The sequence below is a fragment of the Janthinobacterium kochi genome (assembly GCF_051380715.1).
Lineage (GTDB): Bacteria > Pseudomonadota > Gammaproteobacteria > Burkholderiales > Burkholderiaceae_D > Janthinobacterium.
Genome location: NZ_JBNYXO010000015.1, coordinates 1 through 113,354 on the forward strand (window position 1 = coordinate 1; position 113,354 = coordinate 113,354).

Genomic DNA, 113,354 nt, shown 5'->3' on the forward strand with positions numbered 1-113,354 from the left:
TAGCAAGTTGGTCCCACCCCTTCCCATCCCGAACAGGACCGTGAAACAACTTTGCGCCGATGATAGTGCTGCAACCAGTGTGAAAGTAGGTTATCGTCAGGCTTGTTATTCGAAAAACCCCCATCGGTGATCCGGTGGGGGTTTTTTTACGTCCGCTGGTTTTAACTGCGCCAGCGATTGCCGGGTTTTTGAAAGGGATATCTTGTCTGCTGTGCATACACTGGAACAATTACTTGCTGGCCAACTGGCTGGCCTGCGCCGTCTGAAGCTGTCCTGCGGCTTGACAGACTTCCCCCGCGAAATCTTCGACCTGGCCGACAGTCTGGAAATCCTCGACCTCTCGGGCAACGCGCTGTCCACGTTGCCCGATGATCTGCCGCGCCTGCACAAGCTGCGCATCATTTTTTGTTCGGATAACCTGTTCACCACTTTGCCAGCCGTGCTTGGTTCCTGTCCTGCGCTGGAAATGATAGCTTTCAAGGCGAACCGGATCCGCCACGTGCCGGCCGCAGCCTTGCCGCCAAGGCTGCGCTGGCTGACCCTGACCGACAATGCCATCGAAGTCTTGCCGGACGAACTAGGCAAATGCCGTGAGTTACAGAAACTTATGTTGGCGGGAAATTGCCTGAGCCACTTGCCCGCGTCCCTGGCCAATTGCCGCCGGCTGGAGCTGGTGCGCATTGCCGCCAACCGTTTTACGGCGTTGCCCGACTGCCTGCTCTCCTTGCCGCGCCTGAGCTGGCTTGCGTACGCGGGCAACCCGTTCACGGAAGTGCGTGAACTGGCAGCCCTGGCCGATGCCGGCGCGGCGGATGTGGCATGGCAGCGCCTGGAATTGGCGCAGCAGCTGGGCGAGGGCGCATCGGGTGTGATATACCGTGCCCGCCTGGATGGGCGCGATGATGTCGCTGTCAAAGTGTTCAAGGGGGCGATGACGAGTGACGGCTTGCCGCGCAGCGAAATGGCCGCCTGTGTCGGCGCGGGTGCGCACGCGGGCCTGATTCCCATCCTTGGGACGCTCGATGGGCATCCGCAACAGGCGATGGGCCTGGTCATGCCGCTCATCGATACTGCCTTCCGCAACCTGGCCGGTCCACCCAGCCTGGTCTCATGCACGCGTGATGTGTATGCCGATGGCACGCGCTTTGACGCGCCGCAAGCGCTGGCGATTGCTCATGGCATCGCCTCGGCCGTGTCCCAGTTGCATGCGCGCGGCATTGTGCATGGCGATTTATATGGCCACAATATCCTGCATGCGGATGGTGGCGCCTGCCTGCTGGGTGATTTTGGCGCGGCGTCCATGTTTGCGCCCGGCACGCCGCAAGGAGACTTGCTGCAGGGCATAGAGGCGCGCGCCTTTGGCGTGCTGCTGGGCGAGTTGATCGCGCATGGTGCAACGCCCTTGCCCCTCTTGCAGGCTTTGCAGCAAGCTTGCCTGCAAGAAGAAGTGTTGCGGCGGCCCAAGTTCGACGTGATCGAACGGGCATTGCTGGCAATGTTCCAGACATAAAAAATGGCGCAGCCTTCGCAGGCTGCGCCATTTTCAGTTCAGGCTGAGAATATTCAGCCCTGGACTTCTTTTTCCGGCAGGGCGATCTGGTTGTCGACGCTGAACTGGTAGTCCTTGAAGACGTGTTCGGCCGTCAGGATCTGGTATTCACCGTTGTCCAGCTTGTGCGTGGTGTCCTTCAGGCGATACGTGTAATGGCCGCAGGTCCAGCAGTTGAAGTTACGCATGTGCGTGCACAGGCAGGTCTTGTCCATCACGACGACGGTTTTTTGCTCGGGATGGGCCGCCACTTCGCGGTTGTACGAGTTGATGTACGCGCAGTTGCCCGTCGCGTCGAGCAGATAGCCATACGATTCGCAGCCTGGACGGATGCCGGCGCCGATGGCTGGCGTGTTCTTCAGCATGCGCATCGGGTAGCCCGTCGGCGAGACGCCATTGACGATGATGTCTTCCTCCGAGGCCTTGTAGTATTCCTGCTTGACCTTGTTTGGCAAGCCGCATTCCTCGGTGACGGTGAAGCGCGTCGCCACTTGCACACCGGCTGCGCCCGCTTCCAGGAAGGAGACGGCATCGCTGCCCGTGAAGATGCCGCCGGCGGCGATCAGCGGGATGTCCAGCTGTTCCGTCTTCAGGTAGGCGAGGATTTCTGCGGTAATCGTGTGCAGGTCGTAATTGGCCCAGTCCATGCCGAAACCCAAGTGGCCGCCGGCCAGTGGGCCTTCGACGATGATGAAGTCGGGCAGGCGGTCCAGCTTGGCGTTCTTGCGCAGGAAAATCTGCAAGGCGCGCACGGACGAGACAATGATGCCCAGCTTGGCATCGCGGAAACGCGGATGGTCGGCGATCAGCGCAAACGAGCCGAAGTGCAGGCCGGCGGACAGGGTGATGCCGTCAATGCCGGCGTCCAGCGCCGCATTCAGGCGCACGCGCAAGGTTTCGCGGGGGCCATTCATGGTCAGCTTTTCCATGCAATTGACGAAGATCAAACCATCGCCTTTTTTCGCTTCCATGGTGCGGCCGATATGCAGGCGCTGTGCTTCTGCCAGGCGGCCCAGGTCGAACTGCACCACGGCCTTGTCGCTGTTATTGATGTTGAACTTGTACAGTTTCGTCTTGTCTTTGACGAAGGTGGTGTCGAAACGACGATCCGACACATCTTCCACCATGGCATCGGAGATATGGCCGATACCGTTCAGCCGGGCCGCTTCCAGGGCCAGCTCCGACGTGGAAATATCCACACCCATTCCGCCTATCATGATGGGCACATATTCTTTTTTGCCAAATCGCAGGCGGAAATCATCAACACGTTTCATTGCTATCCTTAGACTACCGTGGTTATCACTGAGCCAGATGTACGGTCAAGCCCGCCGCCGGTCAGGCGCGCGGGCGCATGTAGCTGTGCGCAGCTTCAATTCTACCCCAAGCGGGCAGGCTCTCCGGGGCAGCTTGCCACCATGTCGGTGCAAGCGCGTGCCGGAGCGCGTGCTTCATCGAAATTAATCGCGGAAATTGTTAAATTCCAGCGGCATGTCAGGCACGTCCTTGCGCAGCATGGTCATGGCCGCCTGCAGGTCGTCGCGCTTGGCGCCCGTGACGCGCACGGCTTCGCCCTGGATGCTCGCTTGTACTTTCATCTTGCTGTCCTTGATGACGCGCACGATTTTCTTGGCATCATCCGATTCGATGCCATTCTTGATCTTGATGATCTGCTTGACCTTGTCGCCGCCGATTTTCTTGATGTCACCTTCGTCGAGGAAGCGCACATCGACCTTGCGTTTGGTCAATTTGTTCGTCAGTACGTCGCGCACCTGACTGAGCTGGAATTCCGAGTCCGCAAACGCGGTCAATTCGTTTTCCTTGTGTTCGACGCGGGCATCGCTGCCCTTGAAGTCGAAGCGGGTCGTGATTTCCTTGTTGGATTGCTCGACTGCATTCTTGACTTCGATCATATCGGCTTCGGAGACTACATCAAATGACGGCATGGTCTGTTCCTTTCGTGTTAGAGCGAACGCGCTCGTAGCGCGCCGGGCGCGCGCATTCTTTGCAAAATGGCACAGCCTCGTTAAAGATGCGACATTTTAACGGACAACGGACGGCCTGCCCTTGTCTTGCGCTGGTTTTTTGTCGGTTTCACTCTATAATCGAGCAAAATAATCGCTATCCCTTGTCTGCAGAGCTCACCATCGAACACAATTACTCCCTCCAGCGCCTGAATACCTTCGGCATCACGGCCAACGCGGCCGCCTACGTACGCATCACTTCGCAAGCCGAATTGCAGGCCGCGCTGCAGGATCCGGCCTTGTCTGCCATGCCGCGCCTGATATTGGGCGGCGGCAGCAACATCGTCCTGACGGGCGACTTTCCCGGCGCGGTGCTGCACATGGCCACGCGCGGCATGCGCCTGGCGCAGGCCGATTTCGACACCATCCTCGTCACGGCCGCCGCCGGTGAAAATTGGCACGACTTCGTGCAGTGGACCCTGGCGCAAGGCGTGGGCGGACTGGAAAACCTGTCGCTGATCCCCGGTACGGTAGGCGCGGCGCCTATCCAGAATATTGGCGCGTATGGCGTTGAAATCAAGGACTATCTGCATAGCGTCAGCGTCATGCACAGCGCCAGCGGCATCGTCTTCGACATGAATCGCGATGCTTGCCGTTTCGCTTACCGCGACAGTATCTTCAAGCAGGCAGACGGACGCGAGCTGATCGTGCTGGAAGTGACGTTTGCCTTGCCTGCCGAGTGGCAGCCGAACTTGCGCTATGCGGAACTGGCGCAGGCCGTGGCCGAGCGAAATCTTGCCGAGCCGACGCCGCAACAGGTGGCCGACACGGTGATGGCAATACGCCGGCGTAAATTGCCCGACCCGGCCGTGATTGGCAATGCGGGTAGTTTCTTCAAGAATCCCGTGGTGTCACGCGAGCAATGTCTTGCCTTGCTGGAACGTTTCCCCACCTTGGTGCACCATGCGCAAGCCGATGGCACGGAAAAGCTGGCAGCCGGCTGGCTGATCGATCAGTGTGGCTGGAAGGGAAAAAACCTGGGGCCCGCGGGAGTGTATCCCAAGCAGGCGCTGGTTCTGGTGAATAATGGCGGCGCTCGTGGCGCGGACATTACCCGGCTGGCGGCAGCGATACAGGATGACGTAGAGGCGAAATATGGCGTGCGCCTGTCGCCGGAGCCTGTGTTTGTCTGATTAGCCGAAGTGGCAGACGTAATCCAGCGTTTCCACCGTCTCGATATCAAAATGGCTATTGCCCGGTACCTTGAATTCCTGGCCCGCGGCATAGCTGTTCCATTCCGTCGCGTCGGCCAGGCGTACCTTGCACAGGCCTCCGACGATTTCCATCGTTTCCGGCGCGCCCGTGTTGAAGCGCAGGGATGAGGGGAAAATCACGCCCACGCTTTTCTTCGTGCCATCGGCCAGGATGATGTTGTGCGAGACGCATTTGCCGTCAAAGTAGATATTCGACTTCTTGACGACGCTGACATTGTCCAGTTGTGTGCTCATGCTTCACTTTCCTTCAGTTAAAAATCAGTCCTCGACGTCATCAGCGCTCAGCACGCTGTTGCGTCCGCCGCGCTTGGCCGCATACAGGGCTTGGTCGGCGCAGTTGATCAGTTGCTCGACCGTCGAGTCCGGCGACGGCACGATGGTGGCCACGCCGATCGAGATGGTGACGATGCCTGTGCTTGCCGCCGGGTTCTCGATCTGCAAGCCCTCCAGGTGGCGCCGGCACGCTTCGGCAATCAGCAAGGCCCCTGCAGCCTCCGTTTCGGGCAGGATCAGGGCGAATTCCTCACCCCCATAGCGGGCCGCCAGGTCGGCCGGACGCTTCAAATGTTCCGTCAGCACGGCGGCGACTTTTTTGAGGCACAGGTCACCCGCCAGGTGGCCAAAATGATCGTTATAGTTTTTGAAATGGTCGATATCGCAGAACAGCAGGCTCAACGGCATCTTGTCGCGCTGGCCCCGCTGCCATTCGAATTGCAGGGTTTCATCGAAGCGGCGGCGGTTGGCGATGCCCGTCAAGCCATCGAGGGCGGCCAATTTCTGCAATTCAATGTTTGCGTCGGCCAGATTTTTTTGGCTTTCGCGCAGGAAACGAAATGCCTGGTCGCGCTGCAGGCGGCTGATATGGGCCGCCGAATGGTAGCGTATGCGCGCCAGCAGCTCCAGGCGGTCTGGCAGTTTCACCACATAATCGTTGGCGCCGACCGCAAAGCTGTGGGCTTTCAGTTTCGGGTCATCCTTGGCCGACAGCACAATGACGGGCACATGCGCCAGGGCCGCGTTTTCGCGGTACAGTTGGATCAGCGCGAAGCCGTCGATGCTCGGCAGCACCAGGTCTTGCAGGATGACGGTCGGTTGCAAGCGCAACGCCATGTCCAGCGCCTGCGTGGCGTCGGTCACGTAATGAAACTCGATATCCTGCTGGTCGCTCAGCATGCGCCGGATTGCCTCAGCAATGATCAACTGGTCGTCCACCAGCAGCACGCTGACCTTGAATTCGGTCAATGCGGGCTCATGCAGGGTGAAACTGGAGGAAAATTCTGGCATTGCATTCTTTTCAGATGTTAGGGGAGGACTCCCACCCATTATTGATTTTTGCGCCCAGGCGGTTGCGCAGGCTGGCGCCTATTCTATCCAATGGCAGGATTTGCTGCGCCGCATCGAGTTCGGCCGCCGCGCGCGGCATGCCATACACGGCACTGCTGGCCTGGTCTTGCGCGATGGTCGTCTTGCCCGCGCGGCGCATGGCCAGCAAGCCGTCGCCGCCATCGCGGCCCATGCCTGTGAGCAACACGCCGATGGCATCGCCGCGCCAGTGCTGTGCCACGCAATGAAAGAAGACATCGACGGAAGGACGGTAAACATAGTCGCGCGGTGCTGCATCGTAACCCAAACGATAATTTTGATCTAGCAGCAGGTGATCATTGGTCTTGGCGACCAGCACGCTGCCTGCCACCAGTTCGTCGCCCTCGGCAATCACGCGCACCGGCATGTCCAATTGATCGTCCAGCCATTTCGCAAAATGCGAGGCGAAGGTTTCATCGATATGCTGCACCACCACGATGGCGCAGCCGGGCGGCGCGGTCCAGCCGGACAGCACCTTGGCTACCGCTGACGGTCCGCCCGTCGATGCGCCGATGGCCACCAGGGTCGATACCTGGGCGTCGCCCCGTTCGCTGCCATTGCCGTTCGCCTGGCGCGGCGACGGCGCTTCGGCGCTGTGGCGTATCAGCTTGCCGATGGTCTTGATCTTGGCCAGCAGTTCGCTGTCGCCGCCCACTTCCCCTTGCAGCACGGGCGTGGCCGTGACGTCGAGCGCGCCCGCGCCCAGCGCGCGAAAAACCTGGTTGACATTGTCTTGCGGGCGTCCCGTGACCACCAGGATGGCACACGGGCTTTGCTCCATGATCAGGCGCGTTGCCTCGACGCCATCCATCTCCGGCATGTTCAGATCCATCAGGATCAGGTCAGGGCGGTTGCCCTCGCACATGCGCACCGCTTCGAGTCCCGTGCGGGCGATCCATAGCACATGGTGTTCCTGCGTGCTGGCGACCACCCGGCGCAGGGCCTCGGCGGCCATGGGGACATCGTTGGCAATGGCAATTTTCATGAATGACAACTCATAAGCGGGCATCTCCTATCAGGTCCGCCACCGCGTCGAGCAAGGTCTCGTCGTGGAAGCTGCCTTTGGTCAGATAATAGTCGGCGCCGGCGGACAGGCCGCGCGCGCGGTCTTCCGGGCGGTCCTTGTACGAGACGATCATCACCGGCAGCTTGTGCAAGTGCAGGTCCTTCTTGATCAGCGAGACCAGTTCGATGCCATCCATGCGCGGCATGTCCACGTCGGTGATCACCAGGTCGTACTCGCCGCTGCGCACCACGTTCCAGCCGTCGATGCCGTCGATGGCCACGTCGACTTCGAAGCCGCGCGCCAGCAGCAGCTTGCGCTCCATTTCGCGCACCGTCAGCGAATCGTCAACGACGAGGATGCGCTTGGCGCGGCGCTGCTGCGCGTGGCCCGCCTGCGCCAGCTGGTGCAGGCCGCCCTCGTGCAGCAGCTTGTCGATCGACAGCAGCAAATCGGGCACGTCGAGGATCAGTACCGGCTCGCCATCATCGAGCAGGGCGGCGGCGGAAATGTCGCGCATCTTGCCGAAAATCGGATCGATGGCCTGCACCGCCAGGCTTTGCTCGCCACGGATGGCGTCGACCACCAGCGCATAGCTTTGCTTGCCGCGCCCGATCACCACCACCGGCAAATCCTCGGCGCTGCTGGGCGTTTCACCCAGCTCCAGCACCTGCGCCGCCGACACCAGGCCCAGATGCTCGCCCTTGAGTTCAAAGAACTGCTTGTTTTCCAGCGTATGGATGGCCGCTTGCGGCACGCGCACCACGCTTTCCACCTTGACGATGGGGATGGCGTAGGCTTCGCCCTGCACGTCGATCACCAGCGCGCGCACGATCGATTGTGTCAGCGGCAGGGTAATCAGGGCGCGGAAACCGCGGCCCGGCTCCGATTCGAGGCGCACCGTGCCGTTTTGCTGGCGTATCGTCTCGTGCACGATATCGAGGCCCACGCCGCGTCCGGACAGCTGGTTGGCCGTCGCTTTCAGGCTGAAGGCGGGCAGGAACAGGAATTCCAGCAGCTCGCCCGGCGACAGCGCGGCGGCCATGGCGGGGCCGGCCATCTTGCGCTCGATGACGGACTGGCGGATTTTTTCCAGGTCGACGCCGCGCCCGTCGTCGCTGATCTCGATGCTCAGCATGCCGGCGCGGTGGCGCGCTTCCATGCGTATCGTGCCCATTGCTTCCTTGCCCGCTTCGATGCGCTCGTACGGGCCTTCCATGCCATGGTCGATGGCGTTCCTCAGCATGTGGTTCAGCGGGCTTTCGATCTTCGCCAGAATGTCGCGGTCGACCAGGGTATCTTCGCCGTCGATTTCCAGCTGCACTTCCTTGCCCAGGCTGCGCGCCAGGTCGCGCACCATGCGGGGAAACGCGTGGATGCCGTCGCGGAAAGGGCGCATGCGCAGGGCCAGCACTTCGTCGACCATGCCCTGCGAGACGGCCAGCAAGCGCCGTTCATAGGTTTCGATGTCGGCGATGTGCTCGAGCATGAACTGCTTCAGGGGCTGCGTCTTTTGCAGCGCCAGCAGGGATTTTTCCATCAGGCCCGGGTCGCCCGAGCGGGCAATGGCGACGTGCAGGTGTTCGATGGCGGAAAACAGGCTGCTCTGGTTGCGCTTGAAGCGCTGCAGGGTGCCGATGAGCGGGTGCATCTGGTGCGCATTGATGCGCGATTCGCTGGCCAGCGACAGCAGCTTGTCGAAGTTCTGCGCCGCTGCCTTGGCAGGTACAGCACCCGTACGCGGCGCAGGCGCGGCCGCCGACTCTAACTCCTCGCCCGCCAGGCCGCTGACCACTGGCGCCTGTGGCTCGGCCGCTTCCGCCGGCGCGGCTGCCGGCGCAGGCATGGGTGCTGGCGCCGAAGGCAGGGCGGGCAATTCGGGCAGGTTGGCGATGCCGGCGATGGCGTGCAGGGTCTGCTCGATCTGCGCCGCATTCGCGGCCAGCCACGCTTCGGCGCCCGCGTCGTCCAGGCGCGACAGTTGCACGATCAGGTCGACGCCCGACAGCAGCACGTCGACCCGCTCCGGCGTGAGTTTCAAGCGGCCATGCTGGGCGGCGACAAAGCTGTCTTCCATGCCGTGCGCCAGCTGCACCACCACTTGCAGGCCGACGATGGCGGCGGCGCCCTTGATCGAATGCGCCGCGCGCATCATTGCTTCGACGGCGGCCGCGTCGCCCGCATGGCGCTCCATGGCCAGCAAGCCATCGGTGAGAATCTGGGTCTGGCTGTCTGCCTCCATGCGGAACAGGTCCAGCATGGAAAAGGCACTCAGGTCGCCGTGCTGGTCCTGGCTCATCGTAGTAGTCTCGCAAGTTGAAAGCCGATCAGCGCCGTGTCCAGGCAGCCGATGCGCATGTCGCCCTCGGTGATGACGCCCGACAGAAAGCGTGACAGGCCCTTGTTGATGGTGGCCGCCGGCGTTTGCAGGCTGCCCGACGCATAGCGCACGATGCCGTGCAGGTCGGCCACGGGCAGGGCGTAGGCTTGCTCTTCCCAGCGCATCAGCAGCAGGCGCGCAAAGGTGTGGCGGCCGCGGGCCGCTGGCGCGTCCTGTTCGTCGATGCCCAGCAAACTGGCCAGCGACATGCATGGATACAGCTTGCCGCCGATATTCACGATGCCCGCCAGGCCGCGCCCGCTGCGGTGCGGCAGCACGTGCGGCCTGGCCTGCGGCGCGACGCAGTCGAACACGCGCGTGGGCAGCGCCAGCCATTCACGGCCGATGCGGAACGCCAGCGCCGAGCTGTCGCGCACTTCACCGCCTGCATCGATCTGGCGGAAGTGGCTGGCCCAGTCGCGCTGGTAGTGTTCGTCCACGGGACGTTGCAGGTTGCGCTGGGCGGCGCCCGCATACACGTCGCAGTTACGGCAATGCACGTTGGCTGGCAGCTTGGGGCAGCTCTGGTCGCCGACCACGCCGATATGGTTCCAGCAGTCGTTGATGGTGGCGGGGGACTCGGTGGCGATGAGGTTTGTCATGCGTACCCCTTAGTTGGACGCCTGGCGGCGCTGGTAGATGCGCGCCGCGCGCGCCTTCAGGGTGGCGGCGGCCGTGTGATTGCCATTACGTTCGGCCAGCAGGGACAGGTGGCACAGCGCCTCGTAATGGTCCGGCTGCAAATAGATGCAGCGGCGCCAGTAATCGTCGGCCAGGTCCATCTTGCCGGCCAGTTCATTGATCATGCCCAGCATGAAATACGCTTCCGCCGCCTCGGGCACGCGGGCCAGGTGGTCATGGCATTTTTCGCCGGCCTCGCGCAACTGGCCACGGTCGGCCAACAGGCGCGCCTCGGCCAGCAAGTCGGCCTGCGCCGCTTGCGCGGCCGGCGGGGGCGATGGCACGGGCAAGGGACGCGTGCGCGAGGCCGCCGGCGCAATGGGAGCGGCTGGAGCGGCAGCGCGCCTTGGCGCGGGCGGCACGCTGCGCAGCGTGCGCACGGCCGGCAGCGACGCTACTTGCACGGCGCTGGCCGCCGCCGCCGTTGCCTTCTTCAGGGCGAAGGCCTGGCGGAACTGCAGCGGCGCAAAGCCGTTCTGGCAGAACGAGGGCACTTCCGCATAGCCGGCCAGCAGCATGCCGTCGTCGGCCAGCAGGGCGGACAGGTTATGGATGGCCGCGCGCGTGGTCGGCTTGTCGAAGTAAATCAGCAGGTTGCGGCAAAAGATGACGTCGTAGTGGCGGCTGTAGGTGGCGGTATCGAACTGCAGCAAATTGCCCTGCCTGAAGGTCACCTGTTCGCGCAAGGCGTCGATGATGCGGTATGCGTCCTCGGCCACGTGCGTGAAATAGCGTTCGCGAAAGGCCACGTCCTGCGCGCGGAAGGCGTTGCGGCCATAGATGCCGGCCTGCGCCCGCTCGATGCAGCCGGGGCTGAGGTCATACGCGTCGATGCTGAAGGCCTGCTTCGGCACGCCGCCGTCGCGCAGCGCCATGGCCATCGAATACGGTTCCTCGCCGCCCGCGCACGGGATCGACAGGATGCGCGTGGCGCGCCCCCGTGCCCAGCGTTCCTGCACCAGTTCGACGGTGGCGTAAAACGCCTGCGGATCGCGGAACAGCCACGATTCCGGCACCACCACCAGTTCTATCAGTTGCGTCATTTCGACCGGCGTGAGCGCCTGCAGATAGGCTGCACTATCGGTAAATCCCGTCTGCTCCATGCGCTGGCCGACGGCCCGCTCGGCCACGGATTTGGAGACGGACAGGCCGGTCGCGCGGCGCAGCAGGGTTTGTGCCGTCATGCCGCGCTCGCGTCTTGAAACAGCAGCGCGCGCACGTCGGGCGCCAGCAGGTGTTCCAGTTCGACCAGCTGCACGATGCCGTCGGCGTCGCTGGCCACCTGGCCCAGGAAGGGCGCCGTCGCCACGCCGCTGTCTTCAAGCTGCTGCGGGTCGATGTCGGCGATGCCGCGCACCTGCGAGGCCATCAAGCCCAGCGCATGCGTGGCGCCGCCAGGCGCGCGGTAGTCGACGATGACGATGCGCGTGTCGAACTGCGCGGCGGCGGCCGGCAGCCCGGCCAGGCGCGACAGATCGATCACGGGCACGGGCGTGCCGTGCAAGTCCATCAAGCCGGCCACATAGTCTGGCGTGAGCGGCAACTGCTTCAGTTCCAGCAGCGGCAGCACCCGCACGATGCCGGCCAAGGGCAGGCCATAGCGGTCGCGTCCGATGTGAAAGAGCAGTACTTTCATAAGATCAGATGGTGACGGCGAAGGTCGAGACGCTCGACTGCAGGTCGCCCGCCGCATATTGCAGCTGGTGCACCGCTTCGCTGGTGGCCTTCAATGATTCCACCGTTTGCTGCGTGGCGTCGTTGAGCTGCATCATGGTGTCGGAAATCTGCGACGCGCCTATCGCTTGCGACTGCATGCCTTGCAGCACGGCGTCAAATTGCGGCGTGAGCTTTTGCACCTGGTCCATCACGGACGACAGCTGTTCGGCCACTTGCCGCACTTCGCCCACGCTGCGGCGAATTTCTTCCGAGAATTTATCCATGCCCATCACGCTGGCGGAGACGGCCGATTGCATTTCCTTCAGCATTTGCTCGATATCCCAGGTGGAGACGGACGTCTGGTCGGCCAGGCGGCGGATTTCCGTGGCCACCACGGAAAAGCCGCGGCCTGCCTCGCCCGCCTTTTCCGCCTCGATGGCGGCGTTCAGCGAGAGGATATTGGTCTGGTCGGCCACCTTCGTGATGGTGATCAGCACGCTATTGATATTGCTGGCCTTTTCCGACAGGGCCGCCAGCTTGGCGTTGATGGAATCGGTGGCCGAGACCATGTGCTGCATGGTTGTATCCATGCGCTTGAGGTTGTTTTGCGCTTCGGCCGTGGCATTCGTCGTGTAGTCGGCCACGGCAGTGGCGTCTTCCATGGTTTTGAGCAACTGGCTCGTGTTGGCCGAGATTTCCTTGGTGGTGCTGAGAATTTCCACGCTGGTTTGCGCTTGCTCAATGCCCGTGGCTTCCTGCTGGCGCGCCGAGGCGGCGATTTCCGTGGCGGAGGTTGTCACCTGGATGCCGGCTTTTTGCACATTGTTGAGCAGACTACGCAGGTTTTCGAACATCTTCGCCAGGCCGTTGCCCAGCTGGCCGATGGCGTCGCTGCCCGTGATGCCGACCTTGCCCGTCAGGTCGCCCGAGGCCGCCTTCGACACCACTTCCAGCAGCGAATCGACCTTGGCGCGCAAACTATTCGTGGCGGCCAGTTCATTGGCCTGGTTGTCCTGGATGGTTTGCGCCATGCGGTTGAATTCTTCCGTCACCTTGCCCAGCTCGTCGCGCGAGAGGATGGCGGCGCGCGCGTTCTGCTCGCCGCCGGCGATGCGCCCGACGGCATCCGTCAGGTTGTTCAGCGGCCCGAGAATGGAACGCCCCAACAGGTAGGAAATGCCCAGCGCCAGCACCACGCACAGCAAGCCGCCCAGGGCCAGGGTCAGCAACATGGTTTCCTGCAATTTTGTCGTGGTGGCCGTGCGTTCGGCCAGCAAGCGGGACTCTTCGGCAGCGACTTCGTCGAGCAGCTTGTTGGCTTGCGCGATGGCCGGGTAGCCGCCGGGCGGCATGGTGCGCGCCACCGATTCCGTGGCCCCTGGTGCATTGCCCAGCGCGCGGCGCTTCTCGATCAGGGGATTGATCCACTCCTTGACCCAGGTGCTGGTTAGCACGTGGATCTTGCGGAAGCGTTCCGACTGCTGCTTGTTGTCGCCCGTCATGCTGATGGCTTTTTGCGTGTGCTGCGTCAGCACCGCCATCTCGTCCGTTTCCGGGTTCAGCGAGGCTTCGTTGCCGGTCAGGATGAAACCGCGCACTTCCACCTGGATTTGCAGGATGGAATTGTGAATCTTGTCGATCTCGACCAGCACTTCCATCGTGTGGCGGTCCCATGTATTAGCTTCCGACAGGCGCGAAAAGCTGTTGTAGGCGACGCCCAGCAAGATCAGGATGATGGCCACGATGGAGCCGAAGCCCAGGTACAGTTTATTCTTGATACTCAGGTCTTTGAACATGGTGGCTCCGGAAGCGGGAATTTTTCGACTAAGAGCGCCTAACAGAACCGTAGCGAGCGGCAGTGAGTTGCGGCTGAGAAGCGCAGCTGTGCTAATGCACAGTGAGCATCGGAGGCCGCAAATCGCGACGCGCAGTAGGTTATGTTAGGTGCTCTAAATTGCACTGTAGCATTTTGCCACGGGGGACAGCAAAACGGGGGGGATACGGGAGCTGCAGGGGCCTAAATCGTGGACCAGTGCGTTTCAGACGTAAAAAAGCCGCCCGTGGGCGGCTTGGGCTGGCGCGGGAGGCAATGCCTCCCGGCAGCTAAGTAATGCTCAGGAAAATATTGTGAATTTATAACGAACAGAACCGGATGCTATGCAAGGCGCCCGCTGCGACGCAGTGCGAGCACTGCTAGCAGTGGGCAACGCCGCAGAGCGCCGGTTATGGAAGTTAGAAATCACAATAATTTATTGGGGGTTACTTATTTACTTCTGGCCGCGCTTTTCGCGGGCGATGGCGGCGATACGCATGCGCAAGGCGTTCAGCTTGATGAAGCCGCCGGCGTCGGCCTGGTTGTAGGCGCCACCGTCTTCGTCAAAGGTGGCGATGTTCATGTCGAACAGCGAGTCCGTCTTCGAATCGCGCGAGACGACGATGACATTGCCTTTGTACAGCTTGATGCGTACCCAGCCGTTCACGGTTTCCTGCGTATGATCGATCAGGGTTTGCAGGGCGACGCGCTCGGGCGCCCACCAGTAGCCGTTGTAGATCATCGACGCGTAGCGCGGCATCAGGTCATCTTTCAGGTGGGCCACTTCGCGGTCCAGGGTGATCGATTCGATGGCGCGGTGGGCTTTCAACATGATGGTGCCGCCCGGAGTTTCATAGCAGCCGCGCGATTTCATGCCGACGTAGCGGTTTTCCACCAGGTCCAGGCGTCCCACGCCATGCTTGCCGCCCACCTTGTTCAGTTCGGCCAGCACGGTGGCGGGCGACATGCGCACGCCGTTGATGGCGACGATATCGCCCTTTTCGTATTCGATGTCCAGGTACTCGGCTTCGTCCGGCGCCTTTTCAGGGCTGACGGTCCAGCGCCACATGCTTTCTTCGGCTTCCGCACTGGGGTTTTCCAGGTGGCGGCCTTCAAAGCTGATGTGCAGCAAGTTGGCGTCCATCGAGTACGGCGCGCCGCCGTTCTTGTGCTTCATGTCGATGTCGATGCCGGCGTCTTCCGCGTATTTCAGCAGTTTTTCGCGCGACAGCAGATCCCACTCGCGCCATGGGGCGATGATTTTCACGCCAGGTTTGAGCGCGTAGGCGCCCAGTTCGAAACGCACCTGGTCATTGCCTTTGCCGGTCGCGCCGTGCGAGATGGCATCGGCGCCCGTGGCGTTGGCGATTTCGATCAGGCGCTTGGCGATCAGCGGACGGGCGATCGAGGTGCCCAGCAAGTATTCGCCTTCATACACGGTGTTGGCGCGGAACATCGGGAAGACGAAATCGCGCACGAATTCTTCGCGGACGTCTTCGATATGGATGTTTTCCGGCTTGATGCCGAATTTGATGGCCTTGGCGCGCGCCGGTTCCAGTTCTTCGCCCTGGCCCAGGTCGGCCGTGAAGGTGACGATTTCGCACTGGTAGTTATCTTGCAGCCATTTCAGGATGACGGAGGTGTCGAGTCCGCCGGAATAGGCCAGGACTACTTTTTTAATGTCGCTCATATTGCTTCCAGTTGTCGTTGTCGATGTATGTGTTGCGATGCTGCCGGGAGTTCTGCAGTTCCAGGCGAATTATTGGATTTTACCCAGTAACAGGTATTCAATCAGCGCTTTTTGCACGTGCAAACGGTTTTCCGCTTCGTCCCACACCACCGATTGCGGGCCGTCGATCACTTCGGCGGCCACTTCCTCACCGCGGTGGGCGGGCAGGCAGTGCATGAACAGCGCGTCGGGCGCGGCGCGGGCCATCTTCGCGCCATCGACGATCCAGCCATCGAAGGCGGCAATGCGAGCCGCGTTTTCCGCTTCGTAGCCCATGCTGGTCCACACGTCCGTGTTGACCAGGTGCGCGCCTTCACAGGCGTCCGACGGGTTGGCGAAGAAGGTATAGCGCTCGGTATTGACTTGCGACAGGTCGATGTCGTAGCCCTGCGGCGTCGACACGTTGACGTGGAAACCGAACACTTCTGCCGCCTGCAGCCACGAGTACAGCATGTTGTTGGCGTCGCCGATCCAGGCGACGACCTTGCCGGCGATCGAGCCGCGGTGTTCGATGTAGGTGAAGATGTCGGCAAACACCTGGCACGGATGGTGTTCATTGGTCAGTCCATTGATCACCGGCACGCGCGAATTGGCGGCGAAACGCTCGATGATTTCCTGGCCGAAGGTGCGCACCATGATGATGTCGCACATGCGCGACATGACCTGACCCGCATCTTCCACCGGTTCGCCGCGGCCCAATTGGGAATCGCGCGTGTTCAGGTAGATGGCGGCGCCGCCCAGTTGGTGCATGCCGGCTTCGAACGACAATCGCGTGCGGGTGGAATTCTTTTCAAAGACCATCACCAGGGTGCGGTCGATCAGTGGATGGTAGATTTCGTAATTCTTGAACTTGCGCTTGATCAGATGGGCGCGTTCGATCACATATTCATACTCTTCCAACGTGAAATCGGAGAACTGGAGGTAGTGCTTGATCGGTTTTTTTGTCGACATAATGACCACTTGAAGATGCGCAGGCCGCCGGCGGCGTGCCTTTCCCGCCGGGTTGCATCAGCGTACAACATCTCGTCTGATGACTGCCTCGCCCGGCGCGCTGCTGTGTTGATCGGTGCCCATGCCTGTTTGTCGCACGGGTCGATGCGGTTTGCCAAGTTGTAAATCATGCAATGGCAGGGACTTCAGCTATTCAATTATAAGGGTTTTGCTTTTAGATTGGAAAGACTGGCCGGACGGCTACTTGTGTAGACAAGTGGCCGCGTCCAGCCAGGGTCTTGCCGGCTCAATAGATGTTGGCCGGGGTGGCTGCATCGATCTGCGGCGCCACCAGCGGCAGATCGAGCGTGAAACGCGTGCCGGCGGGGCTGCTGGCCACCTGGATGGTGCCGCCCAGCAGGGCCGTGACGATGTTGTAGCTGATCGATAGCCCCAGACCGCTGCCACCCTGGCCCAGCTTGGTGGTAAAGAAAGGGTCGAAAATGCGCGACAAATGCTGTTCGGCGATGCCGCCGCCATTGTCGGCGAAGACGACCTGCACGCGCGCGGCGTCCGCCGTGGCGGACAGGCGCATGCAGCCCGTGCCGGCACTGCCATTATTGGGTGCGGGGGCAAACGCGTGCAGCAGGGCGTTGTTGATCAGATTGGTGATCACCTGGCCGAACGGGCCCGGATAGCTATCCATGGCGATGCCGAAATCGATTTCCACTTCGATGCGGTGGCCCGAACTGCGGATGCTGTTCATGACGGTGGCGATGATTTCATTGCTTACCTGTTGCAAGTCAAACTGGCGCCGCTGTTCGGTGGTGCGGTCGACGGCCACCTGCTTGAAGCTGTTGACCAGGTCGGCCGCGCTGCGCAGGCCGCGCATCACCAGTGCCGACGCCTTGCCCGCATCGTCGAGGAAGGTTGCCAGGTCGGAGCGGCGCAGTCCGGGACCGTTCATCAGGCGCTCCATATCTTCCGTCTTTTGCTGCATGGTGCTGGCAATCAATAAACTGTTGCCGATGGGGGTATTGAGTTCATGCGCCACACCCGCCATCAGCGAACCGAGGGCGGCCAGTTTTTCCTGGGATACCAATTGTGCCTGGGCATCTTGCAATTGCCGGTAGGCGCTCGCATTGTCGAGCGCGATGGCGCCATACGCGCACAGGGTGCGGAAGATCAGCCGCTCGCGTTCGCCGTAGGCATGGGCATGGCAAGCTTGCACCGTCATCACGCCCAGCACGCGCTCGCCGACCATCAGTGGTACGTACAGCACGCTCTGGTTATGCAGGGTGCCCGGCACGGTGTAGGCGTGGCGCTTGGGCGGCACCTGGTCGATATACACTTCGCGCCGGCCCAGCAGGCAGCGCACGGAGTAGGCGCGTGGATTGCTCAGGGGAATGGCGTTGTCGGACAGGGGCCGGCCCGCTTCCATGCCATGCGCGCGGCGCAGCGCCGTGCCTGCCGCATCGAGCATGTAGATGGCGAAGGTGTTGACTGGCAGCAAGGCATGCACGTGGCGGTCGAGCACCTGGAATACGGCGCTGGCGTCCAGGTGGGTGGTGATTTCCTGGCCGATGGCCGACAGCCGTTCCAGGGTGTCGCTGGTTTGCTGCAGCACTTCGGCGCGGCGCGCTTCGGAGGCGGCCAGTTCGCGGTGGTGATAGCCTTCCGAGCGCGCATGTTCCGTCTGGTGGTAGACCTGCATGGCGGTGGCGCGGTTGCTGGCTTGCTGGGTGTGGCTTTTTTCGCGCGCCACGCCCGCATCGAGGGCGATATCGTAGGCGCGCGCATAGTCGCCCGCATGCGCGTATTCGCGCGCCAGCGCATCGAGCAGTTCGCCGGGCGGCACATAGCCTTCGATGGAGGCAGCGACCTGCAGCGCCTGGTGCAGGAAATGCAGGGCCGGATTGCGTTCCTGCATGCCTGCCGGCGGCGGCAGCTCGTGGCGCGCATGCAGCATGGCCAGGACGCGCAGCGCCGCTACCTGGTGCATGGCGTCGCCCTGCGCCGTGGCCAGCTGGCGCGCCCGCTCGGCCGCCTGCAGCGCTTCGTCCGGGCGGTCCAGGTAGGACAGCGCGTGGGCGCTGCCGCGCTGCGCCATGCTGCGGAAATCGGCCTGGCCCAGCGCTTCGGCGCGCTGCGCCAGGCGGCTGAAGGCATCGAGTGCCGTGTCGTAGTCGCCCTTGTCCAGGCTCAGTTCGCCCAGGTGGAACAGCGCATTGGCATAGGTGCGTGCGCCCGCCACGGGGGCCAGGATGTGCAGCGCTTCGCGCAGCAAGTCTTCGGCGGCAGCCTGGCGTCCCAGCTTGCGCATGGTTTCGGCCGTATGCGTCTGGCAGGCGCCGATGCTGCGCGGCCAGCCCGTGGGGCGGGCCAGGTCCAGCGCGCACTGCATCCATTCGAGGGCCGATTCGTTGTCGTTGAGGCTGGCGAAACAGTCGCCGATATTGATGGCGGCCGTGATGGCGCCGCGCAGCTGGCCGCTTTCCAGCGCCGCTTCATAGCTTTGCATGTAGTGGCCGGCGGCCGTGCCCAGGTCGCGTGACGTGTGCGCCAACAAGCCGCGAAAGTCATGCACCCAGGCAGCCAGCGGCGCGTGCAGCTTGCCGCTGGCGCTGTCGACCTGGAAGTGGTTGCCCCAGCGGGCCTGGGCGGCTGGGGCATCGCGCAAGACGGCCCAGCGTGCCACGGCCGCGTCGGCCAGGCTGGCGCGCATCGCATCGCCGGCGCCGCGCGCTTGCTGCGCTGCGGCCAGCAGCTCGGCATCGCAGCGCGCATGGTCGCCGCGGTCGACGGCGATCGAGGACAGCAGCCAGTGGGCGTCGGCGCAGCCGGCGCCGTCGCCGTGCGCGCACAGGAGGGCGTGCGCCGCCAAGGCCAGGCTTTCCGCCGCATCGAGCGAACCTTGCAACCATGCCACCTCCGCCCGCACCAGCTGCAGGCGTGCCTGCGCGATGGCCAATGTCTGCGCCGGCAGGTTTGCCAGGGGCAGCCAGCCCTCCGCTTCGGCCGCATAGTGCAGCGCCTGGGCGCAGTTGCGCTGGCGCAAATGCCAGGCCAGCCGCATCAGCAAGGGCAGGCGCTCCACTGCGGTTAGTGGCCGCAGTGTGTCTTCCCAATGTGCAATGTCATGTTCGAGTGCGAACATTTCCATCCGAAATCTCCCGCAAGGCGATGGTGTTGGCCAGCGGCCAGTGACACCGTATTGGATCGCATTGTAAGCTGCATTCGGATGCAGTTGTTTGGTCGACTCGACAGTATTTTGTTGCGCGCGCCCTTTCAGCCTGCGCAAAGCAGGCGCGGCGACGACCTGCCAGCCGTGTTCCGTGCCGCTTGCGCAGTGCTGCTTGTTTTAGCGGCCGGCGAAGTGTACCGTGCTGGCCGTTTCACCCGCCTTGGTGATTGCGCCCGGAATGTTGTTCAGTCCTGTAATGGCGATGACGTCGCCATCGTTGCGAAATTCGATGCGGGTGCCGCTGGCCGTTTCAAAGACGCCCGGCGCGCGGCCGAACAGCTCTACTTCGGGCTGATCCTTGATCTTCGTGAAATAGCGGTTGACTTGCTGGCGCAGCAGCAAGGTATCGCCCGTGTCGAGCTGGTAGCGATTGCCGTACTGGCTGAATTCCTGTGGTGCCAGTTTATACACCTTGCCGGAGATCTGTACCTTGTCCTGTTCGCCGATCTCCAGCGCGCTGGCGCTGAGGCAAGACAGGCCGAGGACGAGGGCGGCGCTACCGAGGGCGAGGGTACGCGAGAACGATGCTTTCATGATTTCACCTTGTGATCAAAATGCTGGTTGGAGTTAGGCCAATGTTGTCTCCAGCAGGTTCGCTGGCGGGGACAATGCCAAGGTAGCAAGTGGATCGACGCCATGCCACTGCGAAGCGATGAAATGCCGGAATTCGGCGCTGAAACGCAAAATCGGACGATGGATGGTTTTGAAATGAATGTTGGAAAGCGGGCTGTGCGGAAGAATTTAATTCTGTTTAATTCGCGGTGGTAAATTTTTCATCGGTTCGGCGCCCGCTGCGATGGCGGGCGCCAGGCACGTTCAATACAGGGTTTGCGCCGATTCGTGCAGCAGCTGGCCATACAGGGTATGGCGCATCTTGGCGATCTTGCCTTCAGACAATGCTTGCAGGATGGCGCACTGCGGCTCGATCAGGTGGCGGCAGTTATAGAACTTGCAGCCGCCCAGGTAGGGCTGGAATTCGCGGAAGGCCCGCTCCAGCATGCCCTCGGACAAGTGGTACAGGCCGAATTCCTGGAAGCCGGGCGAATCGATGATGGAACTGTTCGAGCCCAGTTCGTCGAGCTTGTACAGGCGCGTAAAGGTCGTCGTGTGCTTGCCCGTGTCGAGCGCGGCCGAGATTTCGCGCACGGCGATATCCGCGTCCGGTACCAGCAGGTTGATCAGCGACGATTTGCCCATGCCCGACTGGCCGATCAGGATCGACGACTGGCCCGCCAGCAGCGGCGCCAGGGTGGCCACGGCGTGTTCCGGGTCGGCGCGCGCCGACACTTCATCGACGGGATAGCCCATCGAGGAATACGGCAGCAGGCGTTCGCGGGCGCGCTCCAGCGAGGCCGTCACGTCCGTCTTATTCAGGATGATGCGCGCCGCGATGCCGGCCGCGTCGGCCGCCACCAGCGAGCGCGAGATCAGGTCGTCGGCAAAGCCCGGTTCCGTCGCCACGACGATGAACAGCTGCGTCAAATTGGCGGCCAGCAGCTTCGATTTGTACTGGTCCGAGCGATACAGCAAGGTCTTGCGTTCCTCGATGCGGTCGATGACGGCCTGGTCGTTGGAGGTGCGCGTCAGGTGCACGATGTCACCCACGGCCACATTGGTCTTCTTGCCGCGCGTCACGCATTGCAGCTTGGCGCCTTCCACGTCGGCCAGGTAATGGCGGCCGTGGGCGGCGATGATGACACCCGTCAACTTGCCTTCGCTCATGGGGCCACCTGGCTGCTCTGGAAGATGAGGTCTGCCTTGGCGGCGCAGATGAAGTCGTTTTCGGACAGGCCGCCGGCGCCCTGGTTGACCGAGTGCGTATCGTAGCGCACGGCGCAGGTTTTGTAAGTGATGATGAGCTCCGGATGGTGGTCTTGCGTATGGGTCATATAGGCCAGGGCGTTCACGAACGCCAGGGTCTGGTAGTAATTCTTGAAGCCGAAGTCGCGGCACAGCTTGCCATTTTGCAGCGTCCATTGGGGCAGCAGGGCATGCAGGGTGGCGATGTCGGTGTCGCCCAGCGCCTGCTGGCGCGGTGCGCAGGACAGTTGGGCCAGGTCTTGCGAAGTCGATGGCGTATTCATGTGGCAGCCCCTTTCAGGTGGCGGATGCGCACGCTGGCCGGCGGATGCGAGTCATAGAAGGCCGAGTGCAGCGGGTCGGGCGTCAGGGTCGACGCATTGTCTTCATACATTTTCACCAGCGCCGAGACCAGGTCGTCCGCTTGCGTGTGCGTGGCGGCAAAGGCGTCGGCTTCGAATTCGTGCTTGCGCGAGCTGAGCGAGGTCAGCGGTCCCAGCAGGAAAGTGAAGACCGGCAAGGCCAGCATGAACAGCAGCAGGGCCAGCGCATCCGTCGGCTGGCCCGTCAGTGCCAGGGTGACGGGATCGATGCCCAGGCCCGCGTAAAACCACGGCTGCGTCTTCAGGAAGCCCAGCAGGGCCAAAAAGCCCAGCGAGATGACGAACATCATGGCGATGCGCTTGACGATGTGCTTGAGCTTGAAATGGCCCAGTTCATGCGCCAGCACGGCTTCGATTTCCTGCGGCGCCAGGCGCGACAGCAGGGTGTCGAAGAAGACGATGCGCTTGTTGGCGCCAAAACCCGAGAAATAGGCATTGCCGTGGGCGCTGCGCTTCGAACCGTCCATCACGAACAAGCCTTTCGAGGCGAAACCCACGCGCTGCATCAAGCCTTCGATGCGGCTTTTCAAGGATTCGTCGGCCAGCGGCGTGAATTTGTTGAACAGGGGAGCGATGACGGTCGGAAACAGCACCATCATCAGCAACTGGAAGCCGCTCCAGACGAACCACGCGTACAACCACCACAGGTCGCCCGACCTGGCCATCAGGGTCAGCACGACCCAGATCAGCGGCAAGCCGATGGCCGCGCCCAGGCCCACGCCCTTGAGCATGTCCGTGAAGAACAGCTTGCGTGCCATGGTGTTGAAGCCGAAACGTTGTTCCAGCACGAATTGGCGGTAGTAATCGAAGGGCAGGTCGATCAGGCCGGAAATGACGGCAAAGGCGGCGATCAGGCCGATCTGGTACAGCATGGGCGAACCCGCTCCCATCCATTCATTCAGGGACAGCGCCAGCCACTGCAGGCCGCCCAGCAAGGTGAAACCGATCAGCACGGCATAGTTGACCAGCAAGGTCAGCAAGCCGAACTTGGTCTTGGCCACCGTGTAGTCGGCCGCCTTCTGGTGCGCGGCCAGCGGGATCTTTTCCGCGAATTCGGGCGGGACCGCAGCGCGGTGGGCCAGCACGTGGCGAATCTGCCGCGAAGCGAGCCAGAAGCGCACGGCCAGGGTCAAAACGAGGACGGATACAAACAAAATCGAAAACGCGAGTGAATACATTCTGTGCCTGTGAGAAAATGGCTGATTATTTAGTTTGATTAGGCCAAGAGAGAATTATGTCACAAGCGACCGACTTAACCGCATCCACCCCCGCACCCGTTGTCCCGGCACGTCCAAACGAGATGAACCTGGTCTGGGTCGACATGGAAATGACGGGCCTGGAGCCCGATACCGACCGCATCATCGAGGTGGCGGTAGTGGTGACGGACATGCATTTGAACCTGCTGGCCGAAGGCCCCGTGTTCGTGATTCACCAGTCGGATGAAACCCTGAACAAGATGGATGCCTGGAACAAGGGTACGCACGGCCGCTCCGGCCTGATCGACAAGGTGAAAGCGTCGACCGTGACGGAAGCGCAGGCGGAAGCGGAACTGATCGCGTTCCTGAAGAAATACGTGCCGGCAGGCAAGTCGCCCATGTGCGGCAACACCATCGGCCAGGACCGCCGCTTTATGGTGCGCGGCATGCCGAAACTGGAAGCGTTCTTCCACTATCGCAATGTTGATGTATCGACATTGAAAGAGCTGTGCAAGCGCTGGAAGCCGGAAATCGCTACCGGTTTCAAGAAACACCAGAAGCACACTGCGTTGGCCGATATTCTGGAGTCGATCGAGGAACTGAAATACTACCGCGAGCACTTCATTAAATTGTAAGTTAAAACGCCTCACAAAACCTACTGCGCGTCGGTATAGGCGGCCTGCGATGCTCACCGTACTAAAAGTACGGTTGCGCTTCTTGGCCACCTCTCCCTTCCGCTCGCTACGGTTTTGTGAGGCGTCGCGAAGCTTCCGTTACAATCGTTCCAAAGTCGAAATCGAGGCTGTGCCAAGCCCCATCCTCGCCTTGCCACTCCAGCGCAAACGCTCCCGTTTGTCGTAAAGCCGCGATCCAGCGCACTTCGCCAGGCTGGCGGAAATATTCCGCGCACTGTCCGAACGGCTGGCCCAGCCGACACAGTACCAATCCTTCCCCTGCCACGGCGCACCATTGCTCATTGATATCGATCAAGGCCACGGCCGGATCGCCATAGAATTCGCCCAGCTCTTGCCGCCATCCACCAGCCGCTGTCACGCTGGCCTGTTCATATTCATGTTGGACAATATATTCGGCGCTGCGCGCCAGTTCGCGGCGACTCATGCTGTCTCCACGGTGGGCCAGACGGTTTCCTGGTCGGCGCGCGCCTCGGCGATCAGCCATTCGCAGAATGCATGCACGAGGGGCCGCGTTTCCGCCTGGGGCGAGCGCAGCAAATAATAGCAGTGGGGACCGCGCACGGCGTGTTCGAAGACGCGCACCAGGCGGCCCGAGCGCAGGTCGTCGCCGATCAGGGGGCTGGCGGCGATGGCCACGCCCTGGCCGCTGGCGGCCGCGTCCAGGCATAAATACGTGTGCGAAAAGCGCGCGCCACTGTTGCCGCTATTGCCGCTGTAATGTACGCCGCAGCTGTGCAGCCAGCGCGTCCAGTCGATTTCGCCTGGCAGGTGCACTTCCGGTTCGTCGTGCAGCAGCGGGTAGCGCAGCAGGTCGGCGGGCTGGCGCAGGCTGGCCGCGTTGGCGCGAAAGCCGGGGCTGCAGACGGCGGAAAACCATTCTTCCATGAGTAAATCCACTTTGAGGCCCGGATAGCGGCCCGGTCCCAGGCGGATGGCCACGTCCACGCCATCGCGCGCCAGGTCGACCGGGTGCATCGAGGCCAGCACGCGCAGCTCGATCTGCGGATAGCGGTCGCGCAGGCGGCCCAGGCGCGGCATCAGCCAGCGCGAGACGAGCGAGCTGGTGGCCGTCACCGTCACCACCTTGTCATCGCCCTGGCGGCGCGCCTGCTCGGAGACGTCGGCCAGCTGGTTGAGTATCGGCCCCAGCGAGGCCGCATAGCGCTGGCCAGCGCTGGTGAGCACCACGCCGCGCGGCAGGCGCTGGAACAGCACGACGCCGAGCCACGCTTCCAGCTGTTTCACGTGGTGGCCGATGGCGCCTGCCGAGACGTGCAATTCTTCGCCCGCGCGCTGGAAGCCTTCATGGCGGGCAGCCGCTTCGAAGGCGTGCAGGGCGGCGAGCGGGGGCAGGGAACGTGACATGGCACTCTTCAAGAGAATTGAGCCTCAGTAATATTTGGCCTATCCGTGAAGAATATTGGTTTGTTTCATTTTGCGCAAGCGAATATGATGCCGTCACTGCGTGAAGTGACCCACAATATGATTCACGCATAAATTATCGCCAGCCTTGCTTGGCATTTATATTTACAACGCCTGGAAAAACCGTCGCGAGCGGCAGTGATTTGTGGCCGAGAAGCGCAACCGTACTTCAGTACGGTGAGCATCGCAGGCCGCAAAGCGCGACGCGCAGCAGGTTTGCCCTGGCGTACTCAAAGAGGTTTAGTCATGTCTGATCGCCGCGCCGTTGCGCTGGTGTTGCTGTCGGCCGCCGGTTTCGGCAGTTCCGCAGTGTTTGCCAAGGCGGCCTATGCGTCCGGGGTCAACCCGTCGACCATGCTGGCCTTGCGTTTCGTCATCGCCGCCATGCTGTTGCTGCCGCTCGTGTGGCTCGGTGGCTGGCGCTTGCCGCGCGGCCGCCTGCTGGCCGGCTACATGCTGATGGGCTTGATGTACACGGCCCAGTCGCAAGGCTATTTCAATGCCTTGATGTATGCCAGCAGCGGCCTGTGCGGCATGCTGCTGTATGTGTATCCCGTGCTGGTGACGATCCTGGCGCTGGCACTGGGCTGGGAAAAGCTGGATCGGCGCATGCTGGTGCTGATGGCGCTGGCGATTGCCGGCATGGCCATCACCCTGGGCGGCAAGCTGCAGGGCCAGCCCATTGGCATCGCGCTGGCATTGATGGCGGCAGGCGTGTACGCCGTGTACATCCTGTTTGGCAACAGCCTGTCGAAAAGCCGCGAGAATATTCACCCATTGGCCGCCTGTGTGGTGATCCTGGGCACGGCTGGCCTGTCGAATACTGCGATTGCCCTGTGGCAAGGCGTGGCCTTGCCGGGCACGCCGACGGGCTGGCTGGCCGTCAGCGCCATCGCCCTGTTCTCGACGGCCATCGCGATTGCCGCCTTCTTTGCCGGCGTGGCGCAAATCGGCGCGGCCAAGGCATCCATTATTTCCACGTTTGAACCTGTGATCACGATGGCGTTCGGCGTGACCATGCTGAAAGAATCCGTCAGCGGCACGCAATTGCTGGGCGGCGCCATGGTGCTGGCCGCCGTCGTCTTGCTGGCGCAGCGTCCCGCGCCCAAGGCCGCGGCCATGCCGGGCGTGCAGGCCAGCGCCTGATCCTGTTTTCCTGAACTGATCGGCTGTATCGATCGGTCTCCTTTGCGCCGCGACGGGTTTCCTGTCGCGGCGCTTTTTTTGCACATAAAATCTTGATTGCGAATGATTCTCATTTATAATTGACTGCAAGATTCCCCCACCACCAGCCAGCCCTCCGCATGCCAGCCAGTGTTCGCCTTGAAAGGAGACACCGTGTTGAGCACGTTCCCCATTTGCAATACCGAGCTGGTCGCCAGCGAATTTGCCCGCCTGCGCCGCGAAAAGAAAGCCCGTCACCGCGACATCGCCGAGGAACTGGGCATTGCCGAAGGCGAGCTGATTGCCGCGCATGCCGGCTTGTCGCTGGCCCATGGCGCCTTGCTGAGCGCCGAGCGCCTGCAGGCCGACTTGCCCGCCATCATCGCCGCGCTCGAACCGCTGGGCGAAGTCATGGCGCTGACGCGCAACGCCTCGTGCGTGCATGAAAAGACGGGCGTCTATCGAAAAGCCAGCCATAACAATCATGTGGGCCTGGTGCTCGGTGGCGACATCGACTTGCGCGTGTTTTACCGCCACTGGGCACATGGTTTTGCCGTTCGGGAGGTGAACGAGGGCGAAAACGCGGTGCAGCGCAGCCTGCAATTTTTCGATGCGGCCGGCCATGCCGTGCACAAGATTTTCCTCAAGCCGCAAAGCGACCTGGCCGCCTACGACGCGCTGGTGGCGCATTTTGCCGACGCGAACCAGGCGGCCGGCATCGCCGTGACGGCGCCGGTGGTCCCGCCAGCGGAATTGCCCGACGCGCAGATCGACGTGGCCGGCTTTCGCGCCGCCTGGGCCGATTTGCGCGACACGCATGAATTTTTCACCGTGCTGAAAAAGTATGCGGTCTCGCGCCTGCAAGGCCTGCGCCTGGCCGAGGCGCGCTTCGTGCAGCAGATCGACAAATCCTGCGTGCTCGACCTGCTCAATAGCGCCGCCCTCGAAAAGGTGTCCATCATGGCTTTCGTCGGCAATGCCGGCATGATCCAGATCCATTCGGGGCCCGTGCACAAGATCGCCGTGATGGGGCCGTGGATCAATGTCCTCGACACGCGCTTCAACCTGCATTTGCGCGAAGACCATATCGCCAGCGCCTGGGTGGTGAAAAAGCCCACCGTCGATGGCCTGGTGACGTCGGTGGAACTGTTCGACGCGAAGGGCGACACCATCGTCATGTTCTTCGGCGAACGCAAGCCGGGCGTGCATGAATTGTGCGAATGGCGCCATATCGTCGACAGAGTGGCGCAGGAGGGCGAACTATGCGCCGCATGATCGCCGCCAGCGTGGCGCGCCGCATCGCGCTGAAAAAAATGGGGGCGGGAGCACTGGCCCTGGCCGCGCCGATGCAGGTGCTGGCCGCCGTGTCCGACGCGGGCACACCTGTGGTCAAAGCGCGGCGCATCGTCAGCGTCGGCGGCGCCCTGACGGAAATCGTCTACGCGCTCGGGGCGCAGGGCGAGCTGGTGGGCGTCGATACGACGTCGCTGTATCCGGTCGTGGCGCAACAGCTGCCGCAAGTGGGTTACGCGCGCACCCTGTCGGCCGAGGGCGTGCTGTCGCTGGCGCCCACGCAGCTGATCGCCACCGAGGAAGCGGGGCCGCAAGCGGTGCTGCGCCAGGTGCGCGACGCTGGCGTGCCGGTGGCGGTGCTGAACGCGAGTAACCAATTCGAAGGATTGCTCGAACGGGTGAAACAGGTGGGCCAGATCACGGGACGTGCCGACCCCGCCGCGCGTCTGGCGCAAGCCTTGCAGCAGCAGTGGCACGGCGCCCTGGGCAAGGTGCGCCAGCGCAGCCAGTCACCGGTACCATCAGCCGTGCGCGTGCTGTTCATCCTCGCCCATGCGCCCAACCAGGTGATGGTGGGCGGGCGCGAGACGGGCGCCGACGCCATGCTCGCGTATGCGGGCGCCGTCAACGTGATGGGCGGGCAGGGCGGATTCGCCGGCTACAAGCCCCTTACGCCGGAAGCCGTGATCGCCGCGCGGCCCGATATCGTGCTCGTCACGGAGCAGGGACTGAAAGCCTCGGGCGGCGTGGACGGCATCTTGAAACTGCCAGGCCTGGCGCAGACGCCGGCCGGGCGCAAGCACCGCATCGTCTCGCTGGAAGCCATGCTGCTGCTGGGCTTTGGCCCGCGCATGCCGCAGGCGCTGGCCGAACTCGACGCCGCCTTCGCCAAAGCCATGGCCGCATGAACGTGCGCGCGATGACGCCGGCAGTGTCCTGGCCACGCTGGGGTGCCGGCGCTCTGCTGGCCGCCGCACTGGTGTGCAGCTTGCTCATCGCCGTGCAGGCGGGCGCCGTGCCCGTGACACCGGCCGACTGGCTGGCGCCGTTTCAAGCGGGCGACGCGGCGCAGTCCGGTGGCGCATACGTGCTGTGGCATATCCGCTTGCCGCGCGCCCTGTTTGCCATCCTGATCGGCGCCGCGCTGGCGCTGGCCGGCGGCCTGACGCAAGGGTTGTTCCGCAATCCGCTGGCCGACCCGGGGCTGCTGGGCGTGAGCAGCGGCGCCGCCTGCGCGGGCGCGGCTACCATTGTCTTCGCCGCCAGCCTGCACGTGGCGCCCGAGCTGCGCGTGTGGCTGCTGCCGGGGGCCGCGTTTGCCGGCGCCATGCTCATTTGCGTGCTGCTCGACCGCGTTGCCCGCTGGGCCACGCCCGGCTCCATCGTCGGCCTGCTGTTGACGGGCGTGGCGCTCAATGCCATCACGGTGGCCGCCATGGGCCTGTGCATCTACCTGGCCAGCGACGACCAGCTGCGCACCCTGACTTTCTGGACCCTCGGCTCGCTGTCGGCCGGCAGCTGGCGCCAGGTGGCGGCGTTGCTGCTGGTGCTGGCCGGCGCGCTGTGGGCCACGCGCTTCCTGATGCGTTCATTGAATGCGCTGGCGCTGGGCGAGGCGCAGGCGCTGCATGTGGGTATCGACGTGGGCCGGCTGCGCACGCAGGTGATCGTGCTGGTGGCCGTGCTGACGGGTTTTGCCGTCGCCTGGTGCGGCGGCATCGGTTTTATCGGCCTGATCGCGCCGCACCTGGTGCGCACCTGGCTGGGCGCGGACCAGCGTCGCGTGCTGCCGCTGGCGATGCTGATGGGCGGCTTGCTGCTGCTGTTGGCCGACACCCTGGCGCGCACGGTCGCCATTCCCGCGGAAGTCCCCGTCGGTATTTTCACGGCCTTGCTGGGCGGGCCATTTTTCCTGATGCTGTTGCGGCGCTTCCGCCACGCCAGCGCCTAGAGGTGAACATGACGTCGCTGCTGGAACTCTCCTTCGCCACCACCCAACTTGGCCAGCAGTATTTCGGCCCCTTCAATGTGCGGGTGGCGCCCGGCGAGCGCATCGCCATCCTCGGCCCCAGCGGCGCGGGCAAGTCGACCCTGCTCAAACTGATGGCGCGCGAATTGCATCCGCAGGCGGGCCAGGTGGCGTTCGCCGGCCGGCCGCTGGCGCAGTGGCCGCTGGCCGAACTGGCGCGGCGCCGCGCCGTCCTGCCACAGGCATCGAGCGTGGCCTTCGGACTGCAGTGCGAACTGGTGATCGGCCTGGGGCGGGTGGCGCGCCTGGTCGACCCGCAACTGGAGCGTATCGTGCAGGACGCAGCGGCCCTGGCGCACGCCGCGCATTTGCTGGGCCGCCGCCTGGACACCCTGTCCGGCGGCGAACAGGCCAGGGTGCAGCTGGCGCGCATCTTCGCGCAGATGTGGGACGCACACGATGGCTTGATACTCGTCGACGAACCGCTGGCGGCGCTCGATCCCGGCCTGCAGTTCGATTTGCTCGACAGCCTGCAGCAGTTTTGCGCCGCGCGCGGCCACGCCGTCGTCGCCATCCTGCACGACATCAATCACGCCTTGCTGGGCTTTGACCGGCTGCTGCTGGTGCGTTCGGGCCAGCTGGTCGCCGACATCGCCAGCGATGCCGAGGCGGTTCCCGCCCTGGCCGCGCTGTACGGCATCGCCCTGACGACGGCGACCAGCAGCGATGGCGACGTCTGCGTCATCCCCGCCAGAAGTGCGGTGCGCAGGGCCGCCTGACCGATTAGCTCACTCACCAGACGTCTGCCGCGCGCGGCCGCGCCATCTGGCCACTGCCCAGCAGCCACACCATCAGGGCCTCGGCCTGTTCGCGCGTGGCCGCCACCTCCTGCACGATGCCGAACGCCTTCATGGCGCCAGCCGCCATCGCCTGCAGGCGCGCGCGCTGGTCCGCGTCCGCCTCGACCGTTACCAGACCACGGCAAAGGGCGGCCAGCGCCACCTTGTTATGCTTGAGCCACAGGCCGCGCCGCTTGCGGTCGACGTGCGCTTCATCGCTGCGCTCTTCCTCGAACAGCAGGACGAACGGTACACCATGGCGCAGCAGGGCGTCCATGTCGTTTTCCCACAGCGGGGCATAGCCGGTGACGGCCGTTTCAGGGCGAAAGCGCACGATGGGAAAGTCGCTGACGTCGTGGATGGAAAAATGTGCGGGATTCGGTTTCATGGCGTGCTTCCTTGCGATGTGCTTGTAAATGCTTGCCAGCCGCCGCCCAGCGCCTTGTAGACCTGGACCAGCGACAGCGCAGCGGTGGCGCGGCTGTCGACCAGCGCCGCTTCGTTGTTCAGTAAGGTGTTTTGCACATGCAGCACGTTGAGCAGGTCCGTGCCGCCCTGGCGGTATTGCAGTTCCGCGCTGCCCAGCGCGCGGCGTCCCTGCTTGACGGCTTCATCGAGGCTGGCCTGGCGGCGCTGGTTCGCCTGGTAGCCCGAAAGCGCGTCTTCCACCTCGTGCCAGGCGGCCAGCACCGTCTGGCGGTAAGCGATGGCCGCCTCCTGCTGCTGCGCCTCGCGCAATTGCAGCTTGCCGCGCAGGCGGCCGCCATCGAACAGGGGCACGCTGAAGCCGGGGCCGAAGGCGAAGCGTTTGGCGTCCCAACCGATGTCGGACAGCTGCATCGCTTGCAAGCCGACGCTGCCCGAGAGCGTGATGCGTGGATAAAAATCGCCTTGCGCCACGCCGATGGCGGCCGCGGCCGCGTGCAGCTGCGCTTCGGCGCGGCGGATGTCGGGACGCCGCCCGGCCAGGCTGCTCGGCACGCCCAGTTGCACCTGCATGGCCATGGCGGGAATGTCCTTGCCCGCCGCCAGTTCCGCCTGCAGGCCTTGCGGCGGCAGCGCCAGCAAGAGGGCGAGGGCATTGCCCAGGCGCGCTTCGCGCTGCTGCAGCGGCGGCAGGCGCGCTTCGATGGTGGCGACATGGGCCGCCGCCTCGGCTTCGTCGAGCTGCGTCGCCGCGCCTTCGCGCAGGCGGATGCGGGTCAGGTCCAGGGTATGGCGCGCGATATCGAGCAGCTGCTGCGTGATGGCCAGCGTCTGCTGCGCGCCGCGCAGCTCGATGTAGTCGCGCGCCGTCTCGGCCAGCACGGCCAGCAGCACGCCACGCTGCGTTTCCACGGCCACGTCGACGCGCGCGTCAGCCGCTTCCACTTCGCGCCGCACGCGGCCCCACAGGTCCAGTTCCCAAGCCGCGTCGAGATTGCCTTGCCACAGGCTGTAGGCGGCCTGGCCGTTGTTGCGCGACGGGTCGCTCAAGCCTTGTTCGCTGTTGCGCGCGCGGCTGTAGCCGCCATTCGCGCCCAGCGACGGGCCTTGCGCTGCGCCGGCCACGCCGCGCGCGGCGCGGCTCTGTTCCAGCCGGCTGCTTGCCGCCAGCACGTCGAGGTTGGCGCCGGCGGCGCGCTGCAGCAAGGATGACAGGGTTGCGTCGCCAAAGCTGTCCCACCAGCGCTGTTCGATGGCGCCATCCTGTGCTGCGGCGAAACGGGCGTCCTGCGCCTGGCGCCATTGCTGCCCCAGATCATGGTGCGGACGCTGGAAGTCGGTGCCGACGCTGGCGCAGCCGGCCAGGCCCAGGGCCGTGATGAGTATCAGTGCTTTCATCGTGCGCTCACCTGTTGCAGCTGTTGGCGGCGCATGGCCGTATCGATGCGCACTTCGGCCGACATGCCCACGCGCAAGCGGCTGTCGCCATCCTGGCCCGGATCGAGCGCGATCCTGACGGGGATGCGCTGCACCACCTTGGTGAAGTTGCCGGTGGCGTTTTCCGGCGCGATGGCGGCGAACGTCACACCCGTGGCGGGGGCGATGCTGTGCACTGTGCCGTGCAGGAGCACGCCCGGATAGGCGTCGACGGCGATGCTGGCGCGCTGGCCCTGGCGCACGTGGGTCAGCTGGGTTTCCTGCAGGTTGGCGACGACGAAGCTGCGGTTCAAGGGCACCACGGCCATCAGGCTGGCGCCGGGCGCCACCAGGGCGCCGACGCGCACCGCGCGGCGTCCCACGATGCCGTCGATGGGGGCGCGCAGCTGCGTATGCGACAAATCCAGTTCGGCCCGTTGCAGGCTGGCGCGGGCGCGCAGCAGGGCCGCGTCGGCCGCGCCTTGCTGAGCTTGCAAGATTTCCGTCTGCTTGCGGGTGGAGACGAGGGCGGCGCGGTTTTGCGCCAGGCGCGCGCGGCTCACGTCGAAGCGCGATTGCGCCTGTTGTGCGTTCTGCACGCTTCCTGCACCCTGGCCGGCCAGGTGCGTTGAACGGGCCAGCTCCTGCTGCGCCAGTTTGTCTTCCGCCTGGTTGGCGTCGACCAGGGTCGTGGCTTGTTCGATCACCGATTGCTGGCGCTGCAAGGTAGCGCGGGCATTCGCCAGCTGCGCTTCGGCGCCGGCGACGTCGGCGCGGGCCGAGGCGGCGGCGGCCTGGTAATCGCGGTCGTCGATACGCGTCAGCAGATCACCCGCCTTGACAGTCTGGTTGTCTTCCACCAGCACTTCCCGCACGATGCCGCCCACCTTGGGGGAGAGCACGGTGTAGTCGGCGCTGACAAAGGCGTCGTCGGTGCTTTGTTCATCGCCACGGGCGAACAGCAGTTGCCAGGCGCAAAAGGCGAGGGCGCAGGCCAGCAGGGCCAGGCCGAGAAGAAAGGCGCGCGAGCGCAGTATGGGTTTTTGCATGGTGAAGCTCTTTCGTGAAGTAAAAGTCAGGCGGCGCGCGGCGGATAGACGCGCGTCGGCAGGATGGGAATGATCACAATCATGGCCAGCGCGATGGCGGCCACGGTGAGGTACAGGTCGGACGAGGTCAGGGTGACGACTTGCGCATGCATGCGCTGCGCCAGGCCAGGATCCAAACCTGCCATGTCCACGCCGGCCGGCAGGTTGCCCAGGCGCTCGCTGAGCACCGTCGAATGGAAATGGTTGCGGCGCGTGATCAGGGCATCGAGCACGCCGGTGGCGACGACGGCCGACATGCCCTTGATGGTGTTGAACCAGGCCGAGGCGAAAGGGCCATCCTGCGGCGCCAGGCCCGTGGTGGCCAGCAGCAGCAAGGGAATCACGGCCATCGGTTGTGCAAAGATCTGCACCGCTTGCAGCAGGTAGAAATGCGTGCGGATCCAGTCCGGCGACATGCGCGCACCGAGCACGCAGGACAGGGCCAGCAGGGCCAGGCCGATGGCCAGCACCCAGCGGCAGTCGACGGCGCGGATATTGCACAGGGCGGCCACCAGCGGCAGGGCGATCAGCTGCGGCAGCGCCACCATCAGCATCACGGGCGCCGTTTGCAGCGGGCGATAGGCGTGCACCTGCGCCAGGTAGGACGAGGGAATCAGGATCACGGCCAGCAGCACGAACAGCACGCCGCCCAGGGTCAGCAGGGCGTGGCTGAGGTTGCGCCGTGACAGCAGTTGCAGCTTGAAAAACGGCAGCGGGTGCGACCATTCGTTGATGAAGAACAGCACCAGCAGCAGGAGGCCGCCGCCCAGCAGCACGCAGATCAGCGGCGAAGCGAACCACGCCATGCGCTCGCCCTGCAGCATGCCGATGACCAACATGCTGATGGCGGGCAGGCCAAGCAGCAGGCCGCGCCAGTCGAACTGGCGCAAGCGCTCCAGGCGCAGCGGGTCTTGCGGCAAGCCCCAGGACACCATCAGCAGGGCGACGATGCTGCCCGGGATGATTTGCCAGAAGGCCCATTGCCAGCCCAGGTACTCGGTCCAGAAGGCGGCCAGCGGCGTGCCCAGGCTGGGGCCGAAAGTGGCGCTCAGCGCATAGCCGCCCAGGCCATACAGCTTGATGTTCGGCGGCAGGAAGCGCAGCGCCACCGTCATCAGCATGGGTGGCAGGGCGCCGCCGGCCGCTCCCTGCACCACGCGCAGCAGCATCAGCACGGACAGGTTGGGCGCGAGCGGGCATAGCAGGCCGGCGGCCATGCAGACGAGGATGGCGCTGGCCGTCAGGCGGCGCAGCGAGAAGGTGACGGAACACCACGGCGCGAACGCCATGGCCGATACCGAGGCGGCCGCATACAGGGCCACGAGCCAGCTGGCGTCGTCGCGCGCGATGCCCATGGCGCCGCGGATGTCGGCCAGCGCGACCTTGGTGATGTTTTCATTCAGGCCGGACACCAGCACGGCCAGCAGCACGCCGGCCAGGCCCGTGGCCAGGCGCAGGCCGAAAATGGGAGGTGCGGGTGGCGCGGCCGCGGGGACGGCGCCGGGAAGCGGTACAGCAGACACAGGGAACTCCGTGGATGAGGATCAGTCCACGCAGTATAGGTAGCGCTAAATATGATGAAAATTGATCATTGATGAAGTCTGAATTGCGTCAGACGCAATGATGAGTGGGGTCGGACCCTATGGGTCTGACCCCGGTCTTTGTCGTTGGGTTTGGCGTCTGGCGGGTGAGTTCAAATCAAACTCCCCCAAATCAAATGCTGGAGTCAGACCCGCAAGGGTCTGACCCCGTGCACAAGTCCTTGATCATGCGGCGCAGCCAGCGGTGCGCATGGTCGTGGTCGAGGCGCGGGTGCCAGGCCTGGAATACTTCCACGCTGTCGACGGGGATGGGCAGCTGGAACGTGCGCAGCTTCAAGCCCAGGCGCTCGACAATGGCCAGCAGCGGCGTGGGCATCAGCGGCAGCAGCAGGCGCGAATCGGCCACGGCGAAGATGGCGGACTGAAAATTAGGGCTGATCAGCGACACCCGGCGCGTGTAGCCCCGCTCGGCCAGGATGGTGTCGAAGGGACCGCGCGCCAAGCCGCGCCGCGAGACGCTGATATGTTCGTATTCGGTAAAGCTGTCGAGGTTGATGGGCCCGTCGAAGAGCGGGTGGTCGCTGCGGGCGATGCCGACAAAGGAACTGGTAAACAGCTGCTGCAGCTTGATGTCGGGCGCAAAGGCGCGCCGCGCGCTGATGTACAGGTCGATGCGGCCCGCGTGCAGGGCGTCGTTTTCCGTGGCACCATCGCCTTCGGGCACGAAGCGCAGCACCGTGTGCGGCGCGTGCACAGCCAGCAGGTCGCGCAGCTTGCCGCCGTAGGCGCCGACAAACACGTCGTTGGCGCACAGGCTGAAAGTGCGTTCCAGCGTGCGCAGGTCGACTTCGCGGCCGGAAGTGAAGATGGCGTGCGCCTGCTCCACCACGCCGCGCACCTGCTCGCGCAATTCCAGCGCGCGCGGGGTGGGCGCCAGGCCGCGCCCGGAGCGCACGAAGACGGGGTCGCCGATGGCGTCGCGGATGCGCGCCAGGGTGCGGCTCATGGCCGGTGCGCTCAGATGCATGCGCCGCGCCGCAGCCACGGCGCTGCCTTCCTCGAGCAGGATATCGAGGGCGACGAGCAGGTTCAGGTCGGGGAGTTTCATGCGGCGATTATAGCCCGTGGGCCAACGCCAGCGCTGCGCCGGCAGGACGCCGGCGCAGAGAGTGAGGCTACTGCGGGATTACTCGGCTGCCGGCTCGGCGCCGCAGCATTTCTTGAACTTCTTGCCGCTGCCGCAAGGGCAGTCGTCGTTGCGGCCCACTTTCGGCTCTTCGCGCTTCATGGTTTGCACGGGAGCCTTGCGGCGCGGTACCCAGAAACGGTGGATGGCCGGCAGGTTCGCTTCCAGTTCCTGCGCCAGCTTGTGCGCCTTGACCGGGTCTTCCACCAGTTTCAGTTCGTCTTCCTTGATTTCGTCAGCGCCCAGCAGGTAGATCGGCTGCATCAGCTCGGCCACTTCGGAATCCCAGATTTCACTCCACGAGCCGGGACGCAGCTCCATGCCGTCCCAGAAGCCCCAGCACCAGGCTTCGGCGTCGATCAGGGTCTGGCCTTCGTAGTCGTGCTCGACGAACAGGGCTTCGAATTCCTTGGGCGCGACTTCAAACGTCACCAGCACTTCGTTCATGAAGCGCATGATCAGGTTGACGATGCGTTCTTCTTCCTTGCTGTTCTTGAATTTCGGCGCATCTTCGGCATCTTCGCCCCACACGCGTGGCAACCACTCGGCCGGCATGATCGGTTCCGGGCCGATGGCGACGGCCGTCAGATAGCCGTGCAGCATATCCATGGTCATCGCGTCTTCGGAGCAGCGCTCCGACAACAGGAATTGGTCTAGTTCGTCGAATTCTTTTTCTGATAATGGCTGTTCGAGTTGCATGGCTTGCTCTTTGATTGAATGTAAGGCACCAGTATACGCCTAGCGGCGCTTCATCGCCGAAGTGTTTGCACCGGCGGCGCGCGCGCGCCTTACAATGTCGCTTATGCACAATGAAAACCAGCCGCACGAGGACGACCGGCCCGTCCATCCCTTTTCCGCCCTGAGCCCCGATTGCGTGCTCGACGCCCTCGATAGCGTAGGCTTGCGCGGCGATGGCCGTCTGCTGGCGCTGAACAGCTATGAAAATCGCGTCTACCAGGTGGGCATCGAAGACAGCGCGCCCCTGGTCGCCAAGTTTTACCGTCCCGCGCGCTGGAGCGATGCTGCCATCCTGGAAGAGCACGCGTTCGTCTCCGAACTGGTCGAGCGCGAAATCCAGGTAGTGCCGGCGCTGGAAATCAACGGCAGCACCCTGCACCAGTACCAGGGCTTCCGCTTTGCCGTCTTCCCCCGCCACGGCGGACGCGCGCCCGAGCTGGACGATCCGGCGACGCTGGAATGGATAGGGCGTTTCATCGGCCGCATCCACGCCGTCGGCGCGCTGTCCACCTACCAGGAGCGGCCGGCGCTCGATCACCAGACGTTCGGTGTCGAGCCGCGCGAGTTCTTGCTGGAAGGCAATTTCCTGCCGCCCGAACTGCTGTCCGCGTATTCCAGCGTGGCGCAGCAGGCGCTTGATGGTGTCAAGCGCTGCTATGACCGCGCGGGTGACGTGGCCGTACTGCGCACGCATGGCGATTGCCATGGCGGTAACGTGCTGTGGACGGACGCCGGCCCCCATTTCGTCGATTTCGACGATAGCCGCATGGGCCCGGCCATCCAGGACCTGTGGATGATGCTGTCGGGCGAGCGCAGCGACCAGGTGCGCCAGATGAGCGACATCCTGGCCGGCTATGAAGACTTTTGCGATTTTGACCCACGCCAGCTGTACCTGGTCGAAGCGCTGCGCACCTTGCGCCTGATCCATTACTCGGCCTGGCTGGCGCGCCGCTGGGACGACCCCGCCTTCCCCGTCGCCTTCCCGTGGTTTAACACGCAGCGCTACTGGCAGGACCGCATCCTGGAATTGCGCGAGCAGGTGGCCTTGATGGATGAAGCTCCCCTATGGCCTATCTGAGTTAAATAGCGAAAAGAGCGGTAAAAGCGGCTCTTCTTGCCGCGCTGAAATACCTGTGCCCGCTACATAATGGTGTTAATAAATTCCTATAAGCAATGGAATTCACCCGAATAAGCGAGAAATCATGCAAGCACAGCAAAATCAGCGCCAGGCCGCCTCCCTCACCGTCGCGTACTCCGCCGACGACGAGTTCGACCAGGACAGCATGGTCTCGCTGCATGATTTCAAGGACCTGGAGCGCAAGGCGGAAGCGTCGGCTGTCGCCATCACGCCTGAACTGCAAGCCGAACCGGCAGCGGAAACCGATACCAAGGCGCCTGCCGCCGAACGCCAGAAAATGGAATTGAAAGCCATCCACGAGGCGATTGCCCGCGTGGAAGCGGAAGCGAAGGCCACCTGCGCCGCCGAAAGCCGCGCGCTGGCCGAGGCGCGCGTGCGCTCGCTGGCCGAGGACCGCGCCGCCATCGACGCGGCAGCCGCCGCCGCCGCACAGCAAAATGCGCAGGCAGCCGAAGAAGCGATTGCCGCCAACCGCGAACGTCTCGATACCATGCGCGCCGCCGCGCAAGCCAGCGTGGCCCGCCTGGAAGCCGTCAAGCAGGAGACGGCCGAACTGCGCGCCCGCGTGGAGTCCGACAATGCCATCCGCCTGGCCGCCGAACAGCGTTCGCGCGCCGAACAGGAAAGCCGCTTGCGCGCCAGCGAGCAAGTGGCCGTGCAGTCGGAACTGGCCGAGCAGGCCGCCCGCGCCGCCGAAGAATTGCAGGTGCAGACGGAGCAGGCGCGCCTGCAAGCCGTCGAGCGCGTCGCCGCCGTGCAGGCGGCCAAGGAAGAAATGGTGGGCATCGCTTCGGCCGACGCGCGCGTCGCCGTGCTGGCGCGTGAACGCGAGCGCCATGCGCACGGTGCGCGCCAGACGGCGCAGATGCTGGCCGAAGCGGAAAGCGAAGCGCTGGACTTGACGGTGCAGCGCGAACGCGCCGACCAGATCGCGCTGGAATCGGCGTTCAACCGCGCCGCCGCCGAAGTGCGCGCCCTGGAAGAAGCGCGCGCGCTGGCGCACCTGGAGCAGGAACGCGAAGCCATCGCGCTGGCGCAGGCGGAATCGGAGCGCCATGCGGCGCAATCCCTGCGCTTGCGCCTGCAAACGGAAAAGGAATTGCGCGACGCGGCTGTCCACCGCGAGCGCCTGGAAATGGTCGCCGTGGCCAGCGCGCAGGCGCGCCGCGACGCCGATGTGCGCATTCTGGCCGCCACTGAAGCGCGCATCGAAGTGGACCGCCAGCTGCGCGCCGTGGCGCTGGCCCGCGTGGCGGCCGAACAGGATGCGGAAATCGCTGGTCACGCCAAGTTGGAAGCGGAAACGGCGGCCCTCGAAGAAACCAAGGTACGCGAAGCGGCCGAGCAGGCAGCCGCCGTGGCGGCAGCCCGCGAAGTGGAAGAGCAGCAGCGCGCCGCCAGCCTGGCGTACGAACGCGCCGAACTGGCACGCCAGGCGTCGGAACTGGCCGCCAGCCAGAACGAAGCCGAGCAGGCCGAAGTCGATGCCGGCAAGGCTGCATTGGCTGCGCAGGAACAGGCATCGCAACTGGCACAGGAAAAAGCGCAGCAGGCGCAGCACCTGTTGCAAGCCGAGCAGGAGCGACTGGCCGCCGAACAAGCTGCCATCGCCGCCTTGAAAGAGAGACTGGAAGCGGAAGCGCTGGCGTTCAACGCGGCGCAGGAACGCATCGCCGCTGAAGGCGCGCAAGCCGAACTGCTGCGCGGCCAGCATGCTGCCGAACAGGCTTTGCGCGAAGCGGCGCAAAAGGAAGCCGACGCCATCCGCATCCTGATGGATCAGGCGCTGGTCGAAGGCGAGCAGAAAGCCGCTGCCGCGCAAGCCGTGCAGGCGCAGGCCCGCCTGGCCGTGGAACTGGGGCAGGTGCATAGCGAGCGCGCCCGTGTGGAAGAAGACAAGGCGCAAGCTGCCGATGCGCTGCTGGCGTCCGAGCGAGATTTCGTCGCTGCCGAACGCGAGTCGCTGGCCTTGATCGCGCAAAAACTGGTGCAGCAGCGCCAGACCAGCAATGCCGAAGAGCGGGCATCGCAGGCCATCGCCGGCCGCCTGGAAGCGGAAAAGCAGGCGACGGCGGCCGCCGAAGTGCGCGCCGCCATGGAACAGCAAGCGTTCGACGCCATGCGCCAGCGCGAGCAGCTGGAACGGGCCGCGCAGCAGGCGGCCAGCGAGAAGCTCGCTGCACAGCAAGCGTTGTTGGCCAGTGCCCAGGCCCATGCGGCCCTGCAGCGCAAGGCGGCCGAGACCACGCGCGCGATGGCGGCCGCCAAGCAGCAGTTGCTGGACCTGGAAACGGCGCGCGCGCAGCAGCAGGAGCGCGAACTGGCCGCCCTGCGCGCCAGCCTGGAGCAGCCGCAAAGCGTCTTTTCCAGCTCCTTGACCGCCGCCCGCGCGAAAGCCGAACAAGTCAGCTCGGCCAGCTTGACGCGCGAAGTGATCGAGCGCTTGACGCAGCCTAACGAAGCCGGCGCCGTCTGGCGTTCGCGTTGAATGCCTGAAAACCCGATAACACCCGGGGTCGGACCTTCATGGGGAAACGCAGTCCAATGGACTGCGTTCCAATCGCGCAGCGACCGACCCCAGTCCTTGCCTCGGGTTATTTTTCTATTCGCATTAAAACTTCCGTCCCACCCCCACCAGCAACACATCCGCATCGCGGTGGTAATCCGTCACCACCCGGTTCCACGCCACTTGCGCCACCCAGCGGCGGTCGACGTGGTAGCGGGCTGTGGCCGACAGCAAGCCTGTCAGGCGCGTGCTGTGGCCCTGGGTATCGCGCGCATCCCACGCCAGGTAGGGACCGCCACCCATGCCGAATTCCACCTTTTCATTGAGTGAACGGATCAGCCACAGCTGGGCGGCTACGCCGCGCCGGTGCGCCAGGTCGGCATCGCCTTCATCGAGGGCGGTGACTGTCCAGTCCACGTACTTTCCCGCCGCGCGCCGGTATTCCAGGGTGAACGGGCGCGCGCTTTCCGAGCGCAAGCTGTTGACGATGGTGTGGCCCGTCGAGAGTGTCAAGGTGTCGTCGTGCGTCCAGTTCTGCAAGTGCAGCTTGGCGCCTGGCACGCCGTCATAGCGGTAGCCGGCGCCGATCAGCAGGTGCGTGGTGTTGTCCTTGCCATCGGGCTTGATGCGGTTGAGCTGCGCTTGCGCATACCAGCGATTGTCGAACTGCCAGCGCGCCTGCAGGCTGACGATGGAACCCCAGCCATGGTCATTGTCGAAGTTGTGCAGGCCGTCGTCGGTCCTGGCCGTGTCGAAGAAGAAGTAGCGGCCCACGCCGGCGCCCAGCATCAGGCCCTGGTCCACTTTTTTCGTGCGCAGCCAGAACTGGCCCGCCATGCCGTCGCGGTGATGGTCTTCCGGGTGGCCTTCGTTGATATACGACAGGCTGACGGCGTTGTAACCGCCTACCGGCTGTGTGTAGCTGACGGCGGCAACAAAGGTGCGCTCATTGGTCGAACTGACTTTCAGGGCGCCGGCCATGCCGGAAATATCTTGTGCCTGGGCGCAGAGGGGAAGCGAGACGGCCAGCAAGGCCAGGACAGGGTGGCAGATGCGCATGAAATTTCCGGTGATGATGCAGGCTGAAGGTCGGCTGGCTGGGCATCATGCGACGGCGCAATCATCACGCACATTTACTACATTAGTAAAATGTCTCAGTCAGAACTAATTTCCCTAGTGTATAAGAAAGTGAGAATGTGTGAGGCGCGCCAATGATGAGGCGGGAGGGGAGGCGCCGGCCTGGAAGGGTTGGCCGGCGCGATGTTGCTGGAGTTGCTGGACTTGCGGTCGTATTACTGTCTCTATTACTGGCTCAAGACGACTTTATCGGCAAAATATTCCGTCTCGCCGAAGCATTGCGTCGGCACGCCCTTGTGCTGGCTGTAGGTGACGAGGATGCGCTTGCCGGCGGCAGCCGACAGTTGCTTCGCCACTTCCTCGTCGCGCACGCTGAACTGGAATTTTTCAGGGATGGTGCCCGGCAGTGCCGTCAGCAGCAATTCACCCTCCCATGTCTTGCAAATCCAGCCCCGCTTTGAGAACTTTTGCAGGTAGCCCGCCCGTTCGCCTTCCGAGTACGAGAAGCTGAGGGCCATCCACGTGTAGGCGGCCAGCAGCAGGAAGCCGGCCACGAGAAAGATAGCGAAGGCGAAGGTGACTTTTTTGGTCGTAGGGGTCATGTTGACTTTTATCGTTAAATTGAAGAAAACCCGGGGTCAGACGGGGACGCCGAGTTCCGTCGGGACTGCTCCCGGGTTTTCCGCTACTGGTGCACGTACACTTTCAGTCTTTCCGTCCGGCTTTCCAGTTCAAGCCAAAATTGTATCTTTCGTCCATGGCCTGGTGCGCCGTGATTTTACCTTGGCCGCCGAAGTATTCCACCAATTTTGTCACCTGCAGGTTGCCGCCGTGGTTTTCCAGCATGGCGATGGCGCACATGGCGTGCTGGCTGTCGCTGTCGAGGCGCACTTCCACCGTCGGCTGGCCGGGAATCTCGATCGTCACGACGCCATCGGTGGCGGCCCAGTTCGGCACGCCTTCGTAGATGAAGGCGTAGACGAGCACGCGCTTGATCTGGTCGAAATGGGTGCCGTTGATGAAGATGTTTTCGCCGCTGCTGATGCTGCCCGTGCGGTCGTCGCCTTCCAGGTGGATGTAGGGCGGCCGGTCGTAGGCGCCCCAGCTGTTGCCCAGCGCTTGCACGGCGCTCTTGCTGCCATTGCTCATTTCGAACAGGCAGCCGATATCGAGGTCGATGCCGCCCGAACGGCCGGCCGGCTTGTTGAACAGCTTGCCGAGGAAGCCCGTGTCGAGCTTCGAAGCGGGCGCCTGGCCTTGCGCGGCGTTCTGGTTCCAGTTCAGGTTGACCTTGATGCGGCCATAGCCGCCGCTATCGCGCTTGTCGAGCGAAATCTTGTCGCCGCGCTTTTCCAGGCGGATTTTCGACAGCGAGATTTTATTCGCCGGCGGTGGTGGTGGCGCTGCTGGCGTGGACACGGGAGCAGGGGAAGACGAAGCCGCCTCGCTGCCGCCAAAGTGCTTCAGCAGCGCCGCCAGGCCGCCCGCAAACCCCTGACCCACCGCACCGAAGCGCCAGCTGCCGTCGCGGCGATACAGTTCGCCGATGATGACGGCTTTTTCATCCTGGAAGTCATTGCCCGTGAAGGCAAACGTGGCCGCCTGGCCCAGCGCCATGCTGGAGTTGCCCAGCGCGCGCATGCTGCCCTGTTCCGTCGCTGCCGTGAATACCAGCTTGTCGATCGAGGCGGGCAGGCGGGCCAGATCCACCTGGAAGGTGGAGCGGGGGCCGTTCAAGTCCACCGTGATGGCGTTGTCCGGTGCGCTTTTCTGGTTGAAGAACACCATGTAGCGGTCGTCCGACAGCTTGCCGGCCGCATCGACGCCGAAGCAGCTGACGTCCACTTCCATCGAACCCGAAACGATATCGAGCGTGACGGCAAACGGGCCATTCAAGCCCAGGTCAGCCAGTTTGCCTTTTTGTCCGCGTGTGAAATTGGTCATGGTCGTGCAGTCCCTTCGTCGCTGGAGAGTTGAGTATTCAAGGAGTGATGCAAATGGGGGGCGGGCGCCGGGGCGCCGTCGGTCGCATGGCGGATGCCGAACAGGCGCGCCTGCTCGATGATGCGCTGCGCCCAGCTTGAGTGGGTCGCCACTTCGCACATCGATTCCTGCATGCGAAACACGGCCGGGCTGTCCGGGTCGATGATGCGCAGCGCCAGTTCGATGTCCGATTGCGCCACCTGGTAGTGGCGCTCGATCTGCGGCACCTGGTCGGGGTGGATGGCCGTCTTGGCGATCATGCCGTGCGCCATGTCCTGCGCTACTTCGGCATCGAGCCAACTGCCCTGCGACAGATGCTCGAAGACGGGCGCTGTCAGCTGGAAGCCGTGCGGTTTGAAGATGGTGACCAGGCGGCCGATGACCTGCCCCAGCGGCGTCTGATAAATGGTGCCGCTGGTGGGACGGCGCAGGCCTAGGAGGGCCAACAGATCGTTGCCGCCGATGCGCAGGGCCAGGATGCGGCGCCGCACTTCCGGCGCCGACAGGATGAGGCGGAACTGCTTCATCTCTTCGTCGTCGAACACTTCCGCCGTTTCCAGGGTTGGCATCAGCAAGTGATGCGTGTGGCGCACCAGCTCGAAATACGCGGCAAAGTTGTGGCGCGTGGACTTGGGCAGCACGAAGCCGCTCAATTTCTCGGCGCCGGGCATGCCCAGCACGCGCGCCAGCACGTCGAGATTGCGCACGCGCACGAAGCGCAAGGTATCCGACTCGTCGCACATGTTTTGCAGCGCCAGAGACAGGTTGAACAGCGCGTAACTGAGATCGCGCTCCGCGATGGCGTCTTCGGTGCAAAGAATGACCGAGCGTAAATGGCTGAATTTGTCGCCATTGGCGATCACCAGCAAGTCCTTGTGCGTGGTCGGCACATACATGGAGGCGCCCAGCGCCGCCTTGTGTTCACTTTGTGGGTGTAGGGAGTTGTTATCCATCGACTGCGCTCCTGATAAGGGCGACCGCCTGGTAGGGCAGCGCCGGTTCTACTATGACGGGTATGGCTTTTTCCTTCGCCAGAAGCAGCAAATGTGCCACGTCCGGCGCATTCATGTCGCGCACGATCAGGCGCTCGGGCACGCGGCGCAGCAGCACGCGCGTCGCTTCGCCGATACCTGGCTTGATCAGGTTGATGTCGCTGATGCCGTATTGCTGCTGCGCGGCGGCCATGTAGGCTTGCGAACGGGTCGCCATGGCTGGCGCATCGCTCGCTTCGGCCAGCGGCACGCCGCTGCTGGCGGCAATCGCCATGGCGTCGGCCACCAGACCATCGGCGAAATCGCGCGACTGGTCGTGCTGCTCGAACTGCGCGTAGTACACGCAGCCATGGAAGTCGTCGGGACCGATGCTGTCATTGAGCACGGAGCGGCTGACCAGGCCCGAGACGGTGGCATTCAAAATGCTCGACGGGATCAGGTAGTCGCCGGACGAGGCGGCGCAGGAGGCCGTGCCGGCCAGGTCGGACAGCACGAACAGGCCGCCGTCGATGGCCGTGCCTTGCGTCGCATTGAAGTCGTGGACCGTTTGGCGCAGTTCGCGCGAAATCACGCCCTTGCCCGTCCAGCCGTCGACGAAGACGATGGAGGCGTCACTGTGGCCCTGCGCCAGGATGTGTTTCAAGGCATTCGCATCGATGCCGCGGTCGCGGATGATGGAAACGGAATAATGGCTGCACTCGCGCTGGAATACCTGGCGCAGCAAGTGCCCGAGGATGACGCCCACGGGCGTGCCCGCGCGCGCCAGTGAGACCAGCGTGATGGCACCCGTGCGGCGTGCCGCGATCAGGGCCGCCAGGCGCAGGCTGTCGCGCGCCATCTGCAGGCGGTTGGCTGCAAACGCGCTCTGGAACAGCGCCAGGTAGGCGGGCGAGGGCAGGGATTCCGGCGACAGCATTTCGCTGTAGTGGCGCTGGCCGGACTGGATCAAGCGCTCTTTTTCGGCCAGGTCGAGGATGGGTTCGAGCGCCATCGGCGTGAGCAGAAACTCCACGTCTTGCTGGCGGTAGCTGCCGCTGAAATGCTGCGTGCTGTCGGTCATAGCGCCGCCACCGTGAGTGCCGCCAGCTGGGTGCCGTTGGGGATGATGGCGTAGTCGCAGGCAGCCATGAAGCGGGCGTCCGAACGGCTGTCGCCCATGCCGAAGCTGACGATGGGGCCATGTTCGGCTTCCAGCTCCGCGCGCAGGTAGGCCACGGCGCGCGCCTTGTTCAGGGTCTTCGGCAGCACGGCCAGGTTGTTGCCGTTGCGGTGGATGAAGTAGTCGGCGCCTTCGGTGGCGATCCACTGTTGCAGTACCTGTTCTTCGATGTCGGCCAGGCGTTCGCCGCGCGCTTCATGGTCCTTGACGACGATGTAGAACGGCGTGTTGTAGTCTTCGATCAGGCGCGCGCGCGAGGGCATGCCGGCCTTGATCTGGAAATCGTCGATGATGCGCATGGCGTCCTGCAGGCCGGGCAGCGCCGTCTGCATGTCGTTTTGCATCAGCGCCAGCCAGCCTGCATCGAGCGCGCCGCCCGGCTGCAGCACAATGCCGCCGTAATCGAGCACGCTGTAGCTGGTAAAAGGCAGGTCGACCCGGCGAAACGCGTCGCCGTTCCTCGCCGTGGCGGGGATCAGGGTCATACCGCTTTGCGCAAACGCAAAGAAGGCGCGCTGGCGCGCCGTCGTATACGAGCAGGCGTCGCCATTTTTCAGGTACGCGGCTGCTTGCAGGTCGGTCTCGCCCGGGCATTTTTTCGGGGTCTGGAACAGTGTGTCGTCCAGGTCAACAAACAGGAATTTCTTCAATTTTGGTCTCTGACTGAAAGTGGAACAGGCGGCCATTCAATTGGCCGGCGAGTTGCATGAGGGCCGGACTGGCCGGGGTTTCATGGCAGATGAAAACGTGCTGGTATTGGCCAGGCGCCACGTTGTACAGGTAATTGGCGATGCCTTCGCCGTAATTGTCGTCGCAGCAGACGATATGGCTGACGGAGCCCCACGACAGGATGGGCGAGCGCGTGGTCGATTGCACCACCACGTTCTTGCCCAGGCTTTCCAGTTCGCGCGCGAGCAGGAACGACGGGTGCATGAATTCGCCCGTGCCCAGCACCAGCACGGAGTCGCCTGCGCCGATTTCCTGCGCCAGCTGCACCGCCAAGCCTTGCGGCGGGGTCAAGGCGCGTCCCACGCCGATGCGCCCGAAGGCGGGGCTGGCGCCGCGTTCCGCATTCGCTTCGAAGCGCTGCGCGCTGGCCGCTATCGGCGCCGGCGCATCGCCGGCCTGGAAGGCGTAGTGGCCGGACAGTGCCGCGCCGACGGTGGTGGGCAGGCCGAAACGCTGGCTCAAGCCCGCGTTGGCGGCCTTGCCCATGAAATTGGTGATCACGCCCAGGTGCAGCTTTTCCAGCTGCGGATAGCGCGCGCGGCACACTTGCACCAGGTTGGCGAAGGTGTTGCCGGTCGACGCTTCATCGTCGATCAGCACCAGGCTGCGTGCCGTGGAAAAGAGGGCGCTGGCCGCGTCGGATAAATGCAAAAACTGGCGCGGCGCGTGGCTGTGCGATTCCTCGAATTCGAAGAAGGGCACCGTGCCCACGCGATAGCGCGAGCTGTGCAAAAACAGCGCCTTGCCATTCGGATTGGCGCGCAGCCACGCTTCGAACACGCCCTGGCCCAGGCCGACGGCTGTCTCGGCCATGGCGATGAAGACCACGGGGCCGGGCAGGCTGGGAGGGATTTGCGCCGCCAGATCGTCGTGGATGGCTTGCATGGCGCGCGGCGTGACGGGCCAGTGCTTGCCCAGCACCTTCGAGAGGAACAGGAAGCCGCGCTTGGCGTTGGCGCGCGCGGCAAAGCCGATCAGCCAGTCCAGCGGAAAGCGCGCTTCGTCCACCTTCAGGGTCAGTTCGCCCGTGGGCATCTGCTTCTTGATGATATTCATGGCAGCTCCACGGCGTAAGCCGATTCCGCCACGCGCATGCCCTCGCGGATGGCGGGCACGCTGAGCTTGTCGTAGCCCTGGTCGAAACCGGCCAGCGCCAGGTAAGGCAGGTTGGGGCCTGCCGCGCAAGCCATGCCGATGCCGCCCGACATGCGCGGGTTGATCTCCAGCAGCGCCAGACCGCTCGCGCCTACGCGGAACTGGATGTTGAACACGCCGTTCAGGCCATAGTCGCGCGTCAGTTTTTCGCAGGCGGACAGCAAGTCGTCGCGCAATTCGATCAACTGGCCGCTGCCGGGCGCGTGCAGCTTCTTGCGCGGCACAGCGCAGATCAGGCTGCCATGGTCGGCGATGCAGTCGGCGCTGTATTCATGGCCATCGAGGTATTCCATCAGCAGCAGGGTCTTGAACGTTTCCATCTGTGCCAGGCCACTGCGCAGCTCCTGCGCGTTGATATGGTAGGAAGCGCCTTCCAGCAGCAACTGGGCGCTGGAGCGCTCTTCGTCCAGCACGGCAAAGCCCAGGCCATACACGGATTCGGAAGGCTTGATGCACAGCTTCGGATAGCGCGGGCGCAGCTGCGCATAGGCGGCGTCGTATTCCGCGATGCTGGCTACGGCGCGGTACTCGGCCGGCCGCGCCATGGGCAGATCGAGGCCGTCGCAAAAGCGTGCCTTGTCATGCATCAAGTCCAGCACTTCTTCGGTGGCCACGCTGAGCACGCGCGTGCCGATGGCGGCGAAGCGCGCGCTGGCGGTGCCGATCAGGCCCGCTTCCTTGCCGGGCCAGAAAATGGAGATATCGCGCTCGCGGCAGAACTCCAGGCACCACTCGACATAATTGAGGCCCTTCAGGCCAGGCGGTTCGACCGCGTATTCGTGGGCCGACAAAAACGCCGCCGCATGCGCATTCGTATTGCTGCACACGATGTGGTAGCGCGGTTTGCCGCCGGTGGCGGCCATGTCCGCCTCGCGGATCAGGCGCATGGCCGTGCCGACCGAGGAAAATGTTTTGTTGAACCAGACTCTTTGCATGTACGGGGACCGGGTGGAAATAGGGGAAGCCGCGCGCAGGTGCGCGCGCGGGCAGTGTAGCCAGAAAAACTTAACCTGGCCTTAGAGAGAGGAAATCAGCCGGCCTTGCCGGTAGCCGTCCATTTCAGGAACGCGTCGCGGTTGCGCGAGCAAATAAACACCTTGCCCGCACCGGAAAAGCGCAGCACGATGCCTTCGCCGCTGGTCACGCTGTTGACGATATTGCCGAGGAAACCGCCGATGCCGCCGCCGCCCGCTCCGCCACCCGTGGTCACGGAAATCTCGTATTTCAGGCTATTGTCCCAGCAGACCACATGGGAATTGTCGATCACGACATCCTTGCCCGGCTCGACGTCGAGCTGGAACATGGAGCCGAAGCCCGACACCACCACTTGTCCCGTGCCGGCAGTCTCCATGACGAAGAAGCCGCCCGATTGGGCGAACAAGGCGTTGCCGATGTTTTGCGTACGCACTTTCATTTCCGTGCCCGCAGTGGCGGCGACAAAGGCGCCGTCGTTGAGCAGGTACTGGCGCGCACCCACGTCGACCACTTCGATGGCGCCCGGCAGGGTGGGCGAGAGCAGGCAGTCGCCGCTGCCGCGCACCGCTTCGATATGCTGCTGGAAGAACGATTCGCCATTCGCGAAACGGCGCATGATGGCGCTGCCCAAGCCGCCCGTCATCTTGCCTTTCAAGTCCAGCGCCGTTTCCATCATCACCATCGCATCGGATTCGCAATAGATGGTTTCGCCCTGCTTCATGCTGACGTGGAGGAATGGATCGACGTCGCCCGTGACACTAAATACTGGCATGATAAATCTCCAAAAAAAAGCCGCCTGATCTGTGCAGGCGGCAGTAATGATACGACACTAGTCCCATTCACACGCAGAAAGCCGGGCTGGCTTTCTGCGTGTGAATTTTAGGCATTCACGCCGAACGAGCGTGCGAGGGGGCCCAGCCCGCCGTTGAAGCCCTGGCCGATGGCCTTGAACTTCCATTCGCCGTTGTAGCGGTAGATTTCGCCAAAGATCATCGCCGTTTCCGTCGAGCTGTCTTCGGACAGGTCGTAGCGGGCGATTTCTTTTTCGCCTTCCGCGTTCAGGCAGCGGATGAAGGCTTTCGAGACCATGCCGAAGTTCTGGCGGCGCGCGTCGGCGTCGTGAATGGTGACGGTGACGCTGATGCGGTCGATGTCGGCCGGCACGCGCGACAGGTCGATTTCGATGCGCTCATCGTCGCCGTCGCCTTCGCCCGTGGTGTTGTCGCCCGTGTGCACGACGGAACCGTCGGTCGACTTCAGGTTGTTGTAGAAGATGAAGTCAGAGTCGCCACGGACTTTGCCGTCGCTTTTCAGGAGGAAAGCGCTACCGTCAAGGTCGAAGGTGGCGCCGTCCGTCGAACGAGGATCCCAGCCGAGGCCGACGATGATCTTCTTCAGGTTCGGTGCTTCCTTGCTCAGGTTGACGTTGCCGCCTTTTTGCAAACTGATTGCCATGTGGTGCTCCTTTAGTAATTTAGCTCAAATAACGGGCCGGTGGCGTGTTTTGCCTGGCTGGTCCGTTGTCATGCCTTCATGGGATGAGCGCAAGGCGCTCGTGCCATTACTCTCTTAATTGGGGGCGGAACCCCCGATTTCAAGCTTGTGCCGCGTGCCGTTTGCGATAACGCAGGGACGACCACAGCGAGACGAGGATGAAGGCCACGCCCGACAGGCCCGTGAACCACTCCGGAATATGGTACTTGACGGACGCCAGCATGATCAAGGCCAGGATGCCGATCGCATAGTGGGCACCGTGCTCGAGGTAGACGAATTCGTCCAGCGTGCCCTTGTGCACCAGGAAGACCGTCATCGAGCGCACGAACATGGCGCCGATGGCCAGGCCGAGCATGATGATGACGACGTCGTTGGTGATGGCAAAGGCGCCGATCACGCCGTCAAAGCTGAACGAGGCGTCCAGCACTTCCAGGTACAGGAAGCCGCCGATACTGCCGCGCGCCACCGTTTTTACCAGGTCGCCATTGCCGTTTTTGGCTTGAGCGACGCCTTCTTCTGCGTCATCCTGCAAGTCCGGTTCGCCTTCTTCCAGCAGGCCGCTGATCCAGTTGACGCCGATGTAGACGGCGATGCCGACGATGCCCGAAGCGAGCACGCTGTATTTTTCGTCCACGGGACCCATCGCCACGCAGGCAGCCACGGCGCCCATGGTAATCAGCACGGCCAGGCTTTCGGTGCCCAGCGCGTTGACTTTTTCCTCGGCCCAGCCCAGCCAGTGCAATTCCTTCTCGTCATCGAACATGAAGTTCAGGAACACCAGCAGCAGGAAGGCGCCACCGAAGGCTGCCACTTGCGCATGGTTGTCCGTCAGGTGCTTGGCATACACATCCGGCGTGGTGGTGGCCATGGTCCACACGTCGACCAGGCCCAGGCCAGTGGCGACAGAAACGATGACCAGCGGGAACAGCAGCCGCATGCCGAAGACGGCCACGAGGATACCGACCGTGAGGAACAGTTTTTGCCAGAATTCATTCCAGTGACGCAAGACCGAGGCATTCACCACGGCATTGTCGAATGACAGCGACACTTCCATGACGCCCAGCACGCCCGTGATCCACAGCGCCTGGATCATGCCTGACATGCCGCCATGGCTGTAACCCCACCAGCCTGACACTGCCATCAGGATAAAAGTGACTAAAAAGGAAATTCTGAAATGCCGCATGAGGACCCCGTTGCAAGTGTGAAAGACGTTTGATTATCTGCGCCGCTGTGTGCGCCGCACTCAGTGTTGATATTCGTCAATTGTTGTATATGCCATGATTTTATATTAGTTGCCGCCGGGAGCGGCGTTTTATAGTCTGACGACAGACAGTTCTGCTGGCGCGGATGATCTGCGATAATTGCGGCGCGCCCATCTGGCGGCCGCAGTTTCTTGCACACTTTACAGACATATAAGAAGGAATACTCCGTGGATATCGCTTACCTCGTCACGCCCCTGATCACCTGGATCCTGGTCGGACCGATCAAATTCCTGATCAACAGTGTCCGCACGCGGCAATGGGCATTCGGCCTGGTCGGCAATGGCGGCTTTCCCAGCAACCACAGCGCCGTCGTTTCCAGCATGGCCACCCTGATTGCCTTGCGCGAAGGCATAGCCCATCCCGCCTTCGGCGTGGCAGTGACTTTGGCCTTCATCGTCATCATCGACGCCAACAGCCTGCGCCAGCACGTGGGCAAGCAGGCGGCGGCAATCAACCGCCTGGCCGGGGAAGCGGCCAGCGCAGCGCACAAGACCTTGCGCGAGCGCATGGGCCATACCCTGGTGGAAATCGCCGGCGGCCTGTGCACGGGCGTTGCCATCGGTTTCCTGATCAACACCGTTTTTGCCCGCTAAGCGTCCTTTCTCGCCTGAAACGCAAAACCCCGCTTCAAGGCGGGGTTTTGCGTTTCAGGGCGTAAAAACTACGTTTCATCCATTGATTAAAGCATTACAGGAAACCGCCGATTGACATGCCCGGACGCGCTCATGGATACTTTGGCGCTTGTGGTTTTAATAAAAATAAATGCCTGCCATCGCCTGCAGCCCTATCCGGGCCGTCAGGACGGTCGTGGTCCTATCTATCCGGAGAATTACCCATGTTGCGCAAAACCCTGTTTGTTCTGGCAATTGCTTCTGCCCTGGCCGCCTGCGGCAAAGAGTCCAAAGATCCTGGCAAAGGCGCTGGCAAGGGCGCCAAGGAACAGGCGGGCGCCGCCGTCAATTTGCTGGTCTCCCCGGAAGATCTGCTGACCATACAAAGCAATGCGCTGGCGTCGGGGCCCGTCATCACCGGTTCTGTGCAGCCCGAGCGCAATGCGGACTTGCGCGCCGAAGTGTCGGCCGTGGTGATCCAGGTCATGAAGGAAAACGGTGAAGTCGTCAAGCGGGGCGACGTGCTGGTGCGCCTGGATGAAACGTCCATCCGCGACAGCCTCAATTCGGCCGAGGAAGCCAGCCGCGCCGCCAGCCAGGTGCTGGAGCAATCCGAACGCATGTTCCAGCGCATGAAAACCCTGCGCGCCTCGGGCATGACGTCGACGCAGGCGCTGGAAGACGCGGAAATCCGCCGCAACAATGCGCAAAGCGATTTGTCCGCCGCGAAAAGCCGCGCCGCGCAAGCCCGCCAGCAACTGCAGCGCACCCTCGTGCGTGCGCCGTTCGACGGCATCGTGAGCGAGCGCAAGGTATCGAATGGCGATACGGCGCAAATCGGCAAGGAATTGATCAAGGTTATCGATCCAACCAGCATGCGCCTCGAAGGCCTGGTGTCGGCCGACAAGATCGGCGTCGTCAAGGTGGGCCAGCCCGTGTTGTTCCGCATCAATGGTTATCCAGGCCAGGATTTCGCGGGCAAGGTGCGCCGCGTCGATCCTGCCGCCAACGCCGTCACGCGCCAGGTGGCCGTGCTGGTCGATTTCAATGATAAGGAACAACCGCGCGTGGCCGGCCTGTATGCGGAAGGGCGCATCGAGACGGAAACCGTCAGCGCGCTGATGATACCCGACTCGGCCCTGGTGAAGGCGGGCGACGTGACGTACACGTGGAAAGTCAAGGATAAGGCTTTACATAAAGTCAACTTGCGCATCGGCGCGCGCGATGTGCGCACGGGCCAGTGGGAAGTGCAAAGCGGCTTGGCCAGCGGCGACACCGTGCTGCGCACGCCGGGCTCGACCTTCAAGGATGGGCAGAAAGTGGAATTGACGGCCGCCAAGGCCGTGCCAGCGGCCGCCGTGGCCAGCAGCAGCACCGTCGCCGCCGGTAAAGGAAACTAAGCCATGTTTCTTTCCGATTTCAGTATCAAGCGGCCCACCGCCACCATCGTCCTGATCCTGGCCATGATGTGCGTCGGCTTGCTGGCGCTCAAGAAACTGCGCGTCAACCAGAATCCGGACGTTGAAGTGCCCTTCATCGTCGTCAGCATTCCTTACCCTGGCGCGTCGCCCGATACGGTCGAGCGCGAAGTGGTGAACCGCCTGGAAAAGTCCTTGCAAAGCATTTCCGGCGTGACCGAGGTCAACAGCGATTCGAATGAAGGTTCAGCCAGCATCTTCCTGAAGTTTTCCTTCAATACCAACCTGATCGAGGCGTCCGACAATATCCGCAATGCGATTGCCGCCGTGCGCTACAAGTTGCCGACGGAAATGCGCGAGCCTATCTTGCAGCGCATCGACCCGGCTGCGGAACCGATCATGCAACTGGCGCTGTCATCGAATACGCAAAGCCATGCGGAAATTTCGCGCCTGGCCGAAGACGTGCTGTCGGACCGCTTCCGCACCGTCGATGGCGTGGCGCTGGTCAACGTGGGCGGTTCGCTGAAGCGCGAACTGTCCGTGCTGCTGCGGGCGGAAAAGTTGCGTGAATATAATGTTTCCGTCAGCGATGTCGTCACCGCCTTGCGCAACCAGAACACGAATGCGCCCGTGGGCAAGGTGCGCGGCATCCTGGACGAGAAAAGCATTCGCCTGGTGGGCCGCATCGAGTCGCCAAGCGACTTCGAGAAAGTGGTGATCAAGCGCCGCGGCGAGGAAATCGTGCGCCTGGCGCAAGTGGCCACCATCGAAGATGGCTTTGCGGAAGTCAACAGCCTGAGCATGCGCAGCGGCAAGCCCAACGTGGGCATTTCCATCACCCGTGTGCGCGACGCCTCCACCGTCAGCGTGGCCAACAAGATCCGCGACATGGTGGCGGAAATCAACAAGACCTTGCCGAAAGGCACGATCCTGCAAGTGACGCGCGACGGCGGCGAAAACGCCCAGCATAGCTTGAACAATGTGATCGAATCGCTGGTGCTGGGCGCCGTGCTGACGATTTTCGTCGTCTACGCTTTCCTGAACTCCTGGCGTTCCACCCTGATCACGGCGCTGAGCCTGCCCACGTCCGTGATTGCTGCCTTCATTGCCGTGTGGTTGTGCGGCTTTACCCTGAACTTCATGACTCTGCTGGGCCTGTCGCTGGCCATTGGCGTGCTGATCGATGACGCCATCGTGGTGCGCGAAAACATCGTGCGCCACATGCAGATGGGCAAGGACCGCCGCACGGCCGCGCTGGAAGGCACGGCCGAGATCGGCATGGCCGTGGCCGCCACGACTTTCTCCATCATCGCCGTCTTCATTCCCGTGGCCTTCATGCCTGGTATCTCTGGCGAATGGTTCCGTCCGTTTGCCCTGACGGTGACGTGCTCGGTGCTGGTCAGCCTGGGCATCTCGTTTACGCTCGATCCCATGCTGTCGGCCTACTGGGGCGACCCGGTCGAGGAACACTCGGTGCCGAAAAAGGGTATTGGCCGCGTGCTGGAGAAATTCAACCACTGGTTCGACCACCAGGCCGACCGTTACGGCCGCGTGATCGCCTGGGCCCTGCATCACCGCCGCTGGATGGCTGTCATCGCCTTCGGCAGCCTGGTGGGCGCCATCGTCCTGCATTCCACGCATGGCGGCACGAGTTTCCTGCCTGCATCCGATTCGGGCAATCTGATGATCAATGTGCGTACGCCATCGTCGAGCAGCATCGAGTATTCGCGCCTGAAACTGGAAGCGGCGGCCGTGCTGGCGCGCACCTTGCCTGAAACCAAGGATACCAACAGCTCCATCAATGCGGGCGGCGGACGCGTGTATGTCGATATCGGCAAGCGCAACACCCGCAAGCGTTCGGCCAAGGACATCGCCGTCGAGCTGCGCGAGAAGATGTCTCGCCTGGTGGGCGCCGAATACGTGGTGCAGGATGACTTGAGCAACGGTTCGCAAAAACCCATCCAGGTAGAATTTACGGGTCCCGATTCGCGTAAACTCATGGAAATTACCAACGCCTACATGGACAAGCTGCGCGCCATTCCCGGTGCCGTCGACGTGGGCCTGTCCGAGCAAGACCCGAAAAACGAGCTGCAGATCGAGCTCAACCGTGGCCTGGCCAATTCGATGGGCATTTCCGTCAATGACGCGGCGCAATCGTTGCGTGTGGCATTCGCCGGCGTGGAAGTGGGCGACTGGGTTGATCCGACGGGTGAGACGCGCGACGTGGCCGTGCGCCTGCATCCCGACGACCGCGTGGCATCGGAAAACATCGAGCGCCTGCCGATCAGCGTGACGGGCACGTCGCAAATGGTGCCGCTGGACCAGATCGCCACCATTACCATGGGCAAGGGACCATCCGGCATCGAGCACAAGAATGGCAAACGCACGATTACCGTGTCGGCCAATGCGCAAGGCCGCTCGAACGGCGAAGTGACGAGCGACGCCATGAAACTGGCCAACTCCATCGACTTCCCGCCCGGCTATGGCCTGGCGCTCGGTGGCGCCGGCCAGGATCAGCAAGAGCTGTTTACGGAAATGCTGATCGCGCTGGTGATGGGTATCGGCCTGATGTATTTGATCCTGGTCATGCAGTTTGGTTCCTTCACGGCGCCGGTGGCCGTGATGATGTCCTTGCCGCTGAGTTTGATCGGCGTGGTGGTGGCGCTGGTGATCACCAACAATACCCTCAACCTGATGAGTTTTATCGGCATCATCATGCTGATGGGCCTGGTCGCCAAGAACGCCATCTTGCTGCTCGACGCGGCGCGCAAGCGTGAGGAAGAGGGCCATGGCCGCGAAGACGCGCTGATGTATGCGGGCCGCATGCGCCTGCGCCCCATCCTGATGACGACGTTTGCGCTGATCGCCGGCATGTTCCCCGTGGCGCTGGGCCTGGGCGAGGGCGGCGAGTTCTACCGTCCATTGGCGATTGCCATCATCGGCGGCACCATCACCTCGACGATTTTGACCCTGCTGGTCGTGCCGACCTTCTATGACAGCATCGAAATCGCCCGCGATGGCGCCGTGGCCAAGTTCCACCGCCGCGCCGCGCGCATGCCCGTGGCTGTGGCCATGATATTGACCTTGCTCGAGTGCGTGCTGACTCTGCTGCTGGTGCGCTTCGTCTACCGCATGCTGAAAAAGGCCGTGCTGTTCCTGATGGGACGTCGCGCGCCGAAAGCAGCGTCGGTCAGCCTGCAAAAATAGTACCGGGCCAAGGCGTGGCTTGCGCTGCGCCGTGGTATTTCAAGAGCCTTCTGCGGAAGGCTCTTTTTTTGCCTGTGACCGGCTGGCCAGGGTGCGGCGCACTAACTGTTGCGCGGTGGCGACGTGGTCCCGGTACCTGTTCCCGGTGCCATACCGTTGTGGGACGGCGTGGTCAATGGCGGCGCGGTGGTGTCCGGGGCGGTCTTGCCCGTGGTGCCGGGCGTGCCGCTGGTGGCCGGCGGCGTTGCCGGCTCGGCGGTGGTGGGCGTGGCGGCGGTACTGGTATCGCTGTGTTTGTTGCAACCGACCAGCAGCGCACAGACGATGGCGCTACCGAGGACGAGCTTGCTGGTGGTCAGGAGTGGAGCCGTCATGATTATTCCTCTTCAGTGGAAGACTCAGTGGAAGACTGTCGTGGAAACGCATGCCTTGTCAGATTGCGCATCTGGAACATGGCTGGCATCGCTTGCAAGATTTAGAGTAGGTGAGCCGGCACAGGTTCACCGGACTTGCACATGCGGGGTGCTGGCGGGGGCGGGGGAGCGCCGCGTTTGACGTAGCGCAAACCCGCAAGGGATATGGCCAGTTGGGCCAGGGCAGGATGCCCTGGCCGCGTAAGGATGGTTTATTTGGCGGCAGGGGCCTTGCTCACTTCCACTTCCCAATCCACGCCCGACTCGATGTGATGCTTGGCAGCAAAGTCACCCTGGCTGAGGGCGACGGCCACATCGAGCAGGCTGTTCAGGTAGACCAGGGGCTTGCCCTTGGCGACGCCGCCAAACGTGTGCTCGAATGGCGCCGTGACCTTGGCCACTTGCTTGCCCTTGTGCAAAATGCGCACTTGTAGCGTGTCATGCAGTTTCACCTGCAATTCGTCGAGCAGCGATTTCGGGATATTCGTCCACACATTGCCATATTTTACGTCCAGCACGGGCACGATACCGCGGATGGTGTTGCCGTCGCGCACAGGTTTTTGATACGCAATCTTCACCACGGATTCGCTCGGCAATTGCGGGCCCACCTGTTCATAGCTGATGGCGCCCGAGGCCAGGCGCGCACCCACATACGCGTACACGTCGCGGCCGTGGAAGGTATACGACTCGGCGGAGCCAGTCAGGCGGTTGACCTTTTCATCGATTTCGCGCAGTTCGGCTACGCCGTCGCGCTCTGCGATCAGGGTGAACAGGCCATTGTCCGGCCCCACGAAGTAGCGTCCACCCTTGGTTTTTAGTACCACCGACTTGCGCTTGGTCCCCACGCCCGGATCGATGACGGAAACAAACACCGTGCCTTGCGGCCAGTAATTGGCTGTCTGGTACAGGCGGTAGGCGCCCAGCCAGATGTCGTAGTCGGGAATCTGGTGCGTCAGGTCCGAGATGGTGAGTGTGGGGTCGACGCCATAGGCGACGCCATGCATGGCGGACACGGCGCCGTCGGCCGTGCCGAAGTCCGTCATTAGCACCAGCGGCGCGGCAGCCTGGGCGGACGACAGCAGGAGGGCGCTCAGGCAGGCGCCGGCGACGAGGTGAGAGACGATGTGAGAAAGTCGGTTGATGATCATATGCTCTTTCCGTGACGTTAAAACGTGTAGTTCAGCTTGGCGTAGAAATACGCGCCATTGACGCCGATGGGGTTGATGAAATTGTAGGGCAGGGCGCCGCCATACGTGGCGTTATTCGTCTGGCGCACGCGCTGCGGATAACGGTCGAGGATATTGTTGCCACCCACGCTCAAGGTCAGCTGCTTGCTCAGCTTCAATTGGCCTTCCAGGTCCAGCGACCAGACGGCGCCAAAGCGCTGCGCGGGGATGCCATCGATCAGCGGCGCATCACTGTCATAAGAAAAATCTTTCAACTCGCCGAAGCGTGTGGCGCGCGCCTGCATGCCCCAGCCGGCCGCTTGCCAGTCGGCACCCAGGATCAATTTGCTGGTCGGTGACGCATGTTTGATGCGGAACAAACTCGTCTCCGTCAGCAGGGTCAGACTGGGATCGATATTGGTCAGCGTAGCGGAACTCTGGCGCACTTTGTCGAGGCTGGTTTTGTTCAAGTTCAGCGCCGCGTTCAGGTTCAGCTTGCCTGACGTGAAGGCCAGGTCGTGATTCAGCACCACGTCCAGGCCTTTTGTGCGCGTGTCGAGCAGGTTGGCCAGATAGGCCACGGACTGGATGTCGCTGCGGCCATTGGCGGCCAGGTAGGCGGTGACGGCGTCGCTTTGCAAGTCGCTCGAGCGCGTGATGCGGTCGCGGATGCGGATCACGTAGGCGTCCACCGTCACGCTGGTGGCGGCCGCCGGTTTCCAGGCCAGGCCCAGGGAGACGTTGGTCGATTTTTCAGGTTTCAGCTGTTGCGCGCCGAAGCTGCGCGCCAGCGGGTCGCTGGCCGGCAGCAGGGCCGATGTTTGCAGGGCCGTACCATCTGCGTTGAAGTTCAATGTGGCGAAGCGGAAGCCCGTCTGCACGAGGGCCGGTGCGCGGAAGCTGTTGGACAGCGAGCCGCGCACGAGGAAATGTTCCGTCACTTTATAGCGCGTGGACAGCTTGCCCGTACTGGCGCTGCCGAAGTCGCTGTAGTGGGAATAGCGGGCGGCGGCGCCCACCAGCAGGCGCGGCGTGAGGTCGCTTTCCACGTCCGCATACACGGAGCGGATTTGCCGGCTGCCGTCGTAGGCGTCCGATGGCCGCAAGCCCGGTCCCGCCTGCGCGCCCGGTGGAGCTTCCGTGAAGCTGCCGGCCGCGTACGCCGCGGGGTCGCCAGCCGAGCTGGTGTAGGTTTCGCGCATCCATTCGGCGCCCACCGCCAGGTTCAAAGAGGCGGGCAAGCCGATGTCGATGCTGCGCGTGGCATCGACGTTCAAGGCGTTCTGGCGGAAGTCGAAGCCGGCCAGCTTGAAACGCGTGGGGCTGCCCGCGCCCAGCGAGGCGTTGACGGAGTGGCTCACGCCGTAGTCAAAGCGATCGCTGCCGTGGCGCGCGCTGGCGTCCCAGTTCCACTCGCCTGTGCTGCCGCGCACGCCGGCCACGATGCTGAGGTCGCGCTTGTCGCCATTGGTGACGGGGCGGTAGCCATTCGGATACAGGGCCAGTACGTTCGACGGGTCGCCCGGATAGCGGAAGTAGGCGCTGCCATCGGACTTGCGCTCGTTGAGGGTGGCAAACGAGTACAGGTCCAGGCCGTTGGCCAGGGTGAGCTGGGTGTTGTAGAACAGGTAGTGGTTGCGCTGGCGCGAGTCACCCGACTTGAATACGACCTTGCCGTCGAGCGCCTGGTCGGCCGGCGTGAAATTATAGGACGTCCAGCCCGCGTCGCTGGGGCCGGCCCGTTCCGTGGGCGAGCGGCGCCGCGTTTCCGCGCCGAAGCGGAAGAATCCCGCCTCCCCAAGTGGCACGCCATAGTCGGCGTTGATGATGACGGTCTGGCCATCCGTCAGGGTTTGATCGGTCGGCTCGAAATGCGTATGGTTGGCGCCATAGCTGACGGAAGCGGCGCCGCCCGTGCGGGCTTTTTTCAGCACGATGTTGATGACGCCCGCCACGGCGTCGCTGCCGTACTGGGCGCCCGCGCCGTCGCGCAGGATTTCGATGTGGTCGATGGCGTTTGGTGGAATGGCGTTGATGTCGACCGGCACGGTGCCGGCGAAGCTGCTTTCTGTATCGAGCACGGCGCTGGTGTGGCGGCGCTTGCCGTTGATCAGCACCAGCACCTGGTCGGGCGCCAGTCCCCGCAACTGGATGCCGCGCACGGAGTCCGACGCGCCGCTCGATTCAATGCGGGGGAAGTTGATCGAGGGCGACAGGTTTTGCAGGGCCGCGCCCACGTCGCCCGTCGACAGCGCATTGCTCACTTCGCGCGCGCCGAAACGGTCGATGGGCACGCTGCTGTCGAACACGGTGCGGTTGCGTGCGCGCGAGCCGACGACGGTGACCTGGTCGATGCTGGCGCCGGCCGTTTCAGCGGTGGTTCCTGTGCCTGTGCTGGCGGTGGCTTGCGCGTCCTGAGCCCAGGCGGATGGGGCGCCCAGCATGGCGCAGGCAAGCACGATGGCGCGCAGCGGCGTGGCGGGAGTGGCGGATACAGGATAGAAGTGGCGTGGATGCACGGCGTGGTCCTTTGGGCTCAATGAGTGTTAGTACGGAAACAGTTGCCATGAGCTTAAGGGCGGCGGCGGTGCGCGCTAACGATTCTTTCTTGATATGCTTATGCTGTTGTTTTTATGCCGCTATCACCCCCGCTCAGGATTCTGGCGCGACCGGCATGTTGGGCTGGGCCGTGACGGGTGTGCCGGCCGCCTCCAGCGGTGCGACGAAGTTGCACAGGTCCGACTGCAGCTTGCCGTGCCAGCCCAGGGCGGGATTGAAGGCGTACGAGGTGACGCCGCAGTTGGGCATGTCGGCGGCCTTGTCGATGGCCAGGATGGCCTGCTCGTCGCAGCGTTCCAGCAGGTAACGGAAACAATTGACGATGACCTGGTGGCCGACGATCAGCACGCGTTCGCCCCGGTATTCGCGCGTGATGGTGTCGAGCACGCTGCGCAGGCGCAGGATGACGTCGCACCAGCTTTCACCACCCGGTGGCGCTCGTCGGCCACCACGCGGGCGAGGCTGTCCGCATCGATGCGCGCCAGCACGGCTTGCGCCGTCTGCTGCGCCCGCAAGTAGGGCGAGTACAGCACGACGGTCGGTTGTTGTTCAGGGGGAAGGGTGGCGAACCAGTCGCCCTGGGCGTGCGCATGGCGCGCGCCACGTTGCCGTCACTTTGGCCGTGACGCACGATCCAGATGGGCTGCGGCCATTTCTGTTCCATCGCCTTGTGCCTTCCTCTGTATTTATTGTGAATAAATATAGAGGAAAGCGGCGGGGCGCGGCGCGCCGATGGATGGCTTCTTAGGCGGCGTGTTCCGCTTCGTCCAGGTCGGGCGCGTCGTCGCTGTTGTAGACGGCCAGGTCGGTCTGTCCCATGACCCGGCTGGTGACGGTGCCGGCCGTAATCGAGCCGCTCACATTCAATGCCGTGCGGCCCATGTCGATCAGCGGTTCGACGGAGATCAGCAAGCCGGCCAGGGCGACGGGCAAGTCCATGGCCGACAGCACGATCAGGGCGGCAAACGTGGCGCCGCCGCCCACGCCGGCCACGCCGACGGAACCGATGGTGATGATGGCCAGCAGTGGCAGCAGGAAGCTGACGGTGAATGGATCGACGCCGACGGTAGGGGCGATCATCACGGCCAGCATGGCCGGGTAGATGCCGGCGCAGCCGTTCTGGCCGATGGTCGAGCCGAACGAGGCGGCGAAGTTGGCGATGCCTTCCGGCGTGCCCAGGCGCTGGGTTTGCGTCTGCACGCTCATCGGGATCGAACCGGCGCTGGTGCGCGAGGTGAACGCGAAGGCCAGCACGGGGAAGACTTTTTTCACGAAGCGCAGCGGGTTCAGGCCGACGCCGGCGATGAGGGCCAGGTGCACCAGGAACATCAATATCAGCGCGCTGTAGGAGGCGACGACGAAGTTGATCAATTTCAAAATGTCCGTGTAGCTCGACGACGCTACCACTGCAAACATCAGCGCGAACACGCCATACGGCGTCAGGCGCAGCACCAGGGTGACCATGCGCATGACGATGGCGTGCGCCACTTTCATGAAATTTTCGAAGGAGGCAAAGATTTCCGGCTTTTTCGCCGCGATGCCCGTGGCCGAGATGCCGATGAAGAGGGAGAACACCACCACGGCGATGGTCGACGTCTTGCGCGCGCCCGTCATGTCGAGGAAGGGATTGGTCGGCACGAAACTGACCAGCAGTTTGGGCAGGGACAAGGCTTTCGCCGTTTCCAGCGAGCCTTGCAGCTGCACGCCGCGCGCCACTTCGGCGGCGCTCGACGTCAGGCCGACAGCCGTCAGGCCGAACAGCTTGGCCATCAAAATGCCCAGCGCGGCGGCGATCATGGTGGTAATGAGCAGGGTGCCGATGGTCAGCGCGCTGATCTTGCCCAAGGAACTCGCGTCCTTGAGCTTTAGAATGGCGGAAATGATGGAGACCATGATCAGCGGCATGATGATCATTTGCAGCAGTTTTACGTAGCCGCTGCCGACGATGTCGATGTATTCATTGGTGCCCGCGATGACGGGCGAGCCGGCGCCGTAGATGGCTTGCGCGGCCGCGCCCAGCAGCACGCCCAGGCCCAGGCCCGTGAAGACGCGCACGGTAAACGTCGCGTGGTTGCGTTGCTGGCGGAACATGAAGGCGAAGACGATCAACGCAACGAGCAGGTTCAGAATGATGTTAATTGCCATGAAGGGGCCTTATCTTGGTTTTATTCGAGACTGCACGCAGCACATAAAACTGTACTACAACTGACAGCTGCCCCAGCCCGGGGCGAAAGGGCAAGTACTGTACAGTACTATGGGGGTGTTTTGCGCAATACTGCTGCGAATATTACGCTATATAAATATGCTTCACAGGCATAAGCGCAGGTATATGTCTTCCGGATGATTGTGAAAAGGAAGATTTCATGCCAGCATTGCACGTTTGTTCGTTTGCTAATCTGGCGCAGTATTTTTTAAGGAAAAAGATGAATGCTTTAACGGAAGCCCAAGTACTCGATGCGGAAGAGCGCTTGCGCCTGGCCATGATGGCCTCCGACGTGGCTGTACTGAATCAGTTGCTGGCCGATGACTTGTTGTTTACGAATCACCTGGGTCATCTGCTGAGCAAACATGCGGACTTGGCAGCGCACGAGCAGCGCCTGCTGACCATCACGGACTTGCACGCGTCCGAGTGCCATGTACGCGTCAACGGCCACGTGGCCGTGGTCTCCGTGCGCATGCAGCTGACGGGCAGTTATCACGACGTCGAAACGCATGGCGACTTCCGTTTTACGCGCGTCTGGACGCAGGATGCGGCCGGCACGCTGCAAGTGACCGCAGCCCATTCGGGCATCGTGGCATAGGGGTGCTGTAGTGGATCATCGTTCCAAGGGGCAGCTGTTTGAAGCTGTCATCGCCGCCGGCCCGGCCACCCTGGCCATCACGGCCGGCTATCCCGTGCTGTTGTACAACCTGGTGCGCACCTGGGCCGACGGCCCCGGAGACCATGCCCTGGCCGCCTTGCTGCTGACGGGCGGCCTGTGGGCCTTGCTGGAATTCTGGCGCATTGCCCTGGCGACGGTGGCGCGCAAGGCATACGCGTTCAACTGGCGCTTCTGGCTGGCCATCGCCGGTTTTCTCGCCTGCTTCGTGCGCTTTGTGCCGGACATGCCGGCCGGACTGATGCTGGTATTGATGGTGCTGCCGGCGCTGGCGTGGACGCATTTCATCTTGTTGCAGGTCAAACGTCCGCAGGACTTGTAGGTTTTACTCTTCCTCTTCGGTCTCTACTTTTAGCCAGGCTATCCGCCCATTGCCCGCCTCATGCAGATGGGCCAGCAGGGCGGTGGCGGCCGCTTCTGCCAGGCTGAAGTCGAACAGCACGGCGTCGCCGTGTGTCACGTTCAGCAAGGTGGCGCCGGCGCCATCGAGTTCGCGGCGCAGCATGCCTTCCATCGCATACGGCACCGTGCAGCGCAGGGCTCTCTGGCGCACGATGGCCGTCTTTTCCGCCTGCAGCAACGCTTGCGCCACGCTATCCGTGTAGGCGCGCACCAGGCCGCCCGCGCCCAGCTTGATCCCGCCAAAGTAGCGCACCACCGTCGCCAGCACGCCTTCCAGGTCCTGGTGGCGCAGCACGTCGAGCATGGGCCGCCCGGCCGTGCCGCTCGGTTCGCCATCATCGACGGCCGCCGACTGCCCGCCCGCCAGCAGGGCCCAGCACACATGGCAGGCGCCCGGATGCTGCGCCTTCAAGCCATTGACCACCTGCTGCGCGCTGGCGCGGTCCGTCATCGGCTGCACGCAACCGATGAAACGGCTTTTCTTGATGATCAGTTCGCTGTGGACGGGAGTGGCAATGGTAAACGGCATGGCGGGTGTGAAGGCGGGCAAAGCAGCATGATAGAGGAAATGTGCGCCGGGCACGAGTCAGCCCCCGCTCACGCGGCGCAGACGGACACCAGTTCGCGCAGCGCCGCGTCGCGCACTTGCAGGATGTCGAACAGTCCCAGCGCGTGCAGCGCGGGCAGGGCGTCGAGGATGTCGCGCTCGGCGATGGCACGCCCGGCGCTGTTGCCCGTGTCGTCCAGCCATAGCCTGGCATTGGCGAGGAAGGCCCCCACCGTTCCCTTGCGCACGGTGACGCCATTGAACTGGCCCTGGTTTTGTTGATCGGCTAATACGTCTTCTGCACGCATGCTGAACTCCTGAAGGTTGGAAAGACTTCACTGTATGATGGCCGGATTGTCTTGTCTGCGTTGTTTATGTCATTCGATACGTCAAATCCGCCAATTTTTGCAGCGTCGCCGCTGCGCGCCATGCGCATTACCCAGCCGCAGGAACGGGTGACGGCGGCGCACCGTCATGCCAGCGGGCAGCTGTTCGGCGCCATGCGGGGCTTGCTTTCCGTTGCCGCCGATAGCGGGCAGTGGGTGGTGCCGGCCAGCCACTGCGTGTGGATGCCGCCCCATCACGTGCATGCGCTGCGTTCGCATGGGCCGTTTGCGGGCTGGAGCGTGTATGTGGACGAGGCCAGCTGCGCCGGCTTGCCCGCCGCGCCTTGCGTGATGCGCGTCTCGGGTTTGCTGCGCGAGGCGGTGGGCCGCGCCAGCACCTGGGACGAGGGCGCGCTTGATGCGAGGCAAGCCCGGGTGGCGGGCGTGATCCTCGACGAGATCGCCGCCTCGCCGCACGAATCCCTCGGCTTGCCCCTGCCCACGGACCCGCGCCTGCTGCGCGTGGCGCGCGCCATGCTCGACGACCTGGCCGACGAGCGGGGCGTGGAAGCGCTGGCCGCCTGGGCCGGCGTGTCGCCGCGCACCCTGGCGCGCCGCTTCACGATGGAGACCGGCTTTACGCCCTCCGCCTGGCGCCAGCGCGCCCGCATCCTGCGCGCCCTGGAATTATTGGCTAGCGGCCAGCCCGTGACGACGATTGCGCTGGACCTGGGCTACGACAACGTCAGCGCCTTCATCGCCATGTTCAAGCGGGTGATGGGCGTGACGCCGGGCAGGTATGGGGAAGGGGTGGCATAGCTGGCGCGGAAAACAAAAAAGCCAACCGCGAACGGTTGGCTTCTCTGACGTATTTGGTAGGCCGTGCGGGATTCGAACCTGCGACCAACGGATTAAAAGTCCGCTGCTCTACCAGCTGAGCTAACGACCCAAAAACTTTACAACTGAACTGCGGTAACGCTGTGTCGTATCAACATGCTTGCCATGATGGCGACTGAATCTTGGTAGGCCGTGCGGGATTCGAACCTGCGACCAACGGATTAAAAGTCCGCTGCTCTACCAGCTGAGCTAACGACCCAAGGGCGGCTATTATGACGGCCAATGGCGGTTTTGGGAAGGGCCGGGGTGGAAAAAGCCTGGCATGGGCGTCATGCGCGATCCAACGTGGACAGGCAACCTTCCATGTATATCTGCAGGCCCACTACCGAAGACCTTCCCATCCCCGAGCGCGCTGGTGCAGAGCATGACGAAACTGATCATTTTCTGCGCCATCCAGGGCCCGGTCATGCGCGGCTTGCCGTCATGCAATTGCCAGCGTGTTTGGCGCCGGTGCCGTGCTGCTGCTATTGGGTCTGGTCTTCCTGCTGTTCCTGCCGGAGCTGCCCCTGGAGGGGCATCCGGCGACGGCGAAGGCGCAAGATGATCAGTAGCGTTCCAGCCAGTGCGCGTAGGGCGCCGGCATCACCCACGAGGCGCGCTCGACGCCGAGTTCCTTGGCGGCAAAGTAGGCCCAGTGCGGATTGGCCAGGTGCGCCTTGCCGACCATCACCACGTCCAGCTGTTCTTCCTTGACGACACGCTCGGCAATGGCCGGTGTGCCGAAGCCCCAGGCGGACGAGACGGGCACGCCCGCCTCCGTGCGCACGCGCTCGGCAATCGGGCCCATGAAGGCCGGGCCCCACGGAATAGACACGTCGGGAATCGTGAAGCCCATGCTGACGCTGATCATGTCCATGCCCGCATCCTTGAACTGGCGCACCAGGCCGATGGATTCGAGCAGGGTTTGCTCGTCGCGGCCGTCAAATTCCAGCACGCCGAAGCGGATGGTCAGCGGCAGGTGCTCTGGCCATACGGCACGCACGGCTTTCAATGTTTCCAACAGGAAGCGGCTGCGGTTTTCCACGCTGCCGCCATAGATATCGTCGCGCTGGTTCGAGTGGGCGGAAAAGAAGCTTTGCGCCAGGTAGCCGTGGGCGAAGTGCAGTTCCAGCCATTCGAAGCCCACTTCGCGCGCACGCACGGCGGCGTCGACGAAGTTCTGTTGCACGCGGGCGATATCGTCGAGGTCCATGGCGCGCGGCACTTTCGGCAGGCCGCCGCCAAAGGCGATGGCGGACGGGGCGATGGTTTGCCAGCCGCGCGCATCGCCTTCCACGATATGGTCGTCGCCTTCCCATGGACGGTTGGCGCTGGCCTTGCGGCCTGCGTGGGCGATCTGGATGCCAGGCACGGAGCCGGCCGCCTTGATGGCCTTTACCACCGGCACGAAGGCTTGCGCCAGATCATCGTTCCAGATGCCCGTGCAGCCTGGCGTGATGCGACCTTCCGGCGCCACGGCCGTCGCCTCGACGATCACCAGCCCGGCGCCGCCGCGCGCCATGCCTGCGTAATGCGACAGGTGCCAGTCGTTGGCCTGGCCATCGACGGCCATGTACTGGCACATGGGCGGCACGGCGATGCGGTTGCGCAGGGTGATGTCTTTGAGGGTGTAGGGTTGGAAGAGGGCGGACATGGTGGCCTTTGTGTTTGTTGGTGGTAAATAGGGAAATGTTGATTCGGTAGTTCGTAAATATTCGAAGAATGGAATTAGTATAACGCATGCTGTATGATTCTGCTCATGCGTCCACACAAACATCCCCCCGCCAGCGAATTCGTGCTCGAACGCGTACTCTACGCCTTGAGCGACACTATCCGCCTCGACATCGTGCGCCACCTGGCTCGCGTGGACGCGGCCGCCTGCGGCGACCTCGACGGCGGGCGGCCGAAGTCGACCGTTTCCCATCATTTCAAGGTCTTGCGCGAAGCGGGCCTGGTCTACACGGAAAACGCGGGCACGACGCACATGAACACCCTGCGCCGCGCCGATATCGAGAGCCGTTTCCCCGGCTTGCTCGATGCCATTTTGGCGCAGCAGCCATTGGCGCCCGCGGCGCCGGAGGCGGAAAAGCCGGCGGCTTAGCCGCCTGCCGTGCCCCGCCATCTGCCAGGCTCGGCTATCATGTCGGCCTTTCGGTAAATCCTCGGCCGCGCGCCTGTTACGCGATGGGCTGGCGACACTACCTGGCATGGCAAGGGATGGGAATGACGGCAGCAGCAGTGGTTGTACAGGCGGACCTGGAAAATCGTCCGCAGTTTGGCTGGATCAATGGTTTCAAGGCGGGCGCGGCGCAGTTGATCGTGTTGCACCACCTGGCGTTTTACGGCCCCATGTCCGACTATGTGCGGCCCCTGTGGCCCGAGTTGCTGGACTGGCTGGGCGGCAGCGCGCGCATCGCCGTGCAAGTGTTTCTCGTCATCGGCGGCTTCCTGGTCGCCAAATCCCTCTCTCCCGCCGGCCGTCCCGGCATTGCCACCCCCTTGCAAGCGGTCTGGCGCCGCTATGCCAAGCTGGCGCCGCCTTTCCTGGCCGCCACCTTGCTCGCCGCCGTGATGACCCCTGTGGCCGGCATCTGGATGCTGCACGATTCCATGTCGGCCGCCGTCACCCTGGGCCAGCTGAGCGCCCATGCCTTGCTGCTGCACGGCGTGCTGGGCTATGAATCGCTGTCGGCCGGCGCCTGGTACGTGGCCATCGATTTCCAGCTGTATTTGCTGACGGTATCGCTGCTGTGGCTGGGCGGCCGCCTGGCGGGCCAGCGGCGCGGACATTGGCTGATGCCGCTGGCCGTCACCGTGGGCATCGCCTTTTCCCTGCTGTATTTCAATCTGGACGCGGGCTGGGACAACTGGGCGCCGTATTTCTTTGGCAGCTATGGCCTGGGACTCATGGCCTGGTGGGCCAGCGATCCGGCCCGTAAGTCCGGTGCCATGAGCGTGCTCATGGCCATGGCCGCCGTGCCCGTCCTGCTGGCGCTGGCCGTCGACTACCGCAGCCGCATCGCCCTGGCGCTGATCGTCGCCTGCGCGCTGTTCCTGTTCGGGCGCGCCCGCACGCCTGCGCAGGGCCGCGCCTGGAGCGTCATCAACGCCCTGGGCCGGATCTCGTATGCCGTGTTTCTCGTGCACTTTCCCGTCAGCTTGCTGGTGAATGCGCTGTTTATCAGCTATGTCCCGCTCGAGCCAGAGTGGCAGGCGCTGGGCATGCTGACCGCCTGGGTTGCCAGCCTGGCGGCCGGGGCGGCGTTTCACCGCTGGGTAGAGGTGCCGCTGGGGCGGGTGATGCCGTTGCTGGTGGGTAAGGCACTGGTGCGGCCGATATCGGCTTGAGCATCGCACGCTCGCCTGTCCTTAAGGTGCTGGCACGCACGGCCTTTATCTTGCAGATTAAGATCGGCCTCAATGGCTGCGATACTTTCAAACATAGCGAAGTATTCTCGTTCCAGATAGCCACCGATGACCAGGACGAGATCGACCGCTACTGGAACGTGATCGTCAGCCATGGCGGGCGGAACGTGAATGCGGCTGGTGCAAGGACAAATGGGGCTTGTCGTGGCAGAGCACGCCGCGCGTATTGACGGATGCCCAGGAGCAAGGCGGTGATGTTACGCAGCGCCATACGCGGCGATGATGGGCATGCGCAAAATCGGCCAGGCCGCCAGGCAGCTGGCAAACGTTTCTGGTTGCCGCCGCTCAATATTGCCCCATCCCCCATCGGTAAATTACATATGACGGTGGCCATGCCCGGTTTCCTGACCGGCATCGAGTCGCGCACCGCGCGCGCCGGCGGAGCAGGTGGTCGCTTCGGCTGCACCCATGTAACGCCCTTGTGCAATATGCAGGTGGTGCAGGGCTGCATGCCACGCTGCGGATCCGGAGCTAAGGCCAGCCGATCCGCTGGGGGAGGGTGGTTTAACGTCAACAACCTGGTCACGCCTGGTGAGTTTGCGCTGGCGTTCGACCGCACCTCGATGTCGATTGTCGCTGCCGTGAACAAGCTGGGCGCGGCGTTGGAATCGACTTTGCTGGCCGGGCTGGCGCAGTCGGGCGCGTCATGAAGCATATAACTTGCCGATGAGCGGCAGGCCTATGCATTCCGACGATATTGACATGATTGAGGGCGGTTTTTTGCGGATAGCCAAGTCGCATGGCATCGACCAGCTTATCGTAACAGGCTGGCAAGTTATTGATCAGCATCGGCTAAGGCAGTTGCCGCGCCAGGTCTGTATTCGCCCGCGTTTTCCATCCGCATAGGGATGATTACTTCTTCGGGCCGCGCAAGCAGGCGCCGCGAGGTCGACGACAAAAGCTCGCCATCGGTATGTTTGGTCGGTCGCCGGCGCCAACGCTTGAATCTGCGTGGACAAGCGCGACACATGCTCGCCGCATTCTCGTTGATGCATGCCTTTGCTCACGGTGGAAGCCGCTCAGATTCTGTCATTGCACGGTGCAATGACTTGCGCTTCGAGCCTCCTGTAGCGCGTTGCTTTCATGAATAAATTGACCTGTGTGTAGAAAGCACAAAAATTCGATTTGATTTATTAAAATCAATATGAAACAATGAATTAAGCAAAAAAATGTTTTAATTGTTTAATTTGTCAATATTGTCATATAATTACTCAATTACCAACTTCTCGGGGAAGCGCCAGATTGCCCTGCCGGCGAGACTGAAATTGCTACTTGTATGCGCGCCATCTCGCAGGAATAGTTTTCAATCATAAATATAATGCAACATTTTTTGAAAGTGGGGAAATTTTGAAACACTTCGGCATATCCAAAAAGCTCTATTTCTTTTCCACGATACTGATCCTGCTGCTTGCCTTGCTGGCGGCAATTTCCTGGAGCCGGCTTGGCGACGCGGGGCAACTTGCCAAGGATGCCGGCCTGGTGAAAGTAAAACAGTTGCAGCTGATCTCCAGCACTGAACTGAGCGTAACGACGGTACTGCTGCAGATAAGGCAGGCATTGATCTTCAAGGATATTGAGAAAATCAATGCGGCATTGAGGGAAATAAAAAAGGAAAAAGAAAATATCGCCGGAAATGACGCGGTGTTTGATAGCGCCTTGCCAACGCCAGAGGCCAGAACCGCGTTCCAGATATGGCTGGACATGCAGAAATCCGCTTGGCCGGTGGTCGAAGAAAACATGCGCATTATTGCCGCTGGTGATACAGAGCAGGGCATTGCTTTTCTTTCTGCCAAAACGATACCAGAGTTGAAGAAAATGCAGGCCTGGCTTGACACGGAACGGGGAAGTCAGGGTAAATATCTTGCTGCGGAAGTGGGGCAGATCGAAAGCCTCGCCAATGCAACGCGCACCCAGCTGAGCATGCTGACCTTGTTCATCGCTGTCGGCATGATGACTTTCTCCTGGTATATTTCGAGGCTGTTGCGCCAACGAATTGCGGTTTCTCAATCCGTAGCTGAATTGGTGCGTGATGGCGATCTTTTTACGCGGCAAAAAGATGAACAGAGCGATGAGTTTTCGCCCTTGTTGGTCGCATTGACGACAATGCAGGAATCTCTGGCAACAGTGGTGGGGACGGTGCGCGAGAATGCGGAACTGGTGGCGCTCGCTTCGACTGAAATTGCCCAAGGCAATGTTGACCTTTCGCAGCGCACAGAATCGCAAGCCAGTGCCCTTGAGGAAACTTCTGCCTCAATGGAAGAGCTGGGCAGTACGGCGCAGCAGAACGTCTTGAATGCGGCCGAAGCGAACCGGCTAGCGATCAATGCCAGCGAGGTGGCGATGGAGGGCGGCGCTGTCGTCTCCAAGGTGGTATCGACCATGAAAAACATCAATGAAAGCTCAAAAGAGATTTCATTGATCGTCAACGTGATCGATGGCCTGGCTTTCCAGACCAATATTTTATCGCTCAACGCGGCGGTGGAGGCTGCCAGGGCCGGCGAGCAGGGCAGGGGCTTTGCGGTGGTCGCATCCGAGGTGCGCAACCTGGCCCAGCGCAGTGCGGAGGCAGCGAAACAGATCAAGATTTTGATCGAGACCAGCGTTGCGCGGGTAGAGCAGGGCGTCAGCCTTGCCGACGAGGCGGGTGCGGCGATGGGCAAGATCGTTTCATCCATTAAGGATGTCACCAATATCATGGTCGACATCAGCACAGCGGGTGCCGAGCAAGGTTCTTCGGTCGCTCAGGTGGGGCAGGCGATACTGGAGCTTGACGCGACGACCCAGCAAAATGCCGCGCTGGTGGAGGAAAGTACTGCTGCGGCAGAGAACCTGAAGATACAGGCAGAGCAGTTGGTTGGTGTGGTTGCCGTTTTCAGGCTGGGGCAAAATGGCGTGGGAAATTCTGCAGCTGCGCCCCGGCCATCTCCTGTAAAAGCAAGGAAGGCAACGCTGAAATTGCAGATGCGTTAGGGAATGCATTGCCATGGCGCGCCATGGCACACTTCAGCAGCAGCCACAAAAAAAAGCCCACGAACCGAAATTCGTGGGCTTTCTTAAGTATTTGGTAGGCCGTGCGGGATTCGAACCTGCGACCAACGGATTAAAAGTCCGCTGCTCTACCAGCTGAGCTAACGACCCAAAAACTTGTACAACAACTTCGGTAACACTGTGCCGTAAAAAAATGCTTGCTAGTACAACTCGCAAGCAGATCATTACTGCGTATTCGTGGTAGGCCGTGCGGGATTCGAACCTGCGACCAACGGATTAAAAGTCCGCTGCTCTACCAGCTGAGCTAACGACCCGAAGAAGGAAGATTATAGGGGGTACCCGGGATTCTGTCAAACCTAACGGGCAACTTTTTCCCCGCTTTTACTTTTTGCCGCCCCGTTCCTTGGCGGCCTGGGCCGCGCTGGAGTCCGGGTAGCGCGAGATCAGGGCATTCAGCGTCTTGGTCGCGTTCGGCTTGTCTTTCAGCTCCGTGTAGCAGCTGGCGATGTTGAGCATGGCGTCGGCCGCCTTCGGGCTGTCCGGGTAGTGTTTCAGCACTGCCTGCTGGGCCGTGATGGCGCTCTTGCAGTCGCGCTGGGCGTAATAGGCGTTGCCCAGCCAGTATTGCGCGTTGGCAGCGTAGGCCGATTCAGGATAGCGCTTCACGAAGCCGTCCAGGGCCGTAACGGCGCCCTTGTAGTCGCCCGACTTGAACAGGCCGAACGCGGATTCGTACGCGCTTTGTTCGGATACGCCCACGGCCGCTTCCTGGCCGTCGATGGTGACCTGGCGCGGTTCGAGCTTGCGCAGGCGCGCGTCGATGTCGGTGTAGAAATCTTTCTGGCGCTTTTGCACATTCGCCAGGTCGTTGCCCAGCACTTCGATCTGGCCGCGCAGGCGGGCGATCTCTTGCATGGTCTGGTCGTGCTGGTTGATCAGGCTCAAGGTGCTGGTCTTGTCCGCCTTGGTGTCGACGCGGCTGTTCAGGTCGCGTGCCATGGCGTCGACCTTGGCGCGCAGCTCGAGGATGGCCTTGCGCGCTTCATCGTCATCGAACAGGGCGGCGTTGGCGTGCAGGGGCAGGTAGGCAAACGCGGCCATCAAGGCGGCGGCGACGCCGGCTTTCGAGAATGTCATCATGGGTCGGGCTTTCAAAGGTTACGCAAACATGCAAACGGGGCGCCGGGCGGTGAATCACCGCGCTGCGCCCCATTATTATGCCTATGACTGGCCAGTTAGGTAAGCGTCAATGCTGCCGCGCTCACCCGTCAACATCAATAAACGATGTCAGCGCGGCGGTTTTCTGCCCATGCTGCTTCGTTGCTGCCTTGTGCTTTAGGCTTTTCTTTGCCCAGCGACACGGCTTCCATTTGGCCTTCTGGCACGCCCAGGGCTGCCATCGACTTGCGCACGGCTTCAGCACGTTTCTGACCCAGGGCCAGATTGTACTCAGCGCCACCGCGTTCATCGGTGTTACCTTGGATCAGGATCTTGCGGCTAGGCGTTTTCACCAGGTAGCCAGCGTGGTTTTGCACGACTGGGGTGTCCGCTTCGCGCACGACGTATTTGTCGAAGTCGAAGTAGATGCTGCGGTTAGCCAGCACGCCTTTTGGATCATTCAGTGGATCGACCGACGCGGTCGTCACTGGCTGAACTTGACGGGTGTCAACTGGAGCTGCGACTTTTTCAGGAGCACGCTCAACCACTGGGGTTTCTGCGACTTTGACTGGGGTGCTGCAGGCGGACAGCAGGGCTGCGGTAGCGGCGATGAAAGCCAAACTTTTAAAGTTACTCATTTTTATTCTCCGGGTCATGGTTAAAGGTGAAACTGTACAGCATTTACTTCATAAAAGGACCCCAGGTGGGTTCCTTAATATTGCCAGCTTGCGTAGTCAAACGCTGTTTGACGCGGCCATCCACCGATACCACTGCCAGCGACTTGCGTCGTCCGGATTCGGTCGCGTACATGATATATTTCCCGTTGGGCGAAAAGCTCGGTGATTCGTCGTTGGCGGTGTCCGACAGGCGCAGTTCCTGGCCACTAGCCAGGTCGAGCGCGTAGAGCTGGAAATTGCCGTCGCGACGGGAAATATAAGCGAGAGTCTTCCCGTCGGACGAAATCCGCGGGCTGATGTTGTAGGAGCCGCCAAACGTCACGCGCTTGGCTTCGCCACCGCTGACCGACATGCGGTAGATCTGTGGTCCGCCGCTGCGATCGCTGGTGAAGTAAATGCTTTGGCCATCGGCCGAGAATTGGGGTTCCGTATCGATGCCGCTGCTGCTGCTGACGCGGCGCAAGCCGCTGCCGTCGGCATTGACGGTGTAGACCTGGGTATGGCCATCGCGCGACAGGGCCACGGCCAGGCGCGAACCGTCCGGGCTCCAGCTTGGCGCCGAATTGCTGCCTTTTTCATTCGATACGATGGTGCGCTGCCGTGTTACCAGGTTTTGCACGTAGACGATGGGCTTTTTCTTTTCAAACGAGACATACGCCACCTTGGTGCCATCCGGCGACCATGACGGTGAAATGATCGGCTCATTCGAGCGCAGGGCGACCTGGATGCCTTCGCCATCGGCGTCGGCCACTTCCAGGCGGTATTCGCGGCCCGATTGCGTGACGTAAGCGATGCGCGTGGCGAACGCGCCCTTGACGCCCGTCAGCTTTTCATAGATGTCATCGGCAATTTTATGCGCCAGCAAGCGGTTGAACTGCGGCGCGGCCGCATTGTTCATGCTCGAGATCTGGGCGCCCTTGATGGTGTCGAACAGCTTGTAGCGCACGTCCAGGCGGCCATCGGCCATGCTTTGCACGCTGCCGGCCGCCAGCGCATCGGCGCCGCGCGACTTCCATTGATCGTAGCTGACGGGCGCCGTTTCCGACACGGGCGCATCGGCATCGATCAGCTTGAACACGCCGCTGCGCGCCAGGTCGGCCTTGATGATGCCCGACAGCGATTGCGGCGCCGCCGATTCATTGACAAAGCTGGCGACAGCCACCGGAATCTGGTTGCTGCCGATCCCTGTAATCTCTACGCGCAGCTGCGCCTGGGCGCTTGACGCTCCCAGCATCAGGCCGGCACAGAGCACGACATAGCTCATTTTTTTCATGGTCATCATTTAGGCAAATCCTTCATCTCGAATATGAGTTCAATCTCGCGTTCCACGGTGCCGTCTTTTTTCTTCGGCAGTGGCGACGATTTATTAATGGCGTTTTCCACCGAGCTGTCATACGCCGGCAGGCCGCTACTTTTAATCTTTCGGACCGAAATAATTTCCCCAGTTGGCAGTTGCTCGATCTTGAACACGGCGCGCGGGTTGCCCGGCACGTCCGTGCTACCGCTGTACGCGATATTGCTCTTGATCTTGCTCGTCAGGGCAGCGACATAGCCGCTGTCCTTGCGTGGCGCGGTCGCTTTCGCGGCCGTGCCCGTTGTGCCATTGCCTGCCTGCGCCATCATCCGCTTCATGTCATCGGCACGCATTTTGTCGGCTGCAGCTTTTTCCGCCGCCGCTTTCTTGGCCTTGGCAGCTTTTTCCGCCGCCGCTTTTTTATCGGACAATTCTTTCTCGGCTTTTTCTTCCGCCGCTTTCTCTTTGGCTTCCTTGGCTTTCTCCAACTTGTCGGCCTTTTCTGCTTTTTCTGCTTTTTCTTTCTCCAGCTTGTCAGCCTTGTCTTTTTCTTTCTGCTTCTGTTTTTCCAGTTCGCGCTTTTCTTCCTCGCGTTCCTTCAATTCCTGCTTGCGGCGTTCTTCCGCTGCCGCTTTCTCTTCTTTCAGCTTGGCCTTCTTGCGCTCGAGGGCGATCTCCGCCTCGCGCAAGTCGACCTTCGGCTCGGGCGCGGCCACCGGCGGCGGTGGCGGCGGGGCCGGCTGTTCCACTTGCGGTTCCGGCGGCGGCGCCGGCGTCGGCTCCGGTTCCGTCGCCACGTCGGGCGGCGGCGCGGCCGTCTGCACTTTCATGTCCCACACTTCCGCTTCGACGGCGACAGGTTCCGTATTTTGCCAGTGTACGCCCACCCACAGGAAAAACAGCAGGCCAAGGTGCATCGCCAGCGCCAGGCCCAGCGAGGGCCAGCGGCTGCGTTCGCGCGGCACGCTGTAGGGCTTGCCGAGTACATGGTCGATTTGTTTGTTCTGCAAAGTCTAGTCTATCTAAAAACGGTCAAGTCTGGAAACAGGATGCTGTGCTTACTTTGTGGCCAGGCCGACTCTGGTAATGCCCATCTTTTTCGCTTCCGAAATGAGCTGGATTACATCGTCGTACTTGCTTTCCTTGTCGCCCGCAATCATCACGGGATAGTCGGGATTGCTTTCGTGCAAGCCGCGCAGCTTGCGCAGCAGGGCGTCGCGGTTCGGTTCCGTTTCCGGCGACAGCTGTTCCTTGCCGATGACGCCGATCGACAGCGAACCATTCGGTTTGAGCACGATCTGAATATAGTCATCGGGCGGTTTGGCCGACTTTTCCGCGTTGGGCAGGTTCACCACACTGGGATTGTTCGACGACGGCATCACCATGAAAATGATCAGCAGCACCAGCATCACGTCGATGTACGGCACGACGTTGATTTCGGACTTGAACTTGCGGCCACGGCCGCCGCGCATGCCGCCGCTATTGAATGAGGAACCCATGGACCTTGCTCCCTCTTAGCGCGACTGGCGCTGCAAGATGTTGGAGAATTCCTCGACGAAGCTTTCGAAGCGGATCGCCAGGCGGTCGATGTCATGCGAAAAACGGTTGTAGGCGACGACGGCGGGAATGGCGGCGAACAGGCCGATGGCGGTGGCGATGAGCGCTTCGGCAATGCCGGGCGCGACGGCGGCCAGGGTGGCTTGCTGCACGTTGGCCAGGCCGCGGAAGGCGTTCATGATGCCCCATACGGTACCGAGCAGGCCGATGTAGGGCGAGACGGAGCCGACGGAAGCGAGGAAGGCCAGGTGCGATTCGAGCACGTCCATTTCACGCTGGAAGGCGGCGCGCATGGCGCGGCGTGCGCCGTCGAGCACGGCACCGACGTCCAGCGCTTCGCGCGAACCGTAGGAAGCCTTGCCCTTGATGAATTCGCCCATGCCGGCGTCAAAAATACGCGCCAGCGCGCCGCTCTGGTCGCGGTTGCCGCTGGCGCTTTGATGCAGCGCATGCAGGTTGCCGCCGGCCCAGAAGCTGCGTTCAAATTCGATGGTTTGCTTGCGCGCCTGGCGCACGGCAAACATCTTGCGGAAAATGTAGGTCCAGCTGGTCAGGGAAATCAGCAGCAGCAGGGCCATGATCAGTTGCACGATCAAATGGGCATTGGAGATGAGCGCGAGGAAAGAAAGATCTTGTGTAACGTTCATTGGCTGGCAGTCTGTTGGGTGAATTGTCCGGGAGGGCGGGTAGGGTTCAGGTGGCGCGCATGCGGGCCGCGATTGCATCAGGCACGGCGCGCGGGCGCAATGCCGAGTCGACGCAGCCGATCTTGACGCGGGCCGTGTTCAGCAGGCGGTCGCCGCACCACGCTTGTTGCAGGAAAACGATGGAGGCGCGCCCCATTTTTTCTATGCTTAAGGTTAATCTTACCGTGTCATCGAGCCTGGCTGGCGCATGATAGTCGGCGTTGACGCTTTTGACAACGAACATCGCGTCATGCTGTTCCAGCAATGCCTGCTGGCCCACGTCGATGGCGCGCAGCCATTCGGTGCGCGCGCGCTCGAAGAATTTCAGGTAGTTAGCGTAATAGACGATGCCGCCGGCGTCGGTGTCTTCATAGTAGACACGTACGTTCCAGGTAAAGACTGAAGGCATGTTTATTGCGCCAGTAGTGAGATTGAGCAACATTTTACGCGATTTTTCTTCTTGTGACTGTGGGCGCTTGCTGGAAATCCATGCAAAAGCTGCATATAAGTTGCACCGCAGCATTGTAAATCCGAGCTGCACAATGGCAAGCTTCGTAACATACGCTTACATGCGCAGCCAGGTTTACGTCAAGCTTAAGCACTGCATGCTTACTCCCGGGCGGCCCTTGGCGGTGCCCGGGTTGCCATGGCGCGCGGCGATTATAGCTGCACCGTTGCATTCCTTGCTCAATTTGGGCACTTAACTTACAATTTGACTTCCATTACGTCTCACGTGACTGGCGAAAAGTCGGGCGATCCCCACAATGTGGCGATCGGAAAACCGGCGAAAGGTGGGCACCCACCGGGAAATGTGAGATTTTTCATCAGCCGTTCGCCTGGGTAGCCACTATGGAAAAGCACGAAGAGGCTGCCTGTCCAATGTTGTTATTCACTTAACGCCGGCTCCCCTCATTCGATCCAACCTGCCAGTACAAGCACCCTCATACTTGGAGTTTTTACATGTTTGCAAAAGATCACACCCTCGCCAACGTCGATCCTGAATTGTTCGCCGTCATTCAAAAAGAGAACACGCGCCAGCACGACCACATCGAATTGATCGCGTCGGAGAACTACACGTCGCCAGCCGTCATGGAAGCGCAAGGCTCGCAGCTGACGAATAAATATGCCGAAGGTTATCCAGGCAAGCGTTACTACGGTGGCTGCGAATACGTCGATGTGGCCGAGCAACTGGCCATCGACCGCGTGAAAAAACTGTTCGGTGCCGAATGCGCGAACGTGCAGCCGAACTCCGGCTCGCAGGCGAACCAGGGCGTGTTCTTTGCCGTGCTCAAACCAGGCGACCTGATCATGGGTATGTCGCTGGCCGAAGGCGGCCACCTGACCCACGGCATGCCGCTGAACATGTCCGGCAAATGGTTTGACGTCGTGTCGTATGGCTTGACGGCGGAAGAAGACATCGACTACGAGGCGATGGAACGCCTGGCCCGCGAACGCAAGCCAAAGCTGATCATCGCCGGCGCGTCGGCCTTCTCGAAAAAGATCGACTTCGAGCGTTTCGGCAAGATCGCCAAGGAAGTGGGCGCGTATTTCATGGTCGACATGGCCCACTACGCCGGCCTGATCGCCGCTGGCCTGTACCCGAACCCGGTGCCATTCGCCGACTTCGTCACCTCGACCACGCACAAATCGTTGCGCGGCCCGCGCGGCGGCATCATCCTGATGAAGGCCGAACACGAAAAAGCCATCAACTCGGCCATTTTCCCTGGTATCCAGGGTGGCCCGCTGATGCACGTGATCGCCGGCAAGGCCGTCGCCTTCAAGGAAGCGCTGAGCCCTGAATTCGTCGAATACCAGAAGCAAGTGGTCAAGAACGCCGACGTGCTGGCGAAAACCCTGATCAAGCGCGGCCTGCGCATCGTTTCCGGCGGCACCGAATCGCACGTCATGCTGGTCGACCTGCGCGCCAAGAACCTGACGGGTAAAGAAGCCGAAGCCATCCTCGGTTCCGCGCACATCACCTGCAACAAGAACGGCATCCCCAACGACCCGCAAAAACCCTTCGTCACCTCGGGCATCCGCCTGGGCAGCCCGGCGATGACGACGCGCGGTTTCAAGGAAGCGCAAGCAGAAGAGGTGGGCAACCTGATCGCCGACGTGCTGGACAATCCGCATGACGCCGCCACCATCGAGCGCGTGAAAGCGGCCGTGAAAGTGCTGGCCGACGCGCATCCGGTGTACGCATAATTATTTGTCCAGAATGTGTCATACAGAGTAAGATTCTGTCTGACACATTCCTTCGTGCCCAAGGGCGCCCGGAGTGATTCGGGCGCCCTTTGTACAAGGGCGGCGATTTCCCTCATTATTACTATAAAGTTGTAGCCAGCTCATGAAATGTCCATTTTGCCAGCACGGCGATACCCAGGTTCTCGATACGCGCGTATCGGAGGAAGGGGATGCCATTCGGCGCCGCCGCCGCTGCGGCAAATGCGACAAGCGTTTTACTACCTACGAACGCATTGAACTTATCATGCCTGCCGTCGTCAAAAAGAATGGCAGCCGGACGGAGTTCGCTGCGGATAAGTTGCGCGGCAGTTTGATGCTGGCCTTGCGCAAGCGTCCCGTCGCGGCCGCCTCCGTGGATACGGCCATCGCGTCGATCCAGGAAAAACTGCTGACCAGCGGCTTGCGCGAAGTCGATTCCGGCTATATCGGCGAACTCGTCATGCAGGAACTCAAACGCCTCGACAAGATCGCCTACATCCGCTTTGCTTCCGTCTACAAGAATTTCGAAGACCTGGCCGAGTTCCAGGATGCGATTGCCGAAGTGGGGCAGGCGCGCAGCAAGCCCTGACGCGCTTGCGCCATCCCTTGCCGCAGGCGGGGATGATGAACAGTCCCACTCCCACCACGCCAGCGTTCGCCTGGCAAGTCGCCTGATCAATTCAGGCGCTCTTTTCTTCTTCTTTTTCTCCTTTTCTCGGCGACGTTTGCGCTGCCTCATGCCTGCGCTTTTGCGCGCGTCTATCGTGTAGCTGGGCCGTGCATCCGCGCGGCTCCAGTCCGGGTTTCATTCTGTCAGCAGGAGAAGCTCATGCATAGCGGTACGCGTGGTCCCATGGATGGCAGCAGCCTCGTCGAGGTGCTGGTATCGCTGCTGTTGTTGGCGCTGGGCTTGCTCGGCGCCAGCATCCTGCAACTGCACTCCCTGCGCGCACGCCATGAGTCGGCACTGTTGTCGGCGGGCGTGCAACTGGCCGCTGGCATGGCCGAACGCATGCGCGCGAACAGCGTACTCATGCATGGTCCCGATGCGGGCAATCCCTACCTGAACGTGGCCTACGCGGCGGCGGACGGCGCTGAGCCTGGCGGCGGCGCGCCCGACTGTTTCGGCGCTGCCGCCTGCAGCGCGGCCGAGCTGGCGCAATTCGACATCGCTGAATGGAAGCGGCAGCTGCAATCGGCCTTGCCCGGCGCGCGCCTGCGTATCTGCCGCGACGCGCCTGCATGGGATGCCGCCGCCCAGGGCTTGCATTGGGCATGCAGCGGCGGCAAGGGCGCGCCCATCGTCATCAAGCTGGGCTGGCGCGCCCGCGTGCCCGATGGCTCGCCCGCCGTGAATGCGGCAAACGAGTCGCTGCCCAGGCTGGCATTCCAGCTGGACGGAGGCGGCGCATGAACGGCATGCACGCCCGCTGGCGCCGTCATCGCGGCATGAGCCTGGTCGAATTGCTGGTGGCCCTGTCGCTGGGCGCGCTGCTGATGCTGGCAGCCAGTAGCGTGCTGCTGGCTGCCAGCGGCAGTTATGGCGACCAGTTCGCCAGCGCGCGCCTGGACGACAACGGCCGCTATGCGCTCGACACCATCGCCCGCGCCGTGCGCCAGACGGCGTATGTGAATTGGGACAGCAGCGCCGCGCCCGTCGCCCATGCTGCGCACGACAGCGCGAATATCGCCGGGCTCGACGCGCATAGCCTGGGCAAGAACAGCGAGGGCATCAGCGGCGCGCTGCCCGTGGCCCTGCATGGCAGCGACGTGCTGGCCTTGCGCTATTACGGCGCCGGCAAGGAGGAGGGCGGCGACGGTTCCGTGCTCAACTGCGCCGGCTTCGGCGTGGGCGCCGCGCAAACGGAGGTGCAGCGGGGCTGGAGCATTTTCTACGTGGCGCAGGGCGCCGATGGCGAGGGCGAGTTGCGCTGCAAATACCGTGGCGCGAACGGCTGGGGCGCGGACGCCATCATCCGCGGCGTTGACAGCTTTCAGGTGCTGTATGGCCTCGACACGGATATGCCGCCCGACGGCGTGGCGAACCGCTATGTCAACGCCAGCGCGCTCGACGCTTACGATGCGGCGCTGGTGCTGGCGGGCGCGGATGCGGCCGCGCGCCAGCGCGATTTTCACCGGCGCACGCACTGGAAGCGCGTGGCCAGCGTGCGCGTGGCGCTGCTGTTGCATGGCGAGGCGGGCCAGCTGGACAAGATGGCGGAACTGGGGCCAGCGCAGTTCGACTTGTTCGGCAAGGCATATGCCGAGGCGCACGGCGCCGGCGACACAGGTGTGCGCATCGCGCGCGCGTCCTTGCCCGCCGCAACGCGCTCGCGCCTGCGGCAACTGGTGCAGACGAGCATCATGCTGCGCAACGGGCCGGTCTAGGGCGGCGCCACGATGGCTGGCGCGGGTACCCGCTGTTGCCCAAGCTGCTGTGCTCTTGGCGCGCGGCGGCGTGGCGCCACCCTCGTATATGTGCTGTGCCTGCTGGTGATCATCTTGCTGCTGGGCATATCGGCAGCGCAGATGGCCTTGCAGGGCGAAAAGGCGGCACGCGGCGAGCGCGACCGGCAAATCGCGTTTCAGGCGGCGGAGGAGGCATTGGTGGATGCGCAGAACGATATCGAAGGCTTGCCCGGCGCGCCCGGACGCAGCAGCCTCTTCGCACCGGGCAGTGCGGCAGGGTTCGCGCACGACTGCGGCGAGGGAGGCGCACTGGGCTTGTGCCTGCCCGCAGCCCCGGATGCGCCGGCCCTCTGGCTGAGCATGGACCTCGATGGCGCCGAAGGGAGCAGCCGCGCGGTTCCATACGGCCAGTTTACGGGCGCCGTCATGCAGACGGGGCAGGGTTTTCTGCCGTCGCGCCGGCCCCGCTATCTGATCGAATTGCTGCCATTTCACCCACCCGGCGCGCAGGCTACGGCAGTGGCTGGCGGCCTGGCCACGGAAAGTTATATATACCGCATCACGGCCATGGGTTTTGGCGCGCAGGAAAGCACGCAAGTCGTGCTGCAAAGTTATTATCGCAAGCAGGCGGCTGGAGCGGGGCCATGAGGGCCTTGTCGTTTGCTTTGCTGTCCGCTTTGCGGGCTGTCTGGCTGCTGCTGATCGGCTTGGTTTGCCTGGATTGCGGCGCTGCCGTCGCGGCCGCACCTCCCGTGGCGCTGGCGCGGGCCGATGCGGGCTTGCACGGTGCCCGCGTGCCGCCGAATCTGCTGCTCAACCTGTCCCTCACGCATGCGGCAGCCGCTGCCGCACATGGCGGCGACTATGCGCCGCAGCGCGAGTACCTCGGCTACTTTCATGCGCGTATGTGCTACAGCTATCCGTACCGCGGCAAGGATGGCGTCATGCTGCCGGACTTGCGCGTAGCGACCGCTTACTTCTCCGTGCTGAAACCGGCCGATGCGCTGCACGGCTGCGGCGGCGATAGTTTTAGCGGCAACTTTCTCAACTGGGCCAGCACCAGCATGCTCGACATCGTGCGCTATGCCCTGACGGGCGGCGACCGCGTCATCGACGAAGTGCGCAAGACGGTGCTGCAGCGCGCCTGGCTGCCCGATGCGGACAGCCCCATCGACTTCTTTGGCCACCCCGTCTTTTTCCCGCGCAAGGTCTTGCAGGCAGGCGTGGCGGCGGCGACGCCGTTTGCGCTGGCGCAACTGGCCATCGTGTCCTGCCGTAACCGCCTGCTGTTCGGCGATGCCAATGTCAGCCAGCCTGCGGGCGGCAGTTGCGACGCTCCCGGCGCCGCTGCCACGTACGGCGTGTTCCTCGCGCGCGTGCGCGTGTGTGACGCCGATGAGGGACCGCTGCGCGACGACTTGTGCCTAGCGTATGGCAAGAACTACAAGCCGGTGGGCGCCGTGCAGCGCCATGGCGGCAGGGTGCGCGTGGGCGTGTTTGCTCACTTGAATGGCATGCCCGCCAGCGCAAGCCCCGTGTATGGCGGCGTACTGCGCGCGCCGCTGGCCCACGTGGGCAGGCAGCGCTGGGCCGCGCCCGACTATATGCCGCAAGACAATGCCGACGCCGAGTGGAATCCCGCCACTGGCGTATATGTGGCGCCAGCTGTGGCCCAGGCGGCGGGCACTGGCGGCGGGGTGACCGCTTACATCAACGGCCTGGGCCGCGGCAACGCCGGGCATCCCGGCAGGTACGCCAGCGCGGCGCCAACGGCCGAATTGCTGTACGAATCGCTGCGTTACCTGCAGGGACGGCAAGCGAGCGCAGTGGTGCCGCCCACCACGGCCCCGCCCGCCATTGACGACGGCTTGCCGGTGGTGGTTGCGTGGAGCGACCCGCAAACGGCCAGCTGCCAGCGTCACATCGTCGTCAGCCTGGGCGACGCGGGCATGGCGGTCGACCGCTACGTGCCCGGCAATGTCCCGGCGACGCCCGCGTCAAATGGCGACCGCGCACGCGCCGCCGATGGCTTTGTGTCGCCGCCGTTCGATGCGATGGCCTGGACGCATGCGGTGGGCAGCCTGGAAAGCGGCGGTGCGCAGGGCAACCCCGCGCCACGGCCCGAACTGGCGACGCTGGAATTGCTGGCCGACGGGGCGGGCGGCGCCAGCTACCATGCGGCGGGCCTGGCCTACTGGTCGCATGTGCAGGCGCTGCGTCCCGGCGCCAAGAACGACGGCGTTGCAAGGGTCGAGCACTATGCGGGCGACTTGCTCCACGGTGATCCGGCCAGCGAGCCCGGCGCCACGCCCGTCACTACGCCCTTGTTGCTGGCGGCCAAATATGGCGGCTTTCTCGATGCGAACGGCGACGCCAACCCCTACAAGAGCGCGGCGGGCAGCGCGCTGGAGGAATGGAGCCTCGACGGCCGCTGGCCTGGCCATTACCTGCCCGGCAGCGACCCCGCCGCCCTGATCGCGGGATTGCGCGCAGCTTTTGCGGCCGCCGACAACGCTACCTTGCCGGCGACGCTCGCCGGGCCGGCCCTGATGGCGTTGGCCAGCGGCACGGAAGAGGCCTACTGGTTCCAGACGCGGATGCGCCTGGCCGATGGCGGCATGACCTTGTCGCGTACGGTGTTTGCCGTGGGCGCCGATGGCGCACTGCTTCCTGGCAAGCCATGGTGGCGCGCCGGCGGCCAGGATAAGCTCGTGCCAGATGGAGCGTCCATGGCCTTGCGTCCCGTCTACACGCTCGACGCCAAGGGCAGCCTGATGCCGCTGGCCTGGAAGCGGCTCGATGCGGAACAGCGCGGCGCCTTCGACGGCGGCGATGGACAAGGGGCGGCGCGCCTGGCGTATCTGCTGGGCCAGCGCACGGACGAGGTGGGCCAGCCAGGCGGCTTCCTGCGCCGGCGCTCGGGTAACCTGGGCGCCGCGCCGTACGGCAATCTGCTGTACGTGGGCGCGCCGGGGCTGGGCTTGCCGGGCGCCGGTTATGGCTTGCACCGCAAGGTGTTGCTGCAGCGCCGGAAAATGTTGTATCTGGGCGCCAACGATGGTTTGCTGCATGCGTTCGATGCGCGCACGGGTAGCGAAGTGTTTGCCTATCTGCCGCAAGCGTTGCTGCACGCAGCGCCAGCCGCTGCGAGCACTCACTACAGCCCCGGCCCGCTTCTCGACGGCGCGGCGGCCACGGCGGAAGTGCTGGCGCTGGGGCGCTGGAAGACGGTGCTGGTGTCGGGCATGGGCGGTGGGGCACAAGGCGTGTTTGCGCTCGACATCACCGACCCGGCGCGCTTCGCGCAAGACGGGGCGCTGTGGGAATTCACGGACCGCGACGACAGGCTGATCGGCAACGTGCGCGCGCCGCCATCCTTTGCCCGCATCAACATGGGCGGCAAAAAGGGCGCGCCGGCCTATCGCGATTTTGCCATCGTCGCCAGTGGCTACAACAACCATGTGAACGATGGTAAAGACACGACGGCGCCCGCGTCGGCGGCCGCCATCTTCTTGCTGGCGCTGGACAAGGCGCCCGGCACGCCCTGGCTGTTGGGAAGTAATTACTTCCGGCTCAAGGTGCCCGTGGCCAGCGGCGGCGATGGCGGCCATGATGCGGGCGCCGATGCCATCTCCCACGTGCTGGGCCCGCCCGCCGTGGTGCCGGGCGGCGACGGTGCGCTGGCGTATATGTATGCGGGCGATTTGCAGGGTAATATCTGGCGTCTCGACATGGCTGGCGGGCCGCCGTGGAAGGAGGGCCAGGGGCGCAAGCTCGTCTTTGTCGCGCGCGATGCGCAGGGCAGGCGCCAGCCCGTGACGCAGCAGCTGAACGTGGCGTACGCGCCCGGTGGCGGCTACGTGCTGCTGTTCGGCACGGGCAAGCTGCTCGAAGCGGCCGATACCTGGCCTTCCGCCTTTCTGTCACAGTCGTTTTATGCCGTGCACGATGATTTGCGGGAAACATCCCCCACGCGCAGCCGGGCCGACCTGGAGCCGCGCAGCCTGGGCGAGGCGGCGGCCGGCGTGCGCGTCGATGGCGCGGAGCTGCGCTATACGGGCAGCGAGGCCATGCGCGGCTGGTACCTCGATTTTCTCCATACCGCACAGACGGGCGAACGCAGCATCAGCAGTCCCGTATTGGCCGCCGGCAAGGTGCTGTTCAATACCGTCCTGCCCGGACGCGATCCTTGCGCCAAGCCCGCCACGCGCCTGTACGTGCTCGATGTGCTGAGCGGCTTTGCCGCCGATGGCGCCGGTGTCGTGCAGGCGGGCGAGCAGACCGGGCGCTTGTTCGATGGCCTGGCGCGCGCCCCGCCGCTGGCGCTGGAATTGAACAGCACGGTGGGCGCCGCGACAGCGGCAGGGCGGGCCGAGGGGCGCACGGAGCTGGCCGTGCTGCAACCGGGCTTGCCCGGTGCGGACAGCGGAGTACTCCAGGCGCTCAAGGTCGTCAGCGCACCGCTGCCAGCGCGGCGCCTCAGCTGGCGCGAAGTGGCGAACTGGCGCGAATTGCACGAGGCGGCCAAGAAAAAATAGGCGGGGCATGGTTGGCGTGCTGAAAGTTAAAGATGCAAAGGCCGGCGCATCGCATCGGCTGGCGCTTTTTGAAAAAAGGGGAGGTCGCATGGGCGTGCTGGCATGGCGGAAGGGGCCTGCTGCAAACGGCGGCGCCCCTGCCGTCGCCCTGGGCTTCAGCCTGATCGAACTGCTGTCCGCGCTGGCGATCATGAGCCTGCTGCTGGCGCTGGCCGTGCCCGCTTATCACGGGCATGTCGTGCGCGCCAAGCGGGTGCAGGGACAGGCGGCCCTGCTGCGGTTGATGCAGCAGCAGGAGCGTTATTATTCGCAAAACAATCACTATCTGGCGTTTTCCTCGGCCTCGCCAGCGCCGCCATTTTCGTGGTGGTCCGGCGACGGGCCGGCTGCCAGCGCGGCCGGCAGCGCATATGAAATCGAGGCGCTTGCCTGTCCCGGCATGACGATCGGGCAATGCGTGCTGTTGCGGGCCATGCCGGGCACGTCCAAGGTCGATGCGCAGTTCCAGGATGCCGATTGCGGCATTCTGTCCTTGAGCAGCACGGGCCAGCGCGGCAGCAGCGGTCCGGCCAGCCATTGCTGGCCCTAAGCCAGGCCATGAGCACGCGCAAGCACCCGCGCCGGACAGGGCACACCCTGCTCGAATTGCTGGCCGTGCTGGCGATTGCCGCGCTGTTGGCGGCCGCCGCCATGCCCGGCTTGCAGCAGGTGCTGGCGCGCCAGCAGCTGCGCGCGGCGGCCACGGACTTGTTCTCGGCCATCGAATTGACGCGGGCGCAGGCGATGGCGCGCGGCCAGCGCGTGCTGCTGATGCCGGCCGGGCTTGGCGGCACGGACTGGCGCACGGGCTGGCTGATATTCATCGACCGCAATGCCAGCCTGGCGTTCGACGACGGCGACGAATTGCTGTTCCGCCAGGGGCCGCTGCCGGCGGGCATCACGGTCCAGTTCGCGTTTTCCTCGGCCACGGCGCCGTTTTATATCGCCTACAATGGCGCAGGACGCAGTTGCAGCGCGAGCAATAGCCTGGCGGCGCGCTGGGGCACCTTGTCGCTGACTTTGGGAAAGCAGGTGCGTCATATTAAAATCAATATGCTGGGCCGGGTGCGCGTGTGCGACCCGCAGCAGCAAGCGACCAATTGCAGCGGCGTGGCCGACAGTTCGTAACCCGACTCACCTATCACTCACTATCAAAGAAGCCCGTGGAAATACTCAACGATATCGATGGCATGCGCCTGGCGCTGGAATGGGCGGCGCGCGGTTTATACACGACCTCGCCTAATCCCCGCATCGGCTGCGTGATCGTCAAGGATGGCCAGGTGATCGGCGCCGGCGTGACGCAGGCGGCAGGGCAGGATCATGCCGAGGTGCAAGCGCTGGCGAATGCGGCGGCGCGCGGCAACGACGTGCGCGGCGCCACGGCGTACGTCACCCTGGAACCGTGCAACCACCATGGCCGCACGCCGCCCTGTTCCGATGCGCTCGTGCGCGCGGGGCTGGGGCGCGTCGTGGCCGCCATGACGGACCCGAATCCGCTGGTGGCGGGGCAGGGACTGGCCAAGCTGCAAGCGGCCGGCATCGCCGTCACCACGGGCGTGCTGGTCGACGAGGCATATGAAATGAATATCGGCTTTTTCTCGCGCATGCAGCGCGGCAAGCCGTGGGTACGCATGAAAACGGCAGCCAGCCTGGACGGCATGACGGCCTTGCACAATGGCCAGAGCCAGTGGATCACGGGGCCGGCAGCGCGCGCCGACGGCCATGCCTGGCGCGCCCGCGCCTGCGCCATCCTGACGGGCATCGGCACGGTCAAGGCGGACGATCCGCAATTGAACGTGCGCGCCGTCGAGACGCCGCGCCAGCCGCGCCGCATCGTCATCGACAGCCGGCTCGACATCAGCCTAGACGCGCGCATCCTTGCTGGCGGTGGCACGTGGATCGTGGCGGCCGTTGCCAATCCGGAAAAGGAAGCGCAGCTGCGCGCCCTGGGCGCGGAAGTCATCCTGTTGCCGAACGCGGCCGGCAAGGTCGACCTGGCCGCGCTGATGCTGGAACTGGGCCGCCGGCACATCAATGAAGTCCACGTCGAGGCCGGCTCCAGGCTGAACGGTTCGCTGATCCGCGAAGGCTGCGTCGACGAGCTGCTGGTCTATCTGGCGCCCACCTTGCTGGGCGATGCGCAAGGCATGTTTGCCTTGCCCGCCTTGACGGATCTCAAACAGCAGCGCACCTTGCAATTTCACCAGGTTCAGCAAGTGGGCGAAGATGTGCGTATCCTTGCAAGATTCGCCCAGCGTAATTAATACTTTCACACTTTTTATAGGGTTAGTTCATGTTTACAGGAATTGTTGCCGCCATCGGCAAGATTGAAACCGTGCAAGCACTCGACGGCGGCCTCGATGCAGGCGTGCGCCTGACCATCCACGCGGGCGGCTTGCCGCTGGCCGACGTGGCCCTGGGCGATTCGATTGCCATCAATGGCGCTTGCATGACGGTGGTGGAAAAGTCGGACACGGGCTTTGCCGTCGATGTCTCGCGCGAAAGCCTCAATTGCACCGTGGGCCTCGATACCGCCACGGAAGTGAACCTGGAAAAAGCCCTGACCCTGGCCGAGCGCCTGGGCGGCCACCTGGTGTCTGGCCACGTCGACGGCCTGGGCATCGTGCGCAAGTTTGAAGCCGTGGGCGAATCGTGGGAACTGGTCATCGAAGCGCCGCACGAACTGGCGAAATACCTGGCCTTCAAGGGTTCCGTCGTTGTCAACGGCGTGTCGCTGACCGTCAACCGCGTGGAAGACCTGGGCGCGGGTGCCGTCAACGGCTGCCGCTTCTCGATCAACCTGATTCCGCACACGATCGCCATGACGACCCTGAAACACTTGACGGTCGATGGCAAGGTCAACCTGGAAATCGACCTCATCGCCCGCTATGTCGAGCGCATGCTGTCGCTGGACAAGGCTGCCGCCTGATATAAGAACACAGCACTAAACGTAGCAACACCGCCTCCGCCTTGCCAAGCGTGTGTTGCTTTTCTATCAGACGCGCATACTATGAAGCTTTCCGCAGTGGAGGCTAGCCATGGACCCGATTTCGCGCGCAACCGTGCCCAATGTCATACCGGCCACGCCCGGCTTGGGCGCAACGGCGCCTCTGGCGCCGGCGCTGCCCTTGCCCTCGTCCAGCGCGGCGGCGGCCCTTGCCATGCTGTCCTCGACCCAGGTCGATATTTCCCCGTTGGGCCAGTTCCTCTCCGGCGTGGCCTTGTCGCGCCGGCAACTGCTGGCCTTGCAGGGCGCCACGGAAGAGGCCAGGGCGGCAAATACCCCCGTGAATGTCAATGACGACTTGCTGGCGCTGGCGCGGCAACTGACGGAATCGTTCGCCCAGCTGCAAACGAGCGGCATCGATGCCAGCCAGCTGGCGATGGCCGGCGACACGCCGGGCAGCCTGGCGCAGCGCTACGATTTGTTGTCGGGCGATGGCACGACGGATGCCGTGGCTGCGCTGGCGCAAGACGGCAATTTGCTGACCCAGGCGGGCCTGGCGCGCATCGGCATCGATTTGCGCAATGAAGAGGTCGATCCGGCAACTTTGCAGGCCGCATATGCGGCCGACAGCAATGCTACCCTGGATGCCTTGCAACAGGGAACGGACGTGCTGGCGCAGGTGGGCGCCGTGCTGGTCCAGCAGCAGGGTGCGCCGCAGGCCGCCGTTGTCGAAGCGGACTTGACGGGCGTAGCATTGCCGGCCAGCGCCACGCAGGCCGCGCCGCCGCAGACGGCCGCCATTGCGCAGCGGCAGCTGGAACTGCAGCAGCAACTGGAAGCGGAAGAACTGAACCTGGACTTGCAGGAGTTGCGGCCCCAGCCGCCGGCGCAAGCAGGCACCGATGCCACGCAATTGCTGCAGACGCAGCGCACCGACAACCAGCGCGTCGATGCCCAGCGCCTGGACGCCGAACGCATGGACAGCGAGCGCATCAATACCGATCAGCAGGCGCAGCAGCAGGAAGCTGCGCGGGTGGACGAGCTGCGCCAGGGGCAGGTGCAGCAGCAGGGCTTGCAGCAGCAGGCGCAAGCGGCAGCGGACGATGCGGCGCGGACGCAGCTGGCCGCCAGCGACGCGCAAATGGCGGCCCAGGCGGCGAACGACCGGGCGCAGTCGCTGGCGCGCGCAGCGCAGGGGCAAGTGGATGCGGGCCTGGCGACGGCGCAAGCCCAGTTGGCCCAGCAAAATGTGCAGGCGCAAGCGCTGGCCGCGCAAAACGCGGGCATGGCTGTGCCGCCGCCATCAGCGCAAGACCCATCCGTGGCCGCGGCCATCGCCGCGTATAACCTGAACAATGCAGCCCTGAATCCCGGCTTGATGAACCGCCCATTGCCGGCCAGCGATTCGCGCCTGCCGTTGGTGGCGCCCGTCGCCGCCGTGGAACCCGTCAAGCCCGTGACGAAAATCTAGGGCAGCAGGGTAGCGTCCAGGGTAATGTTGGCCTTAAGCAGCTTCGACACGGGGCAGCCGGCTTTGGCCTTGCCCGTCAATTCCTCGAATCTGGCCTGGTCGGCGCCCGGTATCTTTGCTTTCAGGATCAGGTGGACGGCCGTGATGGCAAAACCGTCGTCCACCTTGTCGAGGGTCACTTCGGCCGTCGTTTCCATCTTTTCCGCCGTCAGGCCCGCTTCGCCGAGGATCAGCGACAGGGCCATGGTGAAGCAGCCCGCGTGGGCGGCGCCGATCAATTCTTCGGGATTGGTGCCGGGCTTGCCTTCGAAGCGGCTGGCAAAGCCGTAGGGATTTTCCTGCAGGGCGCCGCTGCGCGTGCTGATGGTGCCCTTGCCGTCCTTGATGCCGCCTGACCAGATGGCTGATCCATTGGTTTTCATGTTGCCGCTCCTGTGTGGGGTGTCGTTGCGAGTGGGGTGTCAGCGCCGTGGCGGTGACCGTCTGATCTTATGCTCTTCGCAAGGCCGGCGGCGCGCGTCTTGCCGCCTCCGTATGCGCTGGATCGGGCAATGGGCGCTTTGCCGGACAAGCTGCGGCATCCGTGCCGCAAAGCTGTCTTATTTCAGGTCTGCAAGCGCTAAATCCTTTAAAATAGCAGGTTATAAGAAAATTCCCGGAAATCCGCGGAATTTTCGCGCTTGATGTTTCAGGTTCAGGTTCAGTTTTTAGTTACATTAACAACGCCCGGCAAAACCGTCGCGAGCGGAAGGGAGAGGTGGCTGAGAAGCGCAACCGTACGAAGGTACGGTGAGCATCGCAGGCCGCCTATACCGACGCGCAGCAGGTTTTGCCAGGCGTCATAAGAGGATGAATAATGTCAATTTCAAGCACCGAAGAGATCGTCGCTGAATTGCGCGCCGGCCGCATGGTGATACTGGTCGATGAAGAAGACCGGGAAAATGAAGGCGATCTGGTGCTTGCCGCCGATTTCGTGACGCCTGAAGCCATCAATTTCATGATCACGCATGCGCGTGGCCTGGTCTGCCTGACCCTGACGGAAGAGCGTTGCGACGAGCTGAGCCTGTCGATGATGACCTCGCGCAACGGCACCGCCTACGGCACGAACTTTACCGTCTCGATCGAGGCGGCCGAAGGCGTGACCACGGGCATTTCCGCCGCCGACCGCGCCAAGACCATCCAGGTGGCCGTGGCCAAGGGCACGCAGCCCAGCGATATCGTCCAGCCCGGCCATATCTTCCCCCTGAAAGCGCAAAAAGGTGGCGTGCTGATGCGCGCAGGCCATACGGAAGCCGGTTGCGACTTGACGGCCATGGCCGGCTTGACGCCCGCTTCCGTGATTTGCGAAATCATGAAGGACGACGGCACCATGGCGCGCCTGCCGGACTTGCTGGTGTTTGCCGAGCAACATGGCTTGAAAATCGGCACGATTGCCGACCTGATCCATTACCGCAGCCAGACGGAGTCCCTGGTCGAGCGCGTTGCCGAGCGTACCTTGCACACGGCGCATGGCGAATTCCGTTTGATCGCCTTCCGCGACAAGCCCAGCGCGTCGGCCCACCTGGCGCTCGTGCACGGCGACCTGGTGCCCGGTCTGGAAGCGCTGGTGCGCGTGCACCAGCCCGTTTCTCTGCTGGACGTGCTGGAAAGCGAAGCGACCACCCACTCGTGGACGGTGGCCGCCTCGATGGCTGCCATCAAGCAGTCCGAGCGGGGCGTGATGGTCTTGCTGAACTGTGGCGAAACGTCGGGCGAGCTGTTTGCCCAGTTCGCCGCGCTGGACACGCCGCAAGCCAAGCCGAAAGGCCGCGCCGCCAGCATGGACTTGCGCAGCTACGGTATCGGCGCGCAAATCCTGCGCGACCTGGGTGTGAGCAAGATGCAATTGCTGGCCAGCCCCCGCAAGATGCCGTCGATGGCCGGTTTCGACCTGGAAGTAACCGGTTTTCAGTGCCATCCTGGCCCGACGTCGATGTGAGAGTAAACGATGGCGGCATGTGCATGTCGCCCTGAACCACCAGATTAAAGAGGCATATGATGACCGTAGGAACATACGAAACTAATTTTGCCGGCGAAGGTTTGCGCGTCGGTATCGTCCAGGCACGATTCAATGAAATCGTCGGTGGTGGCTTGCTGTCGGCATGCCTGGAAGAGTTGAGCAAGCTGGGCGTGGCCGATGAAGATATCCTGCACGTGACCGTGCCGGGCGCCCTGGAAATCCCACTGATTCTGCAAAAAATGGCAGAAACCGAGCAATTCGACGCCCTGATCGCACTGGGCGCCGTGATTCGCGGTGAAACCTACCACTTCGAGCTGGTATCGAACGAATCGGGCGCGGGCATCACGCGCATCGGTCTCGATTACGGCATCCCGATCGCCAACGCAGTGTTGACGACCGAAAACGACGAGCAGGCGGAAGTGCGCATGCTGGTCAAGGGAGCTGAAGCGGCACGCGTGGCAGTGGAAATGGCTAATCTGGCGCAAGCGCTAGAAGAGTTGCAAGAATCCGAGGAGGACTAGCCGTGTAGTGAACGTCCGATAAAACGCCCATAGCTGCGTTGCAAGCCCTCGCCGTACATTCGTACTGTCTTCGGGCTCGCGCCTTGCTCTGAGCATTTTCTCGAACGTTCTGACACGCGGTTGGCTGCGGCGCGTTGAAAAGCGCGCCGTGCTGTCTCGTCGGAATTTGTAGTCAACACGTATTTAAGAACAGGTAACAATCATGACTGAGAAAAATTTGCTCGCCAATCCCAGCAAAAACCGCACGCCGCGTCACCGCGCGCGCGAGTTTGCGCTGCAGGGCTTGTACCAGTGGCTGTTGAACAATGAAGACGCGACCACCGTCGTGAACAATATTCGCGCTGCGCATGGTTTCGACAAGGCCGATGGCGATCATTTCACGGTGCTGCTGTACGGCGCCATCAAGGATTCGCTGGCGCTGCGCGACAGCATGGCACCCTTGATCGACCGCAATATCGCTGAACTGTCGCCCATCGAACATGGCATCTTGCTGATCGGTGCATTCGAGCTGAAGAACAACATGGAAATCCCGTACCGCGTCGTCATCAACGAAGCTGTCGAGCTGGCCAAGTCGTTTGGCGGCATCGATGGCCACAAGTATGTGAACGGCGTGCTCGACAAACTGGCAGTGAAATTCCGCGAGGAAGAAGTGGGCGCCAACAAACGCAAGTAATATACAGAGCAATTCCTGAGGCTGATGCTGCAGGGCAATGAAAAAGCCACTGGCACTTGCGTGCGGTGGCTTTTTTATTTGGTGCCGCTTTTTGGATGCCCCTGTGAGGGCTTTTAAAGGGTCACAGGCCGGCGATCTCGTTGTGAGGTAATACTTTGATGGTGATGCCGCTTTCCGTGGCCGGGGCCTTGGCTGGCGCTGGCGTGTTCGAGGCCATCACCGGCGTCGTGGTCGGCACGCGCTGGCCGGCGGACACTTGTTTCAGACGGCGGTATTCAGCCAGCACGCGCGAGCCGTAGCCCGAGTCGGTGGCGAAGTTGGCGGCCCCCACGTAGGTTTTCAAGCCCGCTTCAACGGAACCGCCACGCGTGACGTAGTCTTTCAGGATCAGGGAGCCGACACGGATATTGGCCACGGGATTGAGGGCTGCTTGCACGCCACCCATTTCCTGGAAACGCTCATGGTGCACTTTTGACATGACTTGCATCAAGCCTTGCGCGCCCACGGGGCTTTCCGCGAACGGGTTCAAGCCCGATTCGATGGCCATCACGGCCAGGATCAGCAGCGGGTCCAGCTTGATTTCGCGGGCCGTCAGGTAAGCCGTCGACACCAGCATATTGGTCGCATCGTTGGCCACGCGGTAGCGCTTGGAGAGCCAGTTGGTGACCCATTGCTGCTGCTTTTGCGTGCCCAGCAAGGCTTTTTCTTCCTTGCTCAGCGGTGCGTTGTTGGCGGCAGCCGTTTGCACGGACGCAGGCGCTTCCATCAGTGCCGACAGGGCCGGTGCTTCAACGGCTTGCGCTTCTGCCATCGGCAGCGGGAACAGGCTGTGCGTCAGTTGCTTGCCCAGGTCCGGGCGGAACATCAGCAGGGCGATCAGTGCCAGGGCGGAAATGCCGAAGACTGTCAGTGTGTGTTGCGCCGTGGTCAATACGCCACGTGCCGAAATGGCTTGTGCGCGGGCGCGCAAACGCGCCAACGCTGGCTGGCCAGCCACGGTTGAAGCAGGCAATGCTGCTTCAGTGCTACGATGAGTCATAGAGTTCCCCGAAATGTCGCGTCAACAGGCAGTCCCTCCGCAGTCTCGCGGTGTTGTGGGTACTGCCAATGCCGTGCATCAGAAATATCATCGTTTCCGCCGCGTATGGATGCGTGCGAGAAACGCCGTCATTGCTTGCTTGAGCTGATCGGTCCCATGCTGGTATTGGATCAGTCGCAATACAACTTTTACCGGGGGTAAGGCAGACGCCTTTTGAAAACACTCCTTAAAATGTCATGTGGAGCCCCGACTCCGTGAATGAAAGAGAAACGCTAAAATCAAGCTCTGGGCCGGCGTGCTCTTTCAAGTTGGGCGAATTGTAGAAGCCGTTTTATATCAAGTCAATACTAACGAATAGATTCTTTATTACTTTTATGTCTTACTTTTTGTCTTGCATTGTGCCAAAAGCCAATAAAATCAATTACTTGGCATAGATCCTTCAGCAACGGCGTCCGACGTCAAAAAAAATTAAAAACACATGAAATATTCAGATTTGCGAGATTTTATTTCTCAACTGCAACAAATGGGTGAACTTAAGCCCATTTCGACCCCCATTTCACCGATTTTGGAGATGACGGAAGTCTGCGACCGCACCTTGCGCGCAGGCGGACCGGCCTTGCTGTTCAACCATCCGACGGGCTACGACATGCCGGTGCTGGGCAATCTGTTCGGCACCACGCGCCGCGTGGCGCTGGGCATGGGCGCGGAAGATGTCAGCGAGTTGCGCAAGATCGGCCATGTGCTGGCGCGCCTGAAGGAACCGGAACCGCCGAAGGATTTCAAGGATTTGCTGGGCCTGGGCTCGCTGGTGAAATCTGTATGGGATATGTCGCCAAAAGAATTGCGCGGCGCGAAGTGCCAGGAAATCGTCTGGGAAGGCAATGACGTCGACCTGGCGCGCCTGCCCATCCAGCATTGCTGGCCCGGCGATATCGCCCCCCTGATCACCTGGGGCCTGGTGATCACCAAGGGACCGAACAAGAAGCGGCAAAACCTGGGCATTTACCGTCAGCAGGTATTGGGGCGCAACAAGGTCATCATGCGCTGGCTGGCGCACCGGGGCGGGGCGCTGGACTTCCGCGAGCATGCAATTCAAAGCAAGGGCAAGCCGTATCCGATCGCCGTCGCGCTGGGCGCCGATCCCGCTACTATATTAGGGGCCGTCACGCCGGTGCCGGACAGCCTGTCCGAATACCAGTTCGCCGGCTTGCTGCGCGGCAGCCGCACGGAACTGGTGAAAGCCATCGGCAGCGAGCTGCGCGTGCCCGCGTCGGCCGAAATCGTGCTTGAAGGCCATATCTACCCGGACGAGAACCATCCGAGTGGCTATGAACACGCGCTGGAAGGGCCGTATGGCGACCACACCGGTTACTATAATGAGCAGGATAGTTTCCCCGTGTTTACCATCGACCGCATCACCATGCGCCGCAACCCGATTTATCACTCCACGTATACAGGCAAACCGCCCGACGAGCCGGCCGTGCTGGGCCTGGCCCTGAACGAAGTGTTCGTGCCGCTGCTGCAAAAGCAGTTCAGCGAAATCACGGATTTCTATCTGCCGCCCGAAGGCTGCAGCTACCGCATGGCCGTGGTGCAGATCAAGAAACAGTACGCGGGCCACGCCAAGCGCGTGATGTTCGGCGTGTGGAGCTTCTTGCGCCAGTTCATGTATACCAAGTTCATCGTGGTGGTCGACGAAGACGTGAATATCCGCGACTGGAAAGAAGTCATCTGGGCCATCACGACGCGGGTCGACCCGATCCGCGACACGACGCTGGTCGACAACACGCCCATCGATTACCTGGACTTCGCCTCGCCGGTCAGCGGCCTGGGCAGCAAGATGGGCATCGACGCGACGAATAAATGGCCGGGCGAAACGACGCGCGAGTGGGGCACGACGATAGCCATGACGCCGGAAGTGAAGGCCAAGGTGGATGGTATCTGGCAGGAGCTGGGTTTGTAGAGCGGCTGGGGTCAGACCCTCAACACCGCTAACAAATAGGTCATTGCCAACGCGACCGGGGGTCTGACCCCGGATTTTCGCATGGTCGCGCAGCAACTTCCCCAATCTTGCGCAGGTCGGTTATAATTGTCCCTGGCGGGCCCCTGCGCATCGTGGCATGGCTAACCTGGTCAGGTCGGGAACGAAGCAGCCACGGCTATTAACCATGAGTGCCGCAGATCAGGCTCGCCTCCTTCGGGAATGTTTTATCAGGATCATCAATCAAGCTGCCATTGGCGGCTTTTTTGTTTTGCGGTGCTGTGTTTTGCCGGTCCGCATGCTTGCCTGATTTTCCAGAATGCCACTCTCCATGTTATACAATTGCTGCTTTGCCGCGTTTGCCATAGTGAATGGCCCGGCCATGAGGCTTGCGCCCGCCGCGCAGGATCACCCGCAAAATCGCATGGTAAAATCTCAGCATGTCCTATCAAGTCCTCGCCCGTAAATACCGCCCCAAGAATTTCGAGACGCTCGTCGGCCAGGAGCACGTCGTGCGCGCGCTCACGCATGCCTTGCATAGCGGCCGATTGCATCACGCCTACCTGTTCACGGGCACGCGCGGCGTCGGCAAGACGACCCTGTCGCGCATCCTGGCCAAATCGCTCAATTGCATCGGCCCCGATGGCACGGGCGGCATCACGGCCCAGCCGTGCGGCGTGTGCGAGGCGTGCACGGCAATCGATGCGGGACGCTTTGTCGACTATATAGAGATGGATGCGGCGTCGAACCGCGGCGTCGATGAAATGGCACAGCTGCTGGAACAGGCGGTCTACGCGCCAAGCAATGCGCGCTTCAAGGTCTATATGATCGATGAGGTGCACATGCTGACGAACCACGCGTTCAATTCCATGCTGAAAACCCTGGAAGAGCCACCCGAGCACGTCAAGTTCATCCTGGCCACGACGGACCCGCAAAAGATTCCCGTCACCGTGCTGTCGCGCTGCCTGCAGTTCAACCTCAAGCAGATGCCGCCCGGCCACATCATCAGCCACCTGGACAATATCCTGGGGCAGGAAGGCATCGATTTCGAACAGCCGGCCTTGCGCCTGCTGGCCCAGGGTGCCCACGGTTCCATGCGCGATGCACTGTCGCTGACGGACCAGGCCATCGCGTATGCGGCCGGCGCAGTGACACTCGACGCCGTGCAAGGCATGCTGGGCGCGCTCGACCAATCCTACCTGGTACGCCTGCTCGACGCGCTGGCGCAGCAGGACGGCGCGGATCTCCTGGCCGTGGCCGACGAGATGGCCTCGCGCAGCCTGTCGTATAACGGCGCGCTGCAGGATCTGGGCACCTTGTTGCACCGCATTGCGCTGGCGCAAACCGTGCCGGCCGCCTTGCCGCAGGATTTGCCTGAGTATGCAGACATCGTGCGTTTGGCCGCCGCGTTCGACGCGGAAGAAGTACAGCTGTTTTACCAGATTGCCGTCCATGGCCGCAATGAACTGGGCTTGGCGCCCGACGAATACGCGGGCTTTACCATGACCTTGCTGCGCATGCTGGCCTTTCGGCCCGGCATAGGCGGCGCCGATGGCGTGCCGGCGGCAGCACCGGCCGCTGCAACGGGCAACCGTCCCGCTTTTGTCGCCGCCGCGCGCGCCGCGGCAGGGGCGTCCGTCCCGGCGGCCCGCGCTGCCACGAACAGCGTGGCCAGCCACGCGACCGTGACGGCTGGCGCCGCGGCGCCAGCGGCCGTCGTAGCCGCCGCTGCCGCCAGCATGGCCCGCAGTGAAGCGCCGCCGCCACGCGCACCGGCGCCAGCACCCGTTTCCGCCCCGGCGCCGGCACCAGCGGCGCCGCCCGCCGCCGTTCCGGTTGCGGCTGCGGCAACCCCTGCAGCATCGGGCGCCCCCATCAGTTCCGCCCGCGCCGCCATCAATGCGGCGTTGGAAGCGGCCCGCGCCGCTTCAAAAGGCCGTCCGGGCAGCGCACCATCGGCGCCATCGTCGGCGCCCAAGCCAGCTGCACCTGCGCCAGCACCGGCTGCTGCCGTAGCCACGCCAGCACCGGCAGCGCCCGTCCAGGCAGCGCCACCACCACCGGCCGCCGCGAAAGCGCCGGCACCGTGGGATGATGCGCCGCCCGTGGCCGTGATGGAGGCGCCGGTCCGCCAGGCACCGCCGCTACAGCAGGCGCCAGCTGACGACGACTTGCCGCCGTGGGTCACCGAGTTTTCCGACGACAGCGCTTCGGCTGCCGTGTCGGCACCCGCCGCGCAGAGCACCGAGCAAGCCGCCGTCGTCATGCCGCAGCGTGCCGCCAAGCAAGCCGCGCCCAGCGGGCCGTATGTGATCACGCCCGTGCCGGAGCTGGACTGGGACGGCAACTGGCCGGCCGTCGCCGCCGTGCTGCCCTTGCGCGGCGTGGCCCAGCAGCTGGCCGTGCAGGCCGAGCTGATCGAATGCCTGCACGACGGCCACAGCACCACATTCCGCCTGCGCGTACCGATCGACACGTGGCGCAGTCCGGCCAACGTGGAAAAGCTGGCGGCCGCCCTGACCGAACGCTTCGGCCGCAAGGTCGCGGTCGACACGGAACTGGGCGCCGTCTGGTACACGGCCAGCGCGGAAGCGCAGGCGCACCGCGAGGCGTGCCAGCTGCAAGCGGAAGAAACCATCGCTAGCGACCCCTTCGTGCTCGACATGAAGCATGCATTCGACGCTTTTGTCGTGCCGGGAACGATTACCCCTGCACCGGCCGGCTCCGCCGCGCCGACCCTGCATTGATGATTAACACACTCACAAACTGAATTGAACGGAGCATTCTCATGATGAAAAATCAACTGGCTGGCCTGATGAAGCAGGCGCAAGCAATGCAAGACAACATGAAAAAGGCCCAGGAACAACTGGCGCTGGTGGAAGTGGAAGGCCAGTCCGGCGCCGGCCTCGTGAAAATCGTCATGACGTGCAAGAACGACGTCAAGCGCGTGTCCATCGACCCGTCGCTGCTGGCCGACGACAAGGACATGCTGGAAGACCTGGTGGCTGCCGCCTTCAACGACGCCGTGCGCAAGGCGGAAGCGACGTCCGCGGAAAAAATGGCAGGCTTGACCGGCGGCATGAACTTGCCAGCCGGCTTCAAAATGCCATTCTGATGCCATACCGCATGCGCTTGATCTATGGCACGGGGCAGGGTTGATGCATGTCCAAGTCGCTTGAATTTTTGACCGAGGCGCTGCGGCGCCTGCCCGGCGTCGGCCCCAAGTCGGCGCAGCGGATGGCATTTCATTTGTTGCAGCATGATAGGGAAGGCGCGGCCATGCTGTCGCGCGCCCTGTTCCAGGCCGTCGATGCTGTGCATCACTGCGGCCTGTGCAATACCTTTACCGAACACGAAGTGTGCGAGACTTGTCTCGACGAAGAGCGCGACAAGCGCTTGCTGTGCGTGGTGGAAACGCCTGCCGACCAGTTGATGATCGAGCAGACGCTCACCTACAAGGGCCTGTATTTCGTCCTCATGGGGCGGCTCTCTCCGCTCGATGGCATCGGCCCGAAAGATATCCACCTCGAGAAACTGCTGGGCCGCGCCAACGATGGCGTGGTCGGTGAAGTGGTGCTGGCCACCAACTTTACGAATGAAGGCGAAGCGACGGCCCATTACATCAGCGAAATGCTGAAGGCGCGGGGCTTGCGCGTGAGCCGTCTGGCCCGCGGCGTGCCCGTGGGCGGCGAACTGGAATACGTCGACGCGGGCACGATTGCCCGCGCGATGCTCGACCGTAGGGCAACCTGAATCATGCAAGAAAAAACGTCGGCTGGTCCTTTGGCGGGCATCAAAGTCCTGGAACTGGGCACCCTGATCGCGGGGCCGTTCTGCGCCCGCATGCTGGCCGAATTCGGCGCCGACGTGATCAAGATCGAGTCGCCCGATGGTGGCGACCCCATCCGTACCTGGCGCGTGCTGAAAGATGGCACCTCGCTGTGGTGGTCGGTGCAGGCGCGCAACAAGAAAAGTCTGACCTTGAACCTGAAAGCGCCGGAAGGCCGGGCCATCGCGCGTCAGCTGGCCCTGGAAGCGGACATCATCGTCGAGAACTACCGCCCCGGCGTGCTGGAAAAGTGGGATCTCGGCTATGCGCAGCTCAAGCAGATCAAGCCCTCCCTCATCATGGTGCGCCTGTCCGGTTTCGGCCAGACGGGCCCGATGAAGGATTTGCCCGGCTTTGGCGCCATCGGAGAATCGATGGGCGGCTTGCGCTATGTGTCGGGCTTTGCCGACCGCCCGCCCGTCAGGGTCGGCGTGTCCATCGGCGACTCGGTGGCGGCCCTGCATGGCGTGATCGGCGCCATGATGGCGCTGCGCCACCGCGACGTGACCGGTGGGCGGGACGGCGGGGAAGGGCAGATGGTCGACGTGGCCCTGTACGAATCCGTGTTCAACCTGATGGAGTCGCTGGTGCCTGAATACGACCAGGCGGGCGTGGTGCGCGAGCGCACGGGCGGCTCGCTCCCCGGCATCGTACCGTCGAATACCTACACCACGGGCGACGGCGAAAACATCGTGATTGCCGGCAACGGCGACGCCATCTTCAAGCGCTTGATGCTGGCCATGGGCCGCATCGACATGGCGGGTGACCCGCAACTGGCGCGCAACGATGGCCGCGTGGCGCGCACGCAGGAAATCGACGACGCCATCGGCGCCTGGTGCGCCACGCACACGATCGACAGCGCGCTGGCCGTGCTGAAGGCGGCCGACGTGCCGTCCGGAAAAATTTACTCCGTGCGCGACATGCTGAGCGATCCGCAGTTTCTCGCCCGCAATATGTTCGAACAACACCATTTCGCCGACGGCACGCCTGTCAAATTGCCCGCCATCAGCCCGAAACTGTCCGCCACGCCGGGCAAGACCCAGTGGCTGGGGCCGACCCTGGGCCAGCATAACGATGAAGTGCTGGCGTCGCTCGGCTATGACGCCGCTGCCATCGCGCGGCTCAAGACCGATGGCGTGGTGTAAGCCACGCCCTGCCGACTTATTTGATACCGATCATGCTTCCATTGTTCCGCACCGCGCTCGTCCTTGCGTCTTCCGCCATCCTCCTCTCCGCCTGCGCCAGCTTCCCCCACGACGCGCCGGTCACGGGCCTGCGTCTGATCGGCGAACAGCGCATCGCGCTCAAACACGCGTTCGAAGGCACCACGGTGGGTGGCCTGTCCGGCATCGACTATGATGCGGCCAGCAACAGCTGGGTGATGGAAAGCGATGACCGCTCGGCAATCAACCCGGCCCGTTTCTACCGCGCCACCTTGGCCTACGACAGCAAGGCGTTTACGCGCGTGAGCCTGAGCAGCGTGCATTTCTTCACGCAGCCCGACGGCAGCCGCTATCCGAACCTGGCGCATGCCAGGCTCGATCGTGGCGACCAGGTGCCCGACATCGAGACCATCCGCGTCGATCCGCAGGACGGCAGCCTGTGGTATGGCAGCGAAGGCAACCGCAAGGTGGGTCTGCATCCGTTTGTGCGCCACGCCGATAGCGGCGGCCACTACCTGGCCACCTTGCCCACGCCCGCGATGTTCAAGGTCTCGCAGGAAGAAATTGGCTCGCGCAACAACATGAGCTTCGAGGCACTGTCTTTCTCGTCGGATGGCAAGAGCCTGTGGCTGGGCATGGAAGCGGCCCTGTACCAGGATGGCCCGCTGGCCACGCCCGAGATTGGTTCTGTGGTGCGCATCACGCGCCTGGACCGCGCCGGCACCGTGCTGGGCCAGTACGCGTATGCGATCGAGCCCGTGGCGTCACGGCCCGCGCCGGGACGCGAAGCGGATAATGGCGTGTCGGAAATCCTTGCCGTGAATGACCATCAACTGTTGGTGGTGGAGCGGGCCGGCGTGGAATACGCCGATGGCGTGTATACGAACCATGTGCGCATCTACGCGATGGAAACGGATGGCGCCACCGATATCCAGTCCATCGCGGCCTTGGCGGGCGCGGCCTATGTGCCGGCGCGCAAGCGACTGCTGCTGGACCTGGAAAAGATCGGTCTTGAAAGAGTCGACAATATCGAAGGCATCAGCTGGGGCCCGCGCCTGGAAAGCGGCCGCCGCAGCCTGGTGATGATTTCCGACGATAATTTTAATCCGCAGCAAGTCACGCAAATCCTTGCCTTCGAAGTGCTCTAGTTTCCAGGCTGGCCAGCCGGTCGGACTGCCTGGCCAGCATGGCCGTGATCGTGTCGTGCGGCGACGGGTGGCCCAGGAAATAGCCTTGCGCCATGTCGCAGCCGTATTCTTCCAGCATCAGCAATTGCTCGTCCGTCTCCACGCCCTCGGCTACCACCACCATTTTCAAGCCATGTGCCATGGCGATGATGGCGCGCGTGATGGCAGCGTTTTCCGTATCCTGCGGCAAGCCGGCGATAAAACTCTTGTCGATCTTCAAGGCCCGCACGTCGAAGCGTTTCAGGTAATTCATTGAAGAATAGCCCGTGCCGAAGTCGTCGATCGACAGGTACACGCCGATGCCGCGCAATTGCTCCAGGGTCACCATGGTGGCGCGCGCATCGTCCATCAACGTTCCCTCCGTCAATTCCAGCTCCAGCAGGCGCGCGTCCAGGCCCGTGTCGGCCAGGGCCGAGAGCACGATCTGCATCAGGTTTTCATCCTTGAATTGCTTCGCCGACAGGTTCACGGCCATGCGGATGGCGCGTCCGCCATCGCTTTGCCACGCCTTGGCCTGGTTGCAGGCCGTGCGCAGCACCCATTCGCCGATGGGCACGATCAGCCCCGTCTCTTCGGCCAGCGGGATGAATTCCGTGGGAGAAATGATGCCCCGTTCGGGATGGCGCCAGCGCACCAGCGCTTCCACGCCCACGATCTGCGTGCTGGGCACGTCGATCTGCGGCTGGTACAGCAAATACAGCTCGTTGTTTTGCAAGGCCTTGCGTAGCCCCACTTCCATTTTGACGTGGCTCATGATTTCCATCGTCAGCGATGAACTGTACAGCTTGGCGTTGTTCTTGCCGCAGTTCTTCGCGTGGTACATGGCCGTGTCCGCATATTTCAATAGCGAATTGCAGTCCTCGCCATCTTCCGGATACAGCGAAATGCCGATGCTGGCCGTGACGAAAATCTCGTGCCCCTCGATCATGAAGGGCCGCCGCATGGCCTCCTTGACGCGGTGCGCCACGTTGAGCGCATCTTCCACCCGCTCCAGGTCGGGAATCAAAATCGTGAATTCGTCGCCGCCCAGGCGCGCCAGGTTGTTACCGCCGGAGGTGGCTTCAAACTCGTGTTCGGCGCGCAGCACCAGGTCGCTGGGGCGTATGGTTTCGCGCAGGCGCCCGGACACCACCTTGAGCAGGTGGTCGCCCACGTCGTGGCCCAGGGTGTCGTTGATGCGCTTGAAGGCATCGAGGTCCATGAACAGCACGGCGAATTTCTTGTCGTGCTCTTTGGAGCGCACCAGTTCGCGTTCCAGGGTTTCCAGGAAGGCTTGCCGGTTGGGGATGCCCGTCAGGCTGTCGCAGTAGGCGAGGCGGCGGATCTGCTCTTCCGTGCGCTTGCGCTCGCTGATGTCGCGTACCAGGCCCAGTACCTCGTCGGTCCCGGTTGCCACCAGGCGCGCTTCGAAATGGCGCGTGCTGGTGTCGTGCGTGAGCGTGTAGTCGACCGAGCCGATGTGCTGCGTGGCCAGCACGGCGTGCGCCTTGTCCAGCAGGCGCGCGGCGATTTCGGGTGGCAGCACGTCGCCGATATGGCTGCCCACGCAGTCGCTGATGGAAAAGCCCGCGCTGGCGTCGTGCCCCTGTTCATAGTCGAGATAAAAGCCCTCGCGGTTCAGGCGAAAGAAGGTGTCGGGGATGGCTGCCAGCACGGCGCGGTTGTGCGCGTCGGCGATGCGCAGGCGGGCGATGGCATCGCTGGCGCGCAGCACGTACAGCGCGCGGTGGCCCAGGATGGGCCAGTTGATGGGCTTGGAAATGAAATCCGTGGCGCCCACCTCGTAGGCATGCGTGACCGCTTCCAGCTCGTCGTCGCCGGTGACCATGATGATGGGCACGGTGCCGCCCACTTCCTGGAGGCGGATTTCGCGGCATACGGCAAAGCCGTCCAGGGCCGGCATGTCGACGTCGAGCATGACCAGGTCCGGCCCGCTGTGCTTGTAGCTGGCCAAGGCCTGCACGCCGTCCTCCGCCTCGATCACGTCCAGGCCCACCTGCGTGAGCATTTGCCGCATCAGCAGGCGCATCACGGGATCGTCGTCGGCGACCAGCACCAGGCCGCGTGAGGGAGGGAGGGGTGCTGTCATGTCAGTGTTCCTTCACGAGGATGGCGCTCAGCGATTCGCGTACGGCCAGGAAGGCTTGCTGCATCTGCTGCAGCAGGATAGTCGCGCCCTCGGTACTGCCGGCGCGGCCCAGTTTTTCCATTTCCTTGCATAGCTGCGCCAGGCCATCGGCGCCCACGTTGGCGCTGCCCGACTTGAGACTGTGGGCCACCTTGCGCAGCGCTTCCGCATCCGTGCCGGCAATCGCTACGCGCATGGCGATCAATTGGCGCGGCGTCTCGCTGGTAAAAGCGAGGATGACCCGCTCGAGCAGCGCATCGCCATCGGCGCGCGACAGGGCGCGGATGTTTTCCAGCGCCTGCCGGTTCAGTGGCTGGCCCGCTGACGGGGGGGCGGACACGGGCAGCTGCACCTCGGGGGGCGCTTCCTGCCGCGTTTGCGGCTCCGGCGGCGCCTCGCTGTGGTGCACGGTGGCCGCGCGCGGCAGGGTGATCCAGCGCGCTATCGTGTGGCCCAGGTCTTGCTGCGTAAAAGGTTTACTCAGGTAATCGTCCATGCCGGCCGCCAGGCATGCTTCGCGGTCGCCCTGCAGCGCATTGGCCGTGATGGCAACGATGGGCAGCACGCGCGCGTGGCCGCACTGCTGTTCATGGCGGCGGATTTCCGCTGTGGCGGCAAAGCCATCCATCACGGGCATCTGGCAGTCCATCAGTATCAAATCGAACTCCTCGGCCTGCGCCGCTTGCAATGCTTCTTCGCCGTTGCGCGCGCACACCACGTCCAGGCCCAGGCTGTCGAGCATGGCCAGCGCCACTTCCACGTTGACGGGATTGTCCTCGGCCAGCAGCACGCGGCGGCGCTGGCGCCGGCCCACCTGCCGCGCCGTGTGTGGCGGATGGATGCGCATGCCCTCGCTGGCGCGCGGCGGCGTGACGATGCAGTCCAACAGGTCGCATTCGCGTGCCGGCTTGATCAGCTGGAAGGCCACGCCCGCCTCGCGCCGCTGCACGGGGTCGGCCGCCGCCTGCTCCGTGCTCAGCAGCAGAAGCTTGAGGTCGGCCAGCAGCGGGTCGCTCTTGATATTGGCGGCCAGGGCCAGCCCGCTGGTGCGCGGCAATTCCATGTCGAGCAGGGCCACGGCATACGGCGTGCCCGCCTGCGCGGCTGCGCGCAGCTTGCCCAGGCAGTCGCTGGCCGTGCCGGCGCTGTCGCTGACGATGTGCCAGCTGGCAAGCTGCCGTTCCAGTACGGCGCGCGTGGCGGGTGTGTGGTCGACGATCAAGGCGCGTAACCCTCGCGTGGTTTTCAGGTTGAAGGACGGGTCGTCGCTGTCGACGCGCCGCTTATCGAAATTTACTTCGAACCAGAAGATCGATCCTTGCGTTAAAGCATTATCAACGCCGATAGTGCCGCCCATCAGCTCCACCAGCTGTTTCGAGATCGTCAGTCCCAGGCCTGTGCCGCCGTGCTTGCGCGTGGTCGAGCCATCGGCCTGCGAGAACGATTCGAAGATGCGGCTCTGCGCCTCGTTTGATACGCCGATGCCCGTATCGTGCACCTCGAAGCGCAAGCCCACGCTGGGCGTATCTTCGCTGCACACGGCCACTTTGACGGTGACTTTGCCCGTTTCCGTGAACTTGATGGCATTGCCCAGCAGATTGACGATGATCTGGCGCAAACGGTTCGGGTCGCCGCAGATGGCGATGGGAATGTCATAGGCGATATCGAATTCCAGGCTGATGTTTTTTGCTTCCGCCTGCGGCGCGAACACGTGTTCTATATCGTCGAGCAATTCGCGGAAATTGAAGCGGATGTATTCCACGCTCAGCTTGCCCGCCTCGATCTTGGAAAAGTCGAGGATGTCGTTGATGATCACCAGCAAATTCTGCCCCGAGCGCTGCACCATGCTCGTGTAGTGGCGCTGCTGCGGGCTCAAAGGGCTGGCCAGCAGCAGTTCCGTCATGCCCAGCACGCCATTCATGGGCGTGCGGATTTCATGGCTCATGGTGGCGAGGAAGGCGCTCTTCGCCTGGCTGGCCGCCTCGGCCGCGTCCTTGGCCTTTTCCAACTGCGCCGTGCGCACGCCCACCTGGCGCTCGAGCTGGTCGCGGTAATTGGCCAGGGTGCTGTCGCGGCTGTCGATCTGCGCCAGCATGTCGTTGAAACTGTCGATCAGCACGCCCAGCTCGTCGCTGCGCTGGTGCGCGATGCGGTGGCTGTAGGTCTGGCTGCTCGACACTTTTTGCGCCGTATCAATCAGCTTGGTGATCGGTTCGGCGATCACGCTCTTGAAACGCCGCGCGAGGAACACGGCTACCAGGAAGGACAGCACGGTGGCGCCGCCGATGGCGCCGACGTGGCGGCCGATGTCGCGCCACATATGGTTCAGGTCCGCTTCGATCAGCACGGCGCCGATGATCTGTTGCGCCTCGCCTGGCCGGTAGACGGGACGGTACAAACGCATGGCGGGCGCCAGGGTCGTGCCCGCGCCTTGCGTGACGGGCTGCACGGCCATATCGGCCAGCAAGGCCGGGTCCATGTCTTCCGGCGTAGCCACGCCGTCCGCGTGCTGCGGCGCGCGGTACAGGGCGAACAGGCGCCCGCCCCGGTCGAACAGGGCCGCCTGGGCGATCTCGTCGCGCGCGGCCAGCGATGCCAGCACCTGCTCCGCCTGTGCCTGGGCAGGCTTGCCCGCCAGCAAAGGCACCGCGCTGGCCGCACCGATCACGCCCGCCAGCGATAGCAGTTGCCTGCTTTCATCGTTCTTGTGGCTGAGCACGGACGTCAGCGCGAACGCCACGAATACCAGCAGCAGCGCGCAGCCCGACGACAGCACCGAAATCATGGTCAGTTTCTGGCTGATGCTGGAGCGTTGGAAATTGAACATGGTGGCGGCGCTTCTCCGGGCTATCCCTTGACTGTTATTTAATTCCTATTGGAAAAATATAGACGCGAAGACACACCCAGATATTGATGTGGGTCTAAGGGAGGAGAGGGGAGGGGAACTATTGGGGGCAGACCCGGCGGGGACATGTGCCCCAATGGGGCAAATGTCGATCCCGCAGGGACTGACCTCAGTTTTTGCTGTTGGGGCTTATAGGGGTAAACCCATGAAAGGCTGGGGTCAGACCCGGCGGGTATGACCCCGGTGCTGGCCCGGTATTAACAACACCCACCACGCTTGCCGGCGCCGCCATAGCGGGCTTCCTGGCGTTCGCGGAAGAACTCTTCATACGTCATCATCGGCTCGCCGGGATGGGTCACTTCCCGGTGCGCTACATAGGTGTCGTACTCGGGCAAGCCGCACATGAGCCGCATGCTTTGCCCCAGATACCGTCCAGCCTTGATGATTTCATCGATCATCATTGCACCGTGGGCATGGCCTGGAACGGCGTTTCCTTGGTGCTAGGCTTGCTGTCGGCGCGCGCCTTCATGACGGTGCGGATGCCGAAGAACAGCACGCTGATCACGACGATGACGAAGAAGGCGGCCAGGCCGGCGTCCAGGTAGTCGTTGAAGATGATCTGCTGCATCTGCGCCACCGACTTGGCCGGCGCCAGCAAGGTGCCTTCATCGAGCGCCGCCGAGTATTTCTTGGCGTGCGCCAGGAAACCCACGCGCGGGTTGGCGTCGAAGATCTTTTGCCAGCCTGCCGTCAGGGTGCACAGCAGCAGCCAGATGGTCGGCGTGATGGTGACCCACGCATACTGGCCTTTTTTCATCTTGAACAGCACGCAGGTGCCGAGGATCAGCGCGATCGCTGCCAGCATCTGGTTGGCGATGCCGAACAGCGGCCACAGGGTGTTGATGCCGCCCAGCGGATCGACCACGCCCTGGTACAGGAAGTAACCCCAGGCCGCCACGCACAGGCCCGTGGCCAGCAGGTTGGCGATGACGTTTTCTGTCTGTTTCAGCGCTGGCACGAAGCTGCCCAGCAAGTCTTGCAGCATGAAGCGGCCCGCACGCGTGCCCGCATCGACGGCCGTCAGGATGAACAGCGCTTCGAACAGGATCGCGAAGTGGTACCAGAAAGCCATCATGGCCTTGCCGCCGATGGCGCCGGAGAGAATCTGCGCCATGCCGACCGCCAGGGTCGGTGCGCCGCCCGCGCGCGAGATGATGCTGTGCTCGCCAACGTCCTTGGCCGTCTGCGTCAGCATTTCCGGCGTGACATAGAAGCCCCACTGCGAGATCGCCTGTGCGGCGGACTCGGCCGTGGTGCCGATCAGGGCGGCCGGGCTGTTCATGGCGAAATAGATGCCTGGCTCGATGGTCGAGGCGGCTACCAGGGCCATGATGGCAACGAACGATTCCATCAGCATGGCGCCATAGCCGATGAAGCGGGCGTGGCTTTCGTTTTCAATCATCTTCGGCGTGGTACCCGAGGAAATCAGCGCGTGGAAGCCGGAGACGGCGCCGCAGGCAATGGTGATGAAGAGGAATGGGAACAGATTGCCCGACCAGACCGGGCCGGAGCCGTCGATGAACTTGGTCATGGCCGGCATTTTCAGGTATGGCGCGACGACGATGATGCCGATGGCCAGGCCCAGTATCGTGCCGATTTTCAGGAAAGTCGACAGGTAGTCGCGCGGCGCCAGCAGCAGCCACACGGGCAGCACCGAGGCGATGAAGCCGTAGCCGATCAGCATCCACGTCAGTTCCGTGCCCGTGAAGGTGAACATCGGGCCCAGTACGGCGTGTTCCTGTACATATTGGCCGCCGATGATGGCCAGCATCAGCAAGACAAAACCGATGATGGAGATTTCGCCGATGCGGCCGACGCGGATGAAGCGCGAGTACACTCCCATGAACAGGGCGATGGGAATCGTCGCCATCACGGTGAAGCTGCCCCATGGCGAACCGGTCAGCGCCTTGACGACGATCAGGGCCAGTACGGCCAGAATGATGACCATGATCATGAAGCAGCCCAAGAGCGCAATCATGCCGGGAATTTCGCCCAGTTCAGCCTTGATCAGGTCGCCCAGCGAGCGGCCGTCGCGGCGCATGGAAATGAACAGCACAATGAAATCCTGCACGGCGCCGGCAAACACGACGCCCGCCAAAATCCACAGCATGCCGGGCAAATAGCCCATCTGCGCGGCCAGCACGGGGCCGACCAGGGGGCCAGCGCCGGCAATCGCCGCGAAATGGTGGCCGAACAGCACATATTTATTCGTCGGCACATGGTCGAGGCCATCGTTGTGCTTGAAGGCGGGCGTCATGCGGCGAGGATCCAGGCCCAGCACCTTGTCGGCGATGAACAGGCTGTAGAAACGGTAGGCGATCAGATAGACGCAGACGGCGGCGATGACGATCCAGATGGCGCTGATCGGTTCGCCACGTTGCAGGGCGACGACGCCCAGGGACCCGGCGCCGGCCAGCGCAAGCGCTGCCCAGCCGAGCTGTTTGAAAATGCGGTTCATGCTTCCTCCAGAGATTGACGGGCGTTGTGCCGTGCGATGATGTGTGCTGCCGGTCCTGGTCGTCGCCAGTTTGATGTTACTTTTGGTGTATTTGCAGCGTATGGCAAGTATTCAGGAATCGTATAATTGCCGCAAGCGCACGACTACGCAGTAACGCTCAGTATTACTACGCAGGGCTATCGCGACGCCGCGACGTAAAATCACGCATTCCCACCAGCATCGACGCCGCCGGAGCACGCAAGGCCATGAAACTCAGACAGAAAGTCATCTTCCTGGCCATCACGCCGCTCATCCTCGCCCTGTGCGCTATCGCGTTTGCCGTGCGGCACCAGGCCATCACCCTGGCCGAGCAGCAGCGCGCCACCATCCAGCAGGCGTATCTGGCCAGCAAGGAAGCCGAACTCAAGCATTACGTGACCCTGGCCAGCCATTCCATCGCCTCGTTATATGGCTCGGGCCGCAAGGATGCCGCCACGCAAGAGGAAGCCAAGCGCATCCTGTCCGCCCTCAGCTACGGCGACGATGGCTATTTCTTCATCTATGATTTGCAGGGCAAGTCGCTGATGCATCCGCGCCAGCCCGAATTGGTGGGACAGAATTTGTGGGAGTTGCGCGACGCGGACGGCAATCTGACCATCCAGCGCCTGATGCAGCGGGCCAAGAGCGGCGGCGGCTTCGAGCGCTACAACTGGATCAAGCCGTCGACCAACAAGTCCGCGCCCAAGCTCGGCTATGTGATATTGATGCCGGAATGGGGCTGGATGATGGGCACCGGTATTTATATGGATGACGTGGACCAGGCGCTGGCCAAGGTCGATGCCCAGCAGTCGCGCAATATCCGCTCGACCATGGAACTGATCGCCGCCATCGCCATCCTCGGCTCCCTGCTGGTGGCCGCCTGTGGCCTGGTGCTGAACCTGCGCGAATTGCGCGTCGCCGACGCCAAGCTGAAAGTGCTGGCGCAGCGGGTGGTCGAGTCGCAGGAGGAAGAGCGGGCGCGGCTGTCGCGCGATTTGCATGACGGCATCAGCCAGTGGCTGGTCTCCATCAAGCTGCAGATCGAGGCCGGCATCGCGCGCCTGGCCGGCAATGCTGAACAGAAAGACAAGGCGCCCGCCACGTTCGAACGGGCCGCCGAGCAGCTGAACAAGGTGCTGGGCGAGGTGCGGCGCATTTCGCACAACCTGCGCCCGGCCATTCTCGACGACCTGGGCCTGGCCGCCGCGCTCGACCACCTGGTGCATGAATTCAATGACAGCAGCAGCGCGCAAGCCAGCTTCACGGCCAGCCCGGCGGCGGCGGGCGAAGGCTTGCCCGACATGGTCAATACCGTGTTGTTCCGCATTGCCCAGGAAGCGCTGACCAATTGCGAGCGCCATGCCCACGCCAGCGGCGTGGAAGTGAGCCTGCACGAGGCGGGCAAGGCGGTGGAATTGCGCATCGGCGACAATGGCGGCGGCTTCGATTTCGACGGCATCGCCCTGCACCCGCAGCGCGGCATCGGCTTGCGCAACATGACGGAACGCATGGAAGCCATCGGCGGCAGCCTGCACATCACTTCTTCGCCGACCGGCACCCTGGTGCTGGCGCGGCTCGGCCTTCCACCTACACACTGATAGATACACAGACATGACCGAGAAGATCAACATCCTGCTGGTGGACGACCATCCCCTCGTGCGCGACGGCTTGCGCGCGCGCCTGGAGGCGGTAGCGCATTTCGACGTGGTGGCAGAGGCGGGCGGCGCCGACGAGGCGCTGGCCCAGGCGCGCCTCCACCAGGTGGACCTCGTGTTGATGGATATCAATATGCGCGGCATCAACGGCATCGAAGCGACGGCGCTGTTCAAGCAGGCGTTTCCGCAGATTGCCGTGCTGATCCTGTCCATGCACGACAAGCTGGAATATGTGTCGCAAGCCATCGCCGCCGGTGCGCGCGGCTATGTGCTCAAAGATGCCCCAGGGAAAGATATCGTCTTTGCCATCGAGACGGTGATGTCAGGCGGCATTTATTACAGTGCGGCCCTGGCGCGGCAATTGTCACGCCCGCAAGTGCACGATTCCTTCCTCACCTCGCGCGAGCAGCAAGTGCTGCAGCACATCGCGGCGGGTCAGTCGAACAAGCAGATCGCCCGCGACCTGGACCTGAGCGTGCGCACGGTGGAGACGCACCGGCTCAACATCAAGCGCAAGCTGGGTATCGAAGGGCAGGCCGAATTGATCAAATATGCGGTCGAGCATGCGCATGGCGGCAGCGCCTGAACCATGCTGGCATCACGGCGGGCTTATCAAACCCGCATGACAGGCGGGTCTCCCGGGGGAATGTTTTTTTTGAATATTTATTGCCAAAATTAAACTGTTTCGTGGGTTAGATTCGGATAGAATGATTCTCGCTGTCGAGGGCATCCCTGTCGGGCCAGGGTTGCCAATGCAGGTCAGTTTATTTACT

At 62.9% G+C, this 113,354-nt stretch carries 100 protein-coding genes, 4 tRNA genes, 1 rRNA gene, 1 other RNA gene, 1 pseudogene and 1 riboswitch; of the genes and pseudogenes, 45 read left to right on the top strand and 62 right to left on the bottom strand.

Features of this window, described 5'->3' with window-relative positions; all coding sequences use genetic code 11:
• Both rrf and ACQ4WL_RS23875 read left to right on the top strand, forming a co-directional pair.
• Positions 1-102: ribosomal RNA gene (gene rrf / locus ACQ4WL_RS23870) — 5S ribosomal RNA — on the top strand; the annotation flags it as partial.
• Between the two features lie 109 nt (positions 103-211).
• The gene (locus ACQ4WL_RS23875; protein WP_436512059.1) at positions 212-1,510 is read left to right on the top strand and encodes a leucine-rich repeat-containing protein kinase family protein; all 1,299 of its coding nucleotides are present in this window, start codon (positions 212-214) and stop codon (positions 1,508-1,510) included.
• Between the two features lie 53 nt (positions 1,511-1,563).
• Here ACQ4WL_RS23875 and ACQ4WL_RS23880 read toward each other — a convergent pair whose 3' ends face one another.
• Both ACQ4WL_RS23880 and ACQ4WL_RS23885 read right to left on the bottom strand, forming a co-directional pair.
• Positions 1,564-2,823 (bottom strand): nitronate monooxygenase, encoded by a 1,260-nt coding sequence (locus ACQ4WL_RS23880; RefSeq protein ID WP_436511976.1) that lies wholly within the window; start codon positions 2,821-2,823, stop codon positions 1,564-1,566.
• A gap of 183 nt (positions 2,824-3,006) precedes the next feature.
• Positions 3,007-3,492, bottom strand: a complete 486-nt coding sequence (locus tag ACQ4WL_RS23885; RefSeq protein ID WP_010396032.1) for a YajQ family cyclic di-GMP-binding protein — start codon at positions 3,490-3,492, stop codon at positions 3,007-3,009.
• 182 nt (positions 3,493-3,674) lie between these two features.
• Between ACQ4WL_RS23885 and murB the strand changes: the two genes are divergently transcribed.
• Positions 3,675-4,703 (top strand): UDP-N-acetylmuramate dehydrogenase, encoded by a 1,029-nt coding sequence (gene murB / locus ACQ4WL_RS23890; protein WP_436511977.1) that lies wholly within the window; start codon positions 3,675-3,677, stop codon positions 4,701-4,703.
• Here murB and ppnP read toward each other — a convergent pair whose 3' ends face one another.
• From ppnP to ACQ4WL_RS23965, 15 genes are all read right to left on the bottom strand, one after another.
• The gene (gene ppnP / locus ACQ4WL_RS23895; protein WP_436511978.1) at positions 4,704-5,018 is read right to left on the bottom strand and encodes a pyrimidine/purine nucleoside phosphorylase; all 315 of its coding nucleotides are present in this window, start codon (positions 5,016-5,018) and stop codon (positions 4,704-4,706) included.
• 24 nt (positions 5,019-5,042) lie between these two features.
• On the bottom strand, positions 5,043-6,068 hold the full coding sequence (locus ACQ4WL_RS23900) for a diguanylate cyclase (protein WP_436511979.1): 1,026 nt from the start codon (positions 6,066-6,068) through the stop codon (positions 5,043-5,045).
• Between the two features lie 10 nt (positions 6,069-6,078).
• Complete coding sequence (gene cheB / locus ACQ4WL_RS23905; RefSeq protein ID WP_436511980.1) at positions 6,079-7,131, bottom strand: chemotaxis-specific protein-glutamate methyltransferase CheB; 1,053 nt, start codon at positions 7,129-7,131, stop codon at positions 6,079-6,081.
• 10 nt (positions 7,132-7,141) lie between these two features.
• A complete protein-coding gene (locus tag ACQ4WL_RS23910; RefSeq protein WP_436511981.1) occupies positions 7,142-9,448 on the bottom strand; it encodes a hybrid sensor histidine kinase/response regulator in 2,307 nt (768 codons plus the stop codon).
• Positions 9,445-10,131 carry a chemotaxis protein CheW gene (locus ACQ4WL_RS23915; protein ID WP_436511982.1) on the bottom strand — a complete coding sequence of 229 codons (687 nt, stop codon included), beginning with the start codon at positions 10,129-10,131 and terminating at the stop codon, positions 9,445-9,447. The genes ACQ4WL_RS23910 and ACQ4WL_RS23915 overlap by 4 nt, the downstream gene beginning before the upstream one ends.
• Before the next feature lie 9 nt (positions 10,132-10,140).
• Positions 10,141-11,394, bottom strand: coding sequence for a CheR family methyltransferase (locus ACQ4WL_RS23920; protein ID WP_436511983.1), 1,254 nt, complete (start codon positions 11,392-11,394; stop codon positions 10,141-10,143).
• Positions 11,391-11,846, bottom strand: coding sequence for a chemotaxis protein CheW (locus ACQ4WL_RS23925; RefSeq protein WP_436511984.1), 456 nt, complete (start codon positions 11,844-11,846; stop codon positions 11,391-11,393). The genes ACQ4WL_RS23920 and ACQ4WL_RS23925 overlap by 4 nt, the downstream gene beginning before the upstream one ends.
• A 4-nt stretch (positions 11,847-11,850) precedes the next feature.
• Positions 11,851-13,662 carry a methyl-accepting chemotaxis protein gene (locus tag ACQ4WL_RS23930; RefSeq protein WP_436511985.1) on the bottom strand — a complete coding sequence of 604 codons (1,812 nt, stop codon included), beginning with the start codon at positions 13,660-13,662 and terminating at the stop codon, positions 11,851-11,853.
• A gap of 471 nt (positions 13,663-14,133) precedes the next feature.
• Positions 14,134-15,369 carry an argininosuccinate synthase gene (locus tag ACQ4WL_RS23935; RefSeq protein WP_071078781.1) on the bottom strand — a complete coding sequence of 412 codons (1,236 nt, stop codon included), beginning with the start codon at positions 15,367-15,369 and terminating at the stop codon, positions 14,134-14,136.
• A 69-nt stretch (positions 15,370-15,438) separates the two neighbouring features.
• Complete coding sequence (gene argF, locus ACQ4WL_RS23940) at positions 15,439-16,359, bottom strand: ornithine carbamoyltransferase (RefSeq protein WP_436511986.1); 921 nt, start codon at positions 16,357-16,359, stop codon at positions 15,439-15,441.
• A 286-nt stretch (positions 16,360-16,645) separates the two neighbouring features.
• Positions 16,646-19,495 carry an ATP-binding protein gene (locus ACQ4WL_RS23945; protein WP_436511987.1) on the bottom strand — a complete coding sequence of 950 codons (2,850 nt, stop codon included), beginning with the start codon at positions 19,493-19,495 and terminating at the stop codon, positions 16,646-16,648.
• A gap of 204 nt (positions 19,496-19,699) precedes the next feature.
• The gene (locus ACQ4WL_RS23950) at positions 19,700-20,116 is read right to left on the bottom strand and encodes a hypothetical protein (RefSeq protein ID WP_436511988.1); all 417 of its coding nucleotides are present in this window, start codon (positions 20,114-20,116) and stop codon (positions 19,700-19,702) included.
• Positions 20,117-20,398: 282 nt separating this feature from the next.
• Positions 20,399-21,304 (bottom strand): ribosome small subunit-dependent GTPase A, encoded by a 906-nt coding sequence (gene rsgA / locus ACQ4WL_RS23955; RefSeq protein WP_436511989.1) that lies wholly within the window; start codon positions 21,302-21,304, stop codon positions 20,399-20,401.
• The gene (locus ACQ4WL_RS23960; RefSeq protein WP_436511990.1) at positions 21,301-21,666 is read right to left on the bottom strand and encodes a 4a-hydroxytetrahydrobiopterin dehydratase; all 366 of its coding nucleotides are present in this window, start codon (positions 21,664-21,666) and stop codon (positions 21,301-21,303) included. The genes rsgA and ACQ4WL_RS23960 overlap by 4 nt, the downstream gene beginning before the upstream one ends.
• Entirely contained in the window at positions 21,663-22,943 is a 1,281-nt protein-coding gene (locus ACQ4WL_RS23965; protein WP_436511991.1) for a M48 family metallopeptidase, read from the bottom strand. Before ACQ4WL_RS23965 ends, ACQ4WL_RS23960 begins: the two co-directional genes overlap by 4 nt.
• 56 nt (positions 22,944-22,999) lie before the next feature.
• On the opposite strand from ACQ4WL_RS23965, the gene orn reads away from it, so the two are divergent.
• The gene (orn, locus tag ACQ4WL_RS23970; protein ID WP_170840539.1) at positions 23,000-23,596 is read left to right on the top strand and encodes an oligoribonuclease; all 597 of its coding nucleotides are present in this window, start codon (positions 23,000-23,002) and stop codon (positions 23,594-23,596) included.
• Positions 23,597-23,702: 106 nt separating this feature from the next.
• Here orn and ACQ4WL_RS23975 read toward each other — a convergent pair whose 3' ends face one another.
• Both ACQ4WL_RS23975 and gcvA read right to left on the bottom strand, forming a co-directional pair.
• Positions 23,703-24,080, bottom strand: a complete 378-nt coding sequence (locus ACQ4WL_RS23975) for a hypothetical protein (RefSeq protein ID WP_436511992.1) — start codon at positions 24,078-24,080, stop codon at positions 23,703-23,705.
• Entirely contained in the window at positions 24,077-25,021 is a 945-nt protein-coding gene (gene gcvA / locus ACQ4WL_RS23980; protein WP_436511993.1) for a transcriptional regulator GcvA, read from the bottom strand. Before gcvA ends, ACQ4WL_RS23975 begins: the two co-directional genes overlap by 4 nt.
• A 303-nt stretch (positions 25,022-25,324) precedes the next feature.
• Between gcvA and ACQ4WL_RS23985 the strand changes: the two genes are divergently transcribed.
• The 5 genes from ACQ4WL_RS23985 (at position 25,325) to ACQ4WL_RS24005 (ending at position 30,283) form a co-directional block, all read left to right on the top strand.
• Complete coding sequence (locus tag ACQ4WL_RS23985; RefSeq protein WP_141172219.1) at positions 25,325-26,224, top strand: DMT family transporter; 900 nt, start codon at positions 25,325-25,327, stop codon at positions 26,222-26,224.
• A gap of 195 nt (positions 26,225-26,419) precedes the next feature.
• Positions 26,420-27,517 (top strand): hemin-degrading factor, encoded by a 1,098-nt coding sequence (locus ACQ4WL_RS23990; protein ID WP_436512060.1) that lies wholly within the window; start codon positions 26,420-26,422, stop codon positions 27,515-27,517.
• Positions 27,505-28,443, top strand: coding sequence for a heme/hemin ABC transporter substrate-binding protein (locus ACQ4WL_RS23995; protein ID WP_298409325.1), 939 nt, complete (start codon positions 27,505-27,507; stop codon positions 28,441-28,443). Before ACQ4WL_RS23990 ends, ACQ4WL_RS23995 begins: the two co-directional genes overlap by 13 nt.
• Complete coding sequence (locus ACQ4WL_RS24000; protein ID WP_298409323.1) at positions 28,440-29,486, top strand: FecCD family ABC transporter permease; 1,047 nt, start codon at positions 28,440-28,442, stop codon at positions 29,484-29,486. The genes ACQ4WL_RS23995 and ACQ4WL_RS24000 overlap by 4 nt, the downstream gene beginning before the upstream one ends.
• Before the next feature lie 8 nt (positions 29,487-29,494).
• Complete coding sequence (locus ACQ4WL_RS24005; RefSeq protein ID WP_436511994.1) at positions 29,495-30,283, top strand: ATP-binding cassette domain-containing protein; 789 nt, start codon at positions 29,495-29,497, stop codon at positions 30,281-30,283.
• A gap of 13 nt (positions 30,284-30,296) precedes the next feature.
• Here ACQ4WL_RS24005 and ACQ4WL_RS24010 read toward each other — a convergent pair whose 3' ends face one another.
• From ACQ4WL_RS24010 to ACQ4WL_RS24035, 6 genes are all read right to left on the bottom strand, one after another.
• Positions 30,297-30,731: a hypothetical protein gene (locus tag ACQ4WL_RS24010; protein ID WP_436511995.1), complete on the bottom strand. Its 435-nt coding sequence runs from the start codon at positions 30,729-30,731 to the stop codon at positions 30,297-30,299.
• Complete coding sequence (locus ACQ4WL_RS24015; protein WP_436511996.1) at positions 30,728-32,167, bottom strand: efflux transporter outer membrane subunit; 1,440 nt, start codon at positions 32,165-32,167, stop codon at positions 30,728-30,730. Before ACQ4WL_RS24015 ends, ACQ4WL_RS24010 begins: the two co-directional genes overlap by 4 nt.
• Positions 32,164-33,234, bottom strand: a complete 1,071-nt coding sequence (locus tag ACQ4WL_RS24020; protein ID WP_436511997.1) for an HlyD family secretion protein — start codon at positions 33,232-33,234, stop codon at positions 32,164-32,166. The genes ACQ4WL_RS24015 and ACQ4WL_RS24020 overlap by 4 nt, the downstream gene beginning before the upstream one ends.
• A 26-nt stretch (positions 33,235-33,260) precedes the next feature.
• Complete coding sequence (locus ACQ4WL_RS24025; protein WP_436511998.1) at positions 33,261-34,796, bottom strand: MFS transporter; 1,536 nt, start codon at positions 34,794-34,796, stop codon at positions 33,261-33,263.
• A gap of 190 nt (positions 34,797-34,986) precedes the next feature.
• The gene (locus tag ACQ4WL_RS24030; protein ID WP_436511999.1) at positions 34,987-35,922 is read right to left on the bottom strand and encodes a LysR family transcriptional regulator; all 936 of its coding nucleotides are present in this window, start codon (positions 35,920-35,922) and stop codon (positions 34,987-34,989) included.
• A gap of 78 nt (positions 35,923-36,000) precedes the next feature.
• A complete protein-coding gene (locus ACQ4WL_RS24035) occupies positions 36,001-36,699 on the bottom strand; it encodes a UPF0149 family protein (protein WP_436512000.1) in 699 nt (232 codons plus the stop codon).
• 103 nt (positions 36,700-36,802) lie between these two features.
• Between ACQ4WL_RS24035 and ACQ4WL_RS24040 the strand changes: the two genes are divergently transcribed.
• Positions 36,803-37,816: a serine/threonine protein kinase gene (locus tag ACQ4WL_RS24040; RefSeq protein WP_436512001.1), complete on the top strand. Its 1,014-nt coding sequence runs from the start codon at positions 36,803-36,805 to the stop codon at positions 37,814-37,816.
• Positions 37,817-37,940: 124 nt separating this feature from the next.
• Entirely contained in the window at positions 37,941-40,364 is a 2,424-nt protein-coding gene (locus tag ACQ4WL_RS24045; protein WP_436512002.1) for a coiled-coil domain-containing protein, read from the top strand.
• 123 nt (positions 40,365-40,487) lie between these two features.
• Here ACQ4WL_RS24045 and ACQ4WL_RS24050 read toward each other — a convergent pair whose 3' ends face one another.
• From ACQ4WL_RS24050 to ACQ4WL_RS24100, 11 genes are all read right to left on the bottom strand, one after another.
• Positions 40,488-41,441, bottom strand: coding sequence for a hypothetical protein (locus ACQ4WL_RS24050; protein WP_436512003.1), 954 nt, complete (start codon positions 41,439-41,441; stop codon positions 40,488-40,490).
• A 245-nt stretch (positions 41,442-41,686) separates the two neighbouring features.
• Complete coding sequence (locus tag ACQ4WL_RS24055; RefSeq protein ID WP_070224711.1) at positions 41,687-42,061, bottom strand: DUF8785 domain-containing protein; 375 nt, start codon at positions 42,059-42,061, stop codon at positions 41,687-41,689.
• Positions 42,062-42,164: 103 nt separating this feature from the next.
• Complete coding sequence (locus tag ACQ4WL_RS24060) at positions 42,165-43,403, bottom strand: TerD family protein (protein ID WP_436512004.1); 1,239 nt, start codon at positions 43,401-43,403, stop codon at positions 42,165-42,167.
• Positions 43,400-44,395, bottom strand: coding sequence for an HpcH/HpaI aldolase/citrate lyase family protein (locus tag ACQ4WL_RS24065; RefSeq protein WP_436512005.1), 996 nt, complete (start codon positions 44,393-44,395; stop codon positions 43,400-43,402). Before ACQ4WL_RS24065 ends, ACQ4WL_RS24060 begins: the two co-directional genes overlap by 4 nt.
• Positions 44,388-45,494 carry a cysteine protease StiP family protein gene (locus ACQ4WL_RS24070; protein ID WP_436512006.1) on the bottom strand — a complete coding sequence of 369 codons (1,107 nt, stop codon included), beginning with the start codon at positions 45,492-45,494 and terminating at the stop codon, positions 44,388-44,390. Before ACQ4WL_RS24070 ends, ACQ4WL_RS24065 begins: the two co-directional genes overlap by 8 nt.
• On the bottom strand, positions 45,491-46,243 hold the full coding sequence (locus tag ACQ4WL_RS24075; protein WP_436512007.1) for an HAD family hydrolase: 753 nt from the start codon (positions 46,241-46,243) through the stop codon (positions 45,491-45,493). The genes ACQ4WL_RS24070 and ACQ4WL_RS24075 overlap by 4 nt, the downstream gene beginning before the upstream one ends.
• Entirely contained in the window at positions 46,221-47,378 is a 1,158-nt protein-coding gene (locus ACQ4WL_RS24080) for a phosphoribosyltransferase domain-containing protein (RefSeq protein WP_436512008.1), read from the bottom strand. Before ACQ4WL_RS24080 ends, ACQ4WL_RS24075 begins: the two co-directional genes overlap by 23 nt.
• Positions 47,375-48,412, bottom strand: a complete 1,038-nt coding sequence (locus tag ACQ4WL_RS24085; RefSeq protein ID WP_436512009.1) for an ATP-grasp domain-containing protein — start codon at positions 48,410-48,412, stop codon at positions 47,375-47,377. The genes ACQ4WL_RS24080 and ACQ4WL_RS24085 overlap by 4 nt, the downstream gene beginning before the upstream one ends.
• Before the next feature lie 95 nt (positions 48,413-48,507).
• A complete protein-coding gene (locus ACQ4WL_RS24090) occupies positions 48,508-49,224 on the bottom strand; it encodes a TIGR00266 family protein (protein ID WP_436512010.1) in 717 nt (238 codons plus the stop codon).
• A 107-nt stretch (positions 49,225-49,331) separates the two neighbouring features.
• On the bottom strand, positions 49,332-49,907 hold the full coding sequence (locus ACQ4WL_RS24095; protein WP_128140103.1) for a TerD family protein: 576 nt from the start codon (positions 49,905-49,907) through the stop codon (positions 49,332-49,334).
• Positions 49,908-50,046: 139 nt separating this feature from the next.
• Positions 50,047-51,129 (bottom strand): DUF475 domain-containing protein, encoded by a 1,083-nt coding sequence (locus tag ACQ4WL_RS24100; RefSeq protein WP_436512011.1) that lies wholly within the window; start codon positions 51,127-51,129, stop codon positions 50,047-50,049.
• A gap of 246 nt (positions 51,130-51,375) precedes the next feature.
• On the opposite strand from ACQ4WL_RS24100, the gene ACQ4WL_RS24105 reads away from it, so the two are divergent.
• The 3 genes from ACQ4WL_RS24105 (at position 51,376) to ACQ4WL_RS24115 (ending at position 56,444) form a co-directional block, all read left to right on the top strand.
• Positions 51,376-51,801: a divergent PAP2 family protein gene (locus ACQ4WL_RS24105; protein WP_215405385.1), complete on the top strand. Its 426-nt coding sequence runs from the start codon at positions 51,376-51,378 to the stop codon at positions 51,799-51,801.
• 242 nt (positions 51,802-52,043) lie between these two features.
• A complete protein-coding gene (locus ACQ4WL_RS24110) occupies positions 52,044-53,219 on the top strand; it encodes an efflux RND transporter periplasmic adaptor subunit (protein ID WP_436512012.1) in 1,176 nt (391 codons plus the stop codon).
• A gap of 3 nt (positions 53,220-53,222) precedes the next feature.
• A complete protein-coding gene (locus ACQ4WL_RS24115) occupies positions 53,223-56,444 on the top strand; it encodes an efflux RND transporter permease subunit (protein ID WP_436512013.1) in 3,222 nt (1,073 codons plus the stop codon).
• 101 nt (positions 56,445-56,545) lie between these two features.
• On the opposite strand, the gene ACQ4WL_RS24120 is transcribed toward ACQ4WL_RS24115, so the two are convergent.
• From ACQ4WL_RS24120 to ACQ4WL_RS24145, 6 genes are all read right to left on the bottom strand, one after another.
• On the bottom strand, positions 56,546-56,818 hold the full coding sequence (locus ACQ4WL_RS24120; protein WP_436512014.1) for a hypothetical protein: 273 nt from the start codon (positions 56,816-56,818) through the stop codon (positions 56,546-56,548).
• Between the two features lie 251 nt (positions 56,819-57,069).
• A complete protein-coding gene (locus ACQ4WL_RS24125; protein ID WP_436512015.1) occupies positions 57,070-58,005 on the bottom strand; it encodes an SAM hydrolase/SAM-dependent halogenase family protein in 936 nt (311 codons plus the stop codon).
• A gap of 17 nt (positions 58,006-58,022) precedes the next feature.
• A complete protein-coding gene (locus ACQ4WL_RS24130; RefSeq protein ID WP_436512016.1) occupies positions 58,023-60,542 on the bottom strand; it encodes a TonB-dependent receptor plug domain-containing protein in 2,520 nt (839 codons plus the stop codon).
• Positions 60,543-60,675: 133 nt separating this feature from the next.
• On the bottom strand, positions 60,676-60,987 hold the full coding sequence (locus tag ACQ4WL_RS24135) for a phosphoglycerate mutase family protein (protein WP_436512061.1): 312 nt from the start codon (positions 60,985-60,987) through the stop codon (positions 60,676-60,678).
• A complete protein-coding gene (locus ACQ4WL_RS24140) occupies positions 60,924-61,115 on the bottom strand; it encodes a histidine phosphatase family protein (protein WP_436512017.1) in 192 nt (63 codons plus the stop codon). The genes ACQ4WL_RS24135 and ACQ4WL_RS24140 overlap by 64 nt, the downstream gene beginning before the upstream one ends.
• A 211-nt stretch (positions 61,116-61,326) precedes the next feature.
• Positions 61,327-62,727, bottom strand: coding sequence for an L-cystine transporter (locus ACQ4WL_RS24145; protein ID WP_436512018.1), 1,401 nt, complete (start codon positions 62,725-62,727; stop codon positions 61,327-61,329).
• A gap of 278 nt (positions 62,728-63,005) precedes the next feature.
• On the opposite strand from ACQ4WL_RS24145, the gene ACQ4WL_RS24150 reads away from it, so the two are divergent.
• Complete coding sequence (locus ACQ4WL_RS24150; protein WP_436512019.1) at positions 63,006-63,383, top strand: nuclear transport factor 2 family protein; 378 nt, start codon at positions 63,006-63,008, stop codon at positions 63,381-63,383.
• Between the two features lie 10 nt (positions 63,384-63,393).
• Entirely contained in the window at positions 63,394-63,783 is a 390-nt protein-coding gene (locus ACQ4WL_RS24155; protein ID WP_436512020.1) for a hypothetical protein, read from the top strand.
• A 3-nt stretch (positions 63,784-63,786) separates the two neighbouring features.
• Here the strand turns inward: ACQ4WL_RS24155 and ACQ4WL_RS24160 are convergent, their stop codons facing one another.
• Together ACQ4WL_RS24160 and ACQ4WL_RS24165 are read right to left on the bottom strand one after the other, a co-directional pair.
• Positions 63,787-64,392 (bottom strand): IMPACT family protein, encoded by a 606-nt coding sequence (locus ACQ4WL_RS24160; protein ID WP_436512021.1) that lies wholly within the window; start codon positions 64,390-64,392, stop codon positions 63,787-63,789.
• Between the two features lie 68 nt (positions 64,393-64,460).
• On the bottom strand, positions 64,461-64,718 hold the full coding sequence (locus tag ACQ4WL_RS24165) for a hypothetical protein (RefSeq protein WP_436512022.1): 258 nt from the start codon (positions 64,716-64,718) through the stop codon (positions 64,461-64,463).
• Between the two features lie 66 nt (positions 64,719-64,784).
• On the opposite strand from ACQ4WL_RS24165, the gene ACQ4WL_RS24170 reads away from it, so the two are divergent.
• On the top strand, positions 64,785-65,555 hold the full coding sequence (locus tag ACQ4WL_RS24170; RefSeq protein ID WP_436512023.1) for an AraC family transcriptional regulator: 771 nt from the start codon (positions 64,785-64,787) through the stop codon (positions 65,553-65,555).
• Positions 65,556-65,609: 54 nt separating this feature from the next.
• Here the strand turns inward: ACQ4WL_RS24170 and ACQ4WL_RS24175 are convergent.
• From ACQ4WL_RS24175 to ACQ4WL_RS24185, 3 genes are all read right to left on the bottom strand, one after another.
• Positions 65,610-65,685: transfer RNA gene (locus tag ACQ4WL_RS24175), tRNA-Lys, on the bottom strand.
• A 71-nt stretch (positions 65,686-65,756) separates the two neighbouring features.
• Positions 65,757-65,832 (bottom strand) — tRNA-Lys (locus tag ACQ4WL_RS24180).
• 345 nt (positions 65,833-66,177) lie between these two features.
• Entirely contained in the window at positions 66,178-67,266 is a 1,089-nt protein-coding gene (locus tag ACQ4WL_RS24185) for an NADH:flavin oxidoreductase/NADH oxidase (RefSeq protein WP_436512024.1), read from the bottom strand.
• Positions 67,267-67,371: 105 nt separating this feature from the next.
• Here ACQ4WL_RS24185 and ACQ4WL_RS24190 point away from each other — a divergent pair, with 105 nt between their 5' ends.
• The 5 genes and pseudogenes from ACQ4WL_RS24190 (at position 67,372) to ACQ4WL_RS24210 (ending at position 72,008) form a co-directional block, all read left to right on the top strand.
• Positions 67,372-67,713, top strand: coding sequence for an ArsR/SmtB family transcription factor (locus ACQ4WL_RS24190; RefSeq protein ID WP_436512025.1), 342 nt, complete (start codon positions 67,372-67,374; stop codon positions 67,711-67,713).
• 122 nt (positions 67,714-67,835) lie between these two features.
• Positions 67,836-68,960 carry an acyltransferase family protein gene (locus ACQ4WL_RS24195; RefSeq protein ID WP_436512026.1) on the top strand — a complete coding sequence of 375 codons (1,125 nt, stop codon included), beginning with the start codon at positions 67,836-67,838 and terminating at the stop codon, positions 68,958-68,960.
• Positions 68,961-69,022: 62 nt separating this feature from the next.
• Positions 69,023-69,362, top strand: a pseudogene (locus ACQ4WL_RS24200) (VOC family protein); the annotation flags it as partial.
• 8 nt (positions 69,363-69,370) lie between these two features.
• On the top strand, positions 69,371-69,688 hold the full coding sequence (locus ACQ4WL_RS24205; RefSeq protein WP_436512027.1) for a hypothetical protein: 318 nt from the start codon (positions 69,371-69,373) through the stop codon (positions 69,686-69,688).
• Positions 69,689-70,385: 697 nt separating this feature from the next.
• A complete protein-coding gene (locus ACQ4WL_RS24210) occupies positions 70,386-72,008 on the top strand; it encodes a methyl-accepting chemotaxis protein (protein ID WP_436512028.1) in 1,623 nt (540 codons plus the stop codon).
• A gap of 92 nt (positions 72,009-72,100) precedes the next feature.
• On the opposite strand, the gene ACQ4WL_RS24215 is transcribed toward ACQ4WL_RS24210, so the two are convergent.
• The 9 genes from ACQ4WL_RS24215 to ybgC all read right to left on the bottom strand — a co-directional run bounded on the left by ACQ4WL_RS24215 (position 72,101) and on the right by ybgC (position 77,807).
• Positions 72,101-72,176: transfer RNA gene (locus ACQ4WL_RS24215), tRNA-Lys, on the bottom strand.
• Positions 72,177-72,264: 88 nt separating this feature from the next.
• Positions 72,265-72,340 (bottom strand) — tRNA-Lys (locus ACQ4WL_RS24220).
• Between the two features lie 67 nt (positions 72,341-72,407).
• Positions 72,408-73,166: a tol-pal system protein YbgF gene (ybgF, locus tag ACQ4WL_RS24225; RefSeq protein WP_436512029.1), complete on the bottom strand. Its 759-nt coding sequence runs from the start codon at positions 73,164-73,166 to the stop codon at positions 72,408-72,410.
• Between the two features lie 134 nt (positions 73,167-73,300).
• Positions 73,301-73,822 (bottom strand): peptidoglycan-associated lipoprotein Pal, encoded by a 522-nt coding sequence (gene pal, locus ACQ4WL_RS24230; RefSeq protein WP_436512030.1) that lies wholly within the window; start codon positions 73,820-73,822, stop codon positions 73,301-73,303.
• Between the two features lie 43 nt (positions 73,823-73,865).
• Positions 73,866-75,134 carry a Tol-Pal system beta propeller repeat protein TolB gene (tolB, locus tag ACQ4WL_RS24235; RefSeq protein ID WP_436512062.1) on the bottom strand — a complete coding sequence of 423 codons (1,269 nt, stop codon included), beginning with the start codon at positions 75,132-75,134 and terminating at the stop codon, positions 73,866-73,868.
• A 5-nt stretch (positions 75,135-75,139) separates the two neighbouring features.
• Positions 75,140-76,165 (bottom strand): cell envelope integrity protein TolA, encoded by a 1,026-nt coding sequence (gene tolA / locus ACQ4WL_RS24240; protein WP_436512031.1) that lies wholly within the window; start codon positions 76,163-76,165, stop codon positions 75,140-75,142.
• A 48-nt stretch (positions 76,166-76,213) separates the two neighbouring features.
• Positions 76,214-76,654 carry an ExbD/TolR family protein gene (locus tag ACQ4WL_RS24245; protein WP_223278896.1) on the bottom strand — a complete coding sequence of 147 codons (441 nt, stop codon included), beginning with the start codon at positions 76,652-76,654 and terminating at the stop codon, positions 76,214-76,216.
• A gap of 15 nt (positions 76,655-76,669) precedes the next feature.
• Entirely contained in the window at positions 76,670-77,359 is a 690-nt protein-coding gene (gene tolQ / locus ACQ4WL_RS24250; protein WP_071078726.1) for a protein TolQ, read from the bottom strand.
• Positions 77,360-77,405: 46 nt separating this feature from the next.
• Positions 77,406-77,807, bottom strand: a complete 402-nt coding sequence (gene ybgC / locus ACQ4WL_RS24255; protein WP_436512032.1) for a tol-pal system-associated acyl-CoA thioesterase — start codon at positions 77,805-77,807, stop codon at positions 77,406-77,408.
• 314 nt (positions 77,808-78,121) lie between these two features.
• A riboswitch (ZMP/ZTP riboswitch) is annotated at positions 78,122-78,247 on the top strand.
• A gap of 111 nt (positions 78,248-78,358) precedes the next feature.
• Here ybgC and glyA point away from each other — a divergent pair.
• The 11 genes from glyA to ACQ4WL_RS24310 all read left to right on the top strand — a co-directional run bounded on the left by glyA (position 78,359) and on the right by ACQ4WL_RS24310 (position 91,025).
• The gene (gene glyA / locus ACQ4WL_RS24260) at positions 78,359-79,603 is read left to right on the top strand and encodes a serine hydroxymethyltransferase (protein WP_436512033.1); all 1,245 of its coding nucleotides are present in this window, start codon (positions 78,359-78,361) and stop codon (positions 79,601-79,603) included.
• A gap of 142 nt (positions 79,604-79,745) precedes the next feature.
• A complete protein-coding gene (gene nrdR / locus ACQ4WL_RS24265) occupies positions 79,746-80,210 on the top strand; it encodes a transcriptional regulator NrdR (RefSeq protein ID WP_071078724.1) in 465 nt (154 codons plus the stop codon).
• A gap of 240 nt (positions 80,211-80,450) precedes the next feature.
• A complete protein-coding gene (gene pilV / locus ACQ4WL_RS24270) occupies positions 80,451-81,035 on the top strand; it encodes a type IV pilus modification protein PilV (protein ID WP_436512034.1) in 585 nt (194 codons plus the stop codon).
• Positions 81,032-82,009, top strand: coding sequence for a PilW family protein (locus ACQ4WL_RS24275; RefSeq protein ID WP_436512035.1), 978 nt, complete (start codon positions 81,032-81,034; stop codon positions 82,007-82,009). Before pilV ends, ACQ4WL_RS24275 begins: the two co-directional genes overlap by 4 nt.
• Before the next feature lie 12 nt (positions 82,010-82,021).
• Entirely contained in the window at positions 82,022-82,678 is a 657-nt protein-coding gene (locus tag ACQ4WL_RS24280; RefSeq protein WP_436512036.1) for a pilus assembly PilX family protein, read from the top strand.
• Complete coding sequence (locus tag ACQ4WL_RS24285; protein WP_436512037.1) at positions 82,675-86,568, top strand: pilus assembly protein; 3,894 nt, start codon at positions 82,675-82,677, stop codon at positions 86,566-86,568. The genes ACQ4WL_RS24280 and ACQ4WL_RS24285 overlap by 4 nt, the downstream gene beginning before the upstream one ends.
• A gap of 88 nt (positions 86,569-86,656) precedes the next feature.
• Positions 86,657-87,157 (top strand): type IV pilin protein, encoded by a 501-nt coding sequence (locus ACQ4WL_RS24290; RefSeq protein WP_436512038.1) that lies wholly within the window; start codon positions 86,657-86,659, stop codon positions 87,155-87,157.
• 8 nt (positions 87,158-87,165) lie between these two features.
• Positions 87,166-87,735: a GspH/FimT family protein gene (locus ACQ4WL_RS24295; protein ID WP_436512039.1), complete on the top strand. Its 570-nt coding sequence runs from the start codon at positions 87,166-87,168 to the stop codon at positions 87,733-87,735.
• A gap of 62 nt (positions 87,736-87,797) precedes the next feature.
• Positions 87,798-88,871, top strand: coding sequence for a bifunctional diaminohydroxyphosphoribosylaminopyrimidine deaminase/5-amino-6-(5-phosphoribosylamino)uracil reductase RibD (gene ribD, locus ACQ4WL_RS24300; protein WP_436512063.1), 1,074 nt, complete (start codon positions 87,798-87,800; stop codon positions 88,869-88,871).
• Positions 88,872-88,900: 29 nt separating this feature from the next.
• Positions 88,901-89,536, top strand: coding sequence for a riboflavin synthase (locus tag ACQ4WL_RS24305; protein WP_436512040.1), 636 nt, complete (start codon positions 88,901-88,903; stop codon positions 89,534-89,536).
• 109 nt (positions 89,537-89,645) lie between these two features.
• Entirely contained in the window at positions 89,646-91,025 is a 1,380-nt protein-coding gene (locus tag ACQ4WL_RS24310; protein WP_436512041.1) for a hypothetical protein, read from the top strand.
• Here ACQ4WL_RS24310 and ACQ4WL_RS24315 read toward each other — a convergent pair.
• Entirely contained in the window at positions 91,022-91,447 is a 426-nt protein-coding gene (locus ACQ4WL_RS24315) for an OsmC family protein (protein WP_436512042.1), read from the bottom strand. The two genes, ACQ4WL_RS24310 and ACQ4WL_RS24315, sit on opposite strands and share 4 nt — an antisense overlap.
• Positions 91,448-91,881: 434 nt before the next feature.
• Here ACQ4WL_RS24315 and ribBA point away from each other — a divergent pair, with 434 nt between their 5' ends.
• From ribBA to nusB, 3 genes are all read left to right on the top strand, one after another.
• Entirely contained in the window at positions 91,882-93,003 is a 1,122-nt protein-coding gene (gene ribBA, locus ACQ4WL_RS24320; protein ID WP_436512043.1) for a bifunctional 3,4-dihydroxy-2-butanone-4-phosphate synthase/GTP cyclohydrolase II, read from the top strand.
• A gap of 59 nt (positions 93,004-93,062) precedes the next feature.
• Complete coding sequence (gene ribH / locus ACQ4WL_RS24325) at positions 93,063-93,545, top strand: 6,7-dimethyl-8-ribityllumazine synthase (protein WP_100876905.1); 483 nt, start codon at positions 93,063-93,065, stop codon at positions 93,543-93,545.
• 202 nt (positions 93,546-93,747) lie between these two features.
• Positions 93,748-94,218: a transcription antitermination factor NusB gene (gene nusB, locus ACQ4WL_RS24330; protein ID WP_071078713.1), complete on the top strand. Its 471-nt coding sequence runs from the start codon at positions 93,748-93,750 to the stop codon at positions 94,216-94,218.
• A gap of 121 nt (positions 94,219-94,339) precedes the next feature.
• Here the strand turns inward: nusB and ACQ4WL_RS24335 are convergent, their stop codons facing one another.
• Positions 94,340-95,257, bottom strand: coding sequence for a transglycosylase SLT domain-containing protein (locus ACQ4WL_RS24335; protein WP_436512044.1), 918 nt, complete (start codon positions 95,255-95,257; stop codon positions 94,340-94,342).
• A gap of 478 nt (positions 95,258-95,735) precedes the next feature.
• On the opposite strand from ACQ4WL_RS24335, the gene ubiD reads away from it, so the two are divergent.
• The 7 genes from ubiD (at position 95,736) to ACQ4WL_RS24370 (ending at position 103,378) form a co-directional block, all read left to right on the top strand.
• The gene (gene ubiD / locus ACQ4WL_RS24340; RefSeq protein WP_436512045.1) at positions 95,736-97,220 is read left to right on the top strand and encodes a 4-hydroxy-3-polyprenylbenzoate decarboxylase; all 1,485 of its coding nucleotides are present in this window, start codon (positions 95,736-95,738) and stop codon (positions 97,218-97,220) included.
• A 134-nt stretch (positions 97,221-97,354) separates the two neighbouring features.
• Positions 97,355-97,453: signal recognition particle sRNA small type (ffs, locus tag ACQ4WL_RS24345), an RNA gene on the top strand.
• A 225-nt stretch (positions 97,454-97,678) separates the two neighbouring features.
• Entirely contained in the window at positions 97,679-99,985 is a 2,307-nt protein-coding gene (gene dnaX, locus ACQ4WL_RS24350) for a DNA polymerase III subunit gamma/tau (protein WP_436512046.1), read from the top strand.
• Positions 99,986-100,026: 41 nt separating this feature from the next.
• A complete protein-coding gene (locus tag ACQ4WL_RS24355) occupies positions 100,027-100,353 on the top strand; it encodes a YbaB/EbfC family nucleoid-associated protein (protein ID WP_034759121.1) in 327 nt (108 codons plus the stop codon).
• A 47-nt stretch (positions 100,354-100,400) separates the two neighbouring features.
• The gene (recR, locus tag ACQ4WL_RS24360) at positions 100,401-100,991 is read left to right on the top strand and encodes a recombination mediator RecR (RefSeq protein ID WP_071078710.1); all 591 of its coding nucleotides are present in this window, start codon (positions 100,401-100,403) and stop codon (positions 100,989-100,991) included.
• Between the two features lie 3 nt (positions 100,992-100,994).
• Positions 100,995-102,212: a CaiB/BaiF CoA transferase family protein gene (locus tag ACQ4WL_RS24365; protein ID WP_436512047.1), complete on the top strand. Its 1,218-nt coding sequence runs from the start codon at positions 100,995-100,997 to the stop codon at positions 102,210-102,212.
• A gap of 32 nt (positions 102,213-102,244) precedes the next feature.
• Positions 102,245-103,378 carry an esterase-like activity of phytase family protein gene (locus tag ACQ4WL_RS24370; protein WP_436512048.1) on the top strand — a complete coding sequence of 378 codons (1,134 nt, stop codon included), beginning with the start codon at positions 102,245-102,247 and terminating at the stop codon, positions 103,376-103,378.
• Here the strand turns inward: ACQ4WL_RS24370 and ACQ4WL_RS24375 are convergent.
• The 4 genes from ACQ4WL_RS24375 to ACQ4WL_RS24390 form a co-directional block, all read right to left on the bottom strand.
• Positions 103,347-105,506 carry a putative bifunctional diguanylate cyclase/phosphodiesterase gene (locus ACQ4WL_RS24375; RefSeq protein WP_436512049.1) on the bottom strand — a complete coding sequence of 720 codons (2,160 nt, stop codon included), beginning with the start codon at positions 105,504-105,506 and terminating at the stop codon, positions 103,347-103,349. The two genes, ACQ4WL_RS24370 and ACQ4WL_RS24375, sit on opposite strands and share 32 nt — an antisense overlap.
• A 1-nt stretch (position 105,507) precedes the next feature.
• The gene (locus ACQ4WL_RS24380) at positions 105,508-108,372 is read right to left on the bottom strand and encodes a hybrid sensor histidine kinase/response regulator (protein ID WP_436512050.1); all 2,865 of its coding nucleotides are present in this window, start codon (positions 108,370-108,372) and stop codon (positions 105,508-105,510) included.
• Between the two features lie 275 nt (positions 108,373-108,647).
• Complete coding sequence (locus ACQ4WL_RS24385) at positions 108,648-108,848, bottom strand: YbdD/YjiX family protein (RefSeq protein WP_010396213.1); 201 nt, start codon at positions 108,846-108,848, stop codon at positions 108,648-108,650.
• Positions 108,848-110,908, bottom strand: coding sequence for a carbon starvation CstA family protein (locus ACQ4WL_RS24390; RefSeq protein ID WP_436512051.1), 2,061 nt, complete (start codon positions 110,906-110,908; stop codon positions 108,848-108,850). Before ACQ4WL_RS24390 ends, ACQ4WL_RS24385 begins: the two co-directional genes overlap by 1 nt.
• Before the next feature lie 245 nt (positions 110,909-111,153).
• Here ACQ4WL_RS24390 and ACQ4WL_RS24395 point away from each other — a divergent pair, with 245 nt between their 5' ends.
• The gene (locus ACQ4WL_RS24395) at positions 111,154-112,524 is read left to right on the top strand and encodes a cache domain-containing protein (RefSeq protein WP_436512052.1); all 1,371 of its coding nucleotides are present in this window, start codon (positions 111,154-111,156) and stop codon (positions 112,522-112,524) included.
• A 13-nt stretch (positions 112,525-112,537) separates the two neighbouring features.
• The gene (locus ACQ4WL_RS24400; RefSeq protein WP_436512053.1) at positions 112,538-113,167 is read left to right on the top strand and encodes a response regulator transcription factor; all 630 of its coding nucleotides are present in this window, start codon (positions 112,538-112,540) and stop codon (positions 113,165-113,167) included.
• The last annotated feature ends 187 nt before the right edge of the window (positions 113,168-113,354 follow it).

What these genes read in the sequence shown, in the direction of transcription:
- ACQ4WL_RS24205 (WP_436512027.1), top strand. Translation starts at nt 69,371, where the DNA reads ATGCCCGGTTTCCTGACCGGCATCGAGTCGCGCACCGCGCGCGCCGGC.
- ACQ4WL_RS24020 (WP_436511997.1), bottom strand. Translation starts at nt 33,234, where the DNA reads ATGCAAAAACCCATACTGCGCTCGCGCGCCTTTCTTCTCGGCCTGGCC.
- ybgF (WP_436512029.1), bottom strand. Translation starts at nt 73,166, where the DNA reads ATGATGACATTCTCGAAAGCCGGCGTCGCCGCCGCCTTGATGGCCGCG.
- ACQ4WL_RS24115 (WP_436512013.1), top strand. Translation starts at nt 53,223, where the DNA reads ATGTTTCTTTCCGATTTCAGTATCAAGCGGCCCACCGCCACCATCGTC.
- ACQ4WL_RS23965 (WP_436511991.1), bottom strand. Translation starts at nt 22,943, where the DNA reads ATGTATTCACTCGCGTTTTCGATTTTGTTTGTATCCGTCCTCGTTTTG.
- ACQ4WL_RS24395 (WP_436512052.1), top strand. Translation starts at nt 111,154, where the DNA reads ATGAAACTCAGACAGAAAGTCATCTTCCTGGCCATCACGCCGCTCATC.
- ACQ4WL_RS24380 (WP_436512050.1), bottom strand. Translation starts at nt 108,372, where the DNA reads ATGTTCAATTTCCAACGCTCCAGCATCAGCCAGAAACTGACCATGATT.
- ACQ4WL_RS24145 (WP_436512018.1), bottom strand. Translation starts at nt 62,727, where the DNA reads ATGGCAATTAACATCATTCTGAACCTGCTCGTTGCGTTGATCGTCTTC.
- ybgC (WP_436512032.1), bottom strand. Translation starts at nt 77,807, where the DNA reads ATGCCTTCAGTCTTTACCTGGAACGTACGTGTCTACTATGAAGACACC.
- ppnP (WP_436511978.1), bottom strand. Translation starts at nt 5,018, where the DNA reads ATGAGCACACAACTGGACAATGTCAGCGTCGTCAAGAAGTCGAATATC.
- ACQ4WL_RS24305 (WP_436512040.1), top strand. Translation starts at nt 88,901, where the DNA reads ATGTTTACAGGAATTGTTGCCGCCATCGGCAAGATTGAAACCGTGCAA.
- ACQ4WL_RS24005 (WP_436511994.1), top strand. Translation starts at nt 29,495, where the DNA reads ATGACGTCGCTGCTGGAACTCTCCTTCGCCACCACCCAACTTGGCCAG.
- ACQ4WL_RS23975 (WP_436511992.1), bottom strand. Translation starts at nt 24,080, where the DNA reads ATGAGTCGCCGCGAACTGGCGCGCAGCGCCGAATATATTGTCCAACAT.
- ACQ4WL_RS24080 (WP_436512008.1), bottom strand. Translation starts at nt 47,378, where the DNA reads ATGAATATCATCAAGAAGCAGATGCCCACGGGCGAACTGACCCTGAAG.
- ACQ4WL_RS24290 (WP_436512038.1), top strand. Translation starts at nt 86,657, where the DNA reads ATGGGCGTGCTGGCATGGCGGAAGGGGCCTGCTGCAAACGGCGGCGCC.
- ACQ4WL_RS23930 (WP_436511985.1), bottom strand. Translation starts at nt 13,662, where the DNA reads ATGTTCAAAGACCTGAGTATCAAGAATAAACTGTACCTGGGCTTCGGC.
- ACQ4WL_RS24390 (WP_436512051.1), bottom strand. Translation starts at nt 110,908, where the DNA reads ATGAACCGCATTTTCAAACAGCTCGGCTGGGCAGCGCTTGCGCTGGCC.
- ACQ4WL_RS24375 (WP_436512049.1), bottom strand. Translation starts at nt 105,506, where the DNA reads ATGACAGCACCCCTCCCTCCCTCACGCGGCCTGGTGCTGGTCGCCGAC.
- ACQ4WL_RS24045 (WP_436512002.1), top strand. Translation starts at nt 37,941, where the DNA reads ATGCAAGCACAGCAAAATCAGCGCCAGGCCGCCTCCCTCACCGTCGCG.
- ACQ4WL_RS23900 (WP_436511979.1), bottom strand. Translation starts at nt 6,068, where the DNA reads ATGCCAGAATTTTCCTCCAGTTTCACCCTGCATGAGCCCGCATTGACC.
- ACQ4WL_RS24065 (WP_436512005.1), bottom strand. Translation starts at nt 44,395, where the DNA reads ATGGATAACAACTCCCTACACCCACAAAGTGAACACAAGGCGGCGCTG.
- ACQ4WL_RS23920 (WP_436511983.1), bottom strand. Translation starts at nt 11,394, where the DNA reads ATGACGGCACAAACCCTGCTGCGCCGCGCGACCGGCCTGTCCGTCTCC.
- glyA (WP_436512033.1), top strand. Translation starts at nt 78,359, where the DNA reads ATGTTTGCAAAAGATCACACCCTCGCCAACGTCGATCCTGAATTGTTC.
- ACQ4WL_RS24010 (WP_436511995.1), bottom strand. Translation starts at nt 30,731, where the DNA reads ATGAAACCGAATCCCGCACATTTTTCCATCCACGACGTCAGCGACTTT.
- ACQ4WL_RS24110 (WP_436512012.1), top strand. Translation starts at nt 52,044, where the DNA reads ATGTTGCGCAAAACCCTGTTTGTTCTGGCAATTGCTTCTGCCCTGGCC.
- ACQ4WL_RS24185 (WP_436512024.1), bottom strand. Translation starts at nt 67,266, where the DNA reads ATGTCCGCCCTCTTCCAACCCTACACCCTCAAAGACATCACCCTGCGC.
- ACQ4WL_RS23925 (WP_436511984.1), bottom strand. Translation starts at nt 11,846, where the DNA reads ATGAAAGTACTGCTCTTTCACATCGGACGCGACCGCTATGGCCTGCCC.
- tolB (WP_436512062.1), bottom strand. Translation starts at nt 75,134, where the DNA reads ATGAAAAAAATGAGCTATGTCGTGCTCTGTGCCGGCCTGATGCTGGGA.
- ubiD (WP_436512045.1), top strand. Translation starts at nt 95,736, where the DNA reads ATGAAATATTCAGATTTGCGAGATTTTATTTCTCAACTGCAACAAATG.
- ACQ4WL_RS24035 (WP_436512000.1), bottom strand. Translation starts at nt 36,699, where the DNA reads ATGCAACTCGAACAGCCATTATCAGAAAAAGAATTCGACGAACTAGAC.
- ACQ4WL_RS24040 (WP_436512001.1), top strand. Translation starts at nt 36,803, where the DNA reads ATGCACAATGAAAACCAGCCGCACGAGGACGACCGGCCCGTCCATCCC.
- argF (WP_436511986.1), bottom strand. Translation starts at nt 16,359, where the DNA reads ATGTCGACAAAAAAACCGATCAAGCACTACCTCCAGTTCTCCGATTTC.
- nrdR (WP_071078724.1), top strand. Translation starts at nt 79,746, where the DNA reads ATGAAATGTCCATTTTGCCAGCACGGCGATACCCAGGTTCTCGATACG.
- ACQ4WL_RS24285 (WP_436512037.1), top strand. Translation starts at nt 82,675, where the DNA reads ATGAGGGCCTTGTCGTTTGCTTTGCTGTCCGCTTTGCGGGCTGTCTGG.
- ACQ4WL_RS24015 (WP_436511996.1), bottom strand. Translation starts at nt 32,167, where the DNA reads ATGAAAGCACTGATACTCATCACGGCCCTGGGCCTGGCCGGCTGCGCC.
- ACQ4WL_RS23885 (WP_010396032.1), bottom strand. Translation starts at nt 3,492, where the DNA reads ATGCCGTCATTTGATGTAGTCTCCGAAGCCGATATGATCGAAGTCAAG.
- ACQ4WL_RS24070 (WP_436512006.1), bottom strand. Translation starts at nt 45,494, where the DNA reads ATGACCGACAGCACGCAGCATTTCAGCGGCAGCTACCGCCAGCAAGAC.
- orn (WP_170840539.1), top strand. Translation starts at nt 23,000, where the DNA reads ATGTCACAAGCGACCGACTTAACCGCATCCACCCCCGCACCCGTTGTC.
- ACQ4WL_RS23995 (WP_298409325.1), top strand. Translation starts at nt 27,505, where the DNA reads ATGCGCCGCATGATCGCCGCCAGCGTGGCGCGCCGCATCGCGCTGAAA.
- ACQ4WL_RS24165 (WP_436512022.1), bottom strand. Translation starts at nt 64,718, where the DNA reads ATGCGTGCAGAAGACGTATTAGCCGATCAACAAAACCAGGGCCAGTTC.
- ACQ4WL_RS24150 (WP_436512019.1), top strand. Translation starts at nt 63,006, where the DNA reads ATGAATGCTTTAACGGAAGCCCAAGTACTCGATGCGGAAGAGCGCTTG.
- ACQ4WL_RS24170 (WP_436512023.1), top strand. Translation starts at nt 64,785, where the DNA reads ATGTCATTCGATACGTCAAATCCGCCAATTTTTGCAGCGTCGCCGCTG.
- ACQ4WL_RS24090 (WP_436512010.1), bottom strand. Translation starts at nt 49,224, where the DNA reads ATGCCAGTATTTAGTGTCACGGGCGACGTCGATCCATTCCTCCACGTC.
- ACQ4WL_RS23985 (WP_141172219.1), top strand. Translation starts at nt 25,325, where the DNA reads ATGTCTGATCGCCGCGCCGTTGCGCTGGTGTTGCTGTCGGCCGCCGGT.
- gcvA (WP_436511993.1), bottom strand. Translation starts at nt 25,021, where the DNA reads ATGTCACGTTCCCTGCCCCCGCTCGCCGCCCTGCACGCCTTCGAAGCG.
- ribD (WP_436512063.1), top strand. Translation starts at nt 87,798, where the DNA reads ATGCGCCTGGCGCTGGAATGGGCGGCGCGCGGTTTATACACGACCTCG.
- dnaX (WP_436512046.1), top strand. Translation starts at nt 97,679, where the DNA reads ATGTCCTATCAAGTCCTCGCCCGTAAATACCGCCCCAAGAATTTCGAG.
- ACQ4WL_RS24085 (WP_436512009.1), bottom strand. Translation starts at nt 48,412, where the DNA reads ATGCAAAGAGTCTGGTTCAACAAAACATTTTCCTCGGTCGGCACGGCC.
- ACQ4WL_RS23950 (WP_436511988.1), bottom strand. Translation starts at nt 20,116, where the DNA reads ATGAAAGCATCGTTCTCGCGTACCCTCGCCCTCGGTAGCGCCGCCCTC.
- ACQ4WL_RS24160 (WP_436512021.1), bottom strand. Translation starts at nt 64,392, where the DNA reads ATGCCGTTTACCATTGCCACTCCCGTCCACAGCGAACTGATCATCAAG.
- ribBA (WP_436512043.1), top strand. Translation starts at nt 91,882, where the DNA reads ATGTCAATTTCAAGCACCGAAGAGATCGTCGCTGAATTGCGCGCCGGC.
- nusB (WP_071078713.1), top strand. Translation starts at nt 93,748, where the DNA reads ATGACTGAGAAAAATTTGCTCGCCAATCCCAGCAAAAACCGCACGCCG.
- ACQ4WL_RS24195 (WP_436512026.1), top strand. Translation starts at nt 67,836, where the DNA reads ATGACGGCAGCAGCAGTGGTTGTACAGGCGGACCTGGAAAATCGTCCG.
- ACQ4WL_RS23945 (WP_436511987.1), bottom strand. Translation starts at nt 19,495, where the DNA reads ATGTTCGCACTCGAACATGACATTGCACATTGGGAAGACACACTGCGG.
- ACQ4WL_RS24000 (WP_298409323.1), top strand. Translation starts at nt 28,440, where the DNA reads ATGAACGTGCGCGCGATGACGCCGGCAGTGTCCTGGCCACGCTGGGGT.
- ACQ4WL_RS23910 (WP_436511981.1), bottom strand. Translation starts at nt 9,448, where the DNA reads ATGAGCCAGGACCAGCACGGCGACCTGAGTGCCTTTTCCATGCTGGAC.
- ACQ4WL_RS24245 (WP_223278896.1), bottom strand. Translation starts at nt 76,654, where the DNA reads ATGGGTTCCTCATTCAATAGCGGCGGCATGCGCGGCGGCCGTGGCCGC.
- pilV (WP_436512034.1), top strand. Translation starts at nt 80,451, where the DNA reads ATGCATAGCGGTACGCGTGGTCCCATGGATGGCAGCAGCCTCGTCGAG.
- recR (WP_071078710.1), top strand. Translation starts at nt 100,401, where the DNA reads ATGTCCAAGTCGCTTGAATTTTTGACCGAGGCGCTGCGGCGCCTGCCC.
- ACQ4WL_RS24365 (WP_436512047.1), top strand. Translation starts at nt 100,995, where the DNA reads ATGCAAGAAAAAACGTCGGCTGGTCCTTTGGCGGGCATCAAAGTCCTG.
- ACQ4WL_RS24190 (WP_436512025.1), top strand. Translation starts at nt 67,372, where the DNA reads ATGCGTCCACACAAACATCCCCCCGCCAGCGAATTCGTGCTCGAACGC.
- ACQ4WL_RS24100 (WP_436512011.1), bottom strand. Translation starts at nt 51,129, where the DNA reads ATGCGGCATTTCAGAATTTCCTTTTTAGTCACTTTTATCCTGATGGCA.
- cheB (WP_436511980.1), bottom strand. Translation starts at nt 7,131, where the DNA reads ATGAAAATTGCCATTGCCAACGATGTCCCCATGGCCGCCGAGGCCCTG.
- ACQ4WL_RS24030 (WP_436511999.1), bottom strand. Translation starts at nt 35,922, where the DNA reads ATGAAACTCCCCGACCTGAACCTGCTCGTCGCCCTCGATATCCTGCTC.
- ACQ4WL_RS24335 (WP_436512044.1), bottom strand. Translation starts at nt 95,257, where the DNA reads ATGACTCATCGTAGCACTGAAGCAGCATTGCCTGCTTCAACCGTGGCT.
- ACQ4WL_RS24050 (WP_436512003.1), bottom strand. Translation starts at nt 41,441, where the DNA reads ATGCGCATCTGCCACCCTGTCCTGGCCTTGCTGGCCGTCTCGCTTCCC.
- ACQ4WL_RS24295 (WP_436512039.1), top strand. Translation starts at nt 87,166, where the DNA reads ATGAGCACGCGCAAGCACCCGCGCCGGACAGGGCACACCCTGCTCGAA.
- ACQ4WL_RS24315 (WP_436512042.1), bottom strand. Translation starts at nt 91,447, where the DNA reads ATGAAAACCAATGGATCAGCCATCTGGTCAGGCGGCATCAAGGACGGC.
- ACQ4WL_RS23935 (WP_071078781.1), bottom strand. Translation starts at nt 15,369, where the DNA reads ATGAGCGACATTAAAAAAGTAGTCCTGGCCTATTCCGGCGGACTCGAC.
- ACQ4WL_RS24280 (WP_436512036.1), top strand. Translation starts at nt 82,022, where the DNA reads ATGGCTGGCGCGGGTACCCGCTGTTGCCCAAGCTGCTGTGCTCTTGGC.
- ACQ4WL_RS24125 (WP_436512015.1), bottom strand. Translation starts at nt 58,005, where the DNA reads ATGATCATCAACCGACTTTCTCACATCGTCTCTCACCTCGTCGCCGGC.
- ACQ4WL_RS24275 (WP_436512035.1), top strand. Translation starts at nt 81,032, where the DNA reads ATGAACGGCATGCACGCCCGCTGGCGCCGTCATCGCGGCATGAGCCTG.
- pal (WP_436512030.1), bottom strand. Translation starts at nt 73,822, where the DNA reads ATGAGTAACTTTAAAAGTTTGGCTTTCATCGCCGCTACCGCAGCCCTG.
- ACQ4WL_RS24385 (WP_010396213.1), bottom strand. Translation starts at nt 108,848, where the DNA reads ATGATCGATGAAATCATCAAGGCTGGACGGTATCTGGGGCAAAGCATG.
- ACQ4WL_RS24060 (WP_436512004.1), bottom strand. Translation starts at nt 43,403, where the DNA reads ATGACCAATTTCACACGCGGACAAAAAGGCAAACTGGCTGACCTGGGC.
- tolQ (WP_071078726.1), bottom strand. Translation starts at nt 77,359, where the DNA reads ATGAACGTTACACAAGATCTTTCTTTCCTCGCGCTCATCTCCAATGCC.
- ACQ4WL_RS23915 (WP_436511982.1), bottom strand. Translation starts at nt 10,131, where the DNA reads ATGACAAACCTCATCGCCACCGAGTCCCCCGCCACCATCAACGACTGC.
- ACQ4WL_RS23880 (WP_436511976.1), bottom strand. Translation starts at nt 2,823, where the DNA reads ATGAAACGTGTTGATGATTTCCGCCTGCGATTTGGCAAAAAAGAATAT.
- ACQ4WL_RS24400 (WP_436512053.1), top strand. Translation starts at nt 112,538, where the DNA reads ATGACCGAGAAGATCAACATCCTGCTGGTGGACGACCATCCCCTCGTG.
- ACQ4WL_RS23960 (WP_436511990.1), bottom strand. Translation starts at nt 21,666, where the DNA reads ATGAATACGCCATCGACTTCGCAAGACCTGGCCCAACTGTCCTGCGCA.
- ACQ4WL_RS24370 (WP_436512048.1), top strand. Translation starts at nt 102,245, where the DNA reads ATGCTTCCATTGTTCCGCACCGCGCTCGTCCTTGCGTCTTCCGCCATC.
- ACQ4WL_RS24055 (WP_070224711.1), bottom strand. Translation starts at nt 42,061, where the DNA reads ATGACCCCTACGACCAAAAAAGTCACCTTCGCCTTCGCTATCTTTCTC.
- rsgA (WP_436511989.1), bottom strand. Translation starts at nt 21,304, where the DNA reads ATGAGCGAAGGCAAGTTGACGGGTGTCATCATCGCCGCCCACGGCCGC.
- ACQ4WL_RS24355 (WP_034759121.1), top strand. Translation starts at nt 100,027, where the DNA reads ATGATGAAAAATCAACTGGCTGGCCTGATGAAGCAGGCGCAAGCAATG.
- ACQ4WL_RS24310 (WP_436512041.1), top strand. Translation starts at nt 89,646, where the DNA reads ATGGACCCGATTTCGCGCGCAACCGTGCCCAATGTCATACCGGCCACG.
- ACQ4WL_RS24120 (WP_436512014.1), bottom strand. Translation starts at nt 56,818, where the DNA reads ATGACGGCTCCACTCCTGACCACCAGCAAGCTCGTCCTCGGTAGCGCC.
- ACQ4WL_RS24095 (WP_128140103.1), bottom strand. Translation starts at nt 49,907, where the DNA reads ATGGCAATCAGTTTGCAAAAAGGCGGCAACGTCAACCTGAGCAAGGAA.
- ribH (WP_100876905.1), top strand. Translation starts at nt 93,063, where the DNA reads ATGACCGTAGGAACATACGAAACTAATTTTGCCGGCGAAGGTTTGCGC.